This window comes from Pseudoalteromonas sp. ASV78 (assembly GCF_047806705.1).
In the GTDB taxonomy this organism is placed as follows: Bacteria; Pseudomonadota; Gammaproteobacteria; order Enterobacterales; family Alteromonadaceae; genus Pseudoalteromonas; species Pseudoalteromonas prydzensis_A.
The window spans coordinates 979,759-1,095,101 of sequence record NZ_JBLOPA010000001.1 but is presented as its reverse complement, the minus strand read 5'-3'; the positions used below and the strand labels follow the sequence as shown (position 1 = coordinate 1,095,101).

The 115,343-nt window shown below is 41.7% G+C and carries 105 protein-coding genes (2 of these 105 only partly in view); 68 read left to right on the top strand and 37 right to left on the bottom strand.

Going from position 1 to position 115,343, the window contains the following annotated elements:
- The 7 genes in view from ACMVDV_RS05005 to tcdA are tightly spaced (at most 58 nt apart) and all read left to right on the top strand, a layout consistent with a single transcriptional unit that may run on beyond the window.
- On the top strand, positions 1–1,644 hold the 3' portion of the coding sequence (locus ACMVDV_RS05005; RefSeq protein WP_416157403.1) for a DNA internalization-related competence protein ComEC/Rec2. 636 nt of this gene lie to the left of the window's left edge; the window shows 1,644 of its 2,280 coding nt (coding positions 637–2,280); its start codon lies beyond the left edge, outside the window; the stop codon is at positions 1,642–1,644.
- Between the two features lie 58 nt (positions 1,645–1,702).
- Positions 1,703–3,448 carry a lipid A export permease/ATP-binding protein MsbA gene (gene msbA, locus ACMVDV_RS05000; protein WP_416157402.1) on the top strand — a complete coding sequence of 582 codons (1,746 nt, stop codon included), beginning with the start codon at positions 1,703–1,705 and terminating at the stop codon, positions 3,446–3,448.
- Positions 3,445–4,425, top strand: coding sequence for a tetraacyldisaccharide 4'-kinase (gene lpxK, locus ACMVDV_RS04995; protein WP_416157401.1), 981 nt, complete (start codon positions 3,445–3,447; stop codon positions 4,423–4,425). The genes msbA and lpxK overlap by 4 nt, the downstream gene beginning before the upstream one ends.
- On the top strand, positions 4,415–4,612 hold the full coding sequence (locus ACMVDV_RS04990) for a Trm112 family protein (protein ID WP_016709634.1): 198 nt from the start codon (positions 4,415–4,417) through the stop codon (positions 4,610–4,612). Before lpxK ends, ACMVDV_RS04990 begins: the two co-directional genes overlap by 11 nt.
- Positions 4,600–5,373 carry a 3-deoxy-manno-octulosonate cytidylyltransferase gene (gene kdsB, locus ACMVDV_RS04985; RefSeq protein ID WP_304182301.1) on the top strand — a complete coding sequence of 258 codons (774 nt, stop codon included), beginning with the start codon at positions 4,600–4,602 and terminating at the stop codon, positions 5,371–5,373. The genes ACMVDV_RS04990 and kdsB overlap by 13 nt, the downstream gene beginning before the upstream one ends.
- The gene (locus ACMVDV_RS04980) at positions 5,366–6,037 is read left to right on the top strand and encodes a TIGR01621 family pseudouridine synthase (RefSeq protein ID WP_416157400.1); all 672 of its coding nucleotides are present in this window, start codon (positions 5,366–5,368) and stop codon (positions 6,035–6,037) included. The genes kdsB and ACMVDV_RS04980 overlap by 8 nt, the downstream gene beginning before the upstream one ends.
- Positions 6,038–6,838 (top strand): tRNA cyclic N6-threonylcarbamoyladenosine(37) synthase TcdA, encoded by an 801-nt coding sequence (tcdA, locus tag ACMVDV_RS04975; protein WP_304182303.1) that lies wholly within the window; start codon positions 6,038–6,040, stop codon positions 6,836–6,838.
- On the opposite strand, the gene ACMVDV_RS04970 is transcribed toward tcdA, so the two are convergent.
- The 3 genes from ACMVDV_RS04970 to ACMVDV_RS04960 form a co-directional block, all read right to left on the bottom strand.
- Positions 6,835–7,248, bottom strand: a complete 414-nt coding sequence (locus ACMVDV_RS04970; RefSeq protein ID WP_416157399.1) for a SufE family protein — start codon at positions 7,246–7,248, stop codon at positions 6,835–6,837. The two genes, tcdA and ACMVDV_RS04970, sit on opposite strands and share 4 nt — an antisense overlap.
- Positions 7,249–7,261: 13 nt before the next feature.
- Positions 7,262–8,476, bottom strand: coding sequence for an aminotransferase class V-fold PLP-dependent enzyme (locus tag ACMVDV_RS04965; RefSeq protein ID WP_416157398.1), 1,215 nt, complete (start codon positions 8,474–8,476; stop codon positions 7,262–7,264).
- 129 nt (positions 8,477–8,605) lie between these two features.
- Positions 8,606–9,892 (bottom strand): citrate synthase, encoded by a 1,287-nt coding sequence (locus tag ACMVDV_RS04960; protein WP_416157397.1) that lies wholly within the window; start codon positions 9,890–9,892, stop codon positions 8,606–8,608.
- A 409-nt stretch (positions 9,893–10,301) separates the two neighbouring features.
- On the opposite strand from ACMVDV_RS04960, the gene sdhC reads away from it, so the two are divergent.
- From sdhC to sucD, 8 genes are all read left to right on the top strand, one after another.
- Positions 10,302–10,679, top strand: coding sequence for a succinate dehydrogenase, cytochrome b556 subunit (gene sdhC / locus ACMVDV_RS04955; protein WP_084448108.1), 378 nt, complete (start codon positions 10,302–10,304; stop codon positions 10,677–10,679).
- A complete protein-coding gene (sdhD, locus tag ACMVDV_RS04950; protein ID WP_416157396.1) occupies positions 10,670–11,017 on the top strand; it encodes a succinate dehydrogenase, hydrophobic membrane anchor protein in 348 nt (115 codons plus the stop codon). Before sdhC ends, sdhD begins: the two co-directional genes overlap by 10 nt.
- The gene (sdhA, locus tag ACMVDV_RS04945) at positions 11,018–12,790 is read left to right on the top strand and encodes a succinate dehydrogenase flavoprotein subunit (protein ID WP_416157395.1); all 1,773 of its coding nucleotides are present in this window, start codon (positions 11,018–11,020) and stop codon (positions 12,788–12,790) included. It abuts the gene before it with no gap.
- A gap of 10 nt (positions 12,791–12,800) precedes the next feature.
- Positions 12,801–13,517, top strand: a complete 717-nt coding sequence (locus ACMVDV_RS04940) for a succinate dehydrogenase iron-sulfur subunit (protein WP_416157394.1) — start codon at positions 12,801–12,803, stop codon at positions 13,515–13,517.
- A gap of 86 nt (positions 13,518–13,603) precedes the next feature.
- A complete protein-coding gene (locus tag ACMVDV_RS04935) occupies positions 13,604–16,426 on the top strand; it encodes a 2-oxoglutarate dehydrogenase E1 component (protein WP_416157393.1) in 2,823 nt (940 codons plus the stop codon).
- Positions 16,427–16,429: 3 nt separating this feature from the next.
- The gene (odhB, locus tag ACMVDV_RS04930) at positions 16,430–17,950 is read left to right on the top strand and encodes a 2-oxoglutarate dehydrogenase complex dihydrolipoyllysine-residue succinyltransferase (RefSeq protein WP_416157392.1); all 1,521 of its coding nucleotides are present in this window, start codon (positions 16,430–16,432) and stop codon (positions 17,948–17,950) included.
- Between the two features lie 176 nt (positions 17,951–18,126).
- The gene (sucC, locus tag ACMVDV_RS04925) at positions 18,127–19,293 is read left to right on the top strand and encodes an ADP-forming succinate--CoA ligase subunit beta (protein WP_145233868.1); all 1,167 of its coding nucleotides are present in this window, start codon (positions 18,127–18,129) and stop codon (positions 19,291–19,293) included.
- A complete protein-coding gene (gene sucD, locus ACMVDV_RS04920) occupies positions 19,293–20,165 on the top strand; it encodes a succinate--CoA ligase subunit alpha (RefSeq protein WP_145233870.1) in 873 nt (290 codons plus the stop codon). The genes sucC and sucD overlap by 1 nt, the downstream gene beginning before the upstream one ends.
- A gap of 293 nt (positions 20,166–20,458) precedes the next feature.
- Here sucD and ACMVDV_RS04915 read toward each other — a convergent pair whose 3' ends face one another.
- Positions 20,459–21,529, bottom strand: a complete 1,071-nt coding sequence (locus ACMVDV_RS04915; protein ID WP_416157391.1) for a DUF3083 family protein — start codon at positions 21,527–21,529, stop codon at positions 20,459–20,461.
- Between the two features lie 511 nt (positions 21,530–22,040).
- Here ACMVDV_RS04915 and glnS point away from each other — a divergent pair.
- Positions 22,041–23,702 carry a glutamine--tRNA ligase gene (gene glnS, locus ACMVDV_RS04910; RefSeq protein WP_416157390.1) on the top strand — a complete coding sequence of 554 codons (1,662 nt, stop codon included), beginning with the start codon at positions 22,041–22,043 and terminating at the stop codon, positions 23,700–23,702.
- Positions 23,703–23,794: 92 nt separating this feature from the next.
- Here glnS and fur read toward each other — a convergent pair whose 3' ends face one another.
- From fur to ACMVDV_RS04885, 5 genes are all read right to left on the bottom strand, one after another.
- Positions 23,795–24,235 (bottom strand): ferric iron uptake transcriptional regulator, encoded by a 441-nt coding sequence (gene fur / locus ACMVDV_RS04905; RefSeq protein WP_192540984.1) that lies wholly within the window; start codon positions 24,233–24,235, stop codon positions 23,795–23,797.
- Between the two features lie 186 nt (positions 24,236–24,421).
- Complete coding sequence (gene fldA / locus ACMVDV_RS04900) at positions 24,422–24,949, bottom strand: flavodoxin FldA (RefSeq protein WP_304181952.1); 528 nt, start codon at positions 24,947–24,949, stop codon at positions 24,422–24,424.
- A gap of 14 nt (positions 24,950–24,963) precedes the next feature.
- Entirely contained in the window at positions 24,964–25,242 is a 279-nt protein-coding gene (ybfE, locus tag ACMVDV_RS04895; protein WP_304181954.1) for a LexA regulated protein, read from the bottom strand.
- Positions 25,243–25,244: 2 nt separating this feature from the next.
- Positions 25,245–25,466 carry a DUF2788 domain-containing protein gene (locus tag ACMVDV_RS04890; RefSeq protein WP_016709655.1) on the bottom strand — a complete coding sequence of 74 codons (222 nt, stop codon included), beginning with the start codon at positions 25,464–25,466 and terminating at the stop codon, positions 25,245–25,247.
- 99 nt (positions 25,467–25,565) lie between these two features.
- A complete protein-coding gene (locus ACMVDV_RS04885) occupies positions 25,566–26,330 on the bottom strand; it encodes an alpha/beta fold hydrolase (RefSeq protein ID WP_304181957.1) in 765 nt (254 codons plus the stop codon).
- A 140-nt stretch (positions 26,331–26,470) separates the two neighbouring features.
- Here ACMVDV_RS04885 and seqA point away from each other — a divergent pair, with 140 nt between their 5' ends.
- From seqA to ACMVDV_RS04855, 6 genes are all read left to right on the top strand, one after another.
- On the top strand, positions 26,471–27,058 hold the full coding sequence (gene seqA / locus ACMVDV_RS04880; protein WP_416157389.1) for a replication initiation negative regulator SeqA: 588 nt from the start codon (positions 26,471–26,473) through the stop codon (positions 27,056–27,058).
- 10 nt (positions 27,059–27,068) lie between these two features.
- Complete coding sequence (gene pgm, locus ACMVDV_RS04875; protein ID WP_416157388.1) at positions 27,069–28,706, top strand: phosphoglucomutase (alpha-D-glucose-1,6-bisphosphate-dependent); 1,638 nt, start codon at positions 27,069–27,071, stop codon at positions 28,704–28,706.
- Between the two features lie 73 nt (positions 28,707–28,779).
- On the top strand, positions 28,780–29,832 hold the full coding sequence (astE, locus tag ACMVDV_RS04870) for a succinylglutamate desuccinylase (protein WP_416157387.1): 1,053 nt from the start codon (positions 28,780–28,782) through the stop codon (positions 29,830–29,832).
- Between the two features lie 260 nt (positions 29,833–30,092).
- Positions 30,093–31,307, top strand: a complete 1,215-nt coding sequence (locus ACMVDV_RS04865) for a thiamine pyrophosphate-dependent dehydrogenase E1 component subunit alpha (RefSeq protein WP_416157386.1) — start codon at positions 30,093–30,095, stop codon at positions 31,305–31,307.
- Positions 31,307–32,284, top strand: a complete 978-nt coding sequence (locus ACMVDV_RS04860; RefSeq protein WP_304181968.1) for an alpha-ketoacid dehydrogenase subunit beta — start codon at positions 31,307–31,309, stop codon at positions 32,282–32,284. Before ACMVDV_RS04865 ends, ACMVDV_RS04860 begins: the two co-directional genes overlap by 1 nt.
- An 8-nt stretch (positions 32,285–32,292) precedes the next feature.
- A complete protein-coding gene (locus ACMVDV_RS04855) occupies positions 32,293–33,888 on the top strand; it encodes a dihydrolipoyllysine-residue acetyltransferase (RefSeq protein WP_416157385.1) in 1,596 nt (531 codons plus the stop codon).
- A 56-nt stretch (positions 33,889–33,944) separates the two neighbouring features.
- Here ACMVDV_RS04855 and ACMVDV_RS04850 read toward each other — a convergent pair whose 3' ends face one another.
- Together ACMVDV_RS04850 and ACMVDV_RS04845 are read right to left on the bottom strand one after the other, a co-directional pair.
- Complete coding sequence (locus tag ACMVDV_RS04850) at positions 33,945–35,117, bottom strand: putative manganese transporter (RefSeq protein WP_416157384.1); 1,173 nt, start codon at positions 35,115–35,117, stop codon at positions 33,945–33,947.
- Positions 35,118–35,186: 69 nt separating this feature from the next.
- Positions 35,187–36,812, bottom strand: a complete 1,626-nt coding sequence (locus ACMVDV_RS04845; protein WP_416157383.1) for a M28 family metallopeptidase — start codon at positions 36,810–36,812, stop codon at positions 35,187–35,189.
- A gap of 108 nt (positions 36,813–36,920) precedes the next feature.
- Here ACMVDV_RS04845 and ACMVDV_RS04840 point away from each other — a divergent pair, with 108 nt between their 5' ends.
- From ACMVDV_RS04840 to ACMVDV_RS04790, 11 genes are all read left to right on the top strand, one after another.
- A complete protein-coding gene (locus tag ACMVDV_RS04840) occupies positions 36,921–37,730 on the top strand; it encodes a DUF3025 domain-containing protein (protein ID WP_416157382.1) in 810 nt (269 codons plus the stop codon).
- Positions 37,727–38,515 (top strand): ATP-binding cassette domain-containing protein, encoded by a 789-nt coding sequence (locus ACMVDV_RS04835; protein WP_416157381.1) that lies wholly within the window; start codon positions 37,727–37,729, stop codon positions 38,513–38,515. The genes ACMVDV_RS04840 and ACMVDV_RS04835 overlap by 4 nt, the downstream gene beginning before the upstream one ends.
- Entirely contained in the window at positions 38,508–39,716 is a 1,209-nt protein-coding gene (locus ACMVDV_RS04830) for an ABC transporter permease subunit (RefSeq protein ID WP_416159052.1), read from the top strand. The genes ACMVDV_RS04835 and ACMVDV_RS04830 overlap by 8 nt, the downstream gene beginning before the upstream one ends.
- A gap of 418 nt (positions 39,717–40,134) precedes the next feature.
- Positions 40,135–40,590 (top strand): hypothetical protein, encoded by a 456-nt coding sequence (locus ACMVDV_RS04825; protein WP_416157380.1) that lies wholly within the window; start codon positions 40,135–40,137, stop codon positions 40,588–40,590.
- Between the two features lie 580 nt (positions 40,591–41,170).
- Entirely contained in the window at positions 41,171–41,764 is a 594-nt protein-coding gene (locus tag ACMVDV_RS04820; protein WP_416157379.1) for a TetR/AcrR family transcriptional regulator, read from the top strand.
- Positions 41,764–42,054: a YciI family protein gene (locus ACMVDV_RS04815; RefSeq protein ID WP_416157378.1), complete on the top strand. Its 291-nt coding sequence runs from the start codon at positions 41,764–41,766 to the stop codon at positions 42,052–42,054. The genes ACMVDV_RS04820 and ACMVDV_RS04815 overlap by 1 nt, the downstream gene beginning before the upstream one ends.
- Positions 42,055–42,065: 11 nt before the next feature.
- Entirely contained in the window at positions 42,066–42,680 is a 615-nt protein-coding gene (locus ACMVDV_RS04810) for a DNA-3-methyladenine glycosylase I (protein ID WP_416157377.1), read from the top strand.
- Between the two features lie 929 nt (positions 42,681–43,609).
- Complete coding sequence (locus ACMVDV_RS04805; protein WP_416157376.1) at positions 43,610–44,626, top strand: efflux RND transporter periplasmic adaptor subunit; 1,017 nt, start codon at positions 43,610–43,612, stop codon at positions 44,624–44,626.
- Positions 44,627–44,631: 5 nt separating this feature from the next.
- The gene (locus ACMVDV_RS04800; RefSeq protein WP_416157375.1) at positions 44,632–47,709 is read left to right on the top strand and encodes an efflux RND transporter permease subunit; all 3,078 of its coding nucleotides are present in this window, start codon (positions 44,632–44,634) and stop codon (positions 47,707–47,709) included.
- Positions 47,710–47,802: 93 nt separating this feature from the next.
- Entirely contained in the window at positions 47,803–49,698 is a 1,896-nt protein-coding gene (locus ACMVDV_RS04795; protein ID WP_304183205.1) for a DUF294 nucleotidyltransferase-like domain-containing protein, read from the top strand.
- Between the two features lie 3 nt (positions 49,699–49,701).
- On the top strand, positions 49,702–50,412 hold the full coding sequence (locus tag ACMVDV_RS04790; RefSeq protein WP_416157374.1) for a 3'-5' exonuclease: 711 nt from the start codon (positions 49,702–49,704) through the stop codon (positions 50,410–50,412).
- Between the two features lie 61 nt (positions 50,413–50,473).
- Here ACMVDV_RS04790 and ACMVDV_RS04785 read toward each other — a convergent pair whose 3' ends face one another.
- Complete coding sequence (locus ACMVDV_RS04785; RefSeq protein ID WP_416157373.1) at positions 50,474–52,054, bottom strand: BCCT family transporter; 1,581 nt, start codon at positions 52,052–52,054, stop codon at positions 50,474–50,476.
- 507 nt (positions 52,055–52,561) lie between these two features.
- Here ACMVDV_RS04785 and egtB point away from each other — a divergent pair.
- Positions 52,562–53,791: an ergothioneine biosynthesis protein EgtB gene (gene egtB, locus ACMVDV_RS04780; RefSeq protein ID WP_416157372.1), complete on the top strand. Its 1,230-nt coding sequence runs from the start codon at positions 52,562–52,564 to the stop codon at positions 53,789–53,791.
- A 2-nt stretch (positions 53,792–53,793) separates the two neighbouring features.
- Positions 53,794–54,765, top strand: a complete 972-nt coding sequence (egtD, locus tag ACMVDV_RS04775) for an L-histidine N(alpha)-methyltransferase (protein ID WP_416157371.1) — start codon at positions 53,794–53,796, stop codon at positions 54,763–54,765.
- A 26-nt stretch (positions 54,766–54,791) separates the two neighbouring features.
- On the opposite strand, the gene ACMVDV_RS04770 is transcribed toward egtD, so the two are convergent.
- The 6 genes from ACMVDV_RS04770 to ACMVDV_RS04745 all read right to left on the bottom strand — a co-directional run bounded on the left by ACMVDV_RS04770 (position 54,792) and on the right by ACMVDV_RS04745 (position 61,485).
- Entirely contained in the window at positions 54,792–55,640 is an 849-nt protein-coding gene (locus tag ACMVDV_RS04770; protein ID WP_416157370.1) for a PhzF family phenazine biosynthesis protein, read from the bottom strand.
- Positions 55,624–57,297, bottom strand: coding sequence for an asparagine synthase B (asnB, locus tag ACMVDV_RS04765; protein WP_145233255.1), 1,674 nt, complete (start codon positions 57,295–57,297; stop codon positions 55,624–55,626). The genes ACMVDV_RS04770 and asnB overlap by 17 nt, the downstream gene beginning before the upstream one ends.
- A gap of 155 nt (positions 57,298–57,452) precedes the next feature.
- Positions 57,453–58,121 (bottom strand): pyroglutamyl-peptidase I, encoded by a 669-nt coding sequence (gene pcp / locus ACMVDV_RS04760; RefSeq protein WP_416157369.1) that lies wholly within the window; start codon positions 58,119–58,121, stop codon positions 57,453–57,455.
- A gap of 96 nt (positions 58,122–58,217) precedes the next feature.
- A complete protein-coding gene (locus ACMVDV_RS04755) occupies positions 58,218–59,147 on the bottom strand; it encodes a biotin-dependent carboxyltransferase family protein (protein WP_416157368.1) in 930 nt (309 codons plus the stop codon).
- On the bottom strand, positions 59,144–59,809 hold the full coding sequence (gene pxpB / locus ACMVDV_RS04750) for a 5-oxoprolinase subunit PxpB (protein ID WP_416157367.1): 666 nt from the start codon (positions 59,807–59,809) through the stop codon (positions 59,144–59,146). The genes ACMVDV_RS04755 and pxpB overlap by 4 nt, the downstream gene beginning before the upstream one ends.
- A 158-nt stretch (positions 59,810–59,967) precedes the next feature.
- A complete protein-coding gene (locus ACMVDV_RS04745; protein WP_416157366.1) occupies positions 59,968–61,485 on the bottom strand; it encodes a leucyl aminopeptidase in 1,518 nt (505 codons plus the stop codon).
- A gap of 168 nt (positions 61,486–61,653) precedes the next feature.
- On the opposite strand from ACMVDV_RS04745, the gene msrA reads away from it, so the two are divergent.
- The gene (gene msrA / locus ACMVDV_RS04740) at positions 61,654–62,946 is read left to right on the top strand and encodes a peptide-methionine (S)-S-oxide reductase MsrA (RefSeq protein ID WP_416157365.1); all 1,293 of its coding nucleotides are present in this window, start codon (positions 61,654–61,656) and stop codon (positions 62,944–62,946) included.
- Positions 62,947–62,979: 33 nt separating this feature from the next.
- Here msrA and ACMVDV_RS04735 read toward each other — a convergent pair whose 3' ends face one another.
- From ACMVDV_RS04735 to ACMVDV_RS04695, 9 genes are all read right to left on the bottom strand, one after another.
- The gene (locus ACMVDV_RS04735; RefSeq protein ID WP_304181996.1) at positions 62,980–63,885 is read right to left on the bottom strand and encodes a LysR family transcriptional regulator; all 906 of its coding nucleotides are present in this window, start codon (positions 63,883–63,885) and stop codon (positions 62,980–62,982) included.
- 359 nt (positions 63,886–64,244) lie between these two features.
- The gene (locus ACMVDV_RS04730) at positions 64,245–64,901 is read right to left on the bottom strand and encodes a CoA transferase subunit B (RefSeq protein ID WP_192542184.1); all 657 of its coding nucleotides are present in this window, start codon (positions 64,899–64,901) and stop codon (positions 64,245–64,247) included.
- 10 nt (positions 64,902–64,911) lie between these two features.
- Positions 64,912–65,610 (bottom strand): CoA transferase subunit A, encoded by a 699-nt coding sequence (locus ACMVDV_RS04725; RefSeq protein WP_064666190.1) that lies wholly within the window; start codon positions 65,608–65,610, stop codon positions 64,912–64,914.
- Positions 65,611–65,645: 35 nt separating this feature from the next.
- Positions 65,646–66,569, bottom strand: coding sequence for a hydroxymethylglutaryl-CoA lyase (locus ACMVDV_RS04720; protein WP_304182364.1), 924 nt, complete (start codon positions 66,567–66,569; stop codon positions 65,646–65,648).
- Complete coding sequence (locus ACMVDV_RS04715; protein ID WP_304182363.1) at positions 66,562–68,538, bottom strand: acetyl/propionyl/methylcrotonyl-CoA carboxylase subunit alpha; 1,977 nt, start codon at positions 68,536–68,538, stop codon at positions 66,562–66,564. Before ACMVDV_RS04715 ends, ACMVDV_RS04720 begins: the two co-directional genes overlap by 8 nt.
- Before the next feature lie 8 nt (positions 68,539–68,546).
- On the bottom strand, positions 68,547–69,317 hold the full coding sequence (locus tag ACMVDV_RS04710) for an enoyl-CoA hydratase/isomerase family protein (RefSeq protein ID WP_392343683.1): 771 nt from the start codon (positions 69,315–69,317) through the stop codon (positions 68,547–68,549).
- A gap of 10 nt (positions 69,318–69,327) precedes the next feature.
- Positions 69,328–70,935, bottom strand: a complete 1,608-nt coding sequence (locus ACMVDV_RS04705; RefSeq protein WP_416157364.1) for a carboxyl transferase domain-containing protein — start codon at positions 70,933–70,935, stop codon at positions 69,328–69,330.
- A gap of 11 nt (positions 70,936–70,946) precedes the next feature.
- Positions 70,947–72,122 carry an isovaleryl-CoA dehydrogenase gene (locus ACMVDV_RS04700; RefSeq protein WP_304182359.1) on the bottom strand — a complete coding sequence of 392 codons (1,176 nt, stop codon included), beginning with the start codon at positions 72,120–72,122 and terminating at the stop codon, positions 70,947–70,949.
- 60 nt (positions 72,123–72,182) lie between these two features.
- Positions 72,183–72,617, bottom strand: a complete 435-nt coding sequence (locus tag ACMVDV_RS04695; RefSeq protein ID WP_016709690.1) for a MerR family transcriptional regulator — start codon at positions 72,615–72,617, stop codon at positions 72,183–72,185.
- 329 nt (positions 72,618–72,946) lie between these two features.
- Between ACMVDV_RS04695 and ACMVDV_RS04690 the strand changes: the two genes are divergently transcribed.
- The 11 genes from ACMVDV_RS04690 (at position 72,947) to ACMVDV_RS04640 (ending at position 83,424) form a co-directional block, all read left to right on the top strand.
- Positions 72,947–74,128 carry an acetyl-CoA C-acyltransferase gene (locus ACMVDV_RS04690; RefSeq protein ID WP_416157363.1) on the top strand — a complete coding sequence of 394 codons (1,182 nt, stop codon included), beginning with the start codon at positions 72,947–72,949 and terminating at the stop codon, positions 74,126–74,128.
- Between the two features lie 104 nt (positions 74,129–74,232).
- Positions 74,233–75,723, top strand: coding sequence for a CoA-acylating methylmalonate-semialdehyde dehydrogenase (locus ACMVDV_RS04685; RefSeq protein WP_416157362.1), 1,491 nt, complete (start codon positions 74,233–74,235; stop codon positions 75,721–75,723).
- 112 nt (positions 75,724–75,835) lie between these two features.
- Positions 75,836–76,993, top strand: coding sequence for an acyl-CoA dehydrogenase family protein (locus ACMVDV_RS04680; RefSeq protein ID WP_416157361.1), 1,158 nt, complete (start codon positions 75,836–75,838; stop codon positions 76,991–76,993).
- Between the two features lie 10 nt (positions 76,994–77,003).
- Positions 77,004–77,783, top strand: coding sequence for an enoyl-CoA hydratase (locus ACMVDV_RS04675; RefSeq protein WP_304182353.1), 780 nt, complete (start codon positions 77,004–77,006; stop codon positions 77,781–77,783).
- Positions 77,783–78,928 (top strand): enoyl-CoA hydratase/isomerase family protein, encoded by a 1,146-nt coding sequence (locus ACMVDV_RS04670; RefSeq protein ID WP_416157360.1) that lies wholly within the window; start codon positions 77,783–77,785, stop codon positions 78,926–78,928. Before ACMVDV_RS04675 ends, ACMVDV_RS04670 begins: the two co-directional genes overlap by 1 nt.
- 4 nt (positions 78,929–78,932) lie before the next feature.
- On the top strand, positions 78,933–79,823 hold the full coding sequence (gene mmsB / locus ACMVDV_RS04665) for a 3-hydroxyisobutyrate dehydrogenase (RefSeq protein WP_416157359.1): 891 nt from the start codon (positions 78,933–78,935) through the stop codon (positions 79,821–79,823).
- A gap of 3 nt (positions 79,824–79,826) precedes the next feature.
- The gene (locus ACMVDV_RS04660; protein ID WP_416157358.1) at positions 79,827–80,588 is read left to right on the top strand and encodes an SDR family oxidoreductase; all 762 of its coding nucleotides are present in this window, start codon (positions 79,827–79,829) and stop codon (positions 80,586–80,588) included.
- Positions 80,589–80,984: 396 nt separating this feature from the next.
- Positions 80,985–81,353: a hypothetical protein gene (locus ACMVDV_RS04655; protein ID WP_304182347.1), complete on the top strand. Its 369-nt coding sequence runs from the start codon at positions 80,985–80,987 to the stop codon at positions 81,351–81,353.
- Between the two features lie 74 nt (positions 81,354–81,427).
- Positions 81,428–81,922 carry a hypothetical protein gene (locus ACMVDV_RS04650; protein WP_416157357.1) on the top strand — a complete coding sequence of 165 codons (495 nt, stop codon included), beginning with the start codon at positions 81,428–81,430 and terminating at the stop codon, positions 81,920–81,922.
- Between the two features lie 31 nt (positions 81,923–81,953).
- On the top strand, positions 81,954–82,532 hold the full coding sequence (locus ACMVDV_RS04645; RefSeq protein ID WP_416157356.1) for a hypothetical protein: 579 nt from the start codon (positions 81,954–81,956) through the stop codon (positions 82,530–82,532).
- Positions 82,533–83,109: 577 nt separating this feature from the next.
- The gene (locus ACMVDV_RS04640) at positions 83,110–83,424 is read left to right on the top strand and encodes a hypothetical protein (RefSeq protein WP_416157355.1); all 315 of its coding nucleotides are present in this window, start codon (positions 83,110–83,112) and stop codon (positions 83,422–83,424) included.
- Between the two features lie 588 nt (positions 83,425–84,012).
- On the opposite strand, the gene ACMVDV_RS04635 is transcribed toward ACMVDV_RS04640, so the two are convergent.
- The 5 genes from ACMVDV_RS04635 to asnS form a co-directional block, all read right to left on the bottom strand.
- Positions 84,013–84,723: a hypothetical protein gene (locus ACMVDV_RS04635; protein WP_416157354.1), complete on the bottom strand. Its 711-nt coding sequence runs from the start codon at positions 84,721–84,723 to the stop codon at positions 84,013–84,015.
- A gap of 11 nt (positions 84,724–84,734) precedes the next feature.
- Positions 84,735–85,220 (bottom strand): hypothetical protein, encoded by a 486-nt coding sequence (locus tag ACMVDV_RS04630; protein ID WP_416157353.1) that lies wholly within the window; start codon positions 85,218–85,220, stop codon positions 84,735–84,737.
- A complete protein-coding gene (locus ACMVDV_RS04625) occupies positions 85,210–86,043 on the bottom strand; it encodes a ParA family protein (RefSeq protein WP_416157352.1) in 834 nt (277 codons plus the stop codon). The genes ACMVDV_RS04630 and ACMVDV_RS04625 overlap by 11 nt, the downstream gene beginning before the upstream one ends.
- Before the next feature lie 308 nt (positions 86,044–86,351).
- Positions 86,352–87,893 (bottom strand): methyl-accepting chemotaxis protein, encoded by a 1,542-nt coding sequence (locus ACMVDV_RS04620; RefSeq protein ID WP_416157351.1) that lies wholly within the window; start codon positions 87,891–87,893, stop codon positions 86,352–86,354.
- Between the two features lie 160 nt (positions 87,894–88,053).
- The gene (gene asnS, locus ACMVDV_RS04615) at positions 88,054–89,451 is read right to left on the bottom strand and encodes an asparagine--tRNA ligase (protein ID WP_064666209.1); all 1,398 of its coding nucleotides are present in this window, start codon (positions 89,449–89,451) and stop codon (positions 88,054–88,056) included.
- A gap of 287 nt (positions 89,452–89,738) precedes the next feature.
- Here asnS and ACMVDV_RS04610 point away from each other — a divergent pair, with 287 nt between their 5' ends.
- Complete coding sequence (locus ACMVDV_RS04610; protein ID WP_416157350.1) at positions 89,739–90,173, top strand: AAA family ATPase; 435 nt, start codon at positions 89,739–89,741, stop codon at positions 90,171–90,173.
- Between the two features lie 67 nt (positions 90,174–90,240).
- On the opposite strand, the gene bioA is transcribed toward ACMVDV_RS04610, so the two are convergent.
- Positions 90,241–91,530 carry an adenosylmethionine--8-amino-7-oxononanoate transaminase gene (gene bioA, locus ACMVDV_RS04605; protein ID WP_416157349.1) on the bottom strand — a complete coding sequence of 430 codons (1,290 nt, stop codon included), beginning with the start codon at positions 91,528–91,530 and terminating at the stop codon, positions 90,241–90,243.
- Positions 91,531–91,625: 95 nt separating this feature from the next.
- Here bioA and bioB point away from each other — a divergent pair, with 95 nt between their 5' ends.
- The 5 genes from bioB to htpX all read left to right on the top strand — a co-directional run bounded on the left by bioB (position 91,626) and on the right by htpX (position 96,396).
- Complete coding sequence (gene bioB, locus ACMVDV_RS04600; RefSeq protein WP_416157348.1) at positions 91,626–92,666, top strand: biotin synthase BioB; 1,041 nt, start codon at positions 91,626–91,628, stop codon at positions 92,664–92,666.
- A gap of 55 nt (positions 92,667–92,721) precedes the next feature.
- Positions 92,722–93,876, top strand: coding sequence for an aminotransferase class I/II-fold pyridoxal phosphate-dependent enzyme (locus tag ACMVDV_RS04595; protein ID WP_416157347.1), 1,155 nt, complete (start codon positions 92,722–92,724; stop codon positions 93,874–93,876).
- The gene (locus ACMVDV_RS04590) at positions 93,873–94,691 is read left to right on the top strand and encodes a methyltransferase domain-containing protein (protein ID WP_416157346.1); all 819 of its coding nucleotides are present in this window, start codon (positions 93,873–93,875) and stop codon (positions 94,689–94,691) included. Before ACMVDV_RS04595 ends, ACMVDV_RS04590 begins: the two co-directional genes overlap by 4 nt.
- An 18-nt stretch (positions 94,692–94,709) precedes the next feature.
- The gene (gene bioD / locus ACMVDV_RS04585) at positions 94,710–95,393 is read left to right on the top strand and encodes a dethiobiotin synthase (RefSeq protein ID WP_064666215.1); all 684 of its coding nucleotides are present in this window, start codon (positions 94,710–94,712) and stop codon (positions 95,391–95,393) included.
- 139 nt (positions 95,394–95,532) lie between these two features.
- Positions 95,533–96,396, top strand: coding sequence for a protease HtpX (htpX, locus tag ACMVDV_RS04580; protein ID WP_064666216.1), 864 nt, complete (start codon positions 95,533–95,535; stop codon positions 96,394–96,396).
- A 72-nt stretch (positions 96,397–96,468) separates the two neighbouring features.
- Here htpX and gloA read toward each other — a convergent pair whose 3' ends face one another.
- Positions 96,469–96,996, bottom strand: coding sequence for a lactoylglutathione lyase (gene gloA / locus ACMVDV_RS04575; protein WP_416157345.1), 528 nt, complete (start codon positions 96,994–96,996; stop codon positions 96,469–96,471).
- A 401-nt stretch (positions 96,997–97,397) separates the two neighbouring features.
- Here gloA and ACMVDV_RS04570 point away from each other — a divergent pair, with 401 nt between their 5' ends.
- The 5 genes from ACMVDV_RS04570 (at position 97,398) to ACMVDV_RS04550 (ending at position 102,266) form a co-directional block, all read left to right on the top strand.
- Positions 97,398–98,417, top strand: a complete 1,020-nt coding sequence (locus ACMVDV_RS04570; protein ID WP_304183873.1) for a TIR domain-containing protein — start codon at positions 97,398–97,400, stop codon at positions 98,415–98,417.
- Positions 98,418–99,019: 602 nt separating this feature from the next.
- Positions 99,020–99,466, top strand: coding sequence for a hypothetical protein (locus tag ACMVDV_RS04565; protein ID WP_416157344.1), 447 nt, complete (start codon positions 99,020–99,022; stop codon positions 99,464–99,466).
- Positions 99,467–100,038: 572 nt separating this feature from the next.
- Positions 100,039–100,293, top strand: coding sequence for a type II toxin-antitoxin system Phd/YefM family antitoxin (locus ACMVDV_RS04560; protein WP_064666222.1), 255 nt, complete (start codon positions 100,039–100,041; stop codon positions 100,291–100,293).
- Positions 100,286–100,549 (top strand): Txe/YoeB family addiction module toxin, encoded by a 264-nt coding sequence (locus ACMVDV_RS04555; protein ID WP_064666223.1) that lies wholly within the window; start codon positions 100,286–100,288, stop codon positions 100,547–100,549. The genes ACMVDV_RS04560 and ACMVDV_RS04555 overlap by 8 nt, the downstream gene beginning before the upstream one ends.
- A gap of 508 nt (positions 100,550–101,057) precedes the next feature.
- Positions 101,058–102,266, top strand: coding sequence for a beta-propeller fold lactonase family protein (locus ACMVDV_RS04550; protein WP_304179803.1), 1,209 nt, complete (start codon positions 101,058–101,060; stop codon positions 102,264–102,266).
- Positions 102,267–102,450: 184 nt separating this feature from the next.
- Here ACMVDV_RS04550 and ACMVDV_RS04545 read toward each other — a convergent pair whose 3' ends face one another.
- Complete coding sequence (locus ACMVDV_RS04545) at positions 102,451–102,651, bottom strand: hypothetical protein (RefSeq protein ID WP_304179800.1); 201 nt, start codon at positions 102,649–102,651, stop codon at positions 102,451–102,453.
- Between the two features lie 85 nt (positions 102,652–102,736).
- Here ACMVDV_RS04545 and ACMVDV_RS04540 point away from each other — a divergent pair, with 85 nt between their 5' ends.
- Complete coding sequence (locus tag ACMVDV_RS04540; RefSeq protein ID WP_416157343.1) at positions 102,737–103,234, top strand: GNAT family N-acetyltransferase; 498 nt, start codon at positions 102,737–102,739, stop codon at positions 103,232–103,234.
- 84 nt (positions 103,235–103,318) lie between these two features.
- A complete protein-coding gene (locus ACMVDV_RS04535) occupies positions 103,319–104,197 on the top strand; it encodes an alpha/beta hydrolase (protein ID WP_416159051.1) in 879 nt (292 codons plus the stop codon).
- Between the two features lie 512 nt (positions 104,198–104,709).
- Here ACMVDV_RS04535 and ACMVDV_RS04530 read toward each other — a convergent pair.
- On the bottom strand, positions 104,710–105,231 hold the full coding sequence (locus ACMVDV_RS04530; protein ID WP_416157342.1) for a TetR/AcrR family transcriptional regulator: 522 nt from the start codon (positions 105,229–105,231) through the stop codon (positions 104,710–104,712).
- Between the two features lie 111 nt (positions 105,232–105,342).
- Between ACMVDV_RS04530 and ACMVDV_RS04525 the strand changes: the two genes are divergently transcribed.
- Positions 105,343–105,540 (top strand): hypothetical protein, encoded by a 198-nt coding sequence (locus ACMVDV_RS04525; protein WP_304179793.1) that lies wholly within the window; start codon positions 105,343–105,345, stop codon positions 105,538–105,540.
- 251 nt (positions 105,541–105,791) lie between these two features.
- Here the strand turns inward: ACMVDV_RS04525 and ACMVDV_RS04520 are convergent, their stop codons facing one another.
- On the bottom strand, positions 105,792–107,000 hold the full coding sequence (locus ACMVDV_RS04520) for a porin (RefSeq protein WP_416157341.1): 1,209 nt from the start codon (positions 106,998–107,000) through the stop codon (positions 105,792–105,794).
- Between the two features lie 318 nt (positions 107,001–107,318).
- On the opposite strand from ACMVDV_RS04520, the gene ACMVDV_RS04515 reads away from it, so the two are divergent.
- The 7 genes from ACMVDV_RS04515 to ACMVDV_RS04485 form a co-directional block, all read left to right on the top strand.
- The gene (locus ACMVDV_RS04515) at positions 107,319–108,905 is read left to right on the top strand and encodes an ABC-F family ATPase (RefSeq protein WP_304179815.1); all 1,587 of its coding nucleotides are present in this window, start codon (positions 107,319–107,321) and stop codon (positions 108,903–108,905) included.
- 154 nt (positions 108,906–109,059) lie between these two features.
- Positions 109,060–109,542, top strand: coding sequence for a 5-(carboxyamino)imidazole ribonucleotide mutase (purE, locus tag ACMVDV_RS04510; protein WP_064666229.1), 483 nt, complete (start codon positions 109,060–109,062; stop codon positions 109,540–109,542).
- A 1-nt stretch (position 109,543) separates the two neighbouring features.
- Positions 109,544–110,692 carry a 5-(carboxyamino)imidazole ribonucleotide synthase gene (locus tag ACMVDV_RS04505; RefSeq protein WP_416157340.1) on the top strand — a complete coding sequence of 383 codons (1,149 nt, stop codon included), beginning with the start codon at positions 109,544–109,546 and terminating at the stop codon, positions 110,690–110,692.
- A gap of 47 nt (positions 110,693–110,739) precedes the next feature.
- Positions 110,740–110,964: a DUF2798 domain-containing protein gene (locus tag ACMVDV_RS04500; protein WP_192542280.1), complete on the top strand. Its 225-nt coding sequence runs from the start codon at positions 110,740–110,742 to the stop codon at positions 110,962–110,964.
- An 8-nt stretch (positions 110,965–110,972) separates the two neighbouring features.
- Positions 110,973–111,908, top strand: a complete 936-nt coding sequence (locus tag ACMVDV_RS04495) for a YeiH family protein (RefSeq protein ID WP_416157339.1) — start codon at positions 110,973–110,975, stop codon at positions 111,906–111,908.
- Entirely contained in the window at positions 111,905–113,077 is a 1,173-nt protein-coding gene (locus ACMVDV_RS04490; RefSeq protein WP_416157338.1) for an endonuclease/exonuclease/phosphatase family protein, read from the top strand. The genes ACMVDV_RS04495 and ACMVDV_RS04490 overlap by 4 nt, the downstream gene beginning before the upstream one ends.
- A 105-nt stretch (positions 113,078–113,182) precedes the next feature.
- Positions 113,183–115,343: the 5' portion of a prolyl oligopeptidase family serine peptidase gene (locus ACMVDV_RS04485; RefSeq protein WP_416157337.1), read on the top strand. Its footprint extends 344 nt past the window's final position; only the first 2,161 of its 2,505 coding nucleotides appear in the window; it begins with the start codon at positions 113,183–113,185; its stop codon lies off the right edge, out of view.

The following is a 115,343-nucleotide window of genomic DNA, read 5'->3' as shown; positions in this document are numbered from 1 at the left end:
TTGTACTACCCGTTGTTAACAGGAGATCGTAGCGTTATGAGTTTTGCTCAAAAGGAGCAATTACAGCAATTTGGCATTAGCCACTTATTGGCAATTTCAGGGCTGCACATAGGCTTAATGTTTAGTATCGGTTTTTTCATCACTCGCAGTGTAATAAGTTGTCTGAACTTTATGGTTAAACCGCTGGGCCAACAGTTAAACTTATCGCTTATCTATAGTTTTGGTGGGTTTTTACTGGCTTTTAGTTATGTCTACTTAAGCGGCTTTATCGTTTCAGCAACCCGAGCTTTGATCATGTTAGGCTGCTATTTGCTTATTTATTACTATGCTAAGCAAGCACTGCGTTGGCGCAGTATTTTGTTTGCCTTGGTGTGTGTATTACTTATTGATCCATTTAGCCTACTTAACCCTGGGCTCTATTTTTCATTCACTGCCGTGGTAATCATTTTTTGGGTGTTCAGCGTTATTTCAATCTCCACAGTAGGCTTAGTAGCAATCATAAAAACGCTTGTTATCTTACAGATAGCTTTGTTTATAGGTTTATTACCGTTATCTCTTTATTATTTTAATGGTATTAGTGTGATTGGCTTAGTCGTCAATCTAGTCGTTATACCAATACTTGGTTTTATTATAATGCCAAGTTTAGTGCTGTTTTCAGTGTTAAGTTTGGGAGTCGATATTAGTGGCTTAATTGGCGTGTTTGATTATTTATTACAGCATGCTTATCAGAGCTTACTGTTGTTGCCCGTCGATTATCGCTGGTTGGATACATCACAATTTAGCTTACAATGGCTTATTAGCAGTTATCTCGCGGTTTTAATCGTGTGTTTTTTACCGTGGCGGCTAATGGCTTGTTTACCAATTGCAGTTACATTCTTCGATCAATATTTACAGCCAAAACCCCGCTGGCAGTTTGATGTGTTTGATGTAGGACACGGCACTATGGTGTTAGTTAGCAACCAAGGTAAAGGCTTTATTTATGATCTAGGTCCGGTGTATTTTAATACTTTTACGCGGATCAACAGCACCTTAGTCCCTTACTTAACCAGTATGGGGATTGAAGTCGAAGTGACGCTGGTCAGTCATACGGATAAAGATCATATTGGTGGGCTAACTGATTGGCTGCAGCACGGCTATCAGCATACTTTTAGGCTACTGCAGCCAAATGGGCCAGAGCACGGTTGTAAAGCGGGCGAATATCGCTTTTATGATTTAACGATTACTGTTATTGAGCCCGCAGAGCATTTAAAAAGCGACAACGATAACTCCTGTGTTGTGCATATTAGTGATGGTCAGTTTAGTGTTTTACTCCCTGGCGATATTTCAACAAAAAGAGAAAGCCAATTAATAGCCCAGCAAAGCTTACTTAAAAGCACTGTGTTGCTTAGCCCTCACCATGGCAGTAATACCTCATCAAGTGAGCTGTTTATCAGCGCTGTTGCCCCTGAGCTTGTGATCCATTCAACAGCATATAAAGGACAGTGGCAATTGCCACATCGACACGTTGTCGCACGTTATGCTGATCACAATGTAATGCAATACAGCACGGCCGCGCATGGTCAGATAAAGGTTGCATTTTATTCGCATCAATACACGATAAACCGTGCTCGTGATGATGAAAGTTATTGGTTTCTAAAAGATTGAGTTTAGTTTTGTGTAGCTGGAGGCTACAATAGCCACAGACTATGAATAAGAGAGTATTATGGATCAAACTACATCACAAATTTATAAGCGTTTATTGACGTATGTGGGTGATTATAAAAGCGTTGCTATTTTAGCAGTGGTCGGCATGATTGGTTACTCAGCTATGGATGCTTTATTTATCCAATTAATGAAACCCTTTATAGATCAGGGCTTAAATCAGCGCAACGACGATGTGTTAAAATATGCGCCATTAATCGTCATCGCATTAGTGATAGGCCGTGGTATTTTTAATTATATGTCGTCTTATTGCTTAAGTTATGTGGGTTCGCAAGTTGTGCGTTCGTTACGGCAGCAATTGTTTGAACATATTTTACATTTACCCGTTGCTTTTCACGATCAAAACTCAACAGGTGATTTGATTTCAAAAATTACTTTCGATACCGAGCAAGTACAGCAAGCCATAACGAAAGCGATGTTGGTTGTTGTACGCGAAGGTGCCTTTGTGGTGTTTTTACTGGCTGTGATGTTTTATACCAGCTGGAAATTGTCATTAATTTTCTTAATTATCATCCCATTAGTGGCTATTATTGTTTCTGTTGTTTCAAAACGATTTCGCCATATTTCTAAAAATATACAATCAGCTATGGGGCAAGTGACTCGCAGCTCAGAGCAAATGCTCAGTGGTCATAAAGTGATTCATGGCTTTGGTGGGCAGCATCAAGAAATAGAGCAGTTTGCTAAAATTAATAACCATAACCGCCAACAACGGATAAAAATGGATGCCACCAAAGCGCTGAGTGTGTCGGTAATTCAAATCTTAGCGGCCAGTGCCATGGCGGTTATTTTATGGGTGGTTGCAATGCCATCGATGATTGATACCATAAGTTCGGGTGATTTTGTGGTGTTGATCTCATCAATGATGATGCTTTTACGCCCGCTTAAACAACTTGCTAATGTTAATAGTGACTTACAACGGGGCATTTCAGCCGCACAGAGTATCTTTTTAGTACTTGATGAAGAGGTGGAAAAAGATACCGGTTCCGTCAGGGTCGATAAAGTGCAAGGGCATATTGAGGTTAAACACGTTACATTTAGCTACCCTAGCAAAGATGAACCAGTATTAAAGGACTTATCACTGACCATTAAAGCAGGCGAGAGCATTGCCTTAGTTGGGCGCTCAGGTTCTGGTAAATCAACTATCTCTAACTTATTACCACGCTATTATGACTTACAACCACCGAGTGAGATTTTACTCGATGGCGTACCACTGGCGGATTATAAGTTAACAGATTTACGTCGCCAATTTGCTCTAGTATCCCAGCAAGTGGTGTTATTCAATGACACCATTGCCAATAATATCAGTTATGGTATTGCACGTTCACTTAGCGATGATGAGCTGTTGAATGTGGTAAAACAAGCACATGTTTGGGAGTTTGTTAAAGACTTACCAGATGGTTTAGATACCATGGTCGGTGAAAATGGCGTGATGTTATCAGGCGGACAACGTCAGCGTATTGCCATTGCGCGGGCAATTCTCAAAGATGCGCCAATTTTGATTTTAGATGAAGCAACATCCGCATTGGACACTGAGTCTGAAAAGCTGATACAGCAAGCGCTTGAAAATTTAATGAAAAATAAAACCTCCATTGTAATTGCTCATCGTTTATCGACCATTGAAAACAGCGACCGAATTTATGTTATTGATAATGGCCAAGTGATTGAAAGCGGCGACCATCAAGCACTCCTCGAAAAAGACGGCACCTATTCGGCGTTATGCAAAATGCAATTTGGTGAGCACGGGTGAGTAAAATAGAGCAAAGTTGGTATCAAGGTATCAGTTTGATCACTGTATTACTGCTGCCTTTAAGTTTACTGTTTTGGTTGCTCAGCACACTGCGCCGCGTGGCGTATCAAATCGGGTTATGCAAAGCTTACATAAGCCCAGTGCCTGTAATTGTTGTTGGCAATATTAGTGTTGGCGGCAATGGTAAAACGCCTTTTGTGATCTGGCTGGTTAGCTACTTACAACAGCGTAATTTAAAGGTGGGGGTGATCAGCCGTGGTTATGGTGGTCACAGTGAACATTACCCGCTGAGCGTAACGGCGAATACCAGCCCAGAAAATGCAGGCGATGAACCGGTATTAATACAGCGCAGGCTAGCGTGTCCGGTGGTGGTTGGGCCAAACAGAGAAGCGAATATTAAGCAGCTACTTGCCGAGCATCAGCTAGATGTGATTGTCTCCGATGATGGTATGCAACATTATAAAATGGCCAGAGCCATAGAGTGCTGCATTGTCGATAGCCAGCGCCGCTTTGGGAATGGTTTTATTATGCCAGCAGGGCCGCTTCGAGAAACGCAAGCGCGTTTAAAATCAGTTGATTTAGTGATTGAAAATGGTGGTAATGATCCATTTAACTATCAACTTAAAAGTGCTGAATTATTAACTGTTGCCAATGCAACGCCTGCGCAAACAGCCTTGCTTGAAGGCCATGCTATTAGTGCAATAGGAAATCCACAACGCTTTGAAAATAGCTTGCGCGAGCAGGGGATTTCCCTATTGAGTTGTTATCATTATCGTGATCATTATGCGTACAACGCAGCAGATTTTGCACAATTTAATGATGAAATAGTGTTTATGACAGAAAAAGATGCGGTAAAATGTCAACCATTTGCAAAACCAACGTGGTATTTTCTACCTGTTGATGCAGAGCCATCCGCTGCGGTGGTTACTAAACTAAATTTATTACTAAAAGAAAAAGGGATCCTCGATGGCCTTTGATACAAAGTTACTTGAAATAATTGCCTGTCCAGTGTGTAAAGGCAAATTACGTTTAGACAAAGAAAACAATGAGCTGATCAGCACGGCTGCAAAGCTTGCTTACCCAATTCGTGATGATATTCCGGTATTGCTTGAAAACGAAGCGCGCGAGTTATCGCAACAAGAGATTGAAAAGTGGAATTCGTAGTTGTTATTCCGGCGCGTTACGCGTCTAGCCGGTTACCGGGTAAGCCCTTAGCGGATATTTGTGGCAAACCGATGATCCAACACGTGTACGAAAAAGCCATGGCAGCGGGTGCGAGCAAAGTGGTTATTGCAACCGATCATCAAAAAGTCTTCGACGCTGTCAGTGTATTTACCAAAGACGTATTAATGACCAGTGAAGACCATCAGTCGGGTACTGAACGCCTTGCCCAAGTGATGGAATTACTGGCATTAGCTGATGACACTATTGTTGTCAATGTGCAAGGCGATGAACCACTGTTAGCCTCAGAAAATGTAGCGCAAGTTGCCGCATTGTTGGCAGACTCGTCTGCGCCAATGGCGACTTTAAGTGTTGCGATAGACGATATTGCAGAAATACTCAACCCTAATGCAGTAAAAGTGGTCAGTGATATTAATAAAAATGCCTTGTATTTTTCCCGTGCCAGCATCCCCTTTGATCGTGCCAATATGATGGATGCGGCAAATAATCATCAGCTAAATACCGCGAACTATCAACGGCATGTGGGTATTTACGCGTATAGAGCTGGGTTTATTAAACAATACATTGAGTTGACTCCTTCACCGCTTGAACAATTAGAATCGTTAGAGCAATTACGTGTGCTTTACCATGGTCACCAAATTAAAATTGAGCAAGCGCAAATAGCGCCTCATGCTGGGGTTGATACGCCAGAAGATTTAGCGCGTGTGGTAAGCTACTTACAAAGTAAAGCTGCGAGTGAATAAGCCCATTTTAACAGTGCATGCTCAGCATGATGATTTTTATATTATTGAAAAACCAGCGGGCCTTAACTTTCACAGTGAAGACGGCCCCGGCTTTGTGGTACTTGCTGAGCAACAGCTAAATGAAAAGCTCTATGCGGTGCATCGCTTAGATAAAGTGACGTCAGGTATAATTATCTTAGCGCGTAGCAGTGCCGCGGCAGCTGAGTTTACACGCTTATTTACTGCGCATGAGATTGATAAGTTTTATCTGGCATTATCGGATGCCAAGCCGAAGAAAAAACAAGGCTGGGTGAAAGGGGATATGGCTAAGTCTCGTCGTAGTAGCTTCAAGCTTTTAAAAAGTTTTGACAATCCGGCGATCACCCGTTTTTATTCGCTCAGTGTTGCGGCTAACTTACGTGGCTTTATTTTAAAGCCATATTCAGGAAAAACCCATCAATTACGGGTGGCATTAAAAAGCTTAGCTGCGCCTATTTTAGGTGATTCACTTTATGGTGGCACCACAGCACAGCGTACCTATTTGCATGCTTATGCAGTTTGTTTTAGTTGGCAAAATAAACAGTACCACTATGTGTGTAAACCCGATAGTACCACCCAGTTTGGGCAATTAACGGAACACGAAAACTTTCACACATGGCAACAGCCATGGCAATTGGATTGGTAAATGACAGACTCTGTAACCGATATTCGTTTTGGCGGTATAAAACGCTTATATGGACAACAACAATTTGCATGGCTGCAAAGCGCACACTTTTGTGTCATAGGCATTGGCGGTGTTGGCTCTTGGGCCGCAGAAGCATTAGCAAGAACTGGGGTTGGCAAGCTAACGCTGATTGACCTTGATGATATTTGTGCCACTAATGTCAACCGGCAAATTCACGCGCTAACGGGCACTGTGGGTGAAGCTAAAGTTGAGGCAATGAAAACTCGCTGTGAGCTTATTAACCCAGCATGTGAAATCAAGGTGATTGATGATTTCATTACTCTGGATAATATTGCAGAACATATTCAAAACTTTGATTATGTGATTGATTGCATTGATGCAGTGAAAGAAAAAGCAGCGTTAATAGCGCACTGTAAACGTAACAAAATACCGGTGATCACCACTGGTGGTGCCGGTGGGCAAACTGATCCTAGCCAAATAACCTTTGGTGATGTTGCAAAATCGACCCAAGATCCTTTGCTTGCGAAAGTACGCTATATTTTGCGTAAGCAGTACAACTTTAGCAGCAATCCTAAACGTAAATTCAATATCGACTGTGTCTATTCCACAGAGCAACTGGTTTATCCTGGTACGGATGGCAGTGTGTGTCATGCAAAACAAAATGCCGATGGCAGTATGAATATGGATTGCAATAATGGCTTTGGCTCTGTGACTATGATCACTGGCAGTTTTGGCTTTTTTGTCGCGGCTAAAGCGGTGCGTAAATATTTAGACCGCTGCGCTCGTAATATCAAAGGCTAATTTTTTTGTTGCGCCATGGTTTGAATTCGTTCAACCATGGCCTTGATGCCATTACCGCGGGATGGGCTTAAATGCTGAATAAGTCCCAATCGTTGAAATTCTGCAAAGGCATTGGTGTTTATCACTTGCGCTGGGGTTAAGCCATTATACAAGGCTAACACAATTGCCAGTAAGCCTTTAACAATTCGCGTATCAGAGTCCCCCACAATAACCAAGGTATTCTCTTCTAGATCAAAATCTAAATACAGCCAAACTTTACTTTCACAGCCAGGAACTAGGGCATCGTTGGTTTTTAATACCTCAGGCATAGGCGGTAATTGTTTTCCTAGTAGCATTATTTCTCGGTATTTTTGTTGCCATGCTGGCGCACTTTCAAGGGATAGCGCAATTTCTTTAAACGTTTTAATCATGTCTTATCCGAATTTAGTCTAATAACGCGATGCACGCTTGCAAAGCTGCGATGAATAAATCAACGTCTTGGTGGTTATTATAGAATGCGAAGCTAGCACGAACACTGCCATTAATTCCTAAATGCTGCATCAGTGGTTGTGCACAATGATGGCCACTGCGAACTGCGATACCAAAACCATCTAATAACGTAGCAATATCGTAAGGATGTTCATCTTTGTAATTAAAGCACAGGGTACCAATATTGCTTTTTAGGTCGCTGTAAATGGTTATACCATCGATGGCTTGCAGTTTTTCTGCGGCATAATTAAAAATAGCTTGTTCATGAGCATAGACATTAGTCGTATCTAATGCGTTCAAATACTCAATTGCGTGGGCAAAAGCAATCACAGCAGCGATATTTGGCGTACCAGACTCAAACTTAGCGGGTGCTTGGCGAAAGGTTGCAGCCGTTAATGTGACTGTTTCAATCATTTCCCCACCGGTTTGATAGACACTGAGACTATTTAATTTCTGATAACGTCCATATAAACCACCTAAACCTGTTGGGCCGAGCATTTTATGCGCTGAAAAAACATAAAAATCGCAATTCAGTTGCTGTAAATCAGGTTGTAAATGTAAAGCTGCCTGTGCACCATCAACAAGGGTAATGGTATTTTGTTGTTTTGCTGCGTGTAAAATCGTTTCCAGAGCGGTGATATTACCCAATGCGTTAGATGCGTGCGTAATTGCAAGCACCGTTGGCTTGTGTTGCTGAATAAATTCAACACATTGCTGAATATTAAAACGACCATTTTGCTGTAAAGGCAAGGCCAGTAGCGTTGCCCCAGTGCGTTTTGCAAGTTGTTGCCATGGCACGATATTGGCGTGATGTTCTAACGCAGAAATAACAATGGTAGCATTGCTATTTAGTTGCTCAGTTAAGCCGTTGGCAACAAGGTTTATCGCTTCTGTTGCGCCTTTGGTCCAGACTAGCTCATTGACGGCAATATTAAAAAAGTCAGCGACTGTCGCTCTGGCTTGTTCATAGGCGTGGGTAGCTTGCTCACTGAGGGTATGGCGGCCGCGATGCACATTGGCGTTGTTACGCGCGTAAAACTGCTCAGTGGCAGTGATCACCGCTAATGGCTTTTGTGTGGTCGCTGCTGAATCAAGATAAACCAGCGGTTGCTCGTTGATAAGTTGCGCCAGAGCAGGGAAGTCTGCACGGATTTTTTCTACATCAAACATAACGTTTCAACATCTAACATAACAAGCCGAATTTAAAAATGAGCGAGAATTGTAATCAGTTTATGATTTTTCTCAAGAGCAGAACACAAAAAAGGCCGCAAATGCGGCCTTTTTAGCATTAAATAACGATTAACGCTTATCAGTTGCTACGTAGTCACGGTGAGTGTGACCAGTATAAAGCTGACGTGGACGGCTGATCTTATGACCAGGTTGAGAAAGCATCTCATCCCAGTGCGTGATCCAGCCTACAGTACGTGCCATTGCGAAGATCACAGTGAACATGCTAGTAGGGATACCGATTGCTTTTAAGATGATACCTGAGTAGAAATCTACGTTAGGGTAAAGTTTCTTCTCAACAAAGTATGGGTCTTCAAGTGCAATTTGCTCAAGCTTCATCGCGATATCAAGCAATGGATCTTGAATGTTAAGTTCAGCTAACACTTCGTGACACGTTTGACGCATTACGGTTGCGCGTGGGTCGAAGTTTTTGTAAACACGGTGACCAAAGCCCATAAGACGGAATGGGTCCGACTTATCTTTTGCTTTAGCAACGTATTCATCGATACGGTCAACTGAACCAATTTCTTCTAGCATGTTTAAACATGCTTCGTTAGCGCCGCCGTGCGCAGGGCCCCAAAGTGAAGCAATACCCGCTGCAATACATGCATATGGGTTAGCACCAGAAGAGCCAGCTAAACGTACTGTAGACGTTGATGCATTTTGTTCGTGATCAGCATGCAGCATAAAGATTTTATCCATTGCTTTAGCAGTCACTGGATTAACTTTATATTCTTCAGCTGGTACAGAGAACATCATATGTAAGAAGTTTTCTGCGTAGCTTAAATCATTACGTGGATAAACAAACGGTTGACCAACATTATATTTGTAAGCCATCGCCGCAATTGTCGGCAACTTCGCAATTAATTTAATTGCACTGGTTTTACGCTGCGTTGCATCGGTAATATCAAGGTCTTCATGATAAAAAGATGATAATGCACCGACTACACCACACAACATTGCCATTGGGTGAGCGTCAAAACGGAAGCCTTGGAAGAAATTTGCAATCTTTTCATCTAGCATAGTGCTATGTGTGATTTCTGATGCAAAAACAGTGTATTGTTCTTTCGTAGGTAACTCACCGTTTAATAGCAAATAACATAACTCAACGTAATCTGAGTCTTCTGCTAACTGCTCAATCGGGTAACCGCGATGCAGTAGGATACCTTTACCGCCATCAATGTAAGTGATTGAAGATTCACAAGAACCAGTCGACATGAAACCTGGATCATAGGTAAAGTGGCCGTGAGCACCTAACGTACGTACGTCAATTACATCTTGACCGGCAGTGCCTTGGTAAATTGGAAGTTCGATTGGATCTAGACCATCAATATGGACCGTGGCTTTCTTATCCGCCATCTATTTATCTCCTATTAAGATAACAACTCTGATTGTTATGTTCTGAATCTGTTTAAGCACATTCTTTTCATTTTAACGTGAAAGAGGGGGTTAAAGTCAATTTTTATAAACATTATGCACAAATGTATAATAAATATTCTGACGGGATTAAATATTATACCATTGGCTAATTCGCAAACGTCTCTAACTAAACAAGAATTGTAAAAAGACCTTTGGCTATATATACTATCGAAGGTTTTATACCGTATTGTCTGTAGGTAAATGTAATTTTTGCAGCTAATTTTTGCATAAATGTGAACTTTGTTGCTAAAAAGAGCTTTGCTTAGATAGTTCCATCAGAAAATCGTTTCCTGATGGGTTAAGAAAAACAAGTAGATGAGCTCCTAGTGGGCAAGATGGGCAAGTAACTGTGAAAAAGCAAAGACCTGTAAATCTAGATCTAACAACTATATCTATGCCGGCAGCGGCTAAAGCATCAATTTTTCACCGCGTCACCGGTGTTGCATTATTTTTTGCTTTAACGTTTGTCATTTGGGCTTGGTCAGAGTCTCTTTCTTCAGCTGAAGGTTTTGAATTCGTCAAGGGTCTGTTTAGCGGATTCATTGCCAAATTTATAGCTTGGGGCACCATTTCTGTATTGGCGTATCACCTTATCGGCGGTATTCGTCATATCATTATGGATATGGGACATTGGGAAGAACTTGAATCAGGCAACCTCAGCGCTAAAATTGCTATGGCACTTGGCGTTGTGGCTTCTGTTCTAGCAGGGGTGTGGATATGGTTTTAAATCAAGCAACTCTAAAACGTGATGGTGTACAAGATTATGTCTCATTACGTACCACGGCACTAGTAATTACCGCATATGCGATTTTTATTATTGGTTACTTCTTATGTACGCCAGAAGTCACTTTTGAAGCATGGCAAGGCCTGTTTTCAAACCTAGCAATGAAAGGGTTCACACTAATTACCCTGGTTTGCATTATGGTTCATACCCGTATTGGCCTTTGGCAAGTACTGACTGACTACGTTAAATGCGCAAAATTGCGTGCTGTTTTAGGTTTTTTATTAAACCTAATGGCCGCGGCATACGTAGCAATTGGTCTAATCGTTTTATGGGGTGTTTAAGTGAAATATTCTGTTCGTGAATTTGATGCCGTTGTGATTGGCGCAGGTGGTGCGGGTATGCGCGCGGCACTTGCAATCACTGAATCAGGTAAAACCTGTGCACTTATCTCAAAAGTTTTCCCAACCCGTTCACACACTGTATCTGCACAAGGTGGTATTACGGTTGCGCTGGGTAACTCACATGAAGATAACTGGGAATGGCACATGTACGATACGGTTAAAGGTTCCGATTTCATCGGTGACCAAGACGCTATCGAATACATGTGTAAAACAGGCCCTGAAGCAATTACTGAATTAGAAAACATGGGTCTACCGTTTTCTCGTTTTGAAAATGGCCGTGTTTACCAACGTCCTTTCGGTGGTCAATCGAAAAACTTTGGTGGCGAGCAAGCTGCTCGTACAGCGGCTGCCGCTGACCGTACAGGTCATGCGTTATTACACCTTCTTTACCAGCAAAACGTTAAAAACAAAACCAATGTATTCTCTGAGTGGTATGCATTAGATTTAGTTAAAAACGCTGATGGTCATATAGTCGGCTGTACTGCTATTGATATTGAAACCGGCGAAGTTGTTTATTTCAAATCAAAAGCAGTGGTACTAGCAACCGGTGGTGCGGGTCGTATCTTCGCTTCAACCACTAATGCACACATTAACACTGGTGACGGCGTTGGTATGGCAACACGTGCTGGCATTGCTATGCAAGACATGGAAATGTGGCAGTTCCACCCAACCGGTATTGCTGGTGCGGGTACGCTGGTTACTGAAGGTTGTCGTGGCGAAGGTGGTTATCTTTTAAATAAAGATGGCGAGCGCTTCATGGAACGTTATGCACCGAATGCGAAAGACTTAGCGTCACGCGATGTTGTTGCTCGTTCAATGATGACAGAAATCCGTGAAGGCCGTGGTTGTGATGGTCCTTGGGGTCCACACATTAAGCTTAAGCTTGATCACTTAGGTGAAGAAACGCTTAACCTACGTCTACCAGGTGTATGCGACCTTGCGAAAACATTTGCTCACGTTGACCCTGCAAAAGAACCAATTCCAGTAATCCCTACTTGTCACTATATGATGGGTGGTGTACCAACAAACGTAAATGGTCAAGCGCTACAAATCGATGCTAACGGCAACGAAAAAGTAGTTGAAGGTTTATTTGCTGTTGGTGAGATTGCCTGTGTATCTGTGCACGGTGCAAACCGCCTAGGTGGTAACTCATTACTTGATTTAGTCGTATTTGGTCGTGCCGCTGGTAACTTCTTAGGTACTTACTTAAATGACGTGGAAGTATCGAAAGATGCCTCAGAGTCAGATTTAGATGCTGCGCTTACTCGTTTCAACCGTTGGGAAAATTCAACGGCGGGTCAAGGCGAAGATCCAGTACAAATCAAGAAAGACCTACAGCAGTGTATGCAACTTAACTTCTCGGTATTCCGTGAAGGTGAGTCAATGGCTGCTGGTCTAAAAGAGCTTAAAGAAATTCGTGAACGTCTGCAGCATGCACGTCTAGATGATAAATCATCAGACTTCAACACTGCACGTATCGAATGTCTAGAGTTAGATAACATGATGGAAACAGCATACTCAACAGCAGTTGCTGCAAACTTCCGTACAGAAAGCCGTGGTGCACACTCTCGCTTTGACTTCCCAGATCGTGATGACGAAAACTGGTTATGTCACTCAGTTTTCAATCCAGTAACGGATGAAATGAGCAAGCGTGATGTAAACTATGCGCCTAAACTGCGCGAAGCATTTCCACCTAAAGCACGTACCTACTAGGAGCGAGACGATGGCACAAGTACAATTTTCTGTTTATCGTTACAATCCAGATGTTGATAACGCCCCACGTATGCAAGAATATACATTGCAAACGGAAGAAGGCCACGACATGATGGTATTGGATGCACTTTTATTATTAAAAGAGCAAGATCCAACTTTGTCATTCCGTCGCTCATGCCGTGAAGGTGTATGTGGTTCTGACGGTGTTAACATGAATGGTAAAAATGGTTTAGCATGTATTACTCCTTTATCTACGCTGCAAAAAGGTGGCAAGGGTAAAATCGTAATTCGTCCATTACCAGGATTACCTGTGGTACGTGACCTTGTTATTGACATGAGTCAGTTCTACACTCAATACGAAAAAGTAAAGCCTTATCTAATTAACGACACACCTGCTGCAGGTGAGCGTCTTCAGTCAATTGAAGAACGTGACAAGTTAGATGGCTTGTATGAGTGTATTCTATGTGCATGTTGTTCAACATCGTGTCCTTCGTTCTGGTGGAATCCAGACAAGTTCATCGGTCCAGCTGGTCTTCTTCATGCTTACCGTTTCTTGGCTGATAGTCGAGATACAGCAACAGAAGAGCGTTTAGCTGACTTAGACGATGCATTCAGCGTGTTCCGTTGTCACAGTATCATGAACTGTGTTAGCGTTTGTCCTAAAGGTCTTAATCCAACTAAGGCAATCGGACAAATCAAATCAATGTTAATAAGCCGTTCGGTTTAACGATATTGATAAATGTAAGATGGCTAATGTGAATTAGCCATCTTGTTATAACAATTAATTTCTGCGCTAAAGAAAAGGGCTTATAAATGCACGAAGGTGTGATGAAGGCATGGCTAGAATCTTCACATTTAAACGGCGGAAACGTTGCTTATATAGAAGAGCTTTATGAAGCGTATTTAGACAATGCGACTTCTGTGCCAGAAGAATGGCGAGAAGTGTTCGAACAGTTACCAAAAGTTGATGGTGTGGATGTTGAAGTTAAGCATTCAGAAGTTCGTGCACAGTTTGCGGCGCTTGCGAAAAACAAGCATAGAGAAGTAGTGGTAGCAGAGGGCAGTGGTAGCGGCGATCCTAAACAGGTAAAAGTACTGCAGCTTATTAATGCTTTCCGTTTCCGTGGTCATCAAAATGCCAACCTAGATCCATTAGGCATTTGGCAACGTGAACGTGTTCGAGACTTAGAACTTGAATACCATGAATTATCTAAAGCTGATTTTGACCGTGAATTTAACGTGGGATCGTTTGCCGTAGGCCGCGATACCATGCCTTTAGGTGAGTTATATCAAGCCCTAATGACCACATATTGTGGCTCGGTGGGTGCTGAGTATATGCACATCACATCAACTGAAGAAAAACGTTGGTTACAACAACGTTTAGAATCAGTGCAATCACGTCCAACATTCAGTAAAGATGAAAAGTTGCGCATCCTGAAAGGATTAACCGCAGCCGATGGTCTTGAAAAGTATTTAGGGGCGAAGTTCCCTGGTGCGAAACGTTTCTCACTGGAAGGTGGTGATGCATTAGTACCAATGCTCAAAGAGCTTATTCACCGTGCTGGCGAAAGTGGCCAACAAGAAGCGGTAATTGGTATGGCTCACCGTGGACGCTTAAATGTCCTTGTCAACGTACTTGGTAAAAACCCATCAGAATTATTTGATGAATTTGCTGGCAAGCACAAAGAAACACTAAGCTCTGGTGACGTTAAATACCACATGGGTTACTCTTCAGATTTTGCTACGAAAGGTGGCAAAGTTCATATGGCTCTTGCCTTTAACCCATCGCACCTTGAAATTGTAAACCCAGTAGTTATGGGCTCAGTTCGTGCACGTTTAGACCGTTTGGGTGATAGCTCAGGTATTAAAGCACTGCCAATCACTATTCACGGTGACTCGGCTGTAGCTGGCCAAGGTGTTGTTCAAGAAACCTTCAACTTATCGCAAACCAATGCGTTTAGTTGCGGTGGTAGTATTCGCATTGTAGTGAACAACCAAGTTGGTTTTACTACAAGCAAGAAAGACGATGTTCGTTCAACAGATTACTGTACTGACATCGCAAAAATGGTGCAATCGCCTATTTTCCACGTTAACTCTGATGATCCTGAAGCAGTTGCATTTGTTACGCAAATCGCCCTTGATTTCAGAAATCAATTTAAGCGTGATGTGGTTATTGATTTAGTATGTTATCGCCGTCATGGCCATAACGAAGCGGATGAGCCGAATGCGACTCAACCGATCATGTACCAAAAAATCAAAAAGCACCCAGTACCACGTTTGATCTACGCAGATCAATTAATGGCTGAAGGGTCGTTTACTGAAGATGAAATTAAAGCACTGGCCGATGACTACCGTAATGGTTTAGACGAAGGCAATTGTGTTGTTGAAGAAATTCAGCCAGAAACATCACACTCATCTGATTGGGCTAAATATGTAGGCCATGAGTGGAGTGTTGATTATGATGCCAGTGTGTCAGTCGAAAAGCTCAAAGAGCTCGGTGAAAAAGTAGCTAACTACCCTGAGCAATATAAAGCCCAGTCACGCGTTAAAAAGATTTACGATGATCGTAAGTTAATGGCCGCGGGTGAAAAACCGCTTGATTGGGGTATGGCTGAAACACTAGCTTATGCAACAATTGCCTCTGAAGGTACTGATATTCGCTTAACAGGACAAGATTCTGGCCGTGGTACATTCTTCCACCGTCATGCCGTTGTTCACAGCCAAACTGATGGTGCAACGTATACACCGTTAGAACACTTAAGTGAAGATCAAGGTACATTCCAAGTATTCGATTCAGTATTATCTGAAGAAGCCGTTGTCGCGTTTGAATATGGTTATGCAACAGCAGAGCCTACATCACTGGTATTGTGGGAAGCACAATTTGGTGATTTCGCTAACGGTGCACAAGTAGTTTTTGACCAGTTCTTAAGTTCAGGTGAGCAAAAATGGGGCCGTTTATGCGGACTAACTATTTTATTGCCGCATGGTTATGAAGGCCAAGGTCCTGAGCACAGTTCAGCACGTTTAGAACGCTTCTTACAGCTATGTGCTGATCACAACATGCAAGTATGTGTGCCTTCAACACCGGCACAAGTATACGCTATGTTACGTCGTCAATCAGTTAGACCACTGCGTCGGCCACTGATTGTAATGACACCTAAGTCATTGTTGCGTCATCCACTTGCGACTTCTTCTTTAGAAGAGTTGTCAGAAGGTGTGTTCCACAATATGATCGACGAAATCGATGATATTGATGCAGCAGCCGTGGAGCGAGTTGTGTTCTGTAGCGGTAAAGTGTATTACGAGCTATTACAAGAACGTCGTAAACTTGAACTTAATAATATTGCTATTGTTCGTGTTGAACAGCTATACCCATTCCCACATGATGAGATGGACGCTATTATGGCCCGTTATCAACATGTGAAAGACTTTGTTTGGTGTCAAGAAGAGCCGCAAAACCAAGGTGCTTGGTATTGCTCACAACACCACTTTGTAGATGCAATTCCACAAGGTGCAAAGCTTAAATATGCAGGCCGTAAAGCCTCTGCGTCTCCAGCGTGTGGTTATATGTCAGTGCATACTAAAGAACAACAAGCGCTTGTCGCAGACGCGCTTACTATTGAAAATAAAGGATAAGCAATGAGCACAGAAATTAAAGTTCCTGTTCTTCCTGAGTCGGTTGCTGATGCTTCCGTTGCTACATGGCATGTAAGTGTTGGCGACAAAGTAAGCCGTGATCAGAACTTAGTTGATATTGAAACAGACAAAGTGGTTTTAGAAGTTGTTGCACCACACGATGGTGTGATCACTGAAATTTCACAAGAAGAAGGTGCTACCGTACTTGGCGACCAAGTGATCGGTATTATCGGTGATGCTGATGCCGCAGCGTCAGATGAAGAGCCTAAAACCGAAAAAACCGAAGCTGCACCAGCTTCAGACAAACAAGAAAGTGCGCCAGCGGCGCAATCAGCACCAGAAGGTAAAGAAGTGGACATTAAAGTACCTGTACTTCCAGAATCAGTCGCAGACGCGACAGTAGCTACTTGGCATGTGCAACCAGGTGACGCAGTAACACGCGATCAAAACCTAGTTGATATCGAAACTGATAAAGTTGTTCTTGAAGTTGTTGCTCAAGAAGATGGCGTAATGGGTGAAATCATTCACGCAGAAGGCGATACAGTTCTGGGTGATCAAGTGATCGGTAAAGTGCAAGCCGGTGGTAAACCAGCATCAGCACCTGCTGCAAAAGAACAGGCACCTGCTGCTGATTCTAGCGATAGCTCAGACGTGTTAACACCGTCAGTACGTCGTTTAATCGCAGAAAAAGGCCTAGACGCTTCTAAAATCAAGGGTACAGGCAAAAATGGCCGTGTCACTAAAGAAGACGTTGATACCTTCTTAAAAGCACCTGCACCGGCTGCAAAAGCAACTGAAGCTGCTGCTCCAGCGCCTATGGGCGACCGTACACAAAAACGCGTGCCTATGACACGTTTACGTAAAACCATTGCTAATCGCTTGCTTGAAGCGAAAAATTCAACGGCAATGTTAACCACATTCAACGAAGTTAACATGAAACCAATCATGGATCTTCGTAAGCAGTATCAAGAAGTGTTCGAGAAACGCCACGGTATCCGTTTAGGTTTCATGTCTTTCTACGTCAAAGCGGTCACTGAAGCACTAAAACGTTTCCCTGATGTAAATGCATCAATTGATGGCGATGATATCGTATACCACAACTATTTTGACATCAGCATTGCCGTTTCTACGCCACGTGGCCTAGTGACTCCAGTACTAAAAGATTGCGATAAGCTATCTGTTGCTGAAATCGAAAAAGGTATTCGTGAATTAGCGCTTAAAGGTCGTGATGGCAAGTTAACACTTGACGACATGACTGGTGGTAACTTCACTATCACTAACGGTGGTGTGTTTGGTTCGTTACTATCAACACCTATCATCAACCTACCGCAGTCTTCAATTTTGGGTATGCATAAAATCCAAGATCGTCCAATGGCTGTTAATGGTAAAGTTGAAATTCTGCCGATGATGTATTTGGCATTATCTTACGATCACCGCCAAATAGATGGTAAAGAATCTGTTGGCTTCTTAGTAACAATTAAAGAGTTACTTGAAGATCCAACTCGTTTATTACTGGATGTTTAATTCAGTAGTATAAAATATAAGCTGTGAGTCATATTCACAGCTTTTTTTTTGCGCCTTTGGTCGTACTGGGGTTTTCATGTTAAGCCTTGGCAACTATACTAGGTGCGCAATTTGGGATAGCTGTCTGTTTATAAAAATAGTCAGCTCTTTTAGTATAAAAAATTGGATAAAGCATCATGAATTTGCATGAGTATCAGGCAAAACAACTTTTTGCCGAATATGGTTTACCAGTTTCTCAAGGTTTCGCGTGCGATACACCTGAAGAAGCTGCAGCAGCTGCTGAGAAAATCGGCGGTGATATGTGGGTTGTTAAAACTCAGGTTCACGCAGGTGGACGTGGTAAAGCTGGCGGTGTAAAGCTAGTTAAAACTATCGACGAAGTTAAAGCGTTTGCAGCTAACTGGTTAGGTAAAAATCTAGTTACTTACCAAACAGACGAAAATGGTCAGCCAGTTGCTAAAATTTTAGTAGAAAGCTGTACTGATATTGCCAACGAATTGTACTTAGGTGCCGTTGTTGACCGTGCATCTCGCAAAGTTGTTTTCATGGCGTCTACTGAAGGCGGTGTTGAAATTGAAACTGTTGCTGAAGAAACACCAGAGCTTATCCACAAAGCTGAGATCGACCCATTAGTAGGTCCTCAAGCTTACCAAGCACGTGAACTAGGTTTCAAATTGGGTCTTAACCCAGTGCAAATGAAACAGTTCGTACAGATCTTCATGGGTCTTGGTAAAATGTTTACTGATTTCGATTTCGCATTACTTGAAATCAACCCGCTTGTTATCACAGACGAAGGTAACCTTCACTGTCTAGACGGCAAAATCGGTATCGATGGTAATGCACTTTACCGTCAACCTAAAATGCGTGATTTCCACGATCCATCTCAAGAAGATGCACGTGAAGCTCATGCAGCAAGCTTTGAACTTAACTACGTTGCATTAGACGGTAACGTTGGTTGTATGGTTAACGGTGCAGGCCTAGCAATGGGTACTATGGACATCGTAAACCTACATGGCGGCAAACCAGCTAACTTCCTAGATGTTGGCGGCGGCGCGACTAAAGAACGTGTATCTGAAGCATTCAAAATCATTCTTTCTGATGACAATGTTAAAGCTGTTTTAGTTAACATCTTTGGTGGTATCGTTCGTTGTGACATGATCGCCGAAGGCATCATTGGTGCAGTTAAAGAAGTTGGCGTAAACGTCCCTGTAGTTGTACGTTTAGAAGGTACTAACGCTGAACTAGGTCGTGAAGTTCTGAAGAACTCTGGTCTAGATATCATTGCTGCTGAATCACTAACAGACGCGGCTGAAAAAGTTGTTGCTGCTGCGGAGGGCAAATAATGTCTGTATTAATCAATAAAGATACAAAAGTTATCTGTCAAGGTTTCACCGGTGGCCAAGGTACTTTCCACTCAGAGCAAGCGCTTGAGTACGGTACACAGATGGTTGGCGGTGTAAGCCCAGGTAAAGGCGGTCAAACGCACCTTGGTCTGCCAGTATTTAACACAGTACGTGATGCTGTAGAAGCAACTGGCGCAACTGCATCAGTTATCTACGTACCAGCACCATTTTGTAAAGATGCCATCTTAGAAGCAATTGATGCGGGCATCGAGCTAATTGTGTGTATCACTGAAGGTATCCCTACACTTGATATGGTTGACGTTAAAGTTAAACTAGATCAAACAGGTACTCGTATGATCGGTCCTAACTGCCCAGGTGTTATCACTCCTGGTGAGACTAAGATTGGTATCATGCCTGGTCACATCCACAAGCCTGGTAAAGTAGGGATTGTTTCACGCTCTGGTACTTTAACGTACGAAGCGGTTAAGCAAACTACAGATGCTGGTTTCGGTCAGTCTACGTGTGTTGGTATTGGTGGCGACCCAATTCCTGGTACTAACTTTATCGACGTTTTAGAAATGTTCGAAAAAGATCCACAAACTGAAGCAATCGTAATGATTGGTGAAATCGGTGGTACTGCAGAAGAAGAAGCTGCAGAGTACATCAAAGCAAATGTTACTAAGCCTGTTGTTTCTTACATTGCTGGTGTTACTGCACCAGAAGGTAAGCGTATGGGTCACGCTGGCGCAATCATCGCCGGTGGTAAAGGTACTGCTGATGAGAAATTTGCTGCATTAGAAGCTGCGGGCGTAAAAACTGTACGTTCACTGGCTGATATCGGTAAAGCACTTAAAGAAAAAACTGGCTGGTAATAACTCGCTATTTTTTTGAAAAAAGGCTCACTTTGGTGGGCCTTTTTATTGCCATCTTATTAGAGGTAAGGTTTTATAAATAATTGCCATTATTTATAAAGTATTATGTCTTGATAGAATAAGTTTCAGAATCTCTAAAAATCAATCTCTTATTTTATTTATGTCTGCTGGCAATAATTAAAACGGTCGTTGTATGTACGATTTTTTATCATTCGCAGAGCTTACCGTAATGCGTTATTAAAGTTGTCAAAAACCTTTGCTTAAGGGGTTTATTATTAACAAGCTCAGGTTAGTTATAGGTAATGATTAATATGTTGAAAGAACCGTACTGTAAGATCTTGGCGTTCTTTATTAATCGCTAACGGCTCTACAAGCGTGCGGATCATATTTTCAACCTGGTTCATAAAACGTCCATGACCAACACCTTGCTCATCTTTCTCACTGGCAACAATAACAAAATGTAATGACTCCACCAGTTTTTCGTCATGCCAGTAATGACTGTATTGGGTAGTTTCTCCATCGGTGATGAAGCTCAACTTTTGTAATTCTTGGTTACCATCATTGTTATCTGTTTTGCTGTTGCGAATGATAGGCATAGTGCCATTGGCAACCATTGCTGCTAAATGTAGATTTTTGGCAGCACATTGCTGAATAAACGCGTCATAGAAATGTTGATAGAACTCACTATAGTTAGGACCATTTAATAGCTGGTGAAATTGTGTCTTCAGTGAACGAGTGATCGGGATTGAAAAAGTGGTATAGGTTATTTCATTATGCTCTGTGGGGAGCAAACAATGTCGGCTCTGATAGCGTTGATACAAGCCGCGCAGTTTGTAGCCGTAACTTTCTTTATTGCCTTTTGCTTTAGCAAACAAATCATAGGTTAAATGTTGATGGTCGCGTACTTTGATTTCAGTTTCATCAACCAATAGGGTGTCGTGTAAATGTGTCAGCACTTTTTTAACTCGGCTATGAAATATAGCGGCATTGGCGCGTAAATCATCTCCGGTGGCAAGAAAGAGTAAGCGAATTTTTTTACTGGGTTTGCTGCTGTCGTAAATGCATTTATGCGCTTCGTGGTAACGCGGGTTATAAAAAAACAGAATTTGTTTCTCTGTTTGCAAACAATACGACTCTTCATGAAAGCGAACAATCGGGAGCTTATCATTTGCTATCAGGTGTACATTATGCAGTTCGTATTCATCACATGACGCAAAGAGCTGCCGTGCTAAACGTTCATAACATTGCTGTATATTGCTAAACCGTGCGTATAAATCGGCACTGGGTACGAACTCCGCTAAGATATATTGGTTTGCGCGTGCAGTAGTTGGAATATAAACGCGATGCTGTGAAAGTGAAGCCATTATGTTCTCCTTAAAAGAATTACTTTAATGACGCCACTGTAGCTTGATTGAATGACTGTTTTATTGCGCTAGAACAATTTATCGTCGTTAATTGACTAAATAACAATCCTGAGGTGGAACTTAACCTTGTATTTTTCGCTAAGTACACAATATGTAATAAACCCGCATCTATTGCTGTATGTTAAGGTTTGTTTTTATAATATACCCAAACCACCTCAATATGCAGAATTCAGCGTTTCACAGGGGCTTAATATCAAGGCGTTACTTTGCAACAATGGTAGTCCCTTTTAAGAAGTAACAACGATGAGAGTAAGTGCCTGCGAAACGCCCAACGGGTTGGTTTAAAAGCGATTTATACTGCGTTATTGATTTTACCAATAGAACCACTATTACTTGCAATCAATGCCTTGCCTAAATCGCTTTTAATTCCAACTGAAACTCGCATCTTGGGGTGGTTTGGGTATAATGCAGTAGTTTTGTCACCATGCACTATTGTGAGGATTGTACTCCTATGGCGGAAATTGAGAATCGCCCAAGTAATTTTATTCGAACTCGAATTGATGAAGACTTAGCATCAGGTAAACACGCGTCTACGCATACCCGTTTTCCACCTGAGCCGAATGGTTTTTTACATATCGGACATGCTAAATCAATTTGTTTAAATTTTGGTATAGCGCAAGACTACAGTGGTCAATGTAATCTACGTTTTGATGATACTAACCCTGAAAAAGAAGATATTAACTACGTTAACTCAATTAAAGAAGATGTTAAGTGGTTAGGTTTTAACTGGGATGGTGAAATAAAGTATTCGTCAAATTATTTTGATACTTTGTATGAATATGCTGTAGAGCTTATTAATAAAGGCTTAGCCTATGTGTGCTTCTTATCAGCTGATCAAGCCCGTGAATACCGTGGCACATTAAAAGAGCCAGGTAAAAATAGCCCAACACGTGATACCAGCCCTTCAGAAAACTTAGCATTATTTGAAAAAATGCGTGCGGGTGAATTTAAAGAAGGCGAGTGTGTACTTCGCGCTAAAATAGATATGGCCAGCTCATTTATGGTGTTGCGCGATCCTATTATTTACCGTGTTCGATTTGCACACCATCACCAGACGGGTGATAAATGGTGTATCTACCCAATGTATGACTTCACGCACTGTATCTCAGATGCGCTTGAAGGAATTACCCATTCATTGTGTACCCTTGAATTTCAAGATAACCGTCGTTTATATGACTGGGTGTTAGATAACATCAGCCTTGAATGTCATCCACAACAAATTGAGTTTTCACGTTTAAACCTTGAATACACAATTATGTCTAAGCGTAAGTTGAATGACTTAGTGGTTAATGGGCATGTGGAAGGTTGGGATGATCCGCGTATGCCAACGATAGCGGGTTTACGTCGTCGTGGTTATACACCCGCATCAATTCGTGAGTTTTGTGCTCGTATTGGTGTAACCAAACAAGAAAACATGGTTGAAATGGGCATGCTTGAAGCGTGTATCCGTGAAGACTTAAACGAACATGCCCCCCGTGCTATGGCCGTACTTGATCCTGTTAAAGTGATCATTGAAAACTATGCTGCCCAGACCGTTGAAACATTATCGGTTGCAAATCATCCGAATGATGAAAGCATGGGCCGTCGTGATGTGCCGTTTACGCGTGAAATTTACATTGAACGTGAAGACTTCAAAGAAGAAGCTAATAATAAGTTTAAACGTTTAGTGCTTGATAAAGAAGTACGTCTACGTGGTGCGTATGTTATTAAAGCGGAGCGTGTTGAAAAAGACGAAAATGGTGAGATCACAACGATCTTCTGTAGTTATGATCCAGAAACGCTGGGTAAAAACCCAACGGATGGTCGAAAAGTGAAGGGCGTTATCCATTGGGTATCGGCCAGTGAGTCAATTACTGCTGAGGTTCGTTTATATGACCGTCTATTCAACGTACCAAACCCAGCGGCCGCAGAAGATTTTTCGTCAACGTTAAATCCAGATTCGTTGGTTGTACTAAGCAACGCGAAACTTGAACCAGCCCTTGCCAATGCAGCGCCTGCGCAAGGCTTTCAGTTTGAGCGCACTGGTTATTTCAGTCGTGATACTAAGTCAGAGAACATTGTATTCAACCAAACAGTTGGTTTACGTGATTCATGGACTAAAACACAACAATAGTCAGTTTATCCCTTAACTGTAAAAGTTAAGGGATAAAAGTAACAGACACAAAAAAACCTGCGATTTGCAGGTTTTTTTTACTTTTTAACTTATTATTGGCTATCAGCAAATGCTTTACATGCAGCAGTATCAGTACATTCACCATAAAGGTAAAGCGAATGGTTGGTTAATTTGATACCATTTTCTTCTGAAATTTCAACTTGACGACGTTCAATCATCTCATCTTCAAATTCAACTACTTTACCGCATTTTAAACAAACAAGGTGGTCATGGTGTGTGCTACCTGATAGTTCAAACACTGATTTACCGCCTTCAAAATGATGACGGCTAACAATACCTGCATCATCAAATTGGTTAAGTACGCGGTACACAGTAGCAAGGCCAATCTCTTCACCTAGGTCCAAAAGAATTTTGTAAACATCTTCAGCGCTGATGTGTTGGTTATCTGGAGATTGTAAAATCTCTAAAATTTTAATACGCGGCAAAGTTACTTTTAAGCCGGCTTTTTTTAATTCCAAGTTATGATCAGTCATTAAATCTGTCTCAATTATATTTGGTTATACTAGACACCTTACAAAGATGTACACGACACATTAGCAACAATAAGAATAACGCGCCTAGTCATTAAGTGCAAAGATCAATTGCTAGAATTACTTATAAAAAGTGAAATAGCAAAATGAACGTCACTATTTTATCCGATTACTAGCAATAAAGTGCATTTAATCAGCAAGTTCACTTAAACACATCTCTTCATAAACTTGTGCTGACCATGCTTTTACACGCTGTTCAGTAAGCTCTGGTTGACGGTCTTCATCAATGCCTAAACCAACAAAATGGCTGTCATCAGCCATGCCTTTTGAGGCTTCAAAGTCATACCCTTGCGTTGGCCAATGACCTACTACAATTGCACCGCGCTCGGTAACGATGTCATTGATCATGCCCATTGCATCAAGGAAGTATTCAGCATAGTCTTCTTGATCGCCACAGCCAAAGATAGCAACAAGCTTACCATCAAAATCAATTTCTTCTAATTCAGGGAAAAAGTCATCCCAATCACATTGCGCTTCACCATAATACCAAGTAGGGATACCAAATAAGATTAAATCAAATTCAGCGATCTGTTCTTTAGAGCTTTTAGCAATATCATGCACAGCCACAAGCTTTTTACCCAATTCTTTTTGGATCATTTTAGCCACGTGCTCTGTGTTACCTGTGTCACTACCGAAAAAAATACCTACACTTGCCATGAATTTAAAACCTTTTATCTATCAATAGCCAATCTTTCTTGTAAAATAGTTTCAATCAGCACACTACGGCTAATATTTTGTGCATCTGCCATATCGCTTAACGCTTGATATAACTGCGATGAAACTTTAAATTCAACACGCTTTAAACCACGTGCTTTATCTCTTTTTATTTGATTACGTTTGTTTACCTTTAACTGAACCTCCCTCGGCAGGGGATTCGTTTTTGGTCTGCCGGGGCGTTTTTCGTATTCAAATAAATCGAGCGTTGTTCTATCTGTTTCAGACTTAGCCATGGTTAACCCACACCCGCACCTTGCCAAAACACTTGGATAAGTCCTTTAGCGATAAAACCAGAACACCCTAAAAATAGCACAAGCCATACAATATAGCGGCCAAACTTAGGTACATTACCTTTTTTAAGTACGTCTTGAATAGCCATACCAATAAAAAAGAACACACCGGCTAAGCCAAAATACAACCCAAGGGTATCAAATTCGTTAATTAACTGACTGACCATCAACGTATAACCTTTAAATTAAACGGCGCGTACTATAGCATATAAAATCGCAATAATTTAGTGCGCTAAGTCAAAAATACATGATTAAATTTTGCTGTCTTAAGCCATTAAAAAGTCACGGATTGACTTATTAACGGCTTGTGGTTTCTGAGCATGTAACCAGTGACCAGCACCATGAATGATTTTTGCTTTTGCATTACTAAATTGCGCCATAATAGCATCACGGTATTCAGGCAATATATAGTCAGAATCGTTCCCTTTGATAAATAAAGTATCGCATAAACAAGAATCATTTGCTTTAATATTTGTTAGGATATTACGATATTTTTCACTCAAAGCCGCTAAGTTGAAGCGCCATTGCAATTGACCCTGTTCATTTTTAGCATAGCTTTTTAATAAAAACTGACGGACACCTAGCTCGGGGATCAGCGGTGCCATCAATTGATCAGCCTGTTTGCGGTCATTGACTGCATGCTGTTCAACGAGTTTTAAAGCAGCAATAATATCATCGTGGCGGCTTTTATAAGCCACCGGGGCAATATCTAAAACAACGAGTTTGTTAACTAATTCAGGGCTTAAATGCGCAATTTGCATAGCAACTTTGCCCCCCATTGAGTGGCCAACCAGATGCGCTTTTTTAATGTCTAAATGTGCCATTAAATGTAGTACATCATCTGCCATTACTGGGTAATCCATACTATCACTGTGTGGTGAACGGCCATGGTTACGTAGATCAATATTGGTTACGGTAAAATTTTCAGCTAACGCGTTAGCAATAACATTTAAATTCTCCAGTGAACCAAATAATCCATGGATCAAAATTACATCCGGCCCTTGGCCTAGTTGTTTGTAATTTAACAGCATCACAGTTTCCAAAAAAATCGCTAAAAAAGAGTGTCTAGTTTGCCTAGTGAAATAACAAATTGCAAAACATAGAGAATTAAATCAGGTTTGGGTATAATCAGCTAGGAAGAAAAAATGTGACCCGTAACGACAGGAATAACATGAAAAAAATTGACATAGACGACGAGTTATATCAATACATTGCAAGTAATACACAAAGTATAGGCGAAAGCGCTTCAACTATTTTACGTCGTTTGTTAAATATCCACGGCGAAAATGATTTAGTCGTGCCAGAAAAGCCAGCGCTTCCTGCGAACACAGATGAGGTTGCAGCAAGCGGTCAGTCATCTGAAGTGACTGCGGTGATAGAGAATAAAAAGCCAGCACCAGTCACACAATTGACACAACAGCATGCGAATGTTTTTAATATACTCAATAAAGAAGAGTTGGCGATGCAAAAAGGGGTGGTAGGGCGCTTTTTGTTTATCCTCTCAGCTTTACATAGAACCCATAAAACTGATTTTTCAGCAGTATTGGATGTGCAAGGGCGTGATCGTGTTTATTTTGCGACCAGTAAAGAAGCACTCGTCAACAGTGGCAGTAGTATGAATCCAAAAAATATCACCGACAGTGAATATTGGGTAATGACTAATTCAAATACCACCCGTAAGAAAATGATGTTGCATGAAGTGGCGCTTGGCTTAGGTTATAGCGCTGAACAAGCTGAAAAAATTCGAGACTACTTATAAAGGAAGTGTAATGGCGATTCATTCCGGTGCAGGAAAACCTGCAACACAATCAGATTTAGTAAATGTACCAAAATTAGTGTCGGCTTATTACTTAAATGAGCCCGATTTAGAACAAAATCCTGAACATTGTGTTGCCTTTGGTACCTCTGGACATCGAGGTTGTTCGTATGATGTGAAATTCAATGAATCACATATTCTCGCCATTACTCAAGCAATTTGTGACTACCGTAAACAAAATAATATTTTTGGCCCGCTTTTTTTAGGCAAAGATACTCATGCATTAAGTGAAGCTGCCTATAACTCAGCGATTGAAGTATTAGTGGCAAACGAAGTACAAGTGATCACCCAAGAAAATGATGACTTTACCCCGACCCCTGTTATTAGCCACGCGGTTGTGTGTCATAACAAATTGCACCCGCATGAACTAGCCGATGGTATTGTGGTTACTCCTTCACATAATCCACCAGAAGACGGCGGTTTCAAATATAACCCACCTAATGGTGGCCCAGCGGATACCGATGTAACGAAGTGGATAGAAGATAGAGCAAATCAGTTACTACTTGAAGATCTAGTTGAAGTTGAGTTATTTCCCTTTGCAAAAGCATCGCGCTCTGGTTTTATTAAATACCAAGATTTAATGACCCCGTATATTGAAGACTTGATTAATGTGGTTGATGTTGCTGCTATAAGTAAAGCAAATATTAAAATTGGCATTGATCCACTTGGCGGCTCAGGTATTAATTTTTGGCCAGTTATTGCAACCAAGTTTAATTTAGACTTAACGGTCGTAAATGATCACGTTGATCCGCGCTTTGCGTTTATGCCGCTTGATAAAGACGGTAAAATCCGCATGGATTGCTCATCTCCTTATGCAATGGCAAACCTCATTGCGCTTAAAGATGATTTTGATATTGGCATAGGTAACGACCCTGATTATGACCGCCATGGTATTGTTACACCCGATGGTTTAATGAACCCGAATCACTTTTTAGCCGTTGCGATTGATTACTTATTAAATCATCGTAATTGGTCTAAAGATGTACAGATTGGCAAAACGCTGGTATCAAGTGCGATGATCGACCGAGTGGTCGCCCGTAATAATCGTCAAGTGCAAGAAGTACCGGTTGGCTTTAAATGGTTTGTTGATGGTTTAAGCACCGGCGCACTTGCGTTTGGTGGTGAAGAAAGTGCAGGGGCATCATTCTTGCGTTTTGACGGAACGGTTTGGAATACCGATAAAGACGGCTTTATTATGGGCTTATTAGCCGCTGAAATTTTAGCTGTTACAGGTAAAACCCCATCAGCACTTTATAAAGAGCTCGAACAAGAATTTGGTGCGCCTTTGTACAAGCGTATTGATGCGCCAGCAAGCTCAGCACAAAAAGATCGGCTCAAGGCTCTTAGTGCCAAAGATGTCACTGCTGATACGTTAGCCGGCGAGCCAATTTTACAAAAGCTAACCCATGCACCTGGTAACAACGCAGCGATTGGTGGCTTAAAAGTGGTCACTGAAAATGGCTGGTTTGCAGCGCGTCCATCAGGGACTGAAGATATCTATAAAATTTACCTTGAATCTTTCAAAGGTGAAGAGCATTTAGCATTACTTGAAAAAGAAGCTAAAAAATTAGTTGATTCAGTGATCAGTTAATCATCAACTTGTTAAAGAAACGGCTGACTTGATCAGCCGTTTTTGTATTTACTCCACACAAAAAGGCGATTTAATGTCAGCCACAACAAACTATATCAATGATTTAAAACAAACGGGTGACTTTTTAACACTTAGTCGTGCTAATGAATGGCAGCTAACTCCTAGTGAGTTTATGTTAGCGAACGGCACACAAGTTAATGTCCATGATACTGGCGTTATAGAGTTTCAGCCGCAATCAGCGAGCACTAAAGATATCGTACTTTCCAGTGCCATTCATGGAAATGAGACCGCACCCATTGAAATTTGCGATCAATTAATTAAGCAGGTTCTGCTTGGTCAATTACAGTTGGCGCAACGCGTGCTATTTATTTTTGGCAACCCGCAGTCGATTAATATCGGCAAACGATTTGTCACAGAAAACCTTAACCGCTTGTTTAACGGCCACCATAGTGTAGACGGCATTGCAATGAACAATGAACGCCATCGCGCTAAAAAATTAGAAGACTATGTAAGTGACTTCTTTAGCCGTGGTGGGGTAGAGCGGGCACGTTGTCATTATGATCTCCACACCGCCATTCGTGGCTCTAAAAATGACAAATTTGCTGTCTATCCATTTTTACACGGTAAGCCGTGGAAAAAATCACAGCTGCAATTTTTATTAAGCTGTGGTGTAAATACAGTCTTGATGATGAAATCTGCGGCCACTACATTTAGTTATTATTCATCATTCGTCCATAATGCCGACTCCTTTACTGTGGAGCTGGGGCAAGTAAAGCCATTTGGTGAAAATGACATGAGTCGCTTTGCTAAAACTCGCGACACACTATCTGCATTAATTAGCCAAAAGAAAGTGTCATACAAGGAATTTAATGCAAATGATTTTGAATTGTTCGCGGTGCACCGCTCAATTAATCGCACAGCGCAAAATTTTTCGTTTCCTTTCGCTGATGATGCAGAGAACTTTACCGGTTTTAGTAAAGGTGAGTTACTGGCAACGGATGGCGACACTTGTTACTACGCAGATGTTGAGGGAGAAGCAATTATATTTCCCAATGCCGATGTTGCTTTAGGTCAGCGTGCCTTATTAACCGTAATTCCACTGCAATTAACGGATAATATTATTTAAATTAGCGTTAAAAAATCTCATGTAAGTTGTTAACTATATGATTATATTTGTTTTATATTCTTGTATAGTTAACTTTCCAGTGCCACTCTCGCCAATTCAGTTTGTTTCGTCTATGATTAGTTGAATAACACCTTACGTTAACGTAAAGTGTCAGCAGATTTAATTTAAATACAGTGTAATTTCTGCAAACTTTAACCAGCAGAATTCATCCAATAATAACAAGCGATTTGCACTGTTTTGACAACGAAAGAAGGTAGGTTATGAGTAATCCAAATAACGTATCGCTGAATATCAGTCACGATCTTGAATTTATTGACGGTCATGCCTTGAATATTCCGACCTTGAGTATTTTAAACGAGGATGGCGATATCCACGACGGTGCAACAGCCCCCGATATTGACGAAAGCACTGCGCTGCGGTTATACGAAACAATGCGATTTATTCGTGCGCTTGATGAGCGTATGCAAGCCGCCCAGCGTCAAGGTCGGGTCAGCTTTTATATGCAATGTTTGGGTGAAGAGGCGGCGGTAACAGCATCAGCGGCGGCACTTGATCAAGATGATATGATCATGGCGCAATACCGTGAGCAGGCAGCACTGCATTATCGTGGCTTCACCCTTGATCAGTTTATGAATCAAATGTTTTCAAATGAACTCGATCTAGGCAAAGGCCGCCAGATGCCTATCCATTATGGCAGCGCCGCGCTTAATTATATGACCATTTCTTCTCCGCTGGGTACGCAAATACCGCAAGCGACAGGGTATGCTTATGGTCAGAAAATTAAACATATTGATAGCCAAACAGGTGAGCTAAATTCAGCAATTGATAACATTACAATTTGTTACTTTGGCGAAGGTGCGGCATCGGAAGGTGACTTCCATGCTGGTTTAAATATGGCCGCGGTACATAAGTCACCGGTTATCTTCTTTGCCCGTAATAACGGCTATGCGATTTCAACGCCTGCGGATGAACAGTTTAAAGGGGACGGTATTGCCTCACGTGGTGTTGGCTACGGGATTAAAACAATTCGTGTTGATGGTGCAGATGCACTTGCTGTTTATGCAGCAACAAAAAAAGCCCGTGAAATAACCACAACAACCGGCGAACCTATTCTGATCGAATCGATAGCTTATCGCTTAGGCGCGCACTCTACCTCGGATGATCCAAGCGGCTATCGCTCTAAAGATGAAGAAGCGCATTACCAAGCATGCCCAATTGAGCGTTTCCGTAAATGGTTAGTGAAACAAAACTGGCTCAATGAAGAAGAAGACGTTAAAGCGAAAGAAACTATTCGAGAAGACATTCTTGCTGCATTAAAACGAGCGGAAGTGATTGCAAAACCAGCATTAGAAGAGCTGGTCTCAGATGTTTATGATACGCCAATTCCTTCATTGCAACTTCAATATGAGCAGTTAAAAACCCACATCAAGCAACACCCAGATGCTTACCCAATCACCGCAGGGAGAATTAAGTAATGGCTAAAATGAACATGTTACATGCAATTAATTCAGCCCTTGATATAACCATGGCCGAACACCCGCAAGCGTGTATTTTTGGCGAAGATGTTGGTTTTTTTGGTGGGGTATTCCGTGCAACATCAGGCTTACAAGAAAAATACGGTCAGCATCGGGTGTTTAACACGCCACTGACTGAGCAAGGTATAATGGGGTTTGCCAATGGTTTAGCTGCGTTTGGCGCACCGGCATTAGCTGAAATTCAATTTGCTGATTATATCTTTCCTGCGTTTGACCAAATAGTGAATGAATCAGCTAAGTTTCGTTATCGTAGTGGTAATGAGTTTAATGTTGGTAACCTGACCATTCGTACTCCATACGGTGGTGGTATTGCTGGCGGTTTATATCATTCACAATCACCTGAAGCCTATTTTGCGCATACGCCAGGACTTAAGATTGTTGTCCCGCGTAACCCGTACCAAGCAAAAGGCTTGTTACGTGCCGCGATAAAAGATGATAATCCGGTTATTTTCTTTGAGCCTAAACGCTTATATCGTGCCTCTACCGGTGAAGTACCTGAAGAAGATTACAGCATTGAACTGGGTAAAGCAGAAGTCGTTAGTGAAGGGACTGATGTGACACTACTCGCGTGGGGCGCGCAGATGGAAATCATCGAAGATGCTGCAAAACGTGCCAGTGAGCAAGGTATTAGCTGTGAAGTGATTGACCTACGCAGTATTTTGCCATGGGATATGGAAACCATTGCCCAGTCTGTAACGAAAACAGGACGCTTAATTGTCAGTCATGAAGCGCCAATTACCAACGGTTTTGGTGCTGAAATCGCGGCGACAATTCAGCAACAATGTTTCTTGCATTTAGAATCCCCTATTTTACGCGTCTGCGGCTTAGATACTCCGTATCCATTAGCACTTGAAAAAGAATATGTACCGGATGCATTAAAAGTACTTGCTGCAATTAAGCAATCGGTTGAATTTTAGGAGTTAGCATGGCAAAAGATTTTATTTTACCGGATATCGGTGAAGGCATTGTTGAATGCGAAGTGGTTGAATGGTTGGTAGCTGAAGGTGACAAGGTTACTGAAGATCAACCGATTTGTGATGTAATGACAGATAAAGCATTAGTGCAAATTCCCGCGGTACATGATGGTGTGATCAGCAAACTATATTACGCGAAAGGCGATATTGCATTAGTTCACGCACCGCTATTTGCAATGGACATTGCAGGTGAAGTGAGCGCAGAGCCAGAGCAACCAGTAGCATCTAGCGAGGCCGCGACTACCAGCAACAGCACCGAGCTACTTGAAGATTTTATCTTGCCAGACATCGGTGAAGGAATTGTCGAGTGTGAAATTGTGGAATGGCTAGTCAGTGAAGGCGATGTTATTGAAGAAGATCAAGCTGTTTGTGATGTAATGACAGATAAAGCCTTGGTGCAAATTCCTGCCAAATACACCGGCACTGTGGTCAAGCTTTACTATGCAAAAGGGGATGTTGCTCAGGTACACAGGCCACTTTTTCAAATGTCGATTGCAGGAACACACTCAGCTAAAGTTGATGTCAGTGATGCACTCGTTAAAGCGCAAACAAAAGCAGTTGAGCCTAAAGCTGCTGTTCGTGAGCAAGCGGTTTGTAGCACCACCAGCAATGCACAAGTGACAGCACAAGTTAATCAAAAAGCGGTTGCATCACCAGCGGTTCGACGCAAAGCACGCGAACTCGATGTTGATTTAACCGCAGTACCAGGCAGTGGTAAAAATGGCCGTATTTACAAAGAAGACATTGCACGGTTTGTAAAAGGTGAAGTGCCAAACAGTATTGATACCTCGCCATTGCAAGCTAACACTGCTGTTGCAAACGCTGCCAATAACACCACAAGTGGTACACGTGTTGAGCCAATTAAAGGCATTAAAGCTGCGATGGCTAAGCAAATGATTGCGTCTGTGAGTACAATTCCGCATTTTACATTTTGTGACGAAATTGATTTAACCACACTTATTGCACTGCGTACTGAATTGAAAGAGCAGTATCAGCAACAGGGCGTTAAATTAACCATGATGCCGTTCTTCATCAAGGCCTTATCGCTTGCGATGAAAGAGTTCCCAGTATTAAATTCAAAAGTAAATGATGAGTGTACTGAGCTTAGTTATTTTGCTGATCACAATATTGGTATGGCGGTTGATTCAAAAATTGGTTTATTAGTGCCTAATGTCAAACAATGCCAACTGAAAAGTATTGTTGATATTGCCAATGAAGTGACGCGACTAACGGATGCGGCAAGAGAAGGGCGCGTAACACCGGATGACTTAAAAGCCGGTACTATTAGTATTTCTAATATTGGCGCAATCGGTGGCACGATCGCAACACCGATCATCAATAAGCCAGAAGTGGCAATTGTTGCATTAGGTAAGTTACAGCATTTACCGCGTTTTGATGAGCAAGGTCAGGTTGTGAGTAAAGCTATTATGCAAGTTAGTTGGTCTGGTGATCATCGGGTGATTGATGGCGGCACGATTGCACGTTTTAATAACTTGTGGAAATCGTATTTAGAAAACCCAGCCAAAATGATGATGGCAATGAGTTAAGCCTAACTTTTAGCTATATTAAAACCAGCCTAGTGCTGGTTTTTTATATTCATAATTTAAACGCCATAAAAATACAAGCCATAGCCAACAAGTATTGCTGGCAGCGCTGAATAAATAGTCGCGACCAATGCAGCGCACGGCGCCATCGCTATTGCTGGGAAAAGCGCATCGCCATCATTTGATATTGCATTAGCAGCTAAGGCACTAAAAGGAATGATCCCTTGAATATAAAGTGTGGTGACAACTATTTGCGGGCCACAGCCAGGTAAAAAACCAATTAACACAGCAATTAAAGGTGCTAAATAGGCATAATCAGCAAACCAGGCTTTTAAATCCACGCCTGCAAAAGTGATTAATATTTCAAACAGCATAAATGACGCAACCACCCAAGCAGTGACAAAATGGGTATCCTGTAATACTTTATAAAGTTTTGAAGGCGGCGTAATTGTCTCTTCCTCAGAGGCAACGTCTTGGTAGCTTTGCCCTTTAGATGACAATGCCCACGTTGCGACAGCTATTAACGCCATACAAGCGCCAAACAGCGTAATGGAGTCTGCCAGCGCGGCATCTAAACTGCTGAAATCAATATTAAGGGCGATCAGTACAGCAATAATGATGCTGGGTATTAAAACCACTTGCCAAATCGACTTACTAATTATGAGTGCTTTACTTGGTTGGTTACAGCAGTCATCTGTGTCGTTATTCTTTGCTGGCCGAAGGTGATCAGCTTTATGCAGGGCATTAACTAAGCTGCCACTGATGATGCCAACGCTCAGGCCAATGATCATGATCAGTAGCCCTTCAAGGGGTTTGGTTGCTAACAATAAAAATGCCGCGTCACCCATAGTCGCAGTTAACACTGCAACAACAGAGCCAAAGCTGGCTTGTCCTTTGGTAAATTGTGTTACCACTATTATTGCGCCCCCACAGCCCGGTAGTGCACCGAGTAATGAGGCAAAGCTTACCTCCAATAGTGGTGATTTTTGACTTAAATAGCCCATTTCCAATTGTGGCAGGCGATCGATGGCGTAGTAATAAATAAACAAAGTAGCCGCTACAAACACACTAACTTGAAAAAACGCATCGCTCATTGCTGCTAATGTGAGTGATCTCATTGGTGTATAAGCTAAACACAGCAGTAACAGCAGTGGCAGTAACAGCCGCTTATTACTGATAATAAAATGCGTGGAAGTTGGAAAACTTATTTTGGCTAGTGAGAGAGGGAACATAAGTGCAACCTAAAAATTATCTAAGTTGCACTTTAAAATTAAATTAAATGAAAATCAATATCATTTGCATTATTTTCGTTGGAATTCAGAATTTTTATTCCAGGTTGGCCACTGAGCTTGCTCTGAAATATCAAAACCTACTTGGTAAAATAATTGCAAGTCTTGCACTGCGCCGGATAAATCCCACTCATCGCGGTATCTATCACATGGCTGGTGGTAACAGCCGCGTAGCACTAAGCTCATGCGTTTACGGTAATTAGCCGTTTCTTCATCTAATGCTTCACTGCCGCCGCCAGCATACATAGCTGGAATGCCCATGTTGGCAAACGCAAAGTGATCAGAGCGGTAGTAACCCCCTGATGATGGCTTAGGATCGCCAGATACTGTGCGCCCTTGTGCTTTTGCTGCCACAGCTAATAGCGAGTCCATTTCAGATTTACCAAGCCCCACCACGCTGATATCTTTTACTTTGCCTAATAAATTTAGGCTGTCCATATTGATATTAGCAACTGTTTTATTTGCTGGGATCACCGGGTTAGCAGCATAATATTTAGAACCTAATAACCCTTGCTCTTCAGCTGTAACAGCTAAAAAGGTCATCGAGCGGCTAGGGTGTTTCGGTAAGCTTGCAAAGGCCTCTGCTACTTCGATTAGTCCCGCTGTGCCTGTCGCGTTATCATGTGCACCATTGTATATCTGGTCACCTTTACGGTTCTTATCCGTGCCTAAATGATCCCAGTGAGCCGAGTAAATAATATGTTCATCGGCTTTCTCGCTACCAGGTAAAGTGGCGATGAAATTATACGAAATAGACTTTTTAATGGTGTTTTTAACCGCAACTGACGCCGTTAAATCACCCATATCAACATGGTAAGCACCTTTAGCTGCATTGGCTTTTGCAGTCTCAAAATCTAAACCTGCTTTAGTGAAAAGTTCTTTGGCAACGTCTGCGGTTACCCAACCTTCAACTGTAACCCTGTCCATGTTGTTGTTTTCTTTTTGAAAACCGAACTGCTCACCGCTCCATGAGTTTTCTACAACAGACCAAGGGTATGATGCTGGGGCTGTCTCATGAATAATAATGGCACCTGCTGCACCTTGACGGCTAGCTTCTTCGTATTTGTAGGTCCAGCGACCGTAGTAGGTCATTGCATCGCCAGTAAATAGCGCAGGATCTTTAGTCGCAAAACCAGGATCGTTAACCAGCATAACGACCGTTTTGCCTGTGACATCTAAACCGGCATAATCATTCCAGTTGTATTCAGGTGCATTAACACCATAACCAACAAACACTAATTCAGAATCTTTAATGCTTTGTTGTTCACTAATACGGCTGCTGCCCATTACCATGTCTTTTTTATATTGGTAAGCTTTACCACCAATATTAAGTACCATATCTGGATCCGCTTCTAGCGAAACTAACGGAACTTCTTGTAAAAAGCTATCGCCGTTGCCGGGTTGAAAACCCAGCTTTTTAAATTCAGTTGTCAGGTATGCCAGCGTCAGCTCTTCACCTTTAGAAGAAGGAGCACGGCCACCAAATTCATCCGAGGCAAGTACTTTTACATGCTCAGCGAGTTGTTCGGCATTGATTGAATTATAACCTTTGCTAACATCATCAGAGGTAAGACTTGTTGTTGCACATCCTGCAAGTACCGCAGTTGCAAGGAGTGTCAGAGAAAAATAACGTTTCATAGTCGCTCTTTTTTTGTTTTAAGTGGGCTGAGTATAAGAACTTCTATTAAATAGAACCAGTTTTTGCGGTAAACTCCCCCTAAAATTTCTGTAAAGCTAAAGATACTAATGAAGCGTTTTACTCCTCATGAACAATGGCATAGCGCCAGCTTAGAAAATGGCGCATTTGACCACTTAAATAGATTATTTTCTTTGAATAGTTTAACTGACTGGCCAGCGTGTGCATGGTTTTCATCTTTCCTTGACGCTAAAAACGCTAATCAGCAAGCAATTAGCTTTGTTGACGATGCCAGCTTTAGTGAGGAAGAGCGCTACTATGAGCAAATCATTTTTGATACCGGTAAAGTGCCTACCCGCCAGCAAAATTGGCATGACCTATTTGGTGGGCTGATCTGGTGTTTATTTCCTAAAACCAAAGCATTGATCAACCAACGGCATGTTGAAGAGATCACCCTGCATGGCACCAAGCAACGCTCTAAACACCGTAATGCACTCACCTTATTTGATGAGTGTGGGGTGGTGCTTGCGGTGTGTGATGATGTTTGGCCGCAGCTACTTAAAAATCACCAATGGCAAGAAGCATTTATTACACAAAGGGCATTGTGGGGTAAAACCATTGCGCCGTTTATGTTTGGCCATGCCAATTACGAAATGCTGACAAAACCGTATATTGGTTTAACGGGTAAAGCATTATTTGTAAAAGTACCGAGTGACATATTTTGTAAAGATTTAACCCAGCAGTATCAGTATATTGATCAAACCCTTTATGAGATGATTAGCGTTGATAACTGTTTAAGGGACAACAGCCAGCTGTCACCGTTACCGCTGTTAGGCGTACCGGGCTGGTATGATAATAATAACCCCGAATTCTATAGTAATACGGATTACTTTAGACCGAAACGAAGGACACGAAAATGATAGTAGTAGCAGGGCTTAAAAAGAAATTTAAGCTGACCAAAGATCATAAAAAAAATAACCTTGATAAAATCGATCCCCGCGAAGATAAAGATTACTTTCATTCAGTTACAGATGTCAGCTTTCATTGCGCGCAAGGTGAAGTGCTAGGCTTACTCGGGCCAAACGGAGCAGGTAAAACCACCACCTTAAGAATGATCTCAACAGCCTTAAAACCGGATGCGGGCAGCATTCACATTGCTGGTGAAGACATTATTAAAAACCCACTATTTGGTCGTAAATCCATTGGTTTTTTATCGGGTAGTACCGGGTTATATGGTCGTTTAACGGTTAAAGAGAACATTGAATACTTTGCTAAACTGCACGGTATGAGCAAGGCGGCTATTAAGTCTCGCTGCGATGAGTTATTTGACTTACTCGATATGCATAGCTTTATTGATAAACGTGCAGAAAACCTCTCAACTGGAATGAAGCAAAAAGCCAATATTGCCCGAGCCGTTGTCCACCATCCTGCTGTGGTTGTACTTGATGAACCAACCACGGGGCTAGATATCATGACCACCCAAACGGTGATCAACTTTATCAAAGGATTAAAAGCACAAGGTACCCCAGTAATATTTTCAACCCATCATTTAGATGAAGTAGCATTACTGTGTGACCGTGTTGCGGTGATAAACGAAGGGAGCAGTTGTTTTGATGGCAGTCTTGAGGAATTTAAAAAAGTAGGCAAGAGCGACGAATTAAATCAAGCATTTATGAACATTCTAACGGAGAAAAATGATGTTTGAAGTATTTAAAAAGGAAATAAAAGAGCTGTTACGCGATAAGAAAACCTTGATTTTTATCGTCGCATTGCCAGTTGCTATCTTTCCACTGTTATTCGCCGTTATGGCGTTTATAAGCTCTCAAGCAGCACTTGAAGCAGAACAAAAAGTAAATACCTATGCCATTATTAATGGCCAGTATGCGCAGTCGTTTACTGATAAAGTGTTTTACCATAAAAGTTTTGAACTCTATAAAGGCGAGCAGACTTTTACCACCGTTGCAGAGCTCACCGAGGCAGTAAGAGCTGGTACTATAGATATGGGGATTTATTTACCCTCGGATGCCAAACAAACCCTAGACGAAGCAAAGCAAAGCCAGTGGCAAGTGGTTTACAACGATGCCAAAGCAATTAACTTTTTGTTTGACCGAGTAAAAGAATTGGCCGAAGAATTTGGTGATGATCTGCGTATTGAGAAACTACTTAGCTACGGTATTAGTGAGCAACAGCAGCAGGCAATCATTGCACCAATAAAGGTTGTTAAAGTTGATACTGCTGATAAACGAGAGAATTTAGGCGAGAAAATAGGGGGTTTTATTCCTTATCTGCTTATTCCCTTGGTGTTAATGGGCGCAACCTATCCGGCAATCGATTTAGGTGCTGGTGAAAAAGAGCGCGGCACTTTAGAAACGCTATTACTCACACCGATCACCCGTACACAACTGGTATTAGGTAAGTTTATTACCTTACTTGCAGCATCAATCGCGACCACCACAATCACAGTACTGAGTATGGGGATTTGGATCAGTATAGCGATCACTTTTGTTGACTTAGCTGTTGTTAAAACTGCGTTTAGCTCGTTACGAGTGTTAGATCTTGCGTTAATCTTTATTATCTTACTTCCCGTTGCTGCAATATTCTCATCACTTGCTTTAGCCATTTCTATTTATGCACGTACCTTTAAAGAAGCACAAAACTACATGACCCCGTTGAGCATGGGGGTTATCTTTCCCATTATCGTTGCACTATTGCCTAACGTAGAGCTGAATGCCAAAACAGCGTTTATTCCCGTTACTAATGTGGCACTTGCAATAAAAGAAATTATTAAAGGCACCATTGATTACACCTTGCTAGGTTTGATCTTCTTAGCCACAGTGATTGTTGCCGGTGCATTACTGGCATTTTGTGTTAAATGGTTTAATAAAGAAGCAGTACTGTTTAGGTAAGCAGGCTAAAATAGCAGACTCAAAACTAATTAATTTAAAATGGCGGCATATCCGCCATTTTTATTTTAACAAGCGTGAGAAATATCGTTGTAAGTTACCTATACAGTGATTCAGATGTGGCGGCAAATAAAATAGCGCGAACGAGTTAGCAGCCTTGCTTAACTGTTAAACATTAGGTTTAATGGACAGATAATAAACGCTGAGTAACGCAGGGATAGCTAAGAACGATAGGCACGCCAATGAAATTGGCTTGCTATAGCTTAGGTCATAAAAAGCCTTTCTCTATAGGTAAAGTCCATAGCATAAACAACACCAACTCTGACACACCGAGCAGGTAGCGCCTCAGTCCAACAAGCGATTATGCAACACAAACTACGCGTCGCATAAATACTAAAATGTTAGCAATCTAGAGAAAATAATGAAGTACAAAGTAGGAATTTTAAGTGTTCTCGTAATATTATTTACGGCTGTAGTGCGAGCTGAAAGCGATCCGCAAAATTTCTTTCAAAACTATACTCGGTTGGGAGATAACTTCGATCTGATGGTGGCAGAGCTATACAATGACAGTGCAAAAATTCATGCATATAGGGTGTATCCACATGGCCTGGAAAGGAATATGGAGTTTACTGGCGCCCAATGGAAGCAGTTTATTCAGAAGGTTATGCCTTTAGCAAAACTGCAAAATGATAAAAGCACATTTTCAGATATAAAGATTTCAGAAGTTGAAGGCGGTTACAAAGTAAAAGCAAACAGGTACTCTGAAAGAAAGTGCTATATGGACACCGGTTACTACATGATTCTGCAAAGGCAGGTCAATGGTAATTTGGCAATTTTTGAGGAGTATATGGAAACCAAGCCATTGTCAAATTGCTAACAAGCAGCGGTAGAGCGACAGCTAACGCTACGCACTTTTTGTGTTAATCGCTGTCGCTCAAACATTAACACAAAATGCGCTGGGCGCTGAGATTGTAGGATTACTCTTTTTAGGAACTTGCTCTACACATTTGACTTGATTTTTTTAACCTTAAACCGAGTTAGTTACTGTGATCTAATAAATATTATTCACCAATGGTAAATCGGTATCGCTCTTTCGTTGGGTAAGGAGTCAAGCCTGACTTATCCTGTCAGAATAAATTCTTGCCCATCAACTAAAATAAGCCACTCAAAGACTTGTAATGCCTTGCAAAACGCCAATTAAGGCAACAGCAAATCCTCTTTTTATATTTTACGTAAAATCGAAGTAACCGATTGAATCAAAATAGCAACTCAGCTATGGTTAATACATCAATAAAAATAAATTAAAAACGAGTTATTCTACAGCCTCGTTAGGGCGCCAGAGCACTCAGTCTATCAACCTTCCCGTAGTTACCTCTTGACACATTAGGTCAGTTGTCCTAAGGTTAAAAATAGGACGATTGTCCTATAGGTTTGAATATTTGTTGGGAGGCGCTTTGGTGGTCAATAAGCTAACAAGGGATCGCATTGTCGATAAGGCAGATCAACTGTTCTATGAGCAGGGATTTGAGCACACATCTTTCGCGCAGATTGCGGAAGCTCTAGGCATTTCCCGAGGAAATTTCTACTACCACTTCAAGATCAAGGACGAAATCCTGGATGCCGTAATCAGTCATCGTCTTGTTCGAACGAATTCAATGCTCGATAACTGGGAGCTAGAAGGCGACACGCCAGCTGATCGTATCCGTAGTTTCATCAATATTCTGGTAATGAATCGCGCCAAAATTAAGCGTTATGGCTGTCCGGTAGGGACGCTCTGTACGGAACTTGCCAAGCTGGATCACCCCGCAAGAAGCCACGCAAACGAGTTGTTTACGTTATTTAGAACTTGGTTGCGCCGACAATTCGAGCAACTTGGCTGTTCTGATGACGCCGATGAGTTGGCAATGCACCTACTCGCTTTCAGTCAAGGAGTAGCGACACTTTCTAGTGCATTCCAGGATGAGAAATTCATTCACAGTGAGGTAAACCGTCTGGACGACTGGTTATCCTCTTTTACAACTGCAACCAACAATCAATCGGAGGTGCTTTAATGTTTGTCGTTCTTTTGCGGTTCTCAGAAAATAAGGATCAGGCCAGTGATTTTATGGAAGGTCATAATCAGTGGATCAGGCGGGGGTTTGAGGATAAGGTTTTCTTGGTAGTTGGTAGTCTTCAACCCGGTCTTGGAGGTTCTGTTCTTGCTCATGGTGAGTCAAGAGAAGCTCTTGAGAGCCGAGTTAATCAAGACCCATTTGTGGCCGAGAATGTCGTTACGGCAGAAATACTTGAAATTGAGCCAAAAAAAGCAGATGAGCGTCTGGACTTTCTTCTGGCCAAGTGAGGGAGTGAGCGATGAACTCTACTGTTCAAGGCCCTGACGGAGAATTGCGTTGCAGCTGGTGTTCGGCTGCTCCTGAGTTCTTTGAATACCACGATAATGAGTGGGGCTATCCAGTTGATGACGATATCAGGTTGTTTGAAAAACTGTGCCTCGAAAGCTTTCAATCCGGCCTGAGTTGGCGAACAATTCTAGCCAAACGAGAGAATTTCCGTGCTGCCTTTGCCAACTTCGATTTCAATAGAGTGGCGAAATACAATGATTCTGATATTGAGCGATTATTGAAGAATGAAGGCATTGTCAGGCATCGCGGAAAGATAGAAGCTGTGATCAACAATGCAAAAAAGGCGATAGAGCTTGTGGCGCAGGAAGGGTCACTGGCCTCTTACTTCTGGCGATTCGAACCAGATGAGGATAGTTTGCCTGAGCCACAGACAGCATCAACTTCAAAGGAGTCCATTGCACTATCGAAGGCTCTGAAAAAGCAGGGTTGGAAATTCGTTGGCCCCACAACCGTCTATGCCTTTATGCAGGCAATGGGCCTTATAAATGATCATTCTGAGGGATGTGTGTTCAGGGCAAAAGTCAAACAGGCACGCAGTCACTTCAGGCGTCCAGGGCGCGTATAATGCCCTAATAAATAAGGATAGGTTGCGCGAAGCCGCAACTTAATCCTATTGTTGGACAAGCCCGTTGCTGATGTTGACACTTATTTATAGTAAATAAATTGATAGGCGCTTTGGTGGACGGCTTGATTGTGTTTTTTCAGGCCGAGTCTGGCTAAGGCTGCGTATCGCTTTAAACAATGTTTATAAAAAACCTTAAAACAAATAACACAGTCTACTTATTCGCCATGTTATTACTTACCTGTTTTTTGCGTATTTACCTCTCTTTTATAGGGTGAATTTACGCATCAGCTTTTGCTGTTACGTTGACTCCTGCTCCTTAGAATAAGAGCACATCCGTGTTTTATATCGTCAGCTCGTTAATGTGATTTTGCCCAATAATATGACGGCCAATACGCGCGAGATACAACGTCATGTGCGCTTTGCAGTGCGGGCAGCACACGGGCGCTTTTACTGTATTTATTAACGGCGGTAGCTGCATCTTAAGCAAAAGCTGAATACGCTGAAGTGTCCGTTTTGCATTGCCATGTAAAAATCCACAGTTACGAGTACGTTGAAAGCCTTTTGGCAGTATTTGCAGCGTCTCTTAACCTCTTTGTGAATAATTCACTAAATTTTTTTTGCACAAAGAGAAGGGAGTGAGCGAAGCTTTGCGCGCTTAGTATTAGCACATCTGTGGCTGTCGGACTTGCTTGCGTCCTGTTACTCAGATCTGACAGTTCAAGTTAAGGCTTATCTACCTAATAATGTTCACCTAATAATAAGTGTAACGCTCAGCACTCGGTACAACACCTTCAATTATCTTTTAATCTTGCCACTGCTAAGTCATTTCAACGTATTGTTTTGCTAGTTAATCGAACTAGACTTTTTATTGATCAAAAGACTGATACACTGCGTATCATAATGGAAATAATAATTAATTAGGTGATCTTTTGAAATTTCGCGTTCTTGTAAGCTGTGTTTATTTTACCTGCGCTGCGGTTATACCTTCGGCATTTGCTGCTAATGTACTCGTAGAGTACGTTGCGATGGAACATGCCAATGAGCAAGTGCAAGCTGTTGGTAATGCAGAAGCTATTCGCTCCGTTATCCTTTACCCTGCAGTGGGTGATAAGGTAACTGCGGTACATTTTAAACCCGGTGATCAAGTAACGGCTGGTGCTGTGCTATTAGAACTTGATTCACGCAGACAAACAGCGGCATTAAACGAAGCGAAGATAAAGCTCGCTGATAGCGAACGTATCCAAACACGGTTACAACAAAGCCATGCTAAAGGTGCGGTACCGCAAAGTGACTTAGACGATGCAAAAACTGTGTACGAGTTGGCAAAAGTCGCAGTCACCAAAGCTGAAACTGAACTACAAGATCGCCAAGTCCGCGCACCGTTTAGTGGCACTATGGGGTTGACTGATGTGGAGGTAGGCGATCGCATCACCACGCAAACTGCCATAGCAAGCATTGATGATACCCGTTCGTTATATATTAATTTTAATGCCCCAGAGTCAGCAATTAGCATGCTCAGAAACAGTGGTAATGTGACTGTAATGCCGTGGCAAGGAAGTGATGCTATCAATGCCAAAGTTGCTTATCTTGATTCACGCATTGACCCACAAACACGTACGCTGCGGGTCAAAGCAAAATTAGATAATGAAAACGCACAATTTTTACCGGGTATGAGTTTTCGAGTACATATAGAAATACAAGGTGAACGTTATGCCGCTGTGCCAGAAGCGGCATTGCTTTGGGGGGCGACGGGTCCGTATGTATGGAAAAGTGTTGAGCAAAAAGCCACGCGCGTTGATGTAAAAATTCAGCAACGTTTAGCTGGGCGTTTATTGGTGTCAGGCCCCTTATTGGAAGACGATATTTTGGTGGTAGAAGGCGTGCAACGGCTTCGTCCAGCGCAAGCACTTGAGTTTGTGCAACCGCTTGCAAACGTGCAGGAGTAGTTGTAATGCAATCACCTATGATGCAAGACCTGCCTTCGATGGCAATTCGCCGCCCAGTATTAATCGTGGTACTCAACTTATTAATTATAATCGCAGGTATTGCTGCTATTGCGGGTGTTGAGGTACGTGAACTGCCAGATGTTGATACACCAAGGATCACAGTATCGGCCTCTTTTCCCGGTGGTTCACCAGAGACTGTCGATACCGAAGTAACCAGTAAACTCGAAGGTGCTGTTGCGCGAGTCAGTGGCGTTAAAACCATTCGTGCGCAAAGTGAAGAAGGTAGCGCACGGATTGTGGTTGAGTTTCGTGCAGGAGTAAACCTTGATGATGCCGCAAATGAAACCCGCGAATCCGTGGCTCGTGTGCAACGGGATTTACCCGAAGAAGTTGAGCGGGTTTCTATTATCAAAGCAGATAACGACGCTGAAGCCGTCGTATCGTTAACGGTATCAAGTGAGTCGTTAGCCCTTGAAGCATTGACGGAATTAGTGGAGGTTGACTTAGCCCCGCAGTTTTTAACTATCCCAGGTGTGGCCGATGTACGCTTAAATGGAGACCGTAAGCGGGTGTTACGGGTACGCTTAGATCCACTTAAATTAACCAGTTTTAATTTAACTGTTCCTGATGTAGCCCAAGTACTGCGCCAAGCGCCATTTGACGTACCGGCCGGTAGTTTAAAGTCAACGGATCAACAAATTATTGTCCGCGCAGATGCAACATCGGTCACAGCAGAGCAAGTGGCTAATATTATTATTCGCGATGGCACGCGGATTGGCGACATTGCAGCGGTGTATTTTGGCCCTGCAGATCCTCGCTCTATGGTGCGCTTAAACGGCCAGCCTGTGATTGGCATGGAAGTGATCCGCCAAGCACAATCAAATACCATTGAGATATCAGATGAAGTGTTAAATTTATTAGCGAAAATGCAAACGCGTTTTCCTGAGCTTGAATTTACCCTGACCTCGGATGACGCCCAATTTATTAGAAGTTCGGTTGATGAAGTGATCTCTTCGTTAGTGCTGACGGTGTTACTGGTAATAATCACGCTATGGATCTTTATTGGCTCATGGCGTGCAACCTTAGTACCGGCATTTGCCATTCCGGTTGCCTTGATTGGCTCATTAGCGTTGATCTGGGCGTTGGGCTTTTCAATCAATATACTTACGTTATTGGCATTAGTGCTTGCCACCGGTTTGATTGTTGATGATGCGATTGTGGTCAGTGAAAACATCCAACGGCAACGTGGTTTAGGCCTTGGCCGCCGTGCCGCCGCAGTGGTGGGCACCCGAGAAGTATTTTTTGCGGTGGTTGCCACGACCGCAGTTTTGGCTGCTGTATTTGTACCAATTGCATTTTTACCGTCAACTGCTGGGCGGCTATTTAGAGAGTTTGGTGGGGTGCTTGCAGGCGCTGTGATCATCTCAAGTTTTGTCGCGTTATCTTTGGTTCCTGCGTTAACGTCTAAACTAAAACTTAAGCAAGGAGGCAAACATCCCTTTGCAAAAATAGGTCACTGGCTTGCTGGCGTATACACTAAAACGATTCATTGGGTGCTTGATCACGCGTGGCTAACTTTTATAGCCTGTGTATTAGTTGCGGCGGGCTCTGGTGCCTTGTATGTTAATTTAGAGAATGAGTTACTACCGTCAGAAGATCGCGGCAAAATTCGTATCTTTGCCCGTGGCCCTGATGGCGTTGGCTTAAACTTTATGGATCGCCAAGCAATGCAAATGGAAGACATTTTATTGCCGTATGTAGAAAGTGGTGAAATAGAATCCATTTATACTGTAGTAGGGCAATGGGATCCGAATATCGTGTTTATCACTGTACCGTTAAAACATTGGGATGAGCGCCATTTCACCCAGCAAGAGATCATTAATAAACTTCGTGAACCATTGGGTAATGTACCTGGCGCAGCGGGGTATCCTAATGGTTCCAATAGTTTAAATTTGCGCGGCCAAGGTGGCGGGATTGAGCTGGCGTTATTAGGGCAAGATTACCTGCAGATTTATAAGGCCGCACAAGATTTTGCTGCACAGGTTGAGCAGACGATCCCATCGATTGATAACGTGCGTATTTCATATCAGCCATCGCAGCCGCAATTGCGGGTTAACATTGATAGACGCCGTGCAGAGGAATTAGGTGTGTCACTGAGTGATATATCAATCACCTTACGTGCTGCGATAAATGGCGATGACATTGCTGATTTAAATATTGGTGACCAATCTGTACCCATTATTCTGCAAGCACAAAATCAAACCATTAAAGATCCTAGTGATTTAGCTAATCTATATGTCAGTGCCGCGAATGGTGGACTCGTGCCATTGAGCAGTGTGGCTACTATTAGCGAAGAAGGCGTTGCCGCAGAGCTTGAACGCCATGCACAGCGCCGTGCCATTGAATTGGATATGGAATTGCCAGAAGATATGAGTATTGCAGAGCTAGTCTCGCAGCTACGCGAGATTGCTGAACAAACCTTGCCAAGTGGTATTAGCTTAGCATTCAAAGGTGAAGCATTGACGTTTGAAGAAACCTCTAATGAAGTGTTTATTACCTATATACTGGCATTTTTAATCGTATTTTTAGTACTGGCTGCACAATTTGAAAACGTAAACAGTGCGGTAGTGGTGATGATCACAGTACCATTTGGCATCACCTCAGCAATCTTAGCGCTGTATCTGACGGGGACTTCACTTAATATTTACTCGCAAATAGGCTTGGTGATGCTAATTGGCTTGATTGCTAAAAATGCGATTTTGTTAGTTGAATTTGCTGACCAATTACGCGACCGAGGTTTAACCGTGCGTAAAGCGGTAGAGCAAGCGGCATTGGTACGGTTAAGACCAATTACCATGACCTTAGTATCGACCTTACTTGGCGCTCTGCCGCTAATATTATCAACTGGGGCAGGGGCTGAGGCACGTAATGCAATTGGCTGGGTGGTATTTGGCGGCTTGTCTTTAGCGGTGCTGTTTACTTTGTACTTAACACCGGTAATTTACTTGGGCTTAGCGCGCTTTACCACTCCTCGTGGCGATGAAAGTAAGCAACTTGCGCAGGAGCTTGATAAAGTACAGTAAATCACAATTAAAATAGCCTAATTAACTATTTATCTTTGAAAAATAAGTTAATTAGGCTCACACTTGGGAAAGCTATCCCCAACAGGTTTTTTTATGCAAGCCGAACAAGTAGAAATCGCGCAGTTTTTAGCACAACACCCACCTTTTGACAGCCTGCCGAACAAAGCACTCAATGAGCTCGCGCAGCAGGTTGAAGTCGCCTATTTTAGAGCACACACCGATATTTTATTATTTGGTCAAGATATTGCCGATCTTTATGTGATCAGAAGCGGCTCTGTTGAAATGTATCGCCGTAATGGGGAGCTTGATAATCGTTTAACTACAGCGGGTATATTTGGTCAAATGGGGTTACTGATGAATCGCAAGGTTCGTTTTCCAGCCAAAGCACTTGAAGATACATTGGTGTATTGCATTAATGTTGAACTATTTAATCGCTATTGCGACGAATTTGATTCATTTGCCGACTATTTTGAAACGGATGGTAATGTTCGTTTACATCAGGCCATTGTTGAACAAGCCGATGGTAATGATTTAACCACAGCAAAAGTAAAATCGCTGATCCACCGTGATGTGGTGACAGTTAATACTGATTCAACGGTGCAACAAGTTGCCCAGCTTATGACCGATGAATCGGTGTCATCTGTTTTAGTGACTGATAGTAGCAAACCTATAAACGACGACCCAGAAGAAGATGATGGTCAAGTTGTGGGTATTATCACAGACAAAGATTTACGCACCAAAGTCATTGCCCATGGCCTTGCATTTGATACCCCCGCGCATACGATAATGTCTACAAATTTGGTTTTATTAGATGCTAATGCCTATGTTTTCGAAGCCGTACTTGCGATGCTACGCGATAACTTACATCACTTACCGGTGGTGCAAAAACGTCGTCCAATTGGGGTTATTTCTCTTTCTGATATTTTACGCTATGAATCACAAAGCAGCTTATTGTTAGTGCGCGGCATATTGGCGCAGCAATCTATTGAAGATTTAACACACTATGCACGGCAACTGCCGAATGTGTTTGTACGGATGGTAAATGAAGATGCAAACTCGCATATGATTGGCACGGCAATGGCTGTGATTGGCCGTACTTTTAAACAAAGGTTGCTGGTATTAGCGGAAGAAAAGTATGGGCCACCTCCGGTTGCATACTGTTTTATCGCATTAGGCTCAATGGCGCGGGATGAGCAACTGATTGTGACTGATCAAGATAATGCACTGATTTTAGATGATGATTATGATGATGAACTTCATGATACGTATTTTCAAAATATTGCCGATTTTGTTTGTGATGGTTTAGCTCAATGTGGTTATACCTATTGTGATGGCGAAATAATGGCGTCATTTAAAAAATGGCGAAAAACACGCGCACAATGGTTTGAGCAATTTGCTCAGTGGATTGAGCAACCTAAACCGCAAGCCTTATTAAATAGCTCCATATTTTTTGATTTAGACGGTGTGTGGGGGAAAACCAAATGGGCCGATGAGCTTAAAATATTCATTGCCAAACAAAGCAAAGTTAATCGCGTATTTTTAGCTAATATGGCAGCCAATGCTCGTAACAGAACCCCGCCATTAGGATTTTTTAAAGGCTTTGTTATGGAGCACAACGGCCAGCATAAACGTTCTATGAATTTAAAGCGCAGAGGCACAGCGCCGCTTTCAGATGTTATTCGGGTTCACGCATTGGCGGTTGGCTCACGTAAGCAAAACTCGTTTGAACGCTTAGAAGATATTATTGAAGCCAAGTTGTTACCGCAAGGCAAAGCACAAGATTTGCGAGATGCGCTGGAATATATTGCCATGATGCGGATCCGTCATCAAGCGTGGCAAATTGAACAGGGAGAAGAACCTGACAACGATTTAGACCCTCATTTATTATCGCCTTTTGAGCAGCGTAACTTAAAAGAAGCTTTTGCAATTTTAGAAAAAGCACAAAGCTATTTGAAATTTAGTTATTCAGCAAATGCTGGGGTGAAGTAATTTATGGCTTTCAAAAAGCAAACAATGATTGATTGGGCAACACGTTATAAAAATTTATTAAGTGGCGCTCAAAATGACACAATCAAACGCTTTTATGGAGCTGCTTTTAGCGATAAGTTCGCAGCAATTAAAGATGTGCCCTTTGTTGCAATGGACTTTGAAACAACCGGTTTAGATAGCACCAGTGATGATATCGTCAGCGTTGGTTTAATTCCTTTTAATTTACAGCGTATCTATTGCAAAGATAGTCGTCACTGGGTTGTCCGCCCTAGGCGTAATTTTAATGAGGGATCCATTGTTATACATGGGATCACGCATTCAGAAATTGACGATGCACCGGATTTTAATCATATTATTGAGCCATTATTGCAAGCACTCAGTGGTAAGGTTGTTGTTGTACATTATGCCGCAATTGAGCGCCACTTCTTAAATACTGCACTGTTACTTAGGCTTAACGAGGGGATTGACTTTGCCTTGGTTGATACCATGGAAATTGAACGCAAAGCCCTAAAAGCGAGGCAGGGTTTGCTAGGTTGGTTATTTAATTCTAAGTTAGGATCGCTTAGATTAGGTGATTGTCGCCAGCGCTATTCATTACCTGTGTATAAAAACCATAACGCACTCACTGACGCATTAGCAACGGCTGAACTGTTACAAGCACAATTGAGTCACCATTACCGAGAAGATACACCGATCTCGCAGTTATGGAGTTAATTAGCTTGCTTAAATAAAAAACGCCGCAAATTTGCGGCGTTTTGTTATTTTACATAGCGTGTTATTTAGCTGGTAACGGCTCAGTTCTCAGGCCTAAAATAAGGCTTAAACACATAAACAGCAAGACAATTGTAAATGGTAAGCCGGTAGAGACCGCACCTGCTTGCAGTGCTTCGATTGCTTGTGTACCACCAATCCACAGTAGCGCAGCTGCGATAGCGCCTTCAATAGATGCCCAAAATATGCGTTGTGGTACTGGCGCATCGATTTTCCCGCCAGCAGTGATAGAGTCTATTACTAATGATCCTGAATCAGATGAAGTGATAAAAAACACTAAAACTAATAGCACAGCAATAACAGACAAAATATTAGCCATAGGTAATTCATCTAGCATCTGAAACATAGCCATCGGGACATCGGTTAACCCATTTAGACCAAGTGCGCCAATACCATTGACTACTTGATCAATTGCAATACCGCCGTAAATTGACATCCATAATACTGTAACCAATGTTGGAATAAGTAATACCGCAATCAAAAATTCACGAATAGTACGACCACGCGATACGCGAGCGATAAACATGCCTACAAACGGTGACCACGAAATCCACCAAGCCCAGTAAAATACAGTCCAGCCATGCATCCATGTTTCGTCTTCACGGCCATGTGGGTTACTTAATGGAATGATATTTTCTACATAACCCATAAAGGTTCTAGGAATATTACCCATCGCAACAGCAAAGCCAACTAAGCAAACAAATACCAATAAGGCAAAAGCTATTAGCATGTTGATATTACTAAGGAGTTTTACACCGCCATCGATGCCACGTATAACAGAAATAACAGCCAGTAGGGTGACGCCAACAATAACGAGTATTTGTGAGCCAATGCCACCTTCGAGACCAAATACGTGGTTTATCCCCGCAGACGCTTGCTGAGCGCCTAAGCCCAATGAGGTTGCCAAGCCAAATAAAGTTGCCAGTACCGCTAAAATATCAATGATATGACCAGGCCAGCCCCATGCTTTATCGCCCAAGATTGGGTAAAAAATTGACCGAATAGACAGTGGTAAGCCTTTGTTATACGCAAAGAATGAGAGTGATAAGCCAACTACAGCATAAATAGCCCAAGGGTGCAGGCCCCAATGGAACATAGTCGCCCCCATAGCCAGCTTTGCAGCTTCAGGGGTGTTGGGGGTTACATTCAGTGGTGTTTCGTACCAACCAGTAAAATATGCAACCGGTTCAGCGACTCCCCAAAACATTAAGCCAATACCCATGCCCGCGGCGAATAACATCGCGAGCCATGACACACGATTATATGCAGGCTTAGCATCACTGCCTCCTAAACGGATTTTTCCGTAAGGAGAAACAATCAGTGCTAAACAAAAAATAACGAAGAAGTTTGCAGCCCACATAAACAAGGCATCAAAATTATTAATTATATCGAGTTTCACACCATCAAGTGCTGCTTTTGCAGTTTGTGGATCGGTAGCGAGAATGGCGATTAAAAAGATGACAATCAGGCCCGCGCTAATGCCAAAAACAGGATTATGTATATCAAACCCCCATTTTTGCACGTTATCCTGACCTACGGTGTAATCCGTATTGTCGATACTATACTTGTCATGATTATCCTTCATGCAATACCTCTTTTGTTGTCCTAACAAGCTGCTTGTTACCAGCAACATACCTAATTTAATTAGTCTAAGTAACTTGAGCTTCGGATAATAAATCACTATGTGAGTAAATCTTTAAAGCAAAGCTCAGGTTAGGTAATAATTGATACTCTAATTTATTTGAAGACTAACTAATTTAAAAGATGATCATACAGCTACTAGTGTATGAGTTAAATACCAAATGTAAATGATTTTGTCGTTAAAGAGCGGCTTATATGGCCGTTGTGACTATTTTTATGTTTTTATATAAAAGTACAAAATTCGGCAAAGGTCAAAAATTAGTTTGCTTGTTAAAGTAATCGCAGCTGTTTTTTGTGGTTAATTGAGCTATTATTTTTTTGTAGTTTTAAAAGGCAGTTGCACGGGATTGGCGTTTTATAGACGCAGTAATGAAAGCGTAATATGAATATGATTTAACAGTAGGGTGAGCTATATCACTAATCAGTAGCGATAAGGAATTTAGTCATTACTATGAGTAACCATGGCAAAGAGAACACTAAAAACACCGCTGATGAGCATCAATTAGCTCAGCATTACCAGTGTGTTCGACACCATAGCGTGACGATAATAAACTCGTTATCAGCAGAAGATTGCCAATTACAAGCTATGGCAGATGTAAGCCCAAGTAAATGGCACCTTGCGCATACGACGTGGTTTTTCGAAACTTTTTTGCTAATTGCCCACAGCTCACACTACAGCGTATTTAATCCTAACTTTAAAACTTTATTTAACTCCTATTATAACGGTATAGGTGAACAATTTAAGCGCGCCTGCAGAGGAAGTTTATCGCGGCCTAGTTTAGATGACGTGATTGCCTATAGAGAATATGTAGACCGGGCGGTGATTGCATTACTGAGTGCACCGTGCAGCGAGTCTATAAAGCACGTTATTGAGTTAGGACTACACCATGAACAACAGCACCAAGAACTAATGCTGATGGACATTCAATATAACTTTTCAGTTAATCCATTGTTTCCTGCTTATTGCGACACTAGCAATAACCGTAGAGAAAATCCTGTTACGCAAGCGAGTCCTCTTAGCTTTGTGGCATTTTCAAAGCATACAGCAAATATTGGTGCTATTGGGCAAACATTTAGCTACGACAATGAACGGCCAACCCATCAAGTGCTTATACAGCCATTTCAATTTGCTAACCGGCTAACTACCAATGGCGAGTATTTGGCGTTTATACAAGATGGTGGTTACCAAAACCCAGAGCATTGGCTCAGTGATGGTTGGGCGCAGATAAATAATGCTCGGCAAACCGCGCCACTCTATTGGCATAAAATAAATAATGAGTGGTTTGAATTTACATTAGCTGGACTACAGCCTTTGGCGCTAAATGAGCCGCTAAGCCATGTTACCTTTTACGAAGCAAACGCTTTTGCACATTACTCACAAGCGCGCCTCCCAACCGAATTTGAATGGGAAAGCGTGGCTAACAGTAATGCGGCGCAAACTATCACCCAGCTGACTGATAACTGTTGGCAGTGGACAAACAGTGCCTATTTACCGTATCCAGGCTTTAAGCCAATAGCAGGTGTGGCAGGGGAATACAATGGTAAATTTATGGCGAACCAAATGGTTTTGCGCGGAGGCTGTAAACTTACCCCGCAAAATCATTTAAGACTAACTTATCGCAATTTCTATTATCCACACCAAGCGTGGATGCGCAGTGGTATTAGACTCGCTAAGGATTGAGCATGAGCCAAGTAACAACATTAACGACAACTGAAATTGATAACCGCTTTTTAGACGATGTTATTGCAGGGCTGTCACAGCAGCAAAAAAATCTACCCTGTAAATACTTTTATGATGATAACGGGGCTGCTTTGTTTGAGCAGATCACTGAGCTTGATGAGTACTATGTAACACGCACAGAGCTCAGCATTTTAACCAAGCACAGCCAAGCAATCGCCAAGTTGCTTCCTGATAACTTATCAATCATAGAGCCTGGTTGTGGCTCAGGTAAAAAAATTGCTTATTTGTTAGCGCACTTAGTCAATGTGAAAAGTTTTGTGCCATTTGAGATCTCTAGTGAAATGCTTAATTACTCACTGGCTCATTTATCTCCACTATTTCCTGAGTTAGCTATTTCGCCGTTGTTGGGGGACTTTACTCATAGCCAAATGGTAAAGCAGTTAAGCCGTGCAACACAATTGGATAGTCAAACGAATCTCGTGTATTTTCCAGGCTCAACAATAGGCAATTTTTCACCGCTAAAAGCCATTGAGATCATGAAAAACTTCCATCGCTTATGTGGTATTAACGGCTATGTCCTGATTGGCATTGATTTGCTCAAAGACCGTCAAGTATTACTTGATGCTTATGATGATAAACAAGGCGTCACCGCGGCATTTAATAAAAATCTGCTCCAGCGTATTAATGCTGAATTAAATGCTGATTTTGATCTTAGCCAGTTTCATCACCAATCACGGTTTAATGAAAAACTAAGCCGCATTGAAATGCATTTGATCAGTAACTGTGAACAAACAGTCATCGTCAATGGCGAACCATTTAGTTTTTCTCAAGGTGAAAGCATCCATACAGAAAACTCCCATAAATACGCACTACAGGCATTTACTCAACTTAGCGCCCAAGCTGAATTACGTTTAGAGCAAACGTGGCAAGACGAGCAGGGGTATTTTGCATTGTGTTTATTGAGGCCAATTTAAACAATGTACAGTTCATCATTTATTATTTAACTGATAATGACGCTACTGTTTTTTAAGCGGTAATTAATGGTTGCCCCTGCACCAGAATCTTGGCAAAGCTGGCCATGTGTTTGCGCAGTGTATTGTTTGATTATGGGGGCAATGATACTGATGGCTGAACCTGTGGCGCTATCTTCATCAACACCATAGTAGGGAGCAAAATATCGAAAATGCCACTGTGTGGTTTGATTAGCTATTTGGCGCTGTTGCAATACAATCACTGCATTTGGGTAGTATTGTAATTGTGCTGTATTTACCGCGAGTGTTTTTAAAGGCTGATCACTGTTAATCATCACAGTACTGTAGCCGTTAATTTCTGCGGTTTTATAGCTTTGCATTATTGTGGTCGCAATGGCTTGTTGCAGCAGAGCCTCTGTTTGTACTGCTGTGCTATCAATGGTGGCTAATTGTAGTTGCAGTGCCCGTTGATGTATTTTGGTGTTAAATACTTCCCCTGTCTTTGTATAAAAAGCGTTTGGGCTAAATCCTTGCCATTTTTGTAAAAACAGTGCTGCGGCGAGTGTCCCATGACCACAGCGGCTGATCTCATGGCTGTGATTAAACCAACGAATAGGGCAGTGATTTTTTTTGATATTGGCTTGATTTAAAAATACGGTGGCGGGCTGAGCGGTGTTGTTTGCAATGCGCTGCATTAGTCGAGTTGTTAACCCGGTTTTATAAATAACAATTAACGCAGATGAGCCTTTACAGCGTCTTGCTGTATCGTTAAAAACTTGCTCAATAGCAAAAGACTGCACAAAGCGCGGGGCTTTGTGCAGTCTGTGAGTTAATGCCAGATTTAATAAGCGACTAGGCTGATTATTTCTTTTGTGCATAGGCGTCGTTATGAATACCTGCGGCACGACCTGATGGATCGGCATTATTTTGAAATGATGCATCCCATAATAACGCTTCAGGTGTTGAACAGGCGACTGACTTACCATGCGGTACGCATTTGGCAGCTGCATCACCTGGGAAGTGAGACTCAAAAATAGTACGGTAGTAATACGCTTCTTTTGAATCAGGTGTATTAATAGGGTATTTAAATTTTGCGTTTTCAAGCTCTTGATCGGTTACTTGCTCGTTTACAAACTCTTTTAATGTATCAATCCAGCTGTAGCCAACACCATCCGAAAACTGCTCTTTTTGCCGCCATAACACTTCATCAGGTAAGTAGCCGTCAAAGCCTTCACGTAAAATATGTTTTTCAATTTTGCCATCTTTACACATTTTAGCTTCAGGGTTGATACGCATTGCAACATCAACAAACTCTTTATCAAGGAAAGGGACGCGGGCTTCTACACCCCATGCCGCCATTGATTTATTGGCGCGTAAGCAATCAAACATGTGCAGTTTAGACACTTTGCGGTTTAGCTCTTCATGAAACTCTTGTGCATTTGGTGCTTTATGAAAGTACAAGTAACCACCAAATAGCTCATCAGCACCTTCACCAGAGAGCACCATTTTAATACCCATCGCTTTGATTTGGCGCGCCATTAAGTACATTGGCGTAGAGGCACGAATGGTGGTCACATCATACGTTTCAATGTGATAAATAACTTCACGCAGGGCATCAATCCCTTCTTGAATCGTAAATATAATCGGATGATGAACCGTCCCTATCATATCCGCTACTTTTTGTGCAGCCGCTAGATCTGGGGAGCCTTCAAGGCCAACCGAGAAAGAGTGCAGCTTAGGCCACCATGCATCGCTTTCATCATTATCTTCAATACGTTTTGCTGCAAAACGTTGGGTAATAGCTGAAATAACGGATGAATCTAAACCACCTGACAACAACACGCCATAAGGTACGTCACACATTAATTGACGTTTAACGGCGGCTTCAAGTGCATCTTTGACGTCTTCGGCTTTTGCGCTGTTATCTTTAACGGCATCGAAGCTTTGCCAATCACGGGCATAATATGGGCGCAATTGACCATCTTTGCTCCATAAAAAATGCCCTGGAGGGAATTCTTCAATGTGTTTACAAATAGGTGATAATGCTTTTAATTCTGAGGCAACATAAAAGTTACCATGCTCATCGTGGCCAGTATAAAGTGGAATAATACCGATATGGTCACGGCCGATTAGATAGGCGTCTTGTTCTTCATCGTATAAACAAAAGGCAAAAATACCGTTTAGGTCGTCTAAAAACTCAGGCCCTTTCTGTTTGTATAACGCTAAGATAACTTCACAATCTGATTGTGTTTGAAAGGTAAAATCAGTCTCTAAATTAGCCGCTAACTCTTTGTGGTTATAAATTTCGCCATTAACCGCTAGAATATGAGTTTTTTCTGGGTTATATAAAGGTTGTGCGCCGCTTGAAACGCCAACGATGGCTAAGCGTTCATGCACTAAAATAGCTTTTTCTGATGAATATACGCCAGACCAATCAGGCCCGCGGTGACGTAATAATTTTGACATTTCAATTGCTTGCGTACGCAATGGGGCGGGATCAGACTTTATATCTAATACACCAAAAATTGAACACATAGTAACTCCTCATTCCTATCATGTGTGTTAGTTAGGCCTAAAATACCTAACTATTCACCTTTGTTTTAACAGAAATAATTAACTAAGTCACATAGCTTTTACAATATTTTTAGAATAATTTATGCACCACCGCGAGCATGCTTGCACCAACTTGATCAGTGAGTGGTGCCTGCTGCTACTTTTATATCCTGTTTTGCACTGATCGCTTCGTTGATCATCACTTTTAGAGCACTTATAACAGTGTCTTCACTCATACTTGGTGCGCCATTATGGTGCACCGCTTGACTGGGTAAATACGGAATATGAATGAAGCCACCCTTGATATGTGGTTCGTGCTGATTAATATGGTGCAATAGGCCATACATCACGTGATTACAAACATAGGTGCCAGCGCTATTTGAAATAGCGGCAGGGAGCTCAGCTTGATGTAATGCCAGCAACATACGTTTAATTGGTAGGTTTGCAAGGTAGGCAATAGGCGCGTTTGCGATGACTGGCGCATCAATCGGTTGTTGCCCGGCATTGTCTTTCATGCGTGCATCATCAATATTAATAGCAATGCGCTCTATGCTAATTTCGCTGCGTCCACCAGCTTGGCCAGTACAGAGCACTAAGACTGGATGGTGTTGCTCTATCGCTTGGTATAGCACATCTAATGAACGCTTAAATTCACAAGGTAATTCTAAAGTGATAACGCGGTGTTTTGCTATTAAACTGTCCTCCAACTTGCTGACAGCTTGCCAAGAGGGGTTAATTGACTCCCCTGCAAATGGCGCAAAGCCGGTGATCAATACACAAGGCATACTTGATGTCAGTTTAGTCATTACAAACCACCCTATAGATCAGAATAATATTAATTGCCAATAGTGGCACTTGCACCTTTATAACATGGTCTGTGCATTTAAAGTACCGCACTGACGTTAATGCTTATTTTTAAGTGCAATAGCAAGTTGTTGTAAGTGCGCATTTAGCTTGGCTTGTGCAGCATTTGCGGTTGCTAAATCGGCATAGCAGAAGTTAATACTGTCACCCGGTTTTAGCTGCGCAAAATGATAAAGATCGGCACTGATAACGGTGCCAAGTAACGGGTAGCCACCAGTCGTTTGGCCATCATTAAGCAATACTATTGGCTCACCATTGGGCGGTAATTGAATCGAGCCTGGGCTTACTGCTAAAGATGGCAGTGAATGCGAATGTGCTAATTGATTAGTGTGTGCCTGCAACCTGACACCCATGCGGTTACTTTGTGGGGTCACTTGCCAGCTTTTTGCACAAAACTCGTCGCGCGTTGACTGGCTCAGCAGCTGGGTATGAATACTTGGATGCAGACGAATTAGGCTACGTTTTGGTGGTGATATTGCCCCCAGCTTTGGCCAACTTTTTGAGTATGGCGTAATAGGGATAGTATCGTTTTCTTTTAGCGCAGCGCCGGTTGTACCACCAAATCCTGCGGCTAAATCGGTCGCCCGCGAGTTCATTACACGCTCACAATTTATGCCACCTTTAACCGCTAAATAGGCTCTAAAGCCGTTTCTAGCTGTAGCAAATGTCAGAGTTTGATCTTGTTTAACTGTGTAAGTCCAACCTGGGTAAATCGGTGTATCGTCCAGTTTAGCTTGCATGTCTGTGCCAATAAGGGCAATGCTGGTATCGCAATTAAATTGCAGTTGCGCCAACCCTAATGTTATTTCAATAACGGCGTCGTTATCATCGTTATCGAGCAAACGATTTGCTATGGTCATAGCGTAACTGTCTATCGCTCCCGATTGCGCAACACCTAAGTGACGAAAGCCTGTGCGGCCTTTATCTTGAATAGTCATTAATAAACCGGGTTTTAGTACCGTGATCATAATGTTGACTCCAGACAAACAAATTGCAGTGTATCGCCAGGTTGAATAACACTGGGTGGATTAGCGTGGCAGTTAAATAAAGTAAAATCAGTGTGGCCAATTATATGCCAGCCGCCGGGAGAGTCAGCAGGGTAGATACCGGTTTGCTCTGCTCCGATGGCAACAGAGCCTTTGGCAACCTGTGTACGCGGGTTTGCTCTGCGAGGCGTATGCAATTGCGCTGTTAAACCATGCAGGTAGACAAAGCCAGGTTGAAACCCTAAAAACAGCACTTGATAATGTGCGCTGCTGTGTAATTCAATGACTTGTTTTGGCGAGAGATCATGCGCATCGGCAACAAAATCCAGATCGGGACCATAGTCACCGCCATAGCGGGTGAGTATTTTATGATGGGCGCCTTGATGTTGTTGTACGTCTATTTCGTCCCACCAAGTTACTAAGGTGGTTTGCCATTTAGCCAGCTCATTTGTATTTAGCAAATAAACGGTGAGCGAGTTCATTGCCGGTACGATATCAATAAAGGCGTTACTCTCTTTGCACTGGCTCACCAATGCCCAGATCTTTTTTTGGATAGCTAAGCTGTCATCGCTTAAGTGTGTTGCATCTAAAAACAGGCTATTGCTACTGAGTATTGAAATCGATACGGGTGCTTGTGAGTTCATGGCTGATTATTTTATTAATTCTTAATCATTCCAACCTAGCACACTCAGTATTAAATGTTTACAGCAATGCGATTAGATTGCTGGATTTTAATACTCAAGTTATTTGCTGGGGACTTACGCATAAGCTTAACCTATCTGCTTATGCGTAATAACGCAGCTTAGTTGTTTAACAGCCACTCACTTAATAGACGAACACCATAGCCAGTCCCGCCGGCTGAGATTTCATCTTTACCTTTGCTTGCTAACGCATTACCCGCGATATCAAGATGCACCCAGCGGGTATCACCGGCAAAATGTTGTAAAAAGCTGGCTGCAGTTGTTGCGCCAGGGCCACTTGAACCTAAATTTTTAAGATCCGCAATATCCGATGATAATGTGTCTTTATAGCCTAAAGGTAAGCGCCATAAGTTTTCATTAACTTGTTTACCAGCTAGGGTTAGTTGCTGAACTAGTTCGTCATCATCTGAAAAAACCGCCGCATAATCATTACCTACAGCACTAATTTTAGAGCCAGTAAGGGTTGCAACATCAATCATTACTTGTGGCTTAAAATATTCTCTGGCATACCACATCGCATCGCTTAGTACTAAACGACCTTCCGCATCGGTGTTGACAATCTCAACACTCAAACCTTCAGCTGTGCGCACCACATCGCCAGGGGCTACCGCAAACTGCGAGACCATGTTGGCAGCCATGGCCATTACTGCCACTACATTTTTATCTGCTTTTGCTAATGCCATCGCTTTAACTGTACCAAGTACGGCTGCGGCGCCTGCCATATCTGACTTCATACGCGCTATCGATGCGCCAGTTTTTAAACTGTAGCCGCCTGAATCAAAGGTGATCCCTTTACCGACTAGCGCGATAGGTGTGTCGTTTGAACCTTTGTAATGAGCAACCACTAAACGAGCACCTTGCTGGCTACCACGGCCTACGGCTTCCAGTGCGCCCATACCGAGTTCTTTTAATTGCTGTGGCTCTAAAATGGTGATTTCAACACCTAAAGACTCCAGCTCTTTTGCTGCATTAGCAAAATCCACTGGGGTCATTTCAGTGGCAACTTCTGAGGTAAGGTCGCGAGCTAAAAATACGCCCGCTTGAATGCTTTCAAGCTGTGCGTATTCACGTTTTGCTTGCTTAGCGTTATCTACATCAACACTATAACTGATTGTGTGGGTATTCGCCGTTTGTTTGTATTTTTCAAAGCGGTGATCACGCAGGTTCGCACCATGAGCAAAGTTAGCCGCTAATACGCTATTACTATTTACACCAGCCAACTCGTCGCTAGCGATGGTTGCAGTCGCTGTTTTATTAGCAAGTAATTGCGCGTGAATATTGCCACCTAATTTACTCATTAACGCTTTATCAAGTTTATCTTGTTTGCCTGTGCCCACGATAAGCACACGGTTAAAGTCACTGTTATGCGGGGCTAATACTTCAACAACACTGGCGTACTTGCCACTAAAGTCATTACTGTCAATCGCACGCTGTAATTGGTTATTTAGTGTTTTATTAAGGGATTTGAACTGCTTATTACTGCCATCTTGGGCATAAAACAGTACTAATGCGTTGGCGTTATCATCAATTTTATTTGTAAAACTAAACTCTGCGGCCGTGGTTTGCGTACTGATTGTTACAGCAAGTGTGAGTGCCGATAGATTGAAAAGCGTCTTCATTGTTAAACCTATATTAAATAAAAGCCTTTTTACCTTACTTAGGTTCACAGGTTAAGTCGAATTCGGTAAAGCTGCGATAATGAGCGATAAAATAATACAAACGAATGAAATAATAGTATCTGCTCTAAGGTCTACTAAAATGAAGCAATTAATAGAGTGAGGTAGGGTATGTTGACATCAAAGAATTGGCTTACATTAGCCGCTTGCAGCGTTTTGTTCAGTGCGGCAAGTTATGCGCTGTCGCTTGAAAATGAAACAGACCGTGATGTCCAAGCCACAATGCATTTAGAAACGATTGTACTCGGCTCTGGCTGCTTTTGGGGCGCTGAAAAACGCTATGAAGCGTTAGACGGTGTGATCGATGCAGAATCTGGTTATGCAGATGGCAAAGGGTTCAAAGCAAGTTACCGTAACATTACTAAGCAGTCACGCCGCTATGATGAGAACAATTATGCTGAAGTCGTTCAAGTAACTTTCAACAGCAATATTATAAGCGCCGAAACATTACTAAAAAATTATTTTGAAAGTCATGATCCCACGCAAAAAAATCGTCAAGGTAATGATATTGGTACGCAGTATCGTTCAATTGTTTTAACTACTACGGCCGAGCAAGCCAAAGTAGTAGAACAATTAAAGGCGCAATATCAAAGTAAATTAACCGCCGCTGGGTTTGGTACTATCAAAACGATAGTTAAACCGCTCACTGAGTTTTTCCCGGCGGAGGAGTATCATCAGGACTACTTAGTTAAAAATCCGAATGGCTATTGCCCCGATCATTCAACTGGGGTGGTATTTGAAAAAGTCAGTGAAGATGCAATCGACAATACGGCATTATTAGCTGGAAAACAGATTGTTGTGATTGATTCACGTGATTATTGCCCATACTGTGAGAAATTTAAAAAAGATGTCAGCAATGAGTACAAAGGCAGTATTGCGTTAACGTATCGTAAGGCCGATCAACTTGATGGCTTAACAATTAAAACGCCAACTTGGGCAACCCCCACCATCTTATTTTTAGAAGATGGCAAAGAGGTTTATGGTCGTCAGGGTTATGTGTCAGCGGCTGAATTTTATAAAGCGCTGGGGGCGTTTAAATTAGGTGATAGTGAGGCGTATTCGGTGGCGTTTAATGCCCGCACAGACAGCCCGTTTTGTAAGCAATACGCTATATTCAAAAATACCCCCGATGGTATTTTTATTGATAAACTCAGTGGAGTACCGTTATTTGATACGCGTGACAGATTTAAATCGGGCACTGGATGGTTGTCATTCACTCATCCGGTTAAAGATACAGTAACGCTACATGATGACAACAGTTATGGCATGCAGCGTATTGAAATCAAGTCAAAATCTTCTGGTATTCATTTAGGGCATTTGTTTCCCGGCGAAGGGCCTAAAGGCCAAGACCGTTATTGCATTAATGCCACTGTACTCGAGTTTGTGGCGCGAGAGCAAAGCTAACACACAGCTCGTTTATCCAAAATCAAAACCCAGTCATGCACTGGGTTTTATTTTATGAATATCACTTAAGTGTTTAAAGGTATCTAGTAACCACTTAATAAATAGTTCAAGTGAGGCGTTGGTCTCGCTCGGATCATGTTGAACTAAGTAGTATTTATCTTTTGTTACTAATGGCTCATCGGTAAAGTTAAACAACCAACTTTCATCAAACCAGGTTTGGCTAATAGGTAAGGGGATAAGTGCGATCCCCATGCCTTGTTGGGCTGCGCGGGCGACACCAAACATACTATCGATTTGGATGATTTGTTTTGGTGAAAAGTCATCAAGGCCTACATGTTCAGCCCATTGGTGCCACGCCCAAGGGCGAGCTTTATGTAAAATCAGCGGTACTTGTTGTAACGCTTCTAGGGGATTTTCATGCCATTGTTGCCAGTTTTCTTTGTTACATGCCGGAGAGTATTGTAAAGAGAATAGCTCGTGTACCACGCCTTCAAGAGGTTTTGACGACGACAACACAATCGATAGATCACTGTTTATAGCCAACTCTTTACGGGTTTTCATGGTATTCAGTTGCAAATTGGTTTTCGGGTGCTCGGTGGTCCACTCACTGAGTTTCGGCATCAATAGTTCACTGGCAAAAAACTCAGGTAAGGTAATACTGATAGTGACATTCTCTTGCAACTGACTAAATTCAGTGATGGTTTTTTCAAGTGCTTTGATCAGCGGTGACACAGAATCATAAAAGTTTTTGCCCGCAGCAGTTAAATTGATAGAGCGAGTTTGGCGTTCAAATAGCTCAATACCTAATTGCTCCTCTAGCTGCTTGATTTGGTGACTAACAGCGGATGGCGTGAGGTAAAGTAAGTTAGCGGCTTCTTTAAAGCTTAACGTTCTTGCCGCAAAACAAAATGAACGTAATCCTCTAATAGGTGTTTGCATAGTCGTTGTTAGTAATTCTCAATAACGTTAGTTAAGCAATTATTATCCCAATTTGCAAAAAACCTCTGCTTAAAGTATGGGAATAGGTAATATTTGCCAGAATGCCTAATAAATAGACTTTTTTGGATTGTTTAATCTGCTACAAGCATTTAAATAGCTAATATATTAAGTTATTTCCGTTGCTTATTAAATTATATGTTTAAGCAATTTCAGTGATTTTCACAACCTTGGGGCATTATACGCTATTTGTGTGACAAATTGGTGCAGCCAAAAAAAATCCCTCTTGCGAGGGATTTTGGGTAACTCAGCGCCATTGGCACTGGGAATGAGGTCGGTACAGGGTGGATCTGAGTGTTAAATTAAAAAACCATCTCAGGAACGTCACCATCAACAAGTAATTTACCTGCTGTTTTACTAATAATTTCATCAACTGACACGCCCGGTGCGCGCTCTAGCAGATGAAATGCGCCGTCTTTAACTTCTAACACGGCTAAATCTGTTACTATTTTCTTTACACAGTTAACACCAGTTAACGGTAAAGAGCAACTTTCAAGTAGTTTTGAATCACCATGCTTACTAGCATGAGTCATAGTAACAATAATATTCTTAGCGCCAGCGACAAGGTCCATCGCGCCGCCCATACCTTTGATCAGCTTTTTTGGGATCATCCACGATGCGATGTTGCCGTTCTGGTCAACTTCAAATGCACCTAGAACAGTTAAGTCTACATGACCTCCGCGGATCATTGCAAAACTATCTGCACTATTAAATATCGCGGCACCTGTGGCTGCTGTCACGGTTTCTTTACCCGCGTTGATCATATCAGCGTCAAGCTCTGCTTTTGTTGGGTATGGACCCATGCCTAATAAGCCATTTTCAGACTGTAGCATAACTTCAATGCCATCTGGTACATAGTTGGCAACGAGGGTAGGAATACCAATCCCCAAGTTTACGTAGTAACCGTCTTGTAATTCTTGCGCAACACGCATTGCGACTTGTTCACGTGATAATGCCATGATGTAGCTCCTAATCGCTGGTGGTGACGCGTTCAATGCGTTTTTCAAAACTACCTTTGATCACGCGATTAACAAAAATACCTGGGGTATGAATTTGGCTTGGCTCAAGTTCACCCGGTTCAACAATTTCTTCTACTTCAGCAACGGTAATTTTACCCGCAGTCGCAGCCATTGGATTGAAGTTCATTGCAGTATGGCGAAACACTAAATTACCATAGCGGTCGGCTTTCCATGCTTTGACTATGGCAAACTCACCGGTAATTGATTCTTCTAAAATATAAGGGCGGCCAGCAAACTCTTTAACTTCTTTCCCCTCAGCAACCGGTGTACCGTAACCTGTCGCAGTATAAAACGCAGGAATGCCAGCACCGCCAGCGCGCATTTTTTCAGCTAAGGTACCTTGTGGGGTTAGCACCACGTCAATTTCGCCACTTAATAATTGTTGTTCAAACAGGGCGTTTTCACCGACATACGAGGCAATAATTTTTTTAATTTGTTTGTCATGTAATAAAATCCCTAAACCAAAATCATCGACACCGCAGTTATTTGAAACCACAGTGAGATCTTTAGTTTGTTTACGTTTGATTTCGCCAATTAACCCCTCAGGGATACCGCACAAACCAAAGCCACCAGCGATAATGGTGTCGCCATCTTTTAAACCTTCCATTGCAGCTTCATAACTTGAAACCACTTTATCGAAACCGGCCATGGGCCCACTCCTCATAATTATGTGTATGACTGCTGTTATTGCTCAGCAGCTTGATTTTTAAGGGCAAGGGAAACCTTGCTTACAGGTTGTTTGTTTAATGCACTACAAATAGCCCAACCGGCCTTAGCCAGTCTTTCTAAATCAATTCCATGCTCAATGCCAAGCCCTTGTAGTAAGTAAACCACATCTTCAGTGGCAACATTTCCTGACGCCCCCTTAGCATAAGGGCAACCGCCAAGGCCTGCAACTGCACTGTCAACCGTTGCTATACCTCGCTTTAGGGCAGTGTAAATATTTGTGAGCGCTTGCCCATAGGTGTCGTGAAAGTGAACAGCTAACAATGACTTATCAATATGTGCAAGTAGTAAGTCTAGTAGCTGATCGACTTTTTTGGCAGTGCCAACACCGATAGTGTCACCAAGACTAATTTCATAACAGCCAAGTGCTAACAGTTTTTCAGCAACAGCAAGCACTGCCCGAGGGTCAATATCACCTTCGTAAGGACAACCCAATACGCAGCTTACATAACCACGCACACGAATGTTGTGTGCCTTAGCAAACGCCATTACATCAGTAAAACGGGCAATACTTTCGTCAATCGAGCAGTTTATATTTTTTTGGCAAAACGACTCACTGGCTGCAGTGAATATGGCAAATTCTTTGATACCCACTGCATGGGCTGCTTCTGCACCTTTTAAATTTGGGGTCAGGGCGGTTAGATTGCAATTAGGTAACTCAAGCGCGCTAATAACCTCACTTGAATCGGCCATTTGTGGCACCCACTTGGGTGACACAAAGGCACCGGCTTCAATATCTTGAATACCAGCTGCTGCGAGGGCATTGATAAGCGCAACCTTGCTTTGGGTGCTCACTGCGCTTTCGTTTTGTAAGCCATCACGGGCGCCCACTTCAACAATACGTACATGGCTTGGCAGTTGGTTTGCTACAACATTACTCATCAGTTGTACTCTCATCAGTGACTATCGCCAACAGCGCACCATGGCTGACCAGTTCGCCTTCAGCAAAACAGTAACTTTGCAGTACGCCATCATGGGGGGCGGTGAGTGTATATTCCATTTTCATCGCTTCGATGATCACCACCGCATCACCTTTAGTGATTTGACTACCCACATCGACTAAATGCTTCACAACCGTGCCATTGAGCGGGGCTGCAAGCGGTAGCGCATCGCTTTCGTGCTCACTGACATAATGCTTATCAATAATGTCATAGCGGCTTTGTAGCGCCTTATACATCACTGTAATGGTGTTATCACGGGTATCTACATGAGATGTGTGTTTCTCACCATTTATAAATACACTGCAATGATTATTTTCAAGGTCGCCAGAGGTTGTATAGTCAACTTCATTAACGTGAATAATGTAACCATCAGCTGTTGCTGTCGCGGTGATCTGCTGCTGAGCCAATGGCACAGTAATGGTAGTTGCACTGTTGAGTTTAAAACCGGCTAAATTATCCCATGCTGAGTATTTACCTTGTTGCTTAAGCGTAGTTAAATAGCTAAATGCAGCAATAACTTGGCTAATATCACGGTGCTTTTGCTCCACTTCGATCAAGGCTTCACCTTGCTCTTCGATAAAGTGGGTATCAGGCGCGCCTTGTTTAAACGTAGGATGATTAGCAAGGGTATGTAAAAAGCTTACGTTGCAGCTAAAGCCCGCTAAATGAAACTGCTCAAGGGCCGTGCTTAAACGTGCTAAGGCGTGTTCGCGGCTATCATCGTGAACAATGAGTTTAGCGATCATTGGATCGTAAAACGGGCTAATTTCATCCCCTTGCATTACACCGGTATCAATGCGCACATACTCAGATTGAACTGGTATATACAAGCCGTTAATGGTGCCAGAGCAGGGAATAAAGTCATTACTGGGATCTTCGGCGTAAATACGCGCTTCAAAACTATGGCCGTGTAATTGAATATCGCTTTGCGTAAGCGGTAATGGCTGACCAGCTGCAATATTAATTTGCCAATTGACTAAATCAACGCCGGTGACCATTTCGGTCACTGGGTGCTCTACCTGTAAACGTGTGTTCATTTCCATAAAGAAGAACTCATCGCCACACAGTAAAAATTCCACCGTACCTGCACCGCGGTAGTTGATAGCAAGGGCACAACGTACCGCAGCTTCACCCATTTGCTTGCGTAACTCATCGCTTAAACCAGGCGCTGGGGCTTCTTCAATTACTTTTTGATGACGACGTTGCAATGAACAGTCTCGATCGCCTAAATACACACAGTTACCGTGATTATCTGCAAATACTTGTACTTCAACGTGACGCGGTTTGTTTACGTAACGCTCAAGTAGCACTAAGTCATTGCCAAAACCAGCTATAGCTTCACGTTGTGCGCCTTGCAGAGCACTGATAAAGTCTTTCGCATGCTCAACAATACGCATGCCTTTACCGCCACCGCCAAAGGCTGCTTTGATAAGCACTGGGTAACCAATTTTTTCAGCTTCAGCTTGTAAAAACTCAGGGTGTTGTTTATCGCCATAATAACCTGGCACTAACGGCACATTGGCCGCGGCCATGATTTCTTTGGCGCGGGTTTTTGAGCCCATGGCTTCGATGCTCGCCGCTGGTGGACCAATAAACGCAATGTTGTGTTGTTCACAGGCTTTGGCAAATTCACTGTTTTCAGATAAAAAGCCATAGCCTGGGTGAATGCAATCAACACCCGCATCCAGTGCTACTTTGAGGATCCTATCCGCTACTAAGTAGGAATCTTTACTCGGTGCTGCGCCAATATGGTAGGCTTCATCCGCTAATTTTACATGTTGTGCGTGCTTATCAGCATCTGAATACACGGCAACAGTGGTTAAACCCATTTGCTTGGCAGTGCGCATAACCCGACAGGCAATTTCACCACGGTTAGCAATAAGAATTTTTTGTAATGATTGTGTGCTCATGGTGATCCCTATTTCTGCCAATTTGGTGGGCGTTTTTCAAAAAAGGCCGTTAAGCCTTCTTGGCCTTCTTCAGATACGCGAATTTCAGCGATCCGCTCTGCGGTTAAATTAATGATTTGACCATTAATATCATGACCTGCCACATCGTTAATTAACTGTTTCGCAGCGCGTACGGCTACAGGGCCATTATCTAGTAAGGTTTCTAACAGTTGCTCAAGCGCCGTGTCTAACTTGCCGGTAACTTGATGAATTAGGCCTAACTGTTTCGCCGTATGGGCATCAAAAATTTCAGCGGTTAAAAAATAGCGCCGCGCCGCGCGCTCGCCAATTGCGCGGATCACATACGGGCTTATTACTGCTGGGATGAGCCCTAATTTGACTTCGCTTAAACAAAACTGCGCGTTGTCTTGGCAAATTGCAATATCGCAACAGGCAATCAAACCAAGTGCACCACCAAATGCCGCACCTTGTACTGCACAAATGGTCGGTAATGGGCTCGTCGCTAACACATGCATCAGCTTGGCAAGTTGCTTTGAATCAGCGAGGTTTTCGCTAAAATCATTGTTTGCCATAGATTTCATCCAATTAAGATCAGCGCCAGCAGAAAAATGCTCGCCTTCTGTTCTTAATACCAGTGCTCGTACGTCTAAGCTATTGGCGTGTTCAATACATTGAATAAGTTCTTTAATTACTTGCTCGTTAAAGGCATTGCGCTTTTCAGGGCGACTTAAAACGAGTACAGCCACATTTGATTTAGTTATTTGTAGTGTTACTGACATACTCAATTCCTTACATTCTAAAGACGCCGAATTGTGAATCACGTTGTGGTGCGTTGGCTGCAGCACTCAGTGCTAGGCCAAGTACGTTACGTGTATCAGCAGGGTCGATAATGCCATCATCCCAAAGCCTTGCACTGGCGTAATAAGGATGGCCTTGTTGCTCGTACTGGTCGATAATCGGCTGTTTAAACTCGCTGATCTGCTCATCAGTCATGCTTTGGCCTTTACGGGCTAAACCATCTTGCTTAACTTGCGCCATCACGCCTGCGGCTTGCTCGCCGCCCATCACAGAAATACGCGCATTAGGCCACATCCACATCATGGTTGGTTCAAACGCACGGCCACACATGCCATAATTACCGGCGCCATAAGAGCCGCCAATTAGTACGGTAAACTTAGGCACATCAGCACAGGATACTGCCATCACCATTTTCGCGCCGTGCTTCGCAATGCCTTCGGCTTCGTACTTTTTACCTACCATAAAGCCGGTAATATTTTGTAAAAACACCAGTGGAATTTTGCGCTGGGCACATAGTTGAATAAAGTGCGCGCCTTTTTGCGCTGATTCACTAAATAAAATGCCGTTGTTGGCAACAATACCAACCGGGTGACCATAAATTTTTGCAAAACCAGTCACTAAGGTATCGCCAAAGTAACGTTTAAATTCATCAAATGAAGAGTCATCCACGGTACGAGCTATTACTTCACGGACATCAAACGGCTTTTTAAGATCGGTGCCGACAATGCCGTATAATTCGTTAATGTCATAACGCGGTGCTTTTACTGGTTCAAGTAGTGGCGAAGTAGGGCGTTGATAATTAATTCGTTCAATACACTGGCGAGCAATTGATAGCGCATGAGCGTCATTTTCAGCGTAATGATCGGCAACACCGGATGTTTTACAGTGCACGTCGGCGCCGCCGAGCTCTTCAGCGGTGACTTCTTCACCCGTTGCTGCTTTAACCAGTGGTGGGCCGGCTAAAAAGATAGTGCCTTGCTCTTTGACGATAATACTTTCATCGGCCATCGCAGGGACATATGCACCGCCTGCGGTACATAACCCCATAACGACTGCAATTTGTGGAATGCCTTTACCTGACATACGTGCTTGGTTATAAAAAATACGCCCGAAATGCAGCTTGTCTGGAAACACATCATCTTGTTCAGGTAGGTTGGCACCGCCTGAATCAACCAAATAAATACAGGGTAGATGGCAACGCTCGGCGATATCTTGAGCACGCAAATGTTTTTTAACGGTTAATGGAAAATAGGTACCGCCCTTAACTGTGGCATCATTGGCGATGATCATACATTCAACGCCTTTAACACGGCCAATACCGGCAACTACACCGGCACATGGAATCGCTTGCTCATAAACACCAAAGGCGGCAAATTGTGAAATTTCTAAAAATGGTGAGCCTTCGTCAAGCAAAGTGCTAATACGCTCGCGAACGAACATTTTACCACGGCTTTCATGGCGCTCGATTAACGCTGCGCCACCACCTTGGCTGATCTCGCTTACTTTGTCGCGTAAATCATCCACTAAAGCCGCCATGTTTTTATGATTGTGTAAAAACTGTGGATCGTGAGGATTAACGCTTGATTTTAAAATTGTCATAGCGCTTATCCTTAACGGCTTTCAGTAAATAATTCGCGACCAATTAACATACGGCGAATCTCTGAAGTACCCGCACCGATTTCATAAAGCTTAGCGTCACGCAGTAAACGACCCGTCGCGTATTCGTTGATATAACCATTACCGCCAAGAATTTGAATGGCATCAAGCGCCATTTTGGTGGCCAGCTCTGCAGCATATAAAATAGCGCCAGCGGCATCTTTACGGGTGGTTTCACCACGGTCACAGGCACGAGCTACGGTGTACACGTATGAACGCGCCGCATTCATTTGCGTGTACATATCGGCAACTTTGCCTTGAATGAGCTGGAATTGACCAATTGGTGTGTCAAACTGCTTACGTTCATGAATATACGGCACCACAATATCCATACAGGCTTGCATAATACCCAGCGGGCCGGCAGCCAGTACAACGCGCTCGTAGTCAAGGCCACTCATTAGCACTTTTACGCCTTCGTTTAAATTACCAAGAATATTTTCTGCTGGTACTTCACAGTTTTCGAATACTAATTCACAGGTGTTTGAACCACGCATCCCCAGTTTGTCGAGTTTTTGTGCCGTTGAAAAACCTGGGAAACTGCTTTCAACAATAAACGCAGTAATGCCTTTGGCACCGGCGGTTAAATCAGTTTTTGCATAGATCACTAAAGTATGCGCATCTGGACCATTGGTGATCCACATTTTATTACCGTTTAAAATGTACTTATCGCCTTTTTTCTCGGCCTTAAGTTTCATAGAAACAACATCAGAGCCGGCGTTTGGCTCACTCATCGCAAGGGCACCAATGTGCTCACCACTAATTAATTTTGGTAAGTATTTTTCTTTTTGTGCTTGCGTACCATTACGATTAATTTGATTTACACACAGGTTTGAATGAGCACCATAACTTAAGCCAATCGAGGCACTCGCTCGGCTAATTTCTTCCATCGCGATAACATGCTCTAAATAACCTAAACCTGCACCACCTAGTTCTTCAGATACGGTCATACCTAATACACCCATTTCGCCAAGTTGTGGCCAAAGTTGATTAGGAAACGCATTATCAAGGTCGGTTTTCTCTGCTAAAGGGGCAATCTCTTGGCTGGCAAAGCTATTAACATGATCGCGGATCATATCTGCGGTTTCGCCAAGGCCAAAGTTCATTTCTTTATATAGTGAAATAGTGCTCATGATTCATTCCTGTGTGAGAGACTGTTAATGAATAGTCTTTTATTAATTGTTTAAAATGGGTTATTCATCTAATTGATTTAAGGTATCGCGACAACGACGCTCAGCGGTTACTAATTCCATCAACACAACTTTAATGTCATCCATCTGTTGACTGAGATCGGCTTTTTTTTCAGAAATTAAGTCAAGCATGGTCACTAACTGCTTCGCGCTCGATTTATCAGCATCATAAAGTTCAAACAAACGGCCTGTTTCGGCTAAGGTAAAACCTAAACGCTTACCACGTAAGATTAGTTTTAAACGTACTTTGTCACGTTTTGAATAAATACGGGTTTGGCCATTACGTTCGGGCGAAATTAAGCCCTGATCTTCGTAAAAGCGAATTGAGCGGGTGGTTATGTCAAATTCTTTAGCTAATTCACTGATGCTAAAGGTTTGCTCGTGACTGGCAGGCTCAGCGGCTGAGCTGGCAAAGTTTGTTTGATTATCTTGATTCATAGTCTAGTTACCTCATTCGAATAACTCCAATATAAGTGAAGTTTACGTAAAGGTAAAGTGGATAATAGCAGTTATACTTTAGACTAATACATTTGTGGCATAAAACAGATGACTTACCCGTATTTACAGGTGTTATAGCCCAGTGTTTGCAAATAGCTACGCTAAAATAAAGATAAGTTTACAGTTTTACTTGCCACAAAAATCTTGATTTTAGATTTACGTTGGCGTAAACGTAAATATTATGTATGCTCATAGACAAATCAAATTATAAATGACTTGGTGTAGCCCAAACAGTGGGGATCACACCTGATATTAAATGGAGCCTTTTTATGACTACCGAAGCCGTTGTTATTGTAGCAGCAAAACGTACCCCGATGGGCGGTTTTATGGGAGCACTAAGTGATGCATCAGCCACCGAGTTAGGTGCAACCGCCATTGCCAGTGCATTAGCCGGTACCGGTTTAAGTGATACCGCGATTGATGAAGTGATCATGGGCTGTGTACTACCGGCGGGTTTAGGCCAAGCGCCAGCACGTCAAGCGATGTTAAAAGCAGGGCTTGCGCGCAGCACCGGTGCCACCACCATTAATAAAGTGTGTGGCTCTGGATTGAAAGCGGCAATGCTTGCACACGACTTAATTAAAGCGGGTTCAATCAATAGCGCGGTTGCCGGTGGCATGGAAAGCATGACCAACTCGCCGTATTTTATTCCTAAAGCCCGTGGCGGTATGCGCATGGGCCACGGCGAAATAAAAGATCATATGATGAGTGATGGCCTAGAAGATGCCTACGATAACAAAGCGATGGGCTGTTTTGCTCAAGACACGGCTGATGAATACGGCATTGGCCGTGAACAAATGGACACCTTTGCACTGGGTTCATTAAGCAAAGCCAATGCGGCGATTGCAAACGGCAGTTTTACAAGCGAGATTGCTCCGCACACAATCAGCGGCCGTAAAGGCGATGTTACCATCAGTATTGATGAACAACCGGGCAATGCCCGTCCTGAAAAAATTCCAGGCCTGCGCGCTGCGTTTAAACGTGACGGCACCATTACCGCCGCTAATTCATCGTCAATTTCAGACGGTGGTGCCGCACTTATTTTAATGAGTGAAACCCATGCAAAAGCGCAAGGGCTAACACCACTGTGTCGTATTGTTGCTCACAGCACCCATTCACAAAAACCAAGTGAATTTACCCTTGCACCGGTAGGCGCTATGAATAGCTTACTTGAAAAAGCAGGCTGGACAACGAACGACGTTGACCTTTGGGAAATTAACGAAGCCTTTGCCATGGTGACTATGCTTGCTATCAACGAGTTAAAGCTTGATGAAAGCAAAGTTAACGTTAATGGCGGTGCCTGTGCACTAGGTCATCCAATTGGAGCAAGCGGCGCACGTATTTTAGTTACCCTAATACATGCATTGAAAAACCGCGGCCTTAAAAAAGGCGTGGCGTCATTATGTATTGGCGGTGGTGAAGCAGTCGCATTAGCGGTAGAAGCTATTTAAAGTTGCACTGTACAAATTAGTTAAATTTAAACTCTCACAGCCGCAGGCTCTTTCAACAATAACTACTGCGGCTTAATTAATTACCCTCTGGGGAGGAGTGCGTTATGCACCAAGTACCATTACTGATCAACGGCGAATTTATCCAATCAACATCAGATCAACTGATTGACGTTATTAATCCAGCAAACCAAGAAGTGCTTGCACAAGTACCTTGTACAACAGACGCAGAAATGGATGCCGCAATTGCATCAGCAAGCGAGACATTTAAAACCTGGAAAGACGTACCAATCACTGAGCGTGCGCGTATCATGATGAAGTACGCAGCGCTGTTAAAAGAGCATCACGATGAACTTGCCACCATTATTTGCCACGAGTTAGGTAAAACCTTTGAAGATGCTAAAGGTGACGTATGGCGTGGTATTGAAGTTGTTGAACAAGCAGCGAATGCCCCTTCATTAATGATGGGTGAGACCATGGAAAACGTGGCTCGTAAAATCGATACATACTCATACATGCAGCCTCTGGGTGTGTGTGCGGGTATTACGCCGTTTAACTTCCCTGCGATGATCCCATTATGGATGTTTCCGCTGGCGATTGTCTGCGGTAACACCTTCATTTTAAAACCATCAGAGCAAGATCCGCTTACACCAATGCGTTTAGCTGAGTTATTCATCGAAGCAGGTGCCCCAGCAGGTGTATTACAAGTTGTTCATGGTACTAAACCACAAGTTGATCGTTTATTAGAAGATCCAGCCATTCGTGCAATTTCGTTTGTAGGTTCATGTGGCGTAGGTGAATACATTTACTCTAAAGGCACAGCTAATTTAAAACGTGTACAAGCGTGTGTTGGTGCTAAGAACCACATGGTGATCATGCCTGATGCTAGTCGCTCACACGTTGTTAATAACCTTGTGGGTGCTTCTGTCGGTGCGGCAGGTCAGCGGTGTATGGGGATTTCAGTGGCGGTGTTTGTAGGTCAAGCGAAAGATTGGGTTGAAGATATTAAAGCCGGTTTTGCTAATGTTCGTCCAGGTGTATGGGATGACAAAGATGCAGCCTATGGCCCACAAACCTCAGCGGCAGCTAAAGCGCGTATTTTATCATTAATTGAAAGTGGTAAAGCGCAAGGCGCAACCTGCTTAATTGATGGTTCTGACTTTACTGTTGAAGGTTATGAGCAAGGTAACTGGGTTGGACCAACTCTGTTTAGCGATGTTACAACCGAGATGGACTTATACAAAGAAGAAATTTTTGGTCCAGTACTGGCGTGTATGTTTGTTGATTCGCTAGATGAAGCAATTGCCCTTATTAATGATTCACCATTTGGTAATGGTACGTCGTTATTTACTTCAAGCGGTGCCGCTGCGCGTAAATTCCAACACGAAATCGAAGTAGGCCAAGTTGGTATTAACGTACCAATTCCTGTGCCACTGCCATTCTTTTCGTTCACTGGTTGGAAAGGTTCTTTCTATGGCGATACTCACACATACGGTAAGCAAGGTATTCGTTTTTACACAGAGACAAAAACCATTACTTCACGTTGGTTTGAAGACGAGATTGCCTCAGGTCCAAACATGAGTATTAATCTTAAATAATTAGTTTCCCATAATAAAAAAGAGGGGTAACGAAGGCACTCCACACACATATTTGAGCCTTCGTTACTCTTCACTAATCTTTTGACAACACATATTTATAAAGAGGTCGCCAATGGACTTTAACTTAACTGAAGATCAACAAGCCTTTGCTGATACGGCGCGCCAATTTGCGCAATCAGAGCTTGCCCCTCATGCAGCAAAATGGGACCGAGAGCATATTTTTCCAAAAGATACCATTAAAGCTGCGGGTGAACTGGGTTTCTGTGGTTTGTATACCCCAGAGGAAGCAGGCGGTTTAGGCTTATCTCGCCTTGATTCGAGCATTATTTTTGAACAACTTGCGATGGGCTGTACTGCAACGACTGCGATGTTGACCATTCACAATATGGCGACCTGGATGATTGCAAGTTTTGGCACTGAGCAAACAAAAGCTCAATATTGCGAGCAACTTGTTATGGGTGAGCTACTAGCGTCTTATTGTTTAACAGAGCCAGGTTCAGGCTCCGATGCTGCCTCATTGAAAACCAAAGCGGTTCGTGATGGCGACGATTACGTGATCAATGGCTCAAAGATGTTTATCTCAGGCGCAGGCGAGACCGAAGTGTTAGTAGTAATGGCACGCACTGGCGGCGAAGGCGCTGCGGGTATTTCTGCGTTTGTAGTACCGGCCGATGCCAAAGGCGTTGAATACGGTAAAGCAGAAGAGAAAATGGGCTGGAATGCCCAGCCAACACGACTAATTAGTTTTGCAGATGTACGTATACCGGCGCATAACTTACTAGGCGCTGAGGGTGAAGGCTTTAAGTTTGCCATGCAAGGCCTTGATGGCGGGCGCATTAATATTGCAACCTGTTCAATTGGTACGGCGCAAGCGGCACTCGAAACTGCCCGAGAATACTTAAAAGAACGCACACAATTTGGTAAACCGTTGGCTGCTTTTCAAGCGCTGCAATTTAAAATTGCCGATATGAACACTGAGCTTGTCGCTGCACGGCAAATGGTGCGTTTAGCGGCTTTTAAACTTGATAATAATGACAGCGAAAAAACCACGTATTGCGCCATGGCAAAACGGTTTGCTACCGATGTTGGTTTTACAGTCTGTAACGACGCGCTGCAAATTCATGGCGGTTACGGCTACATTAAAGAATACCCACTTGAGCGCCATGTACGTGATGTGCGCGTACACCAAATTTTAGAAGGCACTAACGAAATTATGCGGGTGATTATTGCACGTCGTATTTTAGCCGAATCAGCCGCTGATATTTTATAAGGAGCAAGTCATGTCAAACCCAAGTATTGATTTAACCATTGAAGGTCACGTAGCGATTTTAACTATGTCTAACCCGCCAGCAAATACCTGGACCAAAGACACGTTAATTGCCTTAAAAAACACCGTTAATGAGCTTAACGACAACAAAAATATCTATTCGTTAGTGATCACCGGTGAAGGCGAAAAGTTTTTTAGTGCCGGTGCCGACTTAAATGTATTTGCCGGTGGCGATAAAGGCGTTGCCGCGACCATGTCGCAAGTGTTTGGTGAAGCGTTTGAAGCGCTGACTGCATTTAGAGGTGTGTCCATTGCCGCGATCAATGGTTATGCCATGGGTGGTGGTCTAGAAGTTGCCCTTGCTTGTGATATTCGTATTGCAGAAGAGCAAGCACAAATGGCTCTGCCTGAAGCTAAAGTAGGCTTACTCCCGTGTGCGGGTGGCACGCAAAACCTAGCTTGGCTAGTTGGTGAAGGTTGGGCAAAACGGATGATTTTATGCGGCGAACGCTTAAAAGCCGATAAAGCGCTGCAAATCGGTTTAGTTGAAGAACTGGTCCCACAAGGTGAAAGCCTTGCTGCGGCACTTAAATTAGCGACTCAAGTGGCAGATCAAAGTCCTGTTGCTGTTAGTGCTTGTAAAACCCTGATCCAAAAGGGCCGCACTCAGCCAATGGCGCATGTATTACCGCTTGAACGTGAGTTATTTGTTGGTTTGTTTGATACACAAGACCAACAAGAAGGGGTGAATGCCTTCCTAGAAAAACGCAAAGCAAATTGGGTGAACGGCTAATGGTTGAATTAACGCAATTAAATTCGCCAGATGCGCCGGTGGTGTTTGAAACTGCGAGCGCTGCCAACGGCTCACTCATTGGTTTTGCCACGCTCAATTCCCCTAAATCGTTAAATGCACTTAATTTTGAAATGATCAAATTATTAGCGCCACAACTTAACGCATGGGCGGCTGACAGTAATGTTGCCATGGTGATACTTAAAGGTGCAGGGGATAAAGCATTTTGTGCTGGTGGTGATGTAGTCAGCCTGCATAACGCGATGAACAGCGGTGAACCGACAAATCTGATCGAAGATTACTTTGCTCACGAGTATCGCCTTGATCACCTAATTCATTGTTATGACAAACCGATCCTTGTTTGGGGGAACGGTATTGTGATGGGCGGCGGCTTAGGCTTAATGGCCGGAGCGAGTCATCGCGTGGTAACTGAGAACTCACGTATTGCGATGCCTGAGCTAACCATTGGTTTATATCCAGATGTAGGCGGCAGTTATTTTCTACATAAAATGCCTGAACATGTCGGCTTATTTTTGGGGTTAACTGCAGCGTCTATTAATTGTGACGATGCAATGTATGTGGCATTGGCTGATCACTACCTCAAAGCGGATAAATACGACACTCTGATTGAGCAATTGTGCACCATTAAGTGGGGTAAAACGGCTTCATTGAATCACGATAAGCTGACCAGTTTACTTACCGAACTTGATAATGTTTCTGGGCGTATGCCAAAAGGCAATGTAAAGGCACATTTAGCCACCATTCAAAAATTGGGTGAATTTACGGAGCTACGCGATAAAGTAAATTATATCTTAAACCTAGAAACTGACGATACGTGGCTTACCCGAGCACAAAAAGCATTAAAGCACGGTTGCCCGCTCAGTTGCGCCTTAGTTGAGCGTCAACTTGCCAGTTCAAAAGGTAAAAGTTTAGGCGAATGTTTTCAAATGGAACTGGCTATGTCGGTGCGTTGTGGTGAAGTCGGCGAGTTCCAAGAAGGTATTCGTGCGCTACTAATTGATAAAGACGGCGCGCCTAATTGGCAGTTCAAAACGCTTGAACAGATCCCCGATGAATTAGTCGAGAGTTTTTTTGTTCAACGTTGGGATCACGACTCACACCCACTAAAACAACTTACACAAGGATAATGTTATGTCACTTTCTATTGGTTTTATTGGTTTAGGTAATATGGGTGGGCCAATGGCGGCAAACCTTGTTAAGGCTGGTCATCAGGTTAAAGTATTTGATTTAAACCAGTCGGTCGTAAATGCTTTGGCAAATAATGGCGCGATCGCCGCGAATGATGCTAAACATTGCGCAACGGATGTTGATGTATTGATCAGCATGCTACCGGCCAGTAAGCACGTTAAGTTGCTTTATTTAGGTGATACCGGTCTTGTCCATGTGTTAGCTAAAACCACATTGGTTATTGATTGCTCAACGATTGATGCTGCATCGGCGCGCGAAGTCGGTGCTGAACTTAGTGAACACGGTATTGCCTTTGTTGACGCGCCAGTGTCTGGTGGCGTTGCAGGTGCAACGGCTGGCACATTGACCTTTATTGTCGGTGGTGGCGATGAGCAATTTGCTAAGGCTCAACCAGTACTTGCTGATATGGGTAAAAATATCTTTCATGCCGGCGATATTGGCGCAGGGCAAGTCGCTAAAATTTGTAATAACATGCTGCTCAGCATTTTAATGGCAGGCACCAGTGAAGCGCTGCAAATGGGCATAAATAATGGCCTTGACGCAAAAGTGCTCAGCGATATTATGACCGCCAGCTCAGGCCGTAACTGGACTCTTGAGCTTTACAATCCTTGCCCAGGCGTAATGGACACAGCCCCGGCGAGTAATGATTACAAACCAGGTTTTATGGTTGATTTAATGGCTAAAGACTTAGGCCTTGCGATGGAAGCGGCGCAGCAAAGTAATTCATCAACCCCAATGGGTTCTATGGCAAAAAACCTTTATACCATGTTGCAACACCAAGGTGCGGGCAGCGAAGACTTTAGCGCCATATTTAAATTATTCTCGAAGGAGTAACAGGTGGAAATTAAAAATAATACCGTGGTGATCACCGGTGGTGCGCAAGGCTTAGGCTTTGCAATGGCGCATAAATTGGCTGAGCTTGGTGCTAATATCGCGTTAATTGATATGCAACAAGATTTATTAGATGCCGCCGTTGCTGAGCTTAGCCAACATGGTGTAACTGTAAAAGCCTATGTTGCCAATGTCACTGACGAAGATGCGGTGGTAAATACCTTCAATGCCATTAATGCAGATTTTGGTCATATTGGTGTATTGATAAATAATGCCGGTATTTTACGCGATGGTATGTTTATCAAAGCCAAAGAAGGTAAAGTGGTTGCTAAAATGGCTCTAGATCAATTTAAGTCAGTGATTGATGTAAACTTAACCGGTGTGTTTTTAGCGGGCCGTGAAGCGGCGTGTCATATGATTGAATCGGGTAAAGGCGGCGTGATAGTTAATATGTCGAGTGTTGCTCGTGCGGGTAACATTGGTCAAACTAACTACGCTGCGTCGAAAGCCGGTGTGGTAGCGATGACTACAGGTTGGGCAAAAGAGCTTGGCCGTTTTGGTATTCGTGTAGGTGCCATTGCACCGGGCGTTATTCGTACTAATATGACTGACGCTATGAAACCAGAAGCCAAGCAGCGTATGCTAGCAGTAACACCCGTAGGGCGCTTTGGTGAAGCGGATGAAATTGCACACACAGCTCAGTATATTATCGAAAACGACTTCTTCACCGGTCGCGTGGTTGAGATTGACGGCGGTATTCGTCTATAACCGAACACGTATTTTTGATTAAAAAGCATAGCTCATATGGGCTGTGCTTTTTTAGCTAGAAATTTAGAGTTTTGAAAAGTCTAATAACCTAGTTTATACGTTTTAGTCATTTAACTAAGTCACCTCAATATACTCAATTCAGCGTTTGCTTATGATATAAATCTCAAATCGATGAACTGCTGTATGTATAACCAGTAGTGGTGTTTTGTCCAATATTACTGATCTCCACCGTTTCGGTGTACTTCCGCATTTTTAAAATCTGAATCTTAGTTAACTAATTGTTTACAGACGCGTATTTAATGGATAAGGTAAAGTCATTGTAACATCTGGACATTAGTTGGTTTATAAAAAGATAAATGTCGTAGACAAAATTGTTAGGGCTTTAAAGGGAATTTTATGGAATCCACTTTTGATGTATCGGGTAAAAAATTTCGAGTGGTATTTTCACTGCTGGGATTTGAGAAATATTACTATGATGGTCAACTGTTACTTAGCAGATGGAGCTTCAAATTCAAAGATCGTTTATCTTTTGAGGTTGGAAATGACGTTGTAGAGATCAATGTCGTACTGTCTCATAAAAGCTTTTCAACACAAGCATTTATAAATGGTGACTTAGTTGTAACTGAATTATTTCCGGAATTTAAAGCCCAGCTACAGGCACCTAGGAAAGGGCTTGATTACAAGGGTATGTTGACGAATCTCGTGATGTGGTTTGTTATTGCATTTGTGTTTATGCTCATCTTTCAGTGGTTACAACAGCCCTAGCAAACAAAACTGTTGTCGCTCACTGCGTTCGCTGGGACACAAACACGTAGGCTCCCTACGCTTTTGGAGAGTAAATGCAAAAAGGATTTGTTGAAATATTTGAAGCTGAGTCAGCGTTAAAGATATTAGTGCTTTGCATACTGACTATTGGAGCTTACCTAATATACAAGCTCTATAATTTCTCAAGCCTGATTAATCAAAAAACTGAATACAAAATATCTAACTTATTTATTGTAATAACTATTTTCTTATTCGCTATACACTTAGGTAGTTTGATTTATGGTTTAGTCAACCTTCATGATCCAACCATTTTAATAGGAACAATCGGCATTCACGTTGTTTCAAGTGTTTTCGACGTAACTTGGATAATTGTCGTGCGCAATCGCATTAATTTGATAACGGGTTCAAGTAAAGGTGACAAGCTATGGTTAAAACCATTGATTACGTCAATTTTTCATGTAATTTACATGCAGCATAAAATCAATCAAGGGTTGGCAATGGCCCAATATAACAATCAAATTTTATCGCCAGCAAAAAGCGCTGGCTGCGACGCCAACCCGCTGCGATAAATCTGGGCGTTATAAGAACAAGGAAGTACCGATGAAATATCTAACAATTACTTTAGTTGCTGCTTTTCTAGTTGGTTGTGCTTCAACTATGACTACAGCGGGTGTTGGCCAAACCTATAATCATGTAGGTGCTAAAGTTACTTCACCTAATGAGCCAAACTGGTATTTGATGAAACACACTGATCCAAGTGTGGTTTTTGGTAAAGAGTATCCAGACAAATCTGAAACCGCCATCGCAAATACTTATCTGTTCTGGATAGGTGAATTCCCTACGGACAGAGAGTTTTTTGACCAAGTTATTGAGAGTAGAAAAACCTTTGATAATAAAGCTCGTTTTAAACAACTTGAATTAGATTACGAAACTCTTACATTTAAAGGGCGTCCTTGCTTAAAGTATAGTGGTCTTGCCGAAGAGCACGGAGATAAAGGCTTGGATTCAAAAGAGTTCCAATATTTTAAAAACCAAGGCTATATTTGCCGCACTAACTTAAATCAAACTACAGCGTTATTGATGGAAGTATCACATCGTTCAGATACTAAGACATTTCCTCAAAATTTAAACAATGTAGCACAAGAGTTTTTCAATAATATTGAACTTACAACGTACTAGTTCTTATAACAAACACCTAAACTCCGACAATGTTAAGTTGTCATGGTTTTGGCAAACAACGCAAATGGTACTGGTGATACCACATGCTATGGTGAGTCGTTCGCTGACACCTTTTCATTAAACTGCGTACTTTAGTGCGTGCTTATACTTTTATAAAAAGCGCCACTGCCGCCAGTAGTGTCCCCAGCCACGTAAATACTTTTGGGTCTAGAACCTGTATTACTCTAAAGCGCAGCGTCTCTAAACCTCTTTGTGAATAATTTAATTAAAGATCTTTTGCACAAAGATCAGAGCAAGAGAAGTAAATGAGGATTAACTTGAAGGCTAATATCAGCATGCGTCAGACACACTACATTGACATAGGTGACTCCTAACTCCTTAAATAAGCCATTCAAACACCTGTACTACACTTTACAAAACCAATAAAAACAACACCAAGTCTTCTTTTTATATTTCAATGAAATAGAAGTAACCGATTGAATCAAAATAGGAACTCGGCTATGGTTAATACATCAATAAAAATAAATTTAAACGAGTCATTCTACAAACTCGTTAGAGCAACATGGAGTAGTAGGTAATGGATGTGATCCCAATTAAAGAAAAAATAGTATCAGTTGTGTGTTGGCTCATAGGGCTTCTATTCTTAATTTTTGGTATCTATGATTTCATTTTTAATGATCTTTCATGGTTAGATTTAACTAATACAGTAGCTGTATTCTTAATCCTGGTTGGTACAGGGCTTGCGCCAAAAATGTTTTTTACTCCGTTTAAGCAGATTTTTTCTCCAGCATTTAAACTTCAAGCATTGGTTGATCCTAAAATACAGCAAGGGGTATTATTTAGTGGGTTAATACTAGCGTTAGTTTGTATTATTTGGGGTAGGTTGCTCTAACACATATGTGCCTTAACTCTGCCAATAAGAACTAATATACTTTTTGACCGTTTTACTCAGTGGCGGCCAACTCTAAATCACTAAACAAACTCGTTTACTTCGTCTGTCGCTGCGGCTGTTGAGCAACTTAGGCAACAGTACTCAAATTTTGCAGGCAGTAAACAACGGTTAAAGCAGCACGCGGCAACCAATGATGTCAAATGGTACAAAGGGTAGGTTAGCACTAAGTTCGTCAAGTAATTGAAAAAACAATCTCATAAAAAAGCCCCCGTCTTTAGCAAAGCCTTGCTCTGCAGCTTAAGATCCTATCCAAGAATGTAAAACTTTTAATAATCATCATCAAATGGTGAATTTGATAGTGCATAAATGCTGGGGGATTAGTAAGTCCAAAGACGATTTTTGATGTTAGGCAAAATTTAAAACATGCCTGTCCTTTTTATTTACGAGGTGAAATGGTACAAAGGTGCAGGCTGAACGAAGAGTTGCAGATTTCTTAAGTTTTTATCACTTCCTCTTTCTATTAATAAAAAGTGCATGATGGGGGGCTGGAGGAGACCTCCGGCTACCCGCTTATATGCGTTGTTTAAATTAAAGTACGTTTAAAACCACGGGACGGTTACTTTTTTTTATTGCCTTCATTATATTGGACTTGTTAACATGATGTATTTGATGAAATTGTTGATTAAATTTCATTGCAATTATAAAAATATAAGATTGTGTCAGCGATACAAATATGTCCGAAATTTTCCTTGCGTTTGCAATATCTTGGGTAGGGAAATAATTTAAAGCGGATATGTGTTGCATGTTTGATTTTCGGGCAGTATGAGTATCCTCACACAAATCAGCATATTGTTTTTTTATATCATTAAAGCAAGAGTTAAGGAGGTCATCTGAAAACAAACTAATTTTAGAAGCTTCATCAAATATTTTGTAAACACGTTTTTCAGAAGTTATGTCTGGTAGTTCTTCCACTGAAATACCTTTTGCAAATGTCTCAATTGAACTCCGCAACATTAGCCTAGAAGCCTTATACCCACCATTAAAGGTAAGAAAAAAACTGCTCCCTAAATCAGATAAAGATTCAAAGAGATAGTTTTTACAATCATCATTATTGTTAAACCCGTTATTATCGAGATCTTGACTATTAAGCTCAACTAACAAAGCTAATAGGGAAAAATATTTTTTATGTATTTTGGAAATAATAGGCAATATAGCTGTGTTTTCAGCAAGGCCTTGAAGATTATAGTTTTTTATAAAGCTGACTAACTGTTCTAAGTCAGCTGATAACTCTCTAGACATTCAATTACCTATCAAGATTTATTTAATTTTGAAATTGCTTCATTCCAAGAAAAATCTATATCATTACGAGATTTTTTGAATTGAATTAACTTATCGTCACTTTCCGTCAACACAGATAAAGCATTCATCACAGTTAATAGTTTGTCTTTGTCTACCTTTGTGATCTCTGTAACAATAAAGCCAACTAACTCATATCGAGAACGTCGATCATTTCTAGACATTTTGATACTAAATAGGTTTTCTGCAAACTCGACAATATCCATGTTTGTCCTGAACAACTCTTTATCCTGCAGGAGAAATGGCAAAACACCTATATAATGTTTAAGTTTATTGACTTGTTGAGCCTCAGGGATTACTGACTGAGTTGGCTCAATTTGACTACGTAGAAGCTCCGAAATGTTTTCAAGGTCTACTTTTTTCTTAGAATTCAACAACCAAGCTAGCTCTTCAATAAAGTTAGCGGCTTGTAATACTTTGTTTTTATCTTTAACTTTCATTGTCTATCCTTGTAAGCATTTCATCTACAATGCCCGACAGAGCTGTTTTAATCGCTGTATCACTCAAATCTAAAATAAAGTTGTTTAATTGTTTACCTGCTACTTCCGTACGTTTAGGTAATTCTCTATTGTAAATTAAATTACTCCACCTTGAGTTAGAAGCGATAGTGCTTTTAGCAGAATTATATACTCTTGTACCTTTCTCTGTAATAGTTAAAACTAAGCCAATACATTTGATAGAGAGATCAAGATCGTCTTTCTTTTCGCTTACAATATTATTCAGCAAATCTATCCCTGTTAAGGAAATAGGATCTGCCTTAACAGGGATTAAGTAATAATCTGATGCTATTAATGCGCTTGTCATCCATAAAGATGGGGTTGGTGGTGTGTCTATTATTACATAATCAAATTTTTCCTGATTGCTTTGAAGGTACTTTTTAAGTCTATTTTCACGCCCTTCACCGGGTGCAATCTCTAACCTGTACAGCTCTAAATTTCCGGGTAAACACCATAGATTTTCTTTTACTTTTACTGGATCTATATCTGCGAGTATTTTTGCAGTATTTTTAGATGCGCCATTGACCACACTAATACTGATTTTAGTTTCTTTATCAAAGAGATCAGTGATAGTTTCTTTTTTTTCTTTTAGGTGGCTCATGTATTGATCAGGAGTGAAAAGACATTGAGTAGCATTAAACTGCGGATCAATATCTATGATCAATACTCTTTTGTTGTATCTACGCGCTAAACTATCTGCAATATTTACTGATAATGTTGTTTTACCAACACCGCCTTTCATGTTTATTAAACTAATAACCTTCAAAATGACTTCCTTTATTTATATTAATTCTCACTTCACACTTCCATATTCAGGTACTTCACAAATATTTGGGGTAACTTCAAAGCATATAATGCTTATTGAACATCACTGTGGGGGTTTATGACATCCCAAAACAGCCTATATTACATACTCTGATAATTTCACTAATAATTACTTTTGTAAACAAGTAATTAAATAACTAAAGTTCAAGGCTTGTTATTATGCACCAAAACGGCGGTTAATAATGGCTGATGGCTGATGGCTGATAGCTTAAAACTTATCGCTTATAGCTGACGGCTTACAGCTTCTTTTTAGCTACTTTTAAAGCCAATTCTAAAACCGCCCCAGTGTTTGCCATTTACATAAATGGGTACTGATAGGTCATGTAAAATCTCACCGGTATCACGTTTGTAGGTCTGTAGTAAAAAGCTCTCAGTGTGGCTGCCACAGCGGCTGCCTGTTGCATCGTTGAAAATACGTTTAGTGCGGTTGTTTACTAAATCTTGCTGGTAGTTGCCGGTTAGTGGTTGGCTGTAGCGTTTATTGTGGGTAGGGAAGTAACCTTTTTTGTCGACTGCTCCAGCAAACAGGATTTGTTTATTTTCAAGGATCGGTTCTTGAATTGGTGGTAAAACTTTATCGGTTAAGCTGTCGTAGTCGGTGCTGTACTTGGTTGGATTACTATTGGGTATTTCTCTGTAATCTTGAGAAAATAACTGCTTTTCGCTCAGTTGTGATGTTGCCAGCAGTTCAGTAAATTTAGTTGATATGGCTGAGCTTGCTTGTAGTGCAGCTTCTAAAATAGGTTTAAAGAATGCGTTATGTTCGACTTTATTAAGCTCTCGAAAAATAGTTTCAGAACCCAGTGATAAATTAGATGCTTGCTCTGAGATTGAAGTACTTTTTGTGGATACTTCAGCGAGTAGGTGGCTGATGCTACCAACCGAGGTATTAATTTGTGTGGTTGCGTGTTGAAAAGCACTGACTGCTTGCTGCATGTTCTCAAGGGTTGACGATGATTCGCTAATATCGTGATTGATTGCTAAAAATGATTGGGTGACGTTCTCTAGTTGTTGTTTTACTGAGTCACTGCGGGTTGATACTTGTTTCATGTCGTCATTTGTTTGCATGCTATTGGCATTAATTTCAGTCAACATATCAGCAATTTGTTTAGTGGCTTGATTAGTTTTATTGGCTAGGTTTCTTACTTCATCAGCAACAACAGCAAAACCTCTACCTTGCTCGCCAGCACGTGCCGCCTCAATCGCGGCATTTAGTGCCAGCAAGTTGGTTTGCTCGGCGATGGTTTGAATAACTTGGGTAATGCTTTGAATATCTGTGGCGCTTTTTAGCAGTAGATCGAGTTGCTTAGATACCTTATCAATGGAGCCAGATAACGAGTCTATTTGCTCTGTGGCCAGTTGCAGGCGCTGATCAGCAGAACTCGATGCCTTTGTTGTTTGCATCATTGCTTGGCTAACTGTGGTTATATCATTAGTCAGCTCGCTACTATTGTGGGATAGCGCTTGGGTTGCTTGGCTAACGGCTTCACTTTCGCTATAACAGCCATCAATTTCTTTGGCTAAACTATCAATATAAAATGCAACTTCTGCGGCACCAATCGCATTTTTAGACGTTGCCTTAGTGATATTATCAGCAACCTTAGTAATAACTGCATGTTGATCAGGTTCAGGTTTAACTTGAGCTTTTTTAGCAAAAACTTTCTCCCGAAAATACATCAGTGCGCTTAATGCCGTAAGCAGTAGCACGCTAACGAGAGTCAGCTGTGCAAAAAAGTACAGTGCAGCAATAACGAAATAGAATAATGTATAAAACAGTGAGTTTAAATTCATGCCATTGGCCTTTTTTTATTGTAATTTTTAGTTTTGAATATAAAACAAACTAAAGCAATTATTAAAAGGTCTTATATGGGCACAAATTTACCATTAAAAAAGCCAACCCCAAGGTTGGCTTTTTGCAGTAATCTATTGCAGTAATGAGCAGCAACTCATTTTAGTAAGTTGCACTGCCTTTGGTACGAGGGAAGGCGATCACGTCACGTACGTTGCCCATACCTGTTACATAGGCAACTAAACGCTCAAAACCTAGGCCAAAACCTGAGTGCGGTACAGTGCCATATTTGCGTAGGTCGCGGTACCAGCTGTAGTCTTCTTTGTTTAAGCCCATTTCTTCTAAACGTGCATCAAGTACGTCAAGACGTTCTTCACGCTGTGAGCCACCAATGATCTCGCCAATGCCCGGTGCTACAACGTCCATTGCTGCAACGGTTTTGCCGTCTTCATTTTGGCGCATGTAGAATGCTTTAATATCACGCGGGTAGTTTTTAATAACGACCGGTGCTTTAAAGTGCTCTTCTGCTAAATAACGCTCGTGCTCAGATTGTAAGTCAACACCCCATTCAACGGCGTATTCAAATTTCTTGCCACAGCTTTTTAGAATTTCCACTGCATCTGTGTAATCAACTTGTGCAAAATCTTTCTCAACAAATTCTTCTAGGCGCGTGATAGCTGTTTTCTCAACACGTTGAGCAAAAAACTCCATATCATCACGACGTTCTTCAAGAACCGCTTTGAACACATACTTAAGCATGTTTTCAGCAAGTTTGGCGATATCTTCTAAATCAGCAAACGCAACTTCTGGCTCGACCATCCAAAACTCTGCCAAGTGGCGAGAAGTATTTGAATTCTCTGCACGGAAAGTCGGGCCAAAAGTATAAATTTTTGACATCGCTGAGGCGTAAGTCTCACCATTTAACTGACCTGATACAGTAAGGAATGCTTCTTTACCGAAGAAGTCTTCGCTGTAATCAACATCGCCTTTATCTGTACGTGGCAAGTTTTGCATATCAAGCGTTGATACGCGGAACATTTCGCCTGCACCTTCACAGTCACTTGCGGTGATGATAGGGGTGCTGATCCAGTAATAACCCTGCTCATGGTAGAAACGGTGAATAGCTTGCGCTAAACAGTTACGTACACGTGTTACCGCACCAATCATATTGGTACGTGGGCGAAGGTGAGCGTGCTCACGTAAATACTCAATGCTGTGGCGTTTTGCCGACATTGGGTATGAGTCTGGGTTTTCTACCCAACCAAGTACCTGTACGCTATTTGCTTGAATTTCGAAAGATTGACCTTGGCCTGCTGATTGTACTAAAACACCAGTAACTGACACAGAGCAACCGGCTGTTAGGCTAGTAACTTCATCATAATTATTAAGTGAATTAGGTACTACCGCCTGAATAGGATCAAAACACGAACCGTCATGAACGGCTAAAAATGAAATTCCTGCTTTTGAATCGCGGCGTGTACGGATCCAGCCTTTAATTGTTACTTGGCTGTCTACCGCAACCTTGCCTTTTAATAGCTCTGAAATCGCTAAGTGGCTCATCTTCACTCCAATGATATAAGTTGCCTACATTAATATGTGCGCCATCGCACTTGAACGGTGTATCTTACCTTTGAATGTAAAATAAAAAAACATTCAAAGGTAACTCTTTGCTTATTCTTTTGCATTTTTATGATTTTTTGTCGTTAAAACCCCGTCACTTTAATTTTTCGTGATAAAAAACAACTTAGATCATAATTTAAAGGTGATTTTCACTGCGATCAAAACCGGTTTTGTGGCATTATGTGAAATTACGATATTTAAACTAACTTGCTAAACATATAGGTATTATGAAACAAGTCTTTATTTTACGTGGTTTACCAGGGTGCGGTAAGTCTTATTATGCGCAAAACCTTGCCGATGAAATGGTAGCGGGCGATCCAAGCCAATACTTAATTTGTTCTACCGATGATTATTTTTATAATGAACAAGGTGACTATCAGTTTGATAAGTTCAAGCTGTCGCAATACCACAATTTAAATTTAGCCCGTTTTATAAATGCGTTGGCGCAAGAGATCCCTCTGCTCATTGTTGATAATACCAATATCAAAAAATGGGAATTTATTGCTTATAGCCAAGCCGCTGTTGCACTGGGCTACCAAGTGAAAGAAGTGATAGTGGGTGAAGTAAAAGATAAATCAATGCAGCACCTGTATGCCAAACGCAATAGCCATAATATTCCACTGAAAATGATCAGCAAAATGGCTTACATGTTTGAGTGGTAGCACTCACCCAAACTAACTGTAGTTTGGGTGCTGGCTTTATCAGTTATATTTGCTCATTGATACTTGCTCAGTAATGTTTGCCTGCAATTGCGTCGTAAATCGCATTTGCCAACATGGTTATGTCCTCTTCGCTGCTAATATACGGTGGCATTAAATAGATAAGCTTACCAAATGGGCGGATCCAGACATGTTGACTGATGAAGAAAGCTTGGATCTTGGCAACATCGATTACAGTATCGAGTTCAACTACACCTATTGCGCCAAGTGTTCTTACCTCAATAACCTGCTCAAGCTCACTGCAACGCTGTAATGCTTGCAGCGCATCGTTTAAATGGGTTATTTGCGCTTGCCAATCTTGTTCAATTAATAAATCAATACTTGCACAAGCCACTGCACAGGCCAGTGGGTTACCCATAAAGGTCGGGCCATGCATTAATACTCCGGCTTCACCTTCGCTGATACCAATGGCTATCTTATCTGTGGTTAAGGTGGCTGATAAGGTCATCATGCCACCTGTGAGTGCTTTGCCTATACATAAAATATCGGGCTCTATATCTGCATGTTCCACAGCAAATAACTTACCAGTACGGCCAAACCCTGTGGCTATTTCGTCACAAATTAACAGTACGTCATATTCTGTGCATAACTTACGCACGGTTTTTAAATACTCAGGGTGATAAAAGTTCATGCCACCGGCATTTTGCACGATTGGCTCAATAATAAACGCTGCAATGTGTTGATGATGCTGTGCGAAATGCTCAGTAAGTCGTTGTGCCTCTTGTTGATCAAAGGTTTGGCCAAATTGGCTGACTGGCGCTGGGACAAACACATGCTCGGGTAAAAACCCTTGGTATAGTGAGTGCATTGAGTTGATAGGATCACATACACTCATCGCTGCAAAGGTATCGCCATGATAGCCTTTTAACGGCGTCATTAGTTTTTGCTTGCTGGTGATACCTTGGCTGAGCCAGTACTGCAACGCCATTTTTATCGCCACTTCAACACACACTGAGCCGCTGTCGGCTAAAAACACTTTTTGTAATTTGCTTGGTGTGATTGCGACGAGCTTTTTACACAGCTCTACTGCAGGCGCGTGGGTTAGCCCGCCAAACATCACATGACTCATTTTATCAACTTGCTCGATCGCGGCATTTTTTAATACTGGGTGGCCATAACCATGGATGGCGCTCCACCAAGAAGCCATACCATCTATGAGCACTTCACCCGTGGCTAAGAAAATACGATTATCTTGGGTGTGACTAACAGGATACACAGGCAAAGGTTGGGTCATCGATGTATAAGGGTGCCATATGTGCTGGCGGTCAAAATCAAGGTCTATCGTGTGTTTTTTATTCATTGGTAAACTTAATGCTGGTTGAGTTCGTTGACAATGTTACGGCAAGTCGTAGACTAAGCCAATATCACCGTCATGAAAAATAAAAAGAGAGAGTTATGGAGTTTGCAGCTGTTCGCCACGATTGGACACATCAACAAGTAAAAGCCTTATTTGAAATGCCGTTTAACGATTTATTGTTTAAGGCTGCGTCGGTACATCGTGCTAATTTTAATCCTAATGAAGTGCAAATATCGACTTTACTGTCAATTAAAACAGGCGCCTGCCCAGAAGACTGTAAATATTGCCCGCAATCGGGTCACTATAAAACTGATTTAGAGCGCGAACGCCTGCTTGAAGTTGAAAAAGTGGTTGAACAAGCGCGGTTAGCAAAACAAAAAGGCGCGACTCGCTTTTGCATGGGGGCTGCATGGTCTGATCCTAAAGACAGAGACATGCCGTATATTTCGCAAATGGTTAAAGAAGTTAAAGAGCTTGGCCTGGAAACCTGTATGACACTAGGCATGCTGGATAATCAAAAAGCCCATGCACTGCGTGATGCGGGCCTTGATTATTACAATCATAACCTCGATACCTCGCCTGAATACTATGAGCAAATTATCACTACCCGTACGTTTCAAGATCGTCTTGATACAATCGGCAATGTACGCGATGCCGGTATGAAAGTTTGCTCAGGCGGTATTGTTGGTATGGGTGAGCAAGCTGCCGATCGTTTTGGTTTATTAATGCAGCTAGCTAATCTACCGCAACAACCAGAAAGTGTGCCAATTAACATGCTGGTGAAAGTAAAAGGCACACCACTGGAGAACGTTGACGATTTAGATCACTTTGAGTTTATTCGTACCATTGCCACAGCGCGTATTATGATGCCACACAGTTATGTACGTTTATCAGCAGGACGTAATGCGATGAATGAGCAAATGCAATCAATGTGCTTTTTTGCAGGCGCAAACTCTATATTTTATGGCGATAAACTATTAACAACAGAAAATCCAGAAGCCGATGCCGACATGCAATTAATTAAAAAGCTTGGGATGAACCCAGAAACACGCCACGATTATTCAGATGAAGCCGTTGCTGCGTCTTTGTCATCGCAAGTGGCCGATAAAGCAACCGCAGAATTGTTTTACGAAGCGTAAAGTGCTCAGTACTATGGTAATGGTTTAAAGTATCGCGTTGAAGGTTAAAGCATTTATGTCATTTGAATTTATAAACACCCATTTAGATGAACGCAAAGCGCAGCAGCTCTTGCGTAAACGCTATGTAGTACAAAGCGCAACGGCGCGTACTATTACGGTTAATGATAAAACCTACCTTAACTTTGCGAGTAACGATTACTTAGGGTTTGGCGATTCGCCGGTGGAGTTAACCAGCGCGCCATTATTAGGTAGCCACAGCTCAGCACTAGTAACGGGTTATCAACAACCACAGCAAGCGCTTGAGCAAGCTTTATGCAGTGCTTTGGGTTATGAGGCAGGCATGTTGTTTAATTCGGGCTTTAGCGCAAATAGCAGTGTTATTAAAGCCTTGTTTCAAGATAAAGCGACAGCGCAACACAGTGCGATTTTTCAAGATAAACTCAATCACGCCAGTTTAATTGATGGCGCATTACACGCCAACGCCGCGTTAATACGCTTTAACCATAACGATATAAACCATTTACGCTCACGGCTAGAAAAATCAAAAGCGCGCAATAAGCTCATAGTTTCTGAAGGTGTGTTCTCAATGGATGGTGATACCGCGCCAATTAAAGCGCTATTTACCTTAGCAAAGCAGCATAACGCCTGGTTAATGATAGACGACGCCCATGGTTTTGGTGTTTTAGGAAAATCGGGGCTTGGCAGTTGTGAAGCCTTAATTGCAGCCGACACCTTGCCCGATATTTTAGTGATCACCTTTGGTAAAGCGGTTGCGAGTAGTGGGGCGTGCGTATTAGGTTCGCAGCATTTTATAGATTACATGCTGCAGTTTAATCGTGATTATACCTACTCAACCGCTATGTCACCGTTTATTGCCGCTCATACTTTGGCACGTATTAAAAGCATAAGAGACGCCAACGACAGGCGAGCCAAATTAAATGCTAATATTGGGCTGTTTAAACGCCTAGCTAAAGAGCAGCACATTGCGTTAATGGAATCAAACACCGCGATTCAACCGATTGTTTTAGGCTGCGCTGAGCAAACGTTAAAAGCCAGTGAGCAACTAAAGCAGCAGGGCATTTGGCTAACGGCTATTCGCCCGCCAACTGTTTTACACAATACCTCGCGTTTGCGTATTACCTTAAGTGCAGCCCACACCCATGACGATATAAAACAACTCGTTGGTAGTTTACAAAAGGTCATTTCATGATAAGCCCGCAGGCAATTAAAACTAAGCCACTTAGCCCCACTACAGTGTATTTAGCTACTCAGGCTTTAAAAAAAACCACAGCACATAACTTTTCAAAAGCAGCAAACAGTTACAGCCTGCATGCTAATGTGCAAAAACAAGCGGCGAATGATTTATTTAAACTCATTAGTGCAAACCCTAAAAAGCTCTGTGTTGACCTAGGCGCAGGGCCGCTGGTTAATACTCAGGCTTTAAGGGCATTATTTGGCCAAGTTGTTGCCATAGATTTAAGTTTTAACATGCTAAAAAGCAGTGCCTTAAACACCCCTAAACTGTGCGCCGATATGGATAACTTACCGCTGCAAGCAAACAGTATTGATGTGGTTTTTAGTAATTTTGCGCTGCAGTGGTCTGCTGATTTTGAAACGCTAATGCACTCGCTTTATCAAGCATTAAAACCAGGCGGGCAAGCTTACATTAGTACGGTTGTTGCAGGATCATTAAATGAGATAAAAACCGCCTTTGCTGCGCTTGATTCCCATAGTCATATTAATCAGTTTGCAAGCCATAGTAATATAAACCAATCGGTCGAAAAGGCAGGGTTTAAGATCAACGTCTCAAATAAAGTAATTTATACCGATCAACACAGCAGTGCATTAGCGGCTATAAAATCGATTAAGGCTATTGGTGCCACCACCCATAATCACGCAACAAGTCGCCGTGGTTTATTAACTAAATCAGCGCTAAAAAAAGTCTGTGATGCCTATCCGCTATTAAACAATCAAGCCCATGTATCTTACCATGTAGTATTGTTATCATTAGAAAAAGCCCAGTAAAAATAGAAAGGCCACGCCATGAACCAGTTTTTTATTACCGGTACAGATACCGATGCCGGTAAAACCCATGTAACCAGTTTGCTGTTAAAGTTACTCGCACAACATAAAAAGCGTGCAATAGGTTTTAAGCCGATTGCCTCTGGGTGTGAAATGGCATTTGAGCAGCTCGTAAACGCCGATGCGCTAATGCTAATGGAAAGTGCCACAGTCAGCGCTAAATACGACATAATTAACCCATTTGCATTTGCGCCGCCAATAGCTCCCCACATAGCTGCAGAGCAAGCGGGTATAAACATAACAGTAGAAAAGCTGAGCATGGCTTATCAACATGTTAAGCAACAAGGCGCAGATTACCTGTTAACAGAAGGCGCGGGTGGTTGGGCTTTACCTATTAATAATAACGAGTATTTATACGACTGGGTAAAAGCAGAGCAACTGCCAGTAATATTAGTGGTCGGGATGAAACTAGGCTGTATAAATCATGCATTACTCACGGCAGCACATATGCAAAGTATGGGTGTTAATTGCATTGGCTGGATTGCTAACCAAGTTGATGCCACTATGGATGAATACCAAGCAAACCTAGATTCACTGAAAACACGTTTACCATTTCCACTGCTTGCCATTAGCCCATACACAGAGCAAACCCCTAAATTACAAATTTATAAAACCCTGCTTGAAAAATTATCAATAAATCCATAAATAACCCTTGTGTTGTGACATAGTTTGTCACAGAATAGCGCTGACGTTCTGACATAGTGTGTCATAACGCAGTGATTGCTCAAAGCCGATCAAACATAGTAAATCGCTCAGCAATAAATGTTATTTTTGGAGAACTCGTATGAAACGTGTATTTTTGTTTTTATTAACTAACCTCGCGGTTATGTTGGTATTAGGTGTGGTGCTTTCAATCATAATGAGTGCGCTGGGCTTAAGCCATCGTAGTCTTGGCGGAATTTTACTAATTGCGACTGTATTTGGTTTTGGTGGATCGTTTATTTCGTTATTTATGTCGAAATGGATCGCAAAAAAATCAACCGGTGCGCAAGTGATCACCCAACCTCGTACCGAAACCGAACAATGGCTGGTAAACACTGTGGCTGCTCAAGCTAAAAAAGCCGGTATTAACATGCCAGAAGTGGCGATTTACGACAGCCCAGAAATGAACGCGTTTGCAACGGGCCCGAGTAAAAATAATTCGCTGGTGGCGGTAAGTACGGGTTTATTACATAACATGAGCCAAGATCAAGCCGAAGCCGTCCTGGCGCACGAAGTATCGCATGTGGCCAATGGCGACATGGTAACGCTAACGCTTATTCAAGGTGTGGTTAATACCTTTGTTATTTTTGCCGCTAAAGTACTGGCTGGCATTGTTGACAACTTTATCAATAGCGATGAAGAAGAGGGCGGCAGCAGCTGGACTTACTTCTTATTCGATATGTTATTCCAAGTATTATTTGGCGTATTGGCAAGCATTGTGGTTGCCCATTACAGCCGTAAGCGTGAATTTGCAGCCGATAACGGCGCAGCTCAGTTAGTTGGCGCAGACAAAATGCGTTCAGCCCTTGAGCGATTAAAGCAAAACCACCCATCGCAATTAGAAGGCTCAATGATGGCCTTTGGTATTGCCAGTGGTAAAGGCATGGCTGAGTTGTTTTCATCTCACCCACCGCTTGACGCACGAATAGACGCACTACGTCGTTAAAAAAATTCAAGTTTTCACAGTACTTGTAAACAAAAAGCCTGCATTTGCAGGCTTTTTTATTTTTAATGGTTTTTATTGCGATTGAATAATCTCAGTAATGCCCTCCGGCGAGAGTATTTCAATCCAGTAACCGTCTGGGTCTTTAATAAAGGCAAGGCCTTTCATTGAGCCGCCATCTGGCTGTTTTACAAACTCCACATCGTACTTAGCAAAGCGCTCGCACGCTGCATATACATCAGGCACACTAATACCAATATGGCCAAAGCCTTTTGGTTCCTCATTACCACTGTGATAACCGCTAAAGCTGTCGTCGTTTTCAGTGCCCCAGTTATGGGTAAGCTCAATCAGCGCAGGGCGGCGAAACACCCACTGGGTTTTTTGTTTATCATCGCCTTCTGGCAAGTCTTGCTCATAGCCTAAAAAGTACAGGGTAAATTTCATACCCGGAAAGTCATACTTACCTAACAGCTTCATGCCCAATACGTTTTCATAAAATGCCAGCGACGGTTTTGGATCTTTAATACGCAACATAGTTTGCTGCATCACATAGCCCTCGGTGGCTTGTGCAATTTTCTCTGGAGATTCGTTATAGCTAGACATGAGATAATCCTTAATAAAATGACTGAAAAAACCTTAATGGATTTAAAAAGGCAGGGTGTGCGCTCATCATAATCAACAGCAGCAAAAATTAAAACCACCGAGCTAAATTACCAGCCAGTGAGCTGAATGTTTTATAAGCAAAAAAATGGCATATTTAGCGATACTGTTTATTTATACAGTGTTTGTTTTTATCCCATAACATTATTAAAAGTCTTTTTGGTCTATTTTAACAATAGTCATTTTATAGCCTACGTAATTACATGTTTACATTGAAGTTGTTTAGTGGAATTATTAAGCAATGTAATATACGCCGTTTTGGGGTGTTATAAACCCCCAAAGTGGTGTTCAATAAGCTGTTAGCAGTACAAGCAAAGTTTCGGTGTAATTCCAAAGGAAGGTAAATGAAAGTATTTTTAAGTTGGTCTGGGGAAGTAAGTCATAAAGTTGCACTAACACTAAGGGACTGGATTCCATCTGTTATTCAATCAATTGAGCCTTATGTTTCGTCAGAAGATATAGATAAAGGTGCTCGTTGGAGTACTGATATTGCGTCAGAATTAGCAGATTCAAGTTATGGTATTTTATGTGTAACTAAAGAAAACTTGCATGCTCCTTGGCTTACATTTGAAGCAGGAGCACTTTCAAAAACAATGGATAAATCTTATGTCAGTCCATTCCTTTTTGATATTAAGAGGTCTGAAGTAAACGGACCAATCCTACAGTTTCAATCTACAATTTTTGAAAAAGAAGATGTTAAAAAGTTATTATTATCTTTAAACAAAGCAGACTCTACAGAGCAACTTACCTCTGAAAGATTAGAAAAAGCATTAGATGTTTGGTATCCAGATTTAGAGAGCCGATTAAATAAACTGATTGATGGGCAACCTAAGGTAGAAAAGCTTGAAGAAAATCAACAACAAGATTTAGTATCAAACCAAATTCTTGAAGAAATCCTCGATCTTTCTCGTGTTAATCAAAAATTACTAAGAAGCCCTAATCTTGATGTTCATAAAGAACTTGAAGGACTCCGAGTTATGTTAGGCGAAATTATTTCCCGTACGGAACGTGAAAAAGAAAATCGTATGAGAAAAAGGAAAAATTTTCACCCTCATATGTTGGAAGAGCTTTTGCACATGTCACCTCGATTTGAAAAAAACTTAACAGGCTTTCAAATAGTTATAAGCTTATTTCGTGAAGATTTTCCATGGATTTATGATGCAGGAATCGACCTTACAAGAACATTGCGCTCAAAGGTTGATCGTGACGAAAAACGTGACACTGTTGAGGCATTCCAAGAACTTATCGAATTATCATTTGAACACCCTCTTATGCGAGACATGCATATGCCAGATGAGCGAATGTACATGATGGCTAGAGAACTCCCTCATATTCTAAGAAGAATCCTAGTTCAGTATTTGTAACTGCTAACAAGTTGCTTAAACGGAAAAATAACAGTTGGCCATCGCTTCGCGATTATAGCCAACCATTATTTTCCGCTGAATGCGGCGTTGAGGCTGTAGAATTACTCTTTTTAGGAACTGGTTCTACACAATTGACTTGATTGTTTTTTAACCTTGAACCCACAGGGTTACTGTGATCTAATAGATATTATTCACCCACGGTAAATTGTTATGGCTCTTTCATTAGGTAAGGAGTCAAGCCTGACTTATCTTGCCAAAATAAATTCATTCCGATCAATTTCGCTGAATAAATTGACCTTACGCGGTCAAACGAAAGCGAATGCCCAATGGCAACTGTATTGCTTAGTTTATAATATAGAAAAGCTGCAAAACACGATGCATTAATAAAGGTAAGCTGCTACCTCTCCAAATAAGCCACTCAAAGACTTGTAATGCCTTGCAAAACGCCAATTAAGGCAACAGCAAATCCTATTTTATATTTTATGTGAAAGTCAGTTGTCGATTGAATCAAAATAGGAACTCAGCTATGGTTAATGCATCAATAAAAATATATTAAAAACGAGTTAATTTACAGGCTCGTTGAGGCATACATAAGGATTTACATGAACGTTGCTTTAAGCATCATGAAAAAAATTTGGAATCTTGGGGCTGTTATATTTTTCATTTGGTTCGGCTTTAAAGTCATAGGTTATGGAATGGACATATTAAATGTTGAAGTACCGTCAATGTGTAAATATACCGATGTTGCTGAGTTTTCTTCCCCAAACGGTAAAAAAATTGCAAAACTTGGTTATTCTGATTGTGGAGCCACTACAAATTGGCAATCAGGTATAAGTATTGTTGATGTAGAAACGGGTAAAGTATTTAGAGGCTTGTTTGGATTGGATGGGAAACCTGAAAATATAGAAGTTGTTTGGAAATCAGATACAAAAGTAGTGGTTTCTAATTTTCCAATAAAAAACTTACTTTGGTTTAAAAACGATAACTTTGCAGGCGCTTGGTTAGAGTTAAAGCCAAGTATGGCTAATCGGGTAGCCGGAGGTCTCTAACCTCCAGCCCCCACACCCCACACCACCCATCATGCGCTTTTTATTAGTAGGAAGTGCAATGCGCGGTTCATCTCCCGTAATGAATATTGATCCAAATATCTCTCAATGACGCTAAACCTTGTGACGCTAGATAGTCATTGCCTAGCGCAATGTTAATTCCTTTTGTTTTTGAGCTTCTATAAGGGCCTACTTTTGGTGCTGGTGATACCACACGATATGGCGAGTCGCTCACTGTCCCCCAATTTCATTAAACGGCGTACTTTAGTGCATGTAATACCTTGATTAAGAGCGCCATTGCCGCCAGTATCACATTCTTAAGCACAGCGCCTCTTAACCTCTTTGTGTGTGAATAATTCACTAATTTTTTTGCACAAAGAGAAGGGAATGAGAAGTAAATGAGGGAAACTTAGCGCTTAGTCTTGGCATGGCTAAACCACTAATAAAAATAAATTTAAAACAAGTTATTTTACAGGCTCATTAGCTGCCATATAAATGTGATGTGTTCAACTTGCTGTACATGTTAATTTTCTAAGCCTATACTTGTTCCATCAAATATACATGTAGAGGTTCTGATGAAAATTGTATCTTTTACTGAAGCCAGAAATGGTCTCAAAGCTGTTTTGGACGGAGTAGTTAATGATGCCGATACAACAGTAATTACTCGCCGTGATTCTGAGGATGCAGTGGTTATGTCTTTAGACTATTACAATAGCCTTATGGAGACCGTTCACTTGCTTCGTTCACCTGAAAATGCAGAGCATTTAAATCGTTCAATAGCGCAGTATCGTGCTGGCAAAACAACAGCACGAGAGCTAATTGATGAGTAGTCGTTTACTGTCTTGGACTGACGATGCTTGGACTGACTACTTGTATTGGCAAACTCAAGACAAGAAGACGCTAAAACGTATCAATAAACTTATCAACGATGTAAAGCGCTCTCCGTTTGAGGGCATAGGTAAACCTGAGCCACTAAAAGAAAATTTATCAGGTTTTTGGTCTCGCCGCATTGATGATACCAATCGACTTATTTATGTAGTAGATAATCAGGCTGTCACAATAATTTCGTGCCGCTATCATTATTAAAACAGATCTTAACGTCAGGCAACTAATCGGGTAGCCGGATGTCTTTTCCAACCCCCACATCACATGCCTCCTATTAGCGGGAAGTGAAATGGGCGGTTTACTGGTGATACCACATACTATGGCTATTAGGTAATTCCCCAACCGCGTAAATTTGTTTTACTCTAAAGCGCAGCGTCTCTTAACTTCTTTGTGAATCATTCAGTTAAAGATCCTTTACACAAAGAGCAGAGCAAGAGAAGCAAATGAGGTTTAACTTAAAGGCTAAGATCAGCATGCGTAAGACACACTACATTAATAAAGTTATAAGCTTCAACTTCTCCAAATAAGTCATTCAAACACCTCAAAAAACGAATTAAAACAACACCAAGTCTTTTTTATATTTTACGTATCATCAAAGTAACCGATTGAATTAAAACAGGAATTCGGCTATGGTTAATGCATTAATAAAAATAAACTAAAAACGAGTTATTCTACAGGCTCGGTATGTTTCTAAGAGAGTTACAAGTTGATGTTTAACATTAAAAAACTAATTACATTTTTCTTTTTTATCATGCTAGTTAACTTCAGTGCTACCAATGCTAATGGGGTAGAGAGTTTACAGCTCATCCAAATATTAAAAGATGGTGTTAATGGTGTTGATGGTTTAGGTAACCCTAGAAGTGTAAAAGTTCTTTTGGATAATTCTAAGGTTTTTGTGACTAGTGGAGATGATAATGCTTTTGCCATTTTCAATGTAGACAATAATTTCAACCTAACCTTCAGTCAAATATTTAAAAATTCTTCTGCTAACATAAATGGACTAGAGGGTGCTTCAGGTGTTGCCTATTTGGAGCAAGGTGATCAGGTAGTTGTCACTGGCTTTTATGATGGAGCTTTAACCCAATTTTCTAAAAATAAAAACAGTTATCGATTTAATAAAACTATTAGTGACGGTCTTCATTATGAAAGAGTATTTAATAGTGATTTGCCCGTTGGTAAATTAGATACCCTTGGTCTACTTGGTGCTTGGGATGCAATTAAGACACACAACGAAAAACAACTCTTAGTTGCAAGCTATATGAGCAATGCTGTCGTGGTTTTTGATATTATATCCGATGGTCGGATTCTTTTTAATAGGGCAATAAAAGACGCGAGACCACTTGAAAATAGCCTAGGTAAACCAGTCAGTTTAGCCTTGTCTTCATTGAATGATAAATTATATGTGCTGGGGTTTGATAACCATCAATTAACTATCTTTGATCGAAAAGGCGGGGGGGAGTTATTGGTAAAACAAGTAATAAAAAATGGCGTCGCTGGCGTGGAGCAATTTGTTAATCCTCAAAAGATCGTTGTTTCACCTGAAGGAAAGTTTTTATATGTCGCTTGTTCAGGTAGCAACGCTATTGTTGTTTTTGAAAAGAAAGAAACAGGAAAATATGCTTTTGTGCAGACAGTAAATAATTCTGAGATGGGTGGTTCAGGGCTAGAAGGCGCCAGTAGTTTAGCAATATCGGCTGACGGATCGAAAATTTATGCTGCTGGAGAGGCGGGACACGGCTTGTATTTGTTTAGTGCGGGAATTGATGGGCGACTTAGCTTTAAGAATAAACTGTTAAGTGTTCGTGATAATGAATTAAAAAAAATATCATCAATTACCCTTACTAGTGATAATCAGCACCTGTTAGTCGCTACTGGTAAAGGTAATTCATTATTTGTCTTTAAAATAAAACAGATATAGACAGACGTCACGAAACAAATCGGGTAGCCGGAGATCTCCTCCAGCACCCACATCACTCATCATGCGCTGTTTATTAGCAGGAAGTGCAATGGGTGGTTCACCACCGTGATATGAATATGTATCCGAACATCTTTCAGTGACACTAAACCTTGTGAAGCTAAATAGTTATTGCCTAGCGCGTTAATTACTTTTGTTTTTGTCTAGCAGCTTGGTTTGGCAGTAGTTGCTCAACAATTTCCCTTGCTGGCAATGTGTAACGCACACCATCAAACATCACTGAGGTAAATTCCTCAATGCTCGTTATGCCCGTTAAAGTCCAGCCTTCACCACGCTCAGGGCAATAAACAGTGGTTGTTGGTTGTATTACTTTAAATTCATCGCTCATAATTTGATTGCTGTGTTATTAACTTGTATGCGCGGTATCTTAAGGCAATAATAGTGGGCTTTAAAGCCGTAATTTAATTTTATTTATGAACAATGAGTTTACCCTAAGCCGAATTACATTAAAGCCAATTAAACATAGGGACTGTAGCGCGTTGTGGGCTATTTTGTCTGAGCCGTTAGTTGCGCAATATAATGACTATGTAATGCCACTTACACGTAATGACGTAAAACAACTGATCCAAGATGATATTACTGGCATGTATGAAGGAAATACGCTGCGCTTAGGAATGTACTTATTAAATACGTCGACCTTGATTGGTTGCATTGGTTTATATGATATTGAAGAGGGCAGTGCTTGGTTAGGGTTTGAGTTGTCTGTAGATTATTGGGGGGATGGGTTTATGTCTGAAGCATTAGCATTTATGCTAACAAATATAGCAGCCGTTGTTGCGCAGTTAGGCAATGAGTCGAATATTACTAATTTACAGGCGAAAGTGGCGACAGAAAATAGCCAAAGCCAGCAACTACTTCGCCGTTTTAAATTCACTCATGTAGCGAGTGAACATTGGCTGTATAAATTTTAAATCATACTTTGTTACATAACGGTAGTTTCATAAAAAATCGAGGAAGGGTATTGTTTTTAAAACAATCTTTGACTTGCAGTTATGATGACCCTATTAAAAAAACTAAATAGCACTGTAATAATTATTCTCTTGGGCATAGCAGCCCTGATTGCAGGTGCCGTTGTTATTTATAAATACAACGCGCATTACACGTCAAATTTTAAAGACATCACTATTTATTCTCAGGTATTGGATGAAAGTAGGAAAGTGTTTATTCGTTTACCTAACAATTTTGAGCCAAATAAGCGCTACTCCTTGATCATTAGAACCGATGGTAACTTTAATCTTACGCAGTGGGATTCAGTGATGGCTGAGTTACCAGCGCAGCAAGATACAATTTTAGTGTCTATTCCTAATCAATTTTGGACCTTTACCAGAAATCGTGATTTAGTGCCGCCGTATGCACGCCAAGATGTTAATACCCAAGCTCGCCCTGCAAGTGAAAATGCCCCTGAGTTATTTGGCCAAGCGGATAAATTTTTAGCTTTTATAGACAGTGAATTATTACCTTATTTAGAGTCTCATTATAAGCTAGATAATAATCGTGTTTTGTCGGGCTATTCAGCAGGAGGGAGTTTTGTTTTATACACTATGAGCACAAAACCTTGGTTGTTTAACGGTTATTTTGCATTTAGTCCGGCTGCTTGGTATGACGATATGACAGTTGTAAAAGAGTTTGAGCAATTCTTATCGCAACGAAGCCTCACTACAGAAGATAACATACCGCTGTTGCTATATGTAACAGTCGGAGGCGCGGAACACCCATTAATGTTAAGTGCCTTTGCTGGCCTTAAGAATAGTCTTAACATACATGCTAATGATATTATCTGGGATAGCAGAATTAATGGTGGTTTAGAGCACTGGGAAAACCCGGTGGTTAGTGTTAAGCAGGCACTCGATTTCTATAATTCATCGATAAACTAATATGCTGAACTAAAGAACAAGTTAGTAATAAGTCAGATTAACTTATTCACTAAAAGAACACATCATACTAAATCTATAGATCTGGATAACGTTCCATAGCAGTATTTTTTAATTAAAACTATCAAAAGGGATTATGAGCTTAATAAGTCAAAGTTAGCTATTCGGTTTAACGTTTCCAACAAGAGTTATGCTTATTCAGCCAGGAAAGAGGGATCTTCATTGATACAATTGTAACGTCTAGCATTAAAAATTATCCGTAGCTAGTCAGTGTTTTAACAATGGCAGCGAATTAGTTGGGGGTTTAGAAGCTGAGTTTGATTTACACGGCTAATAATTACGGTTATTAACTAGTCGTGTTGTTTGTACCTTGTTTATTAAGCAGGGTTAAACAATGTACTTAACCATTAAAAAAGCGCTATCACATTTAGTTACGCTTTTAATGTAATCAGAGGGTAGGTTTCACTTTAAATTTAATGCTAAAAGTGAAACACACAGAGTGAAATAAGTTGCCGCTAAAGAATAGATAGTTTGTTGGTGAGTTGCCGTAACATTTTTTCAGGTTGCGGATCTTGCTCATTTAACCCAGAGACTATTGTCATAAAATAACAATCTAACATTACGCTTGCTTTGATATCGTCAAACTCGGGTTGTTCGCTAAATAACCGTTGCTTAAACTCATTCATTTGTTGCTCGAAAAAAGCGCTTTGCCAAATCATATCGCTTATTAATATTTTGCTGAACTCACTATTATTGCAATAAAACTCAAACAACGGCAGGGCATAGTGACGAAGTTTTAAACGCGGTGCATGTTGCTTATCAGTCAGGCTTGACTGATGAATAATCGCGTCAATTTGTTGCTGCATTCCAGCTTTAAGCAAATCAACTTTATTCTCGAAATGGCTAAAAACAGTCCCTGTAGCAACGTTTGCCGCGGTTGCTATTTCACGTGTTGATGTTTGCTCATAGCCTTGCTGTAAAAACAATAACCAAGCACTGGTAAGAATTTTATTATAAGTTTGAGTTTTTTTATTCATTTATTTCATGAGGTTAGATTTATTTAAAATGCAAGCAACACATAAATATCGCAAAAATGACTGCGCTCAATTGCATTTGTGAGCATGCTCATTTTAACAAAAGGATGTGATATGCAAAAAGTTAAACTGATAATTGGCTACGTTTTATTTGTGCCATTTATTATTTTTTATTCTTACATGTTAGGCCCATTACTAAAAGCAATTTTATTGCCCAGTGGAATTTTGATGGTGTGGATCATACTTGGTGCAAAGGCGGGGTATGTAGCATTTAAACAGGCATTTATTAAGCAAGGGAAGCGTAGCAGATAACGATGTTTTCATGCAGATAGGCTGATAGATTAACCAGCCCATCTGCTCAGAAGTTATACTAATCGTGTTAAGTTACTGGCCATTCATAGCGACAGATAAATACAGTGATAACAAGGCAGAAATTTGACATGTAGTTGCTCTCAGCAATTGCTCTACCTCTTGCATCCATGCAGTCGTACTTGAAAAATTACTAACGCTGTTAGCGTTTTATTTAGCCCGCTAGCATGGTTAAATATTTAAGCCGATTGGTGTTATAGAGTGTAATGAAATCCGATAGCAATACCATCGTCTTCAGATAAACCCATTTGATACTCTTGCTCTTTATCGGCACTTGAAAAATCACTAAAATCTTTGCGCGCTTCTATGTACACAATCGTATCAGCGTCAAATAAATAGTGAACACCAAGTACACTAAATTGACGTTTAAAGTTGTCATTTGGGTCGGCATTAAAATTTGGCTGGATCACGTAATCTGTTCCAGCATCATAGACGTTATATGCAATGAAGGTGCGAATGTCATTATCAAACTTATAAGATAATAAAGACTCTAACCCAACAGCGTCTTTGATCAAACGGCCTAAGTTATCGGTATCGTGATTTTCATTTTTATTGATGTTCGCCGCAAAATAGATGCCATCATTGTCAAAATTGCCCCAAGTAACCCCAGCGCCATAAATAAAATCGTTAACAGACTGAATTCGTCCTGCTGCGTAATTTACGGTTAGTTCTCCGCGGTTAAACCCAACAGTAAGTTTTAAGTCGTCGCTTACTGAATAGGTAACGGCTGCGCCATAGGTAGAATTAAATTCCACTTGTTGAGCAAGCTCACTGCCATTTTCCCACAATGCCTGACAAGCCGCTTCTGAAATAGCCTCAATATCACAGGTATAAAAGTTATTATTTTTAAACTGAACTTGCGCCGCAAAGCTAAAGTCGCCATAACTATTACGGTACTGTAATAACTTATCGCCTCGACCGGTGCCATTAATTGCGCCATCGTCTTTATTATACGTGTAAACACCGGCTGCATTACCGTCCCACACTAAACTGTAGTTAGTGCTATACACAACGTCGTACCATGCACCCCATTGCTTACCTATTGTAACTTGGCCATATTTTTCATGCGCTATACCTACATAGCCAAGTCGATTATATAAAAATTCGTCTTGAATAGATTCAAAGCGGTTGTTATAGATAATATCGCTACTACCAACAGGGTTAACTCCCCATTCTAGCAATGCCAGTGCAGTCCATTGATTTTTAAGTTTGCGGCTAAAATCAAAACTGATCCGTGATGCACCATTCACTATTTCTGTCTGTCCTTGAGTGTGAATGACCCGCGTATCAATAAATCCGCCAATGGTCACGTTATTTGTTCCATCATCGTAAAGCTCAATAGCGTTTACGCTCGGTGCCATCAACGCGCTTGCGATGAATACCGCAATTAATTTTCTATTCATTCAATATTGCCTTGTGCTATTTATCATTGTCCTTTGGTCGCGCAGACTAACAAAGCTAAATTGAGGGTAAAGTGAAAAAATATCATTAAAAAACCATAGAGGAAATTTGAAAATAGATTTTCGTTCGCTTTGTGAGCAAGCGCTACAAATTAGCATGACTAACAAGCCTAACTGACTTCAGTTTAGCGGCTTGCTTTTTAATTACAAGTAAGGCGATTTGTACTCGCCGCGCAGCTAATAATACATGGAAAAATTGGCCTAATTAATGTAAACTTCAGCCAATTTTATTTTATGATTTCCCCGTTGGAGGGTAGCGCTATCATTAGTACAGCTAACATCACCATGCAATTTGGTGCTAAACCGTTATTTGAAAATATTTCAGCTAAATTTGGCGAAGGTAACCGTTATGGTTTAATTGGTGCAAATGGCTGTGGTAAATCAACATTTATGAAGATCTTAAGTGGTGAACTTGAGCCGTCTGCTGGTAATGTCAGTACTGATCCAAATGAACGTGTTGCTAAACTAAATCAAGACCAGTTCGCTTACGAAGAATATTCAGTTATCGATACTGTGATAATGGGCCACAAAGAGCTGTGGGCAATTAAACAAGAGCGTGATCGTATCTACAGCTTACCCGAAATGAGTGAAGAGGATGGCATGAAGGTTGCCGACCTTGAAACTGAGTTTGCTGAAATGGATGGTTATTCTGCCGAATCAAAAGCGGGTGAGCTACTAATGGGCGTAGGTATTGCAACTGATCAGCATTACGGCCCGATGTCAGAAATTGCTCCCGGTTTTAAACTGCGTGTGCTACTTGCGCAAGTGCTATTCTCTGATCCCGATATCATGCTACTCGATGAGCCAACTAATAACTTGGATATATATACTATCAAGTGGTTAGAAGACGTGTTGAATCAACGCGATTGCACCATGATCATCATTTCCCATGACCGTCATTTCTTAAACTCAGTCTGTACGCATATGGCCGATATTGATTATGGTGAATTACGTGTTTACCCTGGTAATTATGACGAATACATGTTTGCAGCAACACAAGCGCGCGAACGTTTATTAAGCGAAAATGCCAAGAAGAAAAGCCAAATTGCTGAGCTGCAACAGTTTGTTTCGCGTTTCTCAGCGAATGCGTCTAAAGCAAAGCAAGCCACATCACGTGCTAAGCGAATTGATAAGATCCAATTAGATGAAGTGAAAGCATCATCGCGTCAAACGCCGTTTATCCGTTTTGAACAAGAAAAACAGTTATTCCGTAACGCGCTTGAATTAACAAACTTAGGCCAAGGTTTTGACGATATGCTATTCACAGGCCTCGAAGGCTTAGTTGAAGTGGGTGAGCGTATTGCCATCATCGGTGAAAATGGGGTTGGTAAAACCACATTATTAAATACCTTAGCAGGGCGTCTAGCACCCAAACAAGGTGAGTTTAAGTGGTCTGAAAACCATAACATTGGCTATTACGCACAAGATCATGCTGATGAATTTGCCACAGACATGAACTTATTCCAGTGGATGGAACAATGGCAACAAGAAGGCGATGATGAGCAAGTTGTTCGCAGCTTCTTAGGCCGTATGTTGTTCTCACAAAATGATATTAAAAAGTCTGTAAAAGTGATCTCTGGTGGTGAGCAAGGCCGCATGCTATTTGGTAAGATTATGATGCATAAGCCAAATATATTGTTGATGGATGAACCGACTAACCACATGGATATGGAGTCAATTGAGGCATTGAACCTTGCGCTTGAAGCGTATGAAGGTACCTTGATGTTTGTCTCTCACGACCGTCAATTTGTATCATCAGTTGCCACGCGTATTTGGGAAATCAAAGACGGCAAAATAATTGATTTCAGAGGTACTTACTCTGAATATTTAGCCAGTAAAGAAGGCTAAGGCTCAATTTCCATACTGATCAAAAAAGCCATGCCAGTCATGGCTTTTTTGTTACTCGATATTCGCAATTTAACAATTAATACGTGTATAATGACCGCCTTCAATGCGGACATTAGTCCGCTATAAGTATTAAAACCATTACTGAGGAGTATTTATGACTGTTGGCATTATTATGGGTTCCAAGTCAGATTGGCCAACTATGGAACACGCGGCGATCATGCTAGAAAAATTTGGCATCGCGTATGAAACTAAAGTTGTATCGGCTCATCGTACTCCTCAACTACTCGCTGATTACGCAAGTTCAGCAGCAGAGCGTGGTATTAAAGTAATTATTGCCGGTGCCGGTGGCGCTGCACACTTACCTGGTATGGCTGCTGCATTTACTTCTTTACCTGTGCTTGGTGTGCCGGTGAAATCTAAAACGTTAAATGGTATTGATTCACTATTGTCTATTTGCCAGATGCCAAAAGGTGTTGCAGTGGGGACTTTAGCAATTGGTGAAGCTGGCGCAGCAAATGCAGGTTTACTTGCTGCACAAATTTTAGGTTGTCAGCAACCTGAGATCTTTGCCAAAGTTGAAGCGTTCCGTAAAGAACAAACAGAGACTATTTTAGCTAACCCTAATCCAGCAGAGTAATATGACTATCTTAATTTTAGGCGCTGGCCAATTAGCACGCATGATGTGCTTAGCCGGTGCACCACTGAATTTAAATGTGGTTGCCTATGATGTGGGCAGCGAGCAAATTGTCCACCCACTAACCGGGCAAGTGTTTGATACCACTTTAGCGCAAGCAATCGCGGATGCCGATGCAATCACGGCTGAATTTGAGCATATCCCAGATGATGTACTCACACTATGTTGTGTAAGTAATAAATTTTACCCAGGTAAAGCGGCAATCAAAACCGGTGGCGATCGCGCGCTTGAAAAAGCCTTACTTAGCAAAACCGCTGTTGCATGCGCGCCATACCAGTTAATTACTGAAAAAGCGCACCTAGAGCAAGCCGTCGCGACTTTAGGCAAGCCTTTAGTGATCAAAACCTGTCAAGCCGGCTACGATGGTAAAGGACAATGGCGCTTAAAATCAGATGAGCAAATTGACCAGATCTGGTCAGAAATGGCTGATTTTATTGCCTCCGGTACTGAATCTGCTCCTCACTCCATTATTGCCGAGCAGATGATCCCATTTGACCGTGAAGTTTCTATTATTGGTGTACGCGATAAAAGTGGCAACACAGCAATTTATCCCCTCACTGAAAACCAACATACTAATGGCGTTTTAACGTTATCAGTGGCTGGTAAAGAAAAATCAACAATCCAACAACAAGCTAAAGATGCCTTTAATAAACTTGCGAGCGAACTTGAGTACGTGGGTGTGCTCGCAATTGAATTTTTTGATGTTGGTGGCCAATTATTAGTGAATGAAATTGCTCCACGGGTGCACAATTCAGGTCATTGGACCCAACAGGGCGCACATAGCAGCCAGTTTGAAAATCACATGCGGGCAGTCGCAGGACTGCCATTAGGTAGCACTGAACTGCAGCGTGTAACAGCAATGATCAATGTACTTGGGCAATCATCTATCCCTGAGCAAGTACTGAGCGTACCAAGTGTAACCAGTCACTGGTACGGAAAAACGGCAAAACCGGGTCGCAAAATGGGCCACATCAATGTCTCAGCAAATAATCTTCATCAGTTAGGTGAACGTTTAGCGCAGCTTTCAGAATATCTTCCGGAGGAAGATTACCCCGGCGTGTTAGCTGCCAGTACCGCGCTGATTTTAAATTAATCATAAAAGCCGAGTTTATCTCGGCTTTTTTATTAAGGAGATTGTTCATGTTCAGTGCTAAATACCGCACTATCGTATTTGCTTTTTTAATGGCGTTATTTATGTCAGGCTTTATGTCATTCGTTATTTCAATTTTCAATGTTGGTTTAGTCAATAATATTATTTCTATTTGGTTAACTGCCTGGGCTTTTGCATTTTGCGTGGCTTTTCCAACCGTTATTTTTGTAGCGCCAGTTGTTCATAAACTCACAGCAAAGCTTGTTCGTCCTTAAGGATCATTATGCTTTTGTCAGATCGCATTAAAAAACCTTTTTATGTTATTTTACTGAGCTTGTGTATCACGCCACTGATTGGCGGTGGAAGTGCGCTAATACTTGGCGCACTGTTTGCTATTGTGCTTGGAAACCCTTTCGCTGAACTATCGCAACACGCCAGTAAGTGGATGCTCAAAGCTGCGGTGGTTGGCTTAGGTTTTGCTGTTGATTTTAATCAAGTCATTGAGGTCGGCCGCAGCTCTTTGGTGTTAACCATTGTCAGTATCACTGCAATCATCGGCTTAGGTGAAATTTTAACCCAAGTATTTAAATTAAATCGTAATACTGGGGTGTTAATTTCTTTTGGCACTGCTATTTGTGGCGGCAGTGCAATTGCTGCCATGGCCCCTGTCATTAAAGCCAAAGATCACGAAGTGGCTGTTGCACTTGGGGTGGTATTTTTATTAAATGGTGTGGGTTTATTACTCTTTCCTACAATAGGCCATTACTTTAATTTAAGCCAAGAGCAATTTGGTTTATGGGCGGCCTTGGCAATTCATGATACCAGTAGTGTGGTAGGGGCGTCAGCCGCTTATGGTGCTGTGGCGCTGAGTATTGCCACAACTGTAAAACTAACTCGTGCAATGTGGATCATTCCCTATACCACCATTGCTGGGGTGTTTTGGCGCTCTGAAGAAAAAGCCAGTATTCCTTTATTTATTATTGGTTTTTTAGCCGCGGCTTTGATCAGTACCTATTTGCCGCAGTTTAGCGAAATCTGGCAGCTGCTCAACACCGTGGCAAAACAGCTATTAGTAATGACTTTGTTCTTAATTGGCAGTGGTTTATCACTTTCGGTATTAAAACAAGCAGGACTAAAGCCCTTTATAATGGCAATTATTTTATGGATAGTGGTAAGTAGTGTCATTTTGTTATTAATTTTAGATGGATTCATAATATGAACAGTAAGTTTTGTATCGCTGCATTTGCAAGTGCCATGCTTTTTAGCGCTATACCAAACAGTGCCGAGGCTGCCAATACACTTAGAGTGGCAACATACAATGTCAGTATGGACGCAACAAATTATACTGAAAAAGATCAACAAGTAGACCCAAATGCGTTGGTTAATGCACTACAAAATAAGCACCCGCAAATTAAAAATATTGCCGAGATCATTCAACGTGTTCGCCCAGATATATTGCTATTAAACGAGTTTGATTACATCAGCAAAGCGCAAGGAATTGATTACTTTAAGGCTAACTACCTAGCGATAAGTCAAAATAAACAACCCGCAATTGACTATCCCTACAGCTATATTGCCCCTGTTAATACCGGTTTAAAAACCCCATTTGATCTGGATCACGATGGCCAAGCCACTGGTGTGAAAGGGGATGCTTTTGGCTTTGGTTTTTTTGAAGGTCATTATGGCATGGCGGTACTTTCTCGTTATCCAATAGATTTTGATAAAATAAGAACGCTACAAACATTTAAATATAAAGATATGCCAGCTGCACAAATGCCTATTGATCCAAAAACAGGCGAAAACTGGTATAACCAAGAGCAGTGGCAATTACTAAGACTGAGCTCTAAATCATTTTGGGATCTGCCAATTACTGTAAAAGGCAAAACACTGCACGTTATTGCATCGCACCCAACGCCGCCAGTATTTGATGGTGATGAAGACAGAAACGGCAAACGCAATCACGATGAAGTACGTTTAATAAAAGACTATATCGGCAATGCAGATTATTTATACGATGACAATGGTGTAAAAGGTGGCTTAGCACCGCAATCACGATTTGTTGTTGTTGGTGATTTAAACGCAGCCCCTGAAGGCGATAAAAAACGTCCTAATACAACGGATCAGCTGTTAAAAAATCCATTAATTAATAGTCAATTCGTACCAAGTAGTAAGGGAGCTAAAACCAGCTATAGTGAAAAATATGCAGCGGCTTACACTGCATATTGGCAAGCTCGCGTTGATTATGTGCTGCCTTCTACTTATGGCATAGACGTTCACGACGGTGGTGTATTTTGGCCAGTTAAAAATAGCGAATTATACCGATTAATTAAAGATCGTAATGCCTCATCAGATCATCGTATGGTGTGGTTAGATATTTCGCTCAAATAACTTTGCTATTAAACAGCAAAGTTTGGCGGTTTATCTGAAATAATTGCTATTACATAGGTGCTTCTGCTTAAATCAAGGTAATTACAATAACCTTACAGAAGCCCTATGATTTTTAAATCTTCTACTAAAAAAACCTTAATTGCACTTGCCGTAGCGTCCAGCGTTATGTTGTCCGGTTGTCAATCAACTGCATCTACGTCAACTGAGCAACCGCAAGCCACTGTTGCAAGTGTTGCAAGTGTTGTGGTAACAGCCGCCGATACAGGAACTACAGCCATCACGCTTGAACAAGCAATGGCTCATCCGGATTGGTTAGGTCGCCAAGCAGAGCGCGCCTTTTGGGCAGCTGATTCAAAAACGGTTGTGTATGCACAAAAACAACAAGGTAATGAGTTAAGAGATTTATACACACAAGCGGTGAATAGCCAAGCAGCCAGCCAAGTCGCACTTAATAAATTACATACCTTAGGTGCTGCGAATGCGGTTTATTCTGCAGATCGCACAGTTCAAGCTTATGTGTTTGAAGGCAATGTATTTGTAAAAAACATCAACACCGGTGCAATTACACAAATAACGCACGACAGCGCTAAACAGTCTAAACCACAATTTTTAACCGATGGTAATTTAGCATACCGCCAAGGCAACGCCTTTTATAAGGTAAATCTAGCCACTGGTTTGCAAACCGAAATTGCAAATTTACACTTAAGTGATGCGCCAGAAGGGATTGCTGAGCCTGCAACTTACATTGCCAAAGAGCAACATAAACTAATTGATTACATTGCACTTACTCATAAAAATAAAAAAGACAAACAAGCCCGCAAAGAGCAGCTCAACGCAGAAAACTCTTCTATTGCTAATGCACAGTTTTATTTAGGCAAGGGCAATGAGTTAGCCGACGTGCAATTATCACCAAATGGAAAAGCATTAGTTGCTGTGGTAAAAGAAAGCCGCTCATGGCGAGAAGACAGCGATATAATGCCAAATTATATTGCCGATGATGCTGGTGTTAAAGCTGAAAAAGTACGCCGTCGTGTTGCCGATGAAAAACCAATAACGTCTGAAGTGATTTACATTGATTTAGTTGAGCAAAAGCAAACTACCTTGGCATTCGATACCTTACCTGGCTTTGATGAAGACGTATTAGCGGCAGTTAAAAAAGAAAACTTCGCCCGTGACGGCAAAACATATGAATCTCAAAAACAACCCCGTGCTATCAACCTAATGATGGATTGGGGGTGGGATCAAAGCGCTATCGTATGGAATAAAACCGGTACGCAAGTCGCGATGATGCTCGAAGCATGGGATAATAAAGATCGTTGGTTAGCAACTGTTGATGTTGCAAACTCTAAGCTTGTTTCACAACACCGCTTACACGATGATGCATGGGTAAACTATGCTTATAACGATTTTGGTTGGTTAAATAATTCAGATACTTTGTATTACTTATCTGAAGAAACAGGCTATAGCCATATCTATACAAAGCCACTTAATGGTAAAGCAAGCCAACTTACCAAAGGTCAGTTTGTTGTATCGAACCTCACACTAACAGATGACGACAGTGCAATTTATTACAAAGCGAATGTTGAACATCCTGGCCTTTATGAGATTTATCGTGTAGATCCAGCCAATGCAACGTCTGAGCAAGTAACTAATTTAGACGGCATGACCGACTATAAGCTAAGCCCAGATCAAAATAAGTTATTGTTAACGCACTCAAAAATCATGGCTCCACCAGAGTTATATGTTGCTGATGCAAAAGCAAATACAACAGCCACTCAGTTAACGCACACGGTTTCTGATGAGTTTTTAGCAAAACAATTAATTGCCCCTAAAATTGTTGCGGTACCATCAAGCCACAACACTGAGCAACCTATCTACGCGAAAGTATATTACCCAGCTGACTATGTTGAAGGTGAAAGCGGCAAAAACCGTAAAGCGGTTATTTTTAATCACGGCGCCGGTTATTTGCAAAACTCACACATGGGTTGGTCTGGTTACTTCCGTGAATTTATGTTCCATTCTCTATTAGCCTCTGAAGGTTATGTAGTAATGGATATGGATTATCGCGCTTCAAAAGGCTATGGTCGGGATTGGCGTACAGCTATTTACCGCCAAATGGGCACACCGGAAATTCAAGATTTAGCAGACGGTGTAAGCTGGATGGCTGAAAATGCCAATGTTGATACTGGCTCAGTCGGTACTTATGGTGGTTCATACGGTGGCTTTATGACCTTTATGGCCTTATTTACGCAACCTGATTTATTCC

Excerpts from the sequence above, each read along its gene's own strand:
- ACMVDV_RS04715 (WP_304182363.1), bottom strand. The coding sequence starts at position 68,538 with ATGAGCACACAATCATTACAAAAAATTCTTATTGCTAACCGTGGTGAA.
- ACMVDV_RS04545 (WP_304179800.1), bottom strand. The coding sequence starts at position 102,651 with ATGAGCGATGAATTTAAAGTAATACAACCAACAACCACTGTTTATTGC.
- ACMVDV_RS04635 (WP_416157354.1), bottom strand. The coding sequence starts at position 84,723 with ATGTCTAGAGAGTTATCAGCTGACTTAGAACAGTTAGTCAGCTTTATA.
- ACMVDV_RS04890 (WP_016709655.1), bottom strand. The coding sequence starts at position 25,466 with ATGGTCAGTCAGTTAATTAACGAATTTGATACCCTTGGGTTGTATTTT.
- asnB (WP_145233255.1), bottom strand. The coding sequence starts at position 57,297 with ATGTGTTCAATTTTTGGTGTATTAGATATAAAGTCTGATCCCGCCCCA.
- bioA (WP_416157349.1), bottom strand. The coding sequence starts at position 91,530 with ATGAATAAAAAACACACGATAGACCTTGATTTTGACCGCCAGCACATA.
- ACMVDV_RS04835 (WP_416157381.1), top strand. The coding sequence starts at position 37,727 with ATGATAGTAGTAGCAGGGCTTAAAAAGAAATTTAAGCTGACCAAAGAT.
- ACMVDV_RS04885 (WP_304181957.1), bottom strand. The coding sequence starts at position 26,330 with ATGCTGTTAAATTACAAACAACTAGGCCAAGGGCCGGATGTAATTTTG.
- ACMVDV_RS04495 (WP_416157339.1), top strand. The coding sequence starts at position 110,973 with ATGCTTTTGTCAGATCGCATTAAAAAACCTTTTTATGTTATTTTACTG.
- ACMVDV_RS04710 (WP_392343683.1), bottom strand. The coding sequence starts at position 69,317 with ATGTCAGTAACACTACAAATAACTAAATCAAATGTGGCTGTACTCGTT.
- ACMVDV_RS04570 (WP_304183873.1), top strand. The coding sequence starts at position 97,398 with ATGAAAGTATTTTTAAGTTGGTCTGGGGAAGTAAGTCATAAAGTTGCA.
- ACMVDV_RS04735 (WP_304181996.1), bottom strand. The coding sequence starts at position 63,885 with ATGCAAACACCTATTAGAGGATTACGTTCATTTTGTTTTGCGGCAAGA.
- ACMVDV_RS04935 (WP_416157393.1), top strand. The coding sequence starts at position 13,604 with ATGCACGAAGGTGTGATGAAGGCATGGCTAGAATCTTCACATTTAAAC.
- mmsB (WP_416157359.1), top strand. The coding sequence starts at position 78,933 with ATGTCACTTTCTATTGGTTTTATTGGTTTAGGTAATATGGGTGGGCCA.
- egtB (WP_416157372.1), top strand. The coding sequence starts at position 52,562 with ATGAGTAACCATGGCAAAGAGAACACTAAAAACACCGCTGATGAGCAT.
- ACMVDV_RS04680 (WP_416157361.1), top strand. The coding sequence starts at position 75,836 with ATGGACTTTAACTTAACTGAAGATCAACAAGCCTTTGCTGATACGGCG.
- ACMVDV_RS04720 (WP_304182364.1), bottom strand. The coding sequence starts at position 66,569 with ATGAGTAATGTTGTAGCAAACCAACTGCCAAGCCATGTACGTATTGTT.
- ACMVDV_RS04640 (WP_416157355.1), top strand. The coding sequence starts at position 83,110 with ATGGATGTGATCCCAATTAAAGAAAAAATAGTATCAGTTGTGTGTTGG.
- ACMVDV_RS04645 (WP_416157356.1), top strand. The coding sequence starts at position 81,954 with ATGAAATATCTAACAATTACTTTAGTTGCTGCTTTTCTAGTTGGTTGT.
- ACMVDV_RS04755 (WP_416157368.1), bottom strand. The coding sequence starts at position 59,147 with ATGATCACGGTACTAAAACCCGGTTTATTAATGACTATTCAAGATAAA.
- msbA (WP_416157402.1), top strand. The coding sequence starts at position 1,703 with ATGGATCAAACTACATCACAAATTTATAAGCGTTTATTGACGTATGTG.
- ACMVDV_RS04730 (WP_192542184.1), bottom strand. The coding sequence starts at position 64,901 with ATGGCATTATCACGTGAACAAGTCGCAATGCGTGTTGCGCAAGAATTA.
- ACMVDV_RS04960 (WP_416157397.1), bottom strand. The coding sequence starts at position 9,892 with ATGGCGGATAAGAAAGCCACGGTCCATATTGATGGTCTAGATCCAATC.
- tcdA (WP_304182303.1), top strand. The coding sequence starts at position 6,038 with ATGACAGACTCTGTAACCGATATTCGTTTTGGCGGTATAAAACGCTTA.
- ACMVDV_RS04590 (WP_416157346.1), top strand. The coding sequence starts at position 93,873 with ATGATAAGCCCGCAGGCAATTAAAACTAAGCCACTTAGCCCCACTACA.
- ACMVDV_RS04725 (WP_064666190.1), bottom strand. The coding sequence starts at position 65,610 with ATGGCCGGTTTCGATAAAGTGGTTTCAAGTTATGAAGCTGCAATGGAA.
- ACMVDV_RS04855 (WP_416157385.1), top strand. The coding sequence starts at position 32,293 with ATGGCAAAAGATTTTATTTTACCGGATATCGGTGAAGGCATTGTTGAA.
- ACMVDV_RS04560 (WP_064666222.1), top strand. The coding sequence starts at position 100,039 with ATGAAAATTGTATCTTTTACTGAAGCCAGAAATGGTCTCAAAGCTGTT.
- ACMVDV_RS04705 (WP_416157364.1), bottom strand. The coding sequence starts at position 70,935 with ATGACAATTTTAAAATCAAGCGTTAATCCTCACGATCCACAGTTTTTA.
- ACMVDV_RS04520 (WP_416157341.1), bottom strand. The coding sequence starts at position 107,000 with ATGAATAGAAAATTAATTGCGGTATTCATCGCAAGCGCGTTGATGGCA.
- ACMVDV_RS04490 (WP_416157338.1), top strand. The coding sequence starts at position 111,905 with ATGAACAGTAAGTTTTGTATCGCTGCATTTGCAAGTGCCATGCTTTTT.
- ACMVDV_RS04535 (WP_416159051.1), top strand. The coding sequence starts at position 103,319 with ATGACCCTATTAAAAAAACTAAATAGCACTGTAATAATTATTCTCTTG.
- ACMVDV_RS04770 (WP_416157370.1), bottom strand. The coding sequence starts at position 55,640 with ATGCACAAAAGAAATAATCAGCCTAGTCGCTTATTAAATCTGGCATTA.
- glnS (WP_416157390.1), top strand. The coding sequence starts at position 22,041 with ATGGCGGAAATTGAGAATCGCCCAAGTAATTTTATTCGAACTCGAATT.
- ACMVDV_RS04695 (WP_016709690.1), bottom strand. The coding sequence starts at position 72,617 with ATGAATCAAGATAATCAAACAAACTTTGCCAGCTCAGCCGCTGAGCCT.
- ACMVDV_RS04785 (WP_416157373.1), bottom strand. The coding sequence starts at position 52,054 with ATGAAGGATAATCATGACAAGTATAGTATCGACAATACGGATTACACC.
- ACMVDV_RS04630 (WP_416157353.1), bottom strand. The coding sequence starts at position 85,220 with ATGAAAGTTAAAGATAAAAACAAAGTATTACAAGCCGCTAACTTTATT.
- ACMVDV_RS04690 (WP_416157363.1), top strand. The coding sequence starts at position 72,947 with ATGACTACCGAAGCCGTTGTTATTGTAGCAGCAAAACGTACCCCGATG.
- ACMVDV_RS04675 (WP_304182353.1), top strand. The coding sequence starts at position 77,004 with ATGTCAAACCCAAGTATTGATTTAACCATTGAAGGTCACGTAGCGATT.
- ACMVDV_RS04915 (WP_416157391.1), bottom strand. The coding sequence starts at position 21,529 with ATGGCTTCACTTTCACAGCATCGCGTTTATATTCCAACTACTGCACGC.
- sdhD (WP_416157396.1), top strand. The coding sequence starts at position 10,670 with ATGGTTTTAAATCAAGCAACTCTAAAACGTGATGGTGTACAAGATTAT.
- ACMVDV_RS04540 (WP_416157343.1), top strand. The coding sequence starts at position 102,737 with ATGAACAATGAGTTTACCCTAAGCCGAATTACATTAAAGCCAATTAAA.
- ACMVDV_RS04860 (WP_304181968.1), top strand. The coding sequence starts at position 31,307 with ATGGCTAAAATGAACATGTTACATGCAATTAATTCAGCCCTTGATATA.
- astE (WP_416157387.1), top strand. The coding sequence starts at position 28,780 with ATGTCAGCCACAACAAACTATATCAATGATTTAAAACAAACGGGTGAC.
- odhB (WP_416157392.1), top strand. The coding sequence starts at position 16,430 with ATGAGCACAGAAATTAAAGTTCCTGTTCTTCCTGAGTCGGTTGCTGAT.
- egtD (WP_416157371.1), top strand. The coding sequence starts at position 53,794 with ATGAGCCAAGTAACAACATTAACGACAACTGAAATTGATAACCGCTTT.
- fldA (WP_304181952.1), bottom strand. The coding sequence starts at position 24,949 with ATGGCAAGTGTAGGTATTTTTTTCGGTAGTGACACAGGTAACACAGAG.
- pxpB (WP_416157367.1), bottom strand. The coding sequence starts at position 59,809 with ATGAACTCACAAGCACCCGTATCGATTTCAATACTCAGTAGCAATAGC.
- ACMVDV_RS04700 (WP_304182359.1), bottom strand. The coding sequence starts at position 72,122 with ATGAGCACTATTTCACTATATAAAGAAATGAACTTTGGCCTTGGCGAA.
- ACMVDV_RS04810 (WP_416157377.1), top strand. The coding sequence starts at position 42,066 with ATGAACTCTACTGTTCAAGGCCCTGACGGAGAATTGCGTTGCAGCTGG.
- ACMVDV_RS04850 (WP_416157384.1), bottom strand. The coding sequence starts at position 35,117 with ATGTTCCCTCTCTCACTAGCCAAAATAAGTTTTCCAACTTCCACGCAT.
- ACMVDV_RS04650 (WP_416157357.1), top strand. The coding sequence starts at position 81,428 with ATGCAAAAAGGATTTGTTGAAATATTTGAAGCTGAGTCAGCGTTAAAG.
- ACMVDV_RS04990 (WP_016709634.1), top strand. The coding sequence starts at position 4,415 with ATGGCCTTTGATACAAAGTTACTTGAAATAATTGCCTGTCCAGTGTGT.
- asnS (WP_064666209.1), bottom strand. The coding sequence starts at position 89,451 with ATGAGCCACTTAGCGATTTCAGAGCTATTAAAAGGCAAGGTTGCGGTA.
- bioB (WP_416157348.1), top strand. The coding sequence starts at position 91,626 with ATGGAGTTTGCAGCTGTTCGCCACGATTGGACACATCAACAAGTAAAA.
- ACMVDV_RS04840 (WP_416157382.1), top strand. The coding sequence starts at position 36,921 with ATGAAGCGTTTTACTCCTCATGAACAATGGCATAGCGCCAGCTTAGAA.
- ACMVDV_RS04530 (WP_416157342.1), bottom strand. The coding sequence starts at position 105,231 with ATGAATAAAAAAACTCAAACTTATAATAAAATTCTTACCAGTGCTTGG.
- ACMVDV_RS04565 (WP_416157344.1), top strand. The coding sequence starts at position 99,020 with ATGAACGTTGCTTTAAGCATCATGAAAAAAATTTGGAATCTTGGGGCT.
- seqA (WP_416157389.1), top strand. The coding sequence starts at position 26,471 with ATGAAAAAAATTGACATAGACGACGAGTTATATCAATACATTGCAAGT.
- ACMVDV_RS04790 (WP_416157374.1), top strand. The coding sequence starts at position 49,702 with ATGGCTTTCAAAAAGCAAACAATGATTGATTGGGCAACACGTTATAAA.
- ACMVDV_RS04745 (WP_416157366.1), bottom strand. The coding sequence starts at position 61,485 with ATGAAGACGCTTTTCAATCTATCGGCACTCACACTTGCTGTAACAATC.
- sucD (WP_145233870.1), top strand. The coding sequence starts at position 19,293 with ATGTCTGTATTAATCAATAAAGATACAAAAGTTATCTGTCAAGGTTTC.
- ACMVDV_RS04505 (WP_416157340.1), top strand. The coding sequence starts at position 109,544 with ATGACTATCTTAATTTTAGGCGCTGGCCAATTAGCACGCATGATGTGC.
- ACMVDV_RS04655 (WP_304182347.1), top strand. The coding sequence starts at position 80,985 with ATGGAATCCACTTTTGATGTATCGGGTAAAAAATTTCGAGTGGTATTT.
- ACMVDV_RS04500 (WP_192542280.1), top strand. The coding sequence starts at position 110,740 with ATGTTCAGTGCTAAATACCGCACTATCGTATTTGCTTTTTTAATGGCG.
- ACMVDV_RS04550 (WP_304179803.1), top strand. The coding sequence starts at position 101,058 with ATGTTTAACATTAAAAAACTAATTACATTTTTCTTTTTTATCATGCTA.
- purE (WP_064666229.1), top strand. The coding sequence starts at position 109,060 with ATGACTGTTGGCATTATTATGGGTTCCAAGTCAGATTGGCCAACTATG.
- ACMVDV_RS04595 (WP_416157347.1), top strand. The coding sequence starts at position 92,722 with ATGTCATTTGAATTTATAAACACCCATTTAGATGAACGCAAAGCGCAG.
- ACMVDV_RS04685 (WP_416157362.1), top strand. The coding sequence starts at position 74,233 with ATGCACCAAGTACCATTACTGATCAACGGCGAATTTATCCAATCAACA.
- ACMVDV_RS04845 (WP_416157383.1), bottom strand. The coding sequence starts at position 36,812 with ATGAAACGTTATTTTTCTCTGACACTCCTTGCAACTGCGGTACTTGCA.
- ACMVDV_RS04610 (WP_416157350.1), top strand. The coding sequence starts at position 89,739 with ATGAAACAAGTCTTTATTTTACGTGGTTTACCAGGGTGCGGTAAGTCT.
- ACMVDV_RS04965 (WP_416157398.1), bottom strand. The coding sequence starts at position 8,476 with ATGTTTGATGTAGAAAAAATCCGTGCAGACTTCCCTGCTCTGGCGCAA.
- bioD (WP_064666215.1), top strand. The coding sequence starts at position 94,710 with ATGAACCAGTTTTTTATTACCGGTACAGATACCGATGCCGGTAAAACC.
- ACMVDV_RS04830 (WP_416159052.1), top strand. The coding sequence starts at position 38,508 with ATGTTTGAAGTATTTAAAAAGGAAATAAAAGAGCTGTTACGCGATAAG.
- msrA (WP_416157365.1), top strand. The coding sequence starts at position 61,654 with ATGTTGACATCAAAGAATTGGCTTACATTAGCCGCTTGCAGCGTTTTG.
- ACMVDV_RS04620 (WP_416157351.1), bottom strand. The coding sequence starts at position 87,893 with ATGAATTTAAACTCACTGTTTTATACATTATTCTATTTCGTTATTGCT.
- gloA (WP_416157345.1), bottom strand. The coding sequence starts at position 96,996 with ATGTCTAGCTATAACGAATCTCCAGAGAAAATTGCACAAGCCACCGAG.
- ACMVDV_RS04800 (WP_416157375.1), top strand. The coding sequence starts at position 44,632 with ATGCAATCACCTATGATGCAAGACCTGCCTTCGATGGCAATTCGCCGC.
- ACMVDV_RS04940 (WP_416157394.1), top strand. The coding sequence starts at position 12,801 with ATGGCACAAGTACAATTTTCTGTTTATCGTTACAATCCAGATGTTGAT.
- ACMVDV_RS04670 (WP_416157360.1), top strand. The coding sequence starts at position 77,783 with ATGGTTGAATTAACGCAATTAAATTCGCCAGATGCGCCGGTGGTGTTT.
- pgm (WP_416157388.1), top strand. The coding sequence starts at position 27,069 with ATGGCGATTCATTCCGGTGCAGGAAAACCTGCAACACAATCAGATTTA.
- ACMVDV_RS04970 (WP_416157399.1), bottom strand. The coding sequence starts at position 7,248 with ATGATTAAAACGTTTAAAGAAATTGCGCTATCCCTTGAAAGTGCGCCA.
- fur (WP_192540984.1), bottom strand. The coding sequence starts at position 24,235 with ATGACTGATCATAACTTGGAATTAAAAAAAGCCGGCTTAAAAGTAACT.
- ACMVDV_RS04525 (WP_304179793.1), top strand. The coding sequence starts at position 105,343 with ATGCAAAAAGTTAAACTGATAATTGGCTACGTTTTATTTGTGCCATTT.
- ACMVDV_RS04865 (WP_416157386.1), top strand. The coding sequence starts at position 30,093 with ATGAGTAATCCAAATAACGTATCGCTGAATATCAGTCACGATCTTGAA.
- ACMVDV_RS04795 (WP_304183205.1), top strand. The coding sequence starts at position 47,803 with ATGCAAGCCGAACAAGTAGAAATCGCGCAGTTTTTAGCACAACACCCA.
- ACMVDV_RS04555 (WP_064666223.1), top strand. The coding sequence starts at position 100,286 with ATGAGTAGTCGTTTACTGTCTTGGACTGACGATGCTTGGACTGACTAC.
- ybfE (WP_304181954.1), bottom strand. The coding sequence starts at position 25,242 with ATGGCTAAGTCTGAAACAGATAGAACAACGCTCGATTTATTTGAATAC.
- sucC (WP_145233868.1), top strand. The coding sequence starts at position 18,127 with ATGAATTTGCATGAGTATCAGGCAAAACAACTTTTTGCCGAATATGGT.
- ACMVDV_RS04815 (WP_416157378.1), top strand. The coding sequence starts at position 41,764 with ATGTTTGTCGTTCTTTTGCGGTTCTCAGAAAATAAGGATCAGGCCAGT.
- ACMVDV_RS04825 (WP_416157380.1), top strand. The coding sequence starts at position 40,135 with ATGAAGTACAAAGTAGGAATTTTAAGTGTTCTCGTAATATTATTTACG.
- pcp (WP_416157369.1), bottom strand. The coding sequence starts at position 58,121 with ATGACTAAACTGACATCAAGTATGCCTTGTGTATTGATCACCGGCTTT.
- htpX (WP_064666216.1), top strand. The coding sequence starts at position 95,533 with ATGAAACGTGTATTTTTGTTTTTATTAACTAACCTCGCGGTTATGTTG.